Source organism: Pseudoalteromonas sp. MEBiC 03485 (assembly GCF_004195145.1).
In the GTDB taxonomy this organism is placed as follows: domain Bacteria; phylum Pseudomonadota; class Gammaproteobacteria; order Enterobacterales; family Alteromonadaceae; genus Pseudoalteromonas; species Pseudoalteromonas apostichopi.
Map to the genome: position 1 here is coordinate 1,524,266 of NZ_SGBT01000001.1, position 115,343 is coordinate 1,639,608.

Consider the following 115,343-nt stretch of genomic DNA (forward strand, 5'->3'; position numbering starts at 1 on the left):
GATGCCTCACTTGATGGCATCATGTTAACTCGCAAAGACGGCACCATTATTCAAGTTAACCCAGCTTTTACTGAGCTGACAGGTTTTGCTGAACATGAAGTAATAGGTAAGCGGCCAAATATTCTAAGCTCAACAAAACATAGTCGTTCTTTTTATCAAAAAATGTGGCATGCCATTGAATATGAAGGGGTGTGGCAAGGGGAGATCTGTAATTGTAAGAAAGGCGGCGAAGAGTTTGTTGAGTGGCTAACCATCATTCAAATTAAAGACCCTAACTTTGATGAGGTGCTGTATGCAGCTATTTTTAGCGATATTACTGAGCGTAAACGTGCTGAAGAAAAAATTGCCCAGCTTGCCTATTACGATGAATTGACCGGCCTGCCAAATCGGCGCTTATTTCATGACAGGCTCTCCATTGCACTAAGCACCGCCAAGCGTAACCATGATCTTTTAGCTGTAATGTTTATCGACTTAGATCGCTTTAAAGAGGTCAACGACAGCTTAGGACATGACGCAGGTGATAATTTGCTTGAACAAGTTGCTGAACGAATTTTATCAATCTTACCTGAAGGGGATACCTTAGCACGCTTAGGTGGTGATGAATTTGTTTTACTATGCGAAGTAAATCGTGTTGAAACGTTATTAAACTTTGCAGAACAAGTATTACAGCAAGTGAGTATGCCGCTTGCTATTAACGAGCATGTAGTTGCAATTACAGCCTCTATTGGCGCAGCAGTTTATCCAGATGATGGCGTAGATAGCGCCACATTACTTAAGCATGCTGATATTGCTATGTACCGCGCCAAAGAAGTCGGTCGTAATTCATTTCAATTATTTAAACCAGCTATGAATGCGCGCTCTTTAGAACGTCTGGCAATGATGAGCCGTTTGCAAAATGCCATTGAATGTGACGAATTTGAGCTTTATTTCCAACCGAAGCAAGAGTTAAACTCGGGTAAAATTTTAGGTGTTGAAGCGCTTTTGCGTTGGCATGAGCCGAATCTTGGCGTGATCTCACCGGCTAAATTTATCCCCCTTGCTGAAGAGCTTGGTCTAATTGTAAAACTCGATTTATGGGTAATCGAGCAGGCTTGTAAAGAGTTAGAAAAGTGGCAGCAACAAGGGATTGAAGCAGGGCGCTTAGCAATTAATATATCGGCGAATCACTTACGTCAGGGGCAATTAGCATCGAATGTTGAGCGTTTACTTGAGCGTTATGATGTTGACCCACACAAGCTTGAAGTTGAGCTGACGGAAAGCTGTTTTATAAGCCACTTTAGTGAGGCCAAGCAAGAGTTGTTGGCGCTGAAAAAACTAGGTGTGCATATTACTTTGGATGACTTTGGTACGGGGTATTCGGCTTTAAGTTATTTAACAAAACTGCCTATTGATACGTTAAAAATAGATGCCAGCTTTATAGCAAAAGTACCTGATGAGTATGGTAATAGTGAAATAGTAACGGCGATTATTAGTCTTGCGAAAAGTTTAAGTATTCATGTTGTCGCCGAAGGGGTTGAGAAGGTAGAGCAGTTAAATTACTTACGTTCACTTAACTGCGATATCATTCAAGGCTATTATTTTTGCCGTCCCGTAGCGAAACAGCAATGGTATGACTTTTACCTTAATACAGAAAAAAGCGATTAATTAAGGCTTATCTCATAAGAAGTAAACTTACGAATATTAATTACGCCAGTATCAAAAATTAGGTACTGGCCTTTAATGCCTTTTAAAATCCCCGATACTTCTGGTGCTTTATCAAAATTGAAAGAGCTGATTTTGCTTGGGTATTCACTCACAGGGTAGTCTAGCTCAACCACATCTTCATCGAGCTTTTCAATTGCCGTTGAGCCAAACAGTTCAGCAAGTTCACTCAGCTTAGCATCAATTTGTGGGATCAGCTCACTGGCAGCGGCTTTTAAATCAATTGCTTCAGATTGGCCTTTTAGCATGTTTCGCCAATTGGTTTTATCAGCAATAAACTTGGCTAAGGCAACCTCAACTAAACCAGATTGAAGGCGGGTTTGTACTTTGAAGATAGGTAAAGCTTGCGTCGCACCTTGGTCAATCCAGCGTGTAGGAATTTGAGTATGGCGTGTAATACCTACTTTTAGGCCTGAGGTGTTTGCTAAATACACGTAATGCGGGATCATGCAGTTTTCTTCACCCCACTGCGGCTCACGACAGGTACCTTTATCAAAGTGGCACGTTTCAGGCTTCATGATACACATGTCACAACTAGCCAGTTTGCGCATACACACGAAACAGTGGCCTTGAGAGTAGCTTTTCTTGGTTTTTTTACCGCAGTTACAGCAAAAAATATTGCCAGTAAAAGTGAGTGTTAGCGGTTTACCAATATAGTCATTTAACGAAACTAGCTCATCACCAATAGGTAATTGATATTCGACAGGAGAGGTGAGTGTCGACTTTAATTTTCTGATCGTACCTTGCATCTTTACATGGCCCCTAAAGATGTTAAAAAGAGCAGTGTAACACGCCCTATTTAAATTGTGAGGCAATAAAGCTTAGATACTCATTAATCGGCAGTGCTTTGCTGTAATAATAGCCTTGGCCTTGATCAGCACCCATTTTGATCAGCATTTTCTCTGTAGCTTGGTTTTCAACACCTTCGATGGTGATATTCATATCAAGGTTATGGGCCATATCAATGGCGGTTTTTACAACCACTTGATTAGTTGTGTTATCCACTAAATCCAGAATAAAGCACTTATCTACTTTTATAGTGCTAAATGAATAATTCACCAAGTAGTTCAACGAAGAGTAGCCAGTACCAAAGTCATCGAGTACTACCTTACTCCCGAGTTTATTGAGCTCGCTGATAAAGCTGACCATTTCATCATGGTTTTTAATAAGCGCAAACTCGGTTAATTCAAACTTTAACTGATCCGCGGTAATACCATGTTTTAAGATAGTGTTTTCGACTTTTTCGACGAGTTTAGGGATAGCGAGATTTTTCGCACTTAAATTAACGCTAATGGTATGCTCGCGGTAACCTTGTCGATTAAGCTGTGCAGCAGCAAGGCAAGCCTGATCAATTACCCATAAGCTTAGTTCATTGATTAAACCTGTTCGTTCAGCCAATAAAATCAGTTGCTCAATATCGAGATACTTACCAGCTGTAGGCCAGCGTAATAGCGCCTCAGCACCACAGATAGCGCCGCTGTGTAAATTGATAATTGGCTGTAAGTAAATGGCTAAGGTATTGCTTCGTATTGCTTGCTGTAATTCTGCAGCAAGGCTGACATCCATATCAATATGTGGTGCGTTAAAGTCAATATTTTGTTGTTTTTGTGATAAACCCAAGTAGCCACGCTGCAGCCAAATATCAAAGCCATCATCACTAACCGGCTCGGTAATGCTAAAGCGATAGTAAAGCTGTAGGTCTAAGCCTGCCACTTTATATTGTTTAGGGAGCTGTTTACAAAGGTTGTTAAGCTCTTGATAAAGCTCTACTTGAGATTGAATTTTGGTAGAAATAAAGGCGAGTATACCATTCCCTAAATCAGCTACTTTTGGGCTATTATCTAAAGCCGACTCTAAATTAATAAATTGTCTCTTTTTATTGATTTGATGCTCTAGGGATTGAGCAACTGTGATAATTATTTGGCTACTCTGACTTGGCTTAAGGATGCTCATTAGGGCATTAAATTGCTCTATTTTCACTAAACAAAGATTAGCGAGCCTGTGCTCTGAAGTGATCGCCATATAGGCTTGTTTGAGCATAGCTTGATTGAGTAACTCTGTTTGTTGAGTATGAGTTGCATGATACAGCGCTTTTTCACGTTGATACCGGACTCGATCAGCCAGCGCCATTGCCATGAGCACAATTTCACACAGAATAGCGACTAAAAAAATATGTCTAACTGCAAAGCTATACTGAATAAATCCAGTAAGCTCTAAAGGTTGAATTGCAGCGCCTACTATCAGTGGCACCCAAGACATTACATAAAACTTTGCCCATCTAAAGCCACTCACTAACTTTTTGTATATCATGCAAATACATAAAATATAAAGCGGTACCATGATGGCAAAAAAGATTTTTGAAGAATGATATTCCAGCATGAAAAAACTGATCAGGCTGAGACTGAAGAGCAGGGCTAAAAAGCTAATACTGAGTTTATAAAGGCGGCAATTGTCTTTATGGTAGCGTAAGAACATAGTGCAAAATGCTACAGTGAAAAAGGCTATTGCATAGTTACTGAAGACCACTTGCTCATTAAAAAACATTTGCCATGACAAAGGCCATAGATAAAAACCAAAACCAAGCACTGAGCCCATAAGTAGCAATGCTGAGATTATATAACCTATGTAAATAAGGTAGACACGGTCACGAATCCCTAAAAATAATACCAAGTTATAGAGGGCTGCCATTATCAGCACGCCAATAAAGATCCCCCAAATACCCGACTGTGAACGAAGTAAATCTTGGAACTCTTTTTCACCATAAATATTGATAGGTGTCTTACTAATACCAACAGTATCTATCTTAATAATGAGGGTTGTTTGCTCGTTGCCCTGCATTGTTAAAATGCTGTGCGGTGTGCTGTATTGGAACAAACTGAGCCCAGCTACTTTATCTCCTAGCTCGGTTGTATCTATAAGCAGCCCCTTATCATCAACATGATAGACAGTGAGGTAATCAACCATTGGGTTGTCAAAGTGAATAGACAGCTCTACTGGCTTTGTTTGACGGTTTTCTAAATCAAGCTTTAGCCAATAATCTTGCTCGGCTAAATCCCACTCAATATCTTTAAAAGGGCGTTGCTTTAGCTTTTCTGGTTCTGCTAAAAACTGCTCCAGAGTTAGTGATTTACTGTAGTCGATTCGATACGCCGTTTTACTGTAAATAGGCGCCGTTTTGTCAATGGTATAGCGGGTAGGGCTGGCTAAATGAGCCGCTAGGGTGGCAATGATAAAAAACAAAATTGTTAAAATAAGAAATGAAACAAAGTTATATTTCAGTGCTTTATTATTCAAAATTAGTTCTTTATCTAGGTAAATATTCTTATTAGTGTAGCATTAAAAAAGCGCAGATAAACTGCGCTTTATTAGAATTAGACTGGTTTGACCTTAATTCTGTTCGCGAGCAATTGCACGGTAAGCGATATCTGTACGATATTCCATGCCTTCCCAGCTGATTTCATCAACTAGTTTATAAGCACGTTGTTGCGCTTCAGTAACTGTGTTGCCAAGCGCTGTAGCACAAAGCACACGACCGCCAGCCGTAACAACATTTTCGCCGTCTTGCTTAGTGCCTGCGTGGAATACTTTTTCACCTTCAGGATAAGTAACTTGTAAGCCGTTGATAGTGTCACCTTTCGGGTAGCTATCTGGGTAGCCTTTTGCTGCTAGTACAATACCTACAGCTGCGCGCGGATCGAACTCGATATCGGTTTTATCAAGTTCTTCACGGTTAGCCGCTTCGATAAGCTCAACAAGGTCAGACTTAAGACGAAGCATCATAGGTTGTGTTTCTGGATCGCCAAAACGACAGTTGTATTCAATCACTTTTGGAGTGCCATCAGCGGTGATCATTAAACCAGCGTATAAGAAGCCAGTGTAAGGGTGGCCTTCTTTTGCCATGCCTTCAACTGTCGGGTTGATCACTTCATTCATAATGCGCTGGTGAATTTCATCTGTAACCACTGGTGCAGGTGAGTATGCACCCATGCCGCCAGTGTTTGGACCTTGGTCACCATTGTAAGCACGTTTGTGGTCTTGGCTAGTTGCAAATGGCAACACGTTTTTGCCATCAACCATCACGATGAAAGATGCTTCTTCGCCTTCTAAGAACTCTTCGATAACCACACGGCTACCAGCTTCACCAAAGCTGTTGCCTGCAAGCATATCGCGAATAGCTTCTTCAGCTTCAAGTTCAGTCATCGCAACGATAACGCCTTTACCCGCTGCTAAGCCATCAGCTTTAACAACAATTGGCGCACCTTTTTCTTTTAGGTATGCAAGCGCAGGTTCGATTTGTTCAAATGTTTGATAATCCGCTGTTGGAATGTCGTGACGTGCTAAGAAGTCTTTAGTGAACGACTTAGAGCCTTCTAATTGTGCAGCACCTGCTGTTGGGCCGAAGATAGCCAAACCGTTTTCACGGAATGTATCAACCACACCTAAAACAAGAGGTACTTCAGGGCCAACAATGGTTAACTCAACGTTGTTTTCTTTAGCAAAAGTAACTAAACCTGCTAAGTCTTCAACATTAATAGCAACGTTTTCAAGTTTTGGCTCAAGTGCAGTACCTGCGTTACCAGGAGCGACGAAAACGGTGTTTACTTTAGTATTTTGTGCAGCCTTAAACGCAAGAGCGTGTTCGCGGCCGCCACTGCCGATGACAAGTACATTCATGGCGTATAATCCTATTTATAGCGGTTTTTTAAACTTCAGCGTCATACGGTCACTTTCACCAATCGCTTTATATTTAGCAGCGTCTTTTTCGTCAAGTGCTAAACGTGGTGGTAGTGTCCATACCCCTTTAGGGTGATCAGCTGTATCAAGAGGGTTTGCATTAATGTCACTGCTTGCCACTAGTTCAAAGCCAGCTTGCTTTGCAATTTCAATTACATAGCTTTGCTTCATATAACCTGATGATTTCTGATCTTCATCGCTGCGAGACTCAGGTAGGCGGTGTTCAACCACACCTAAAGTGCCGCCTGGTTTAAGTGCTTTATAAAATGCTTTAAATGCACTTAACGCGCCTTCTTTATCTTTACCCATGTACCAGTTGTGGACATTTCTGAATGTTAAGACAAGATCAGCGCTATCCGCTGGTGCAATATCAAGATGTGTCACTGGCGCAAATTCAGTCAGTTTAACTTCACTGAAGCGCGCGTCATCGCTCATCTTTTTCTTGAAACCAGCTAATGAACGTTGGTAATAACCCACTTCAGAATCTGCTGGGAAATGTGCCGCGTAGTAAACACCATGACCTTTTACGGCTGGTGCAAGGATTTCGCTATACCATCCACCGCCTGGAGCAATTTCAACAACTGTCATGTTTGGCTTAAAGCCAAAGAACTCAAGTGTTTCAACTGGATGGCGATATTTATCACGTGCGCTATTTTTAGCATCACGTTCGCTTGATTGCACAGCATTTGTAAGCGCTGATTCATGGGCGTGGCTTAGTGCCTGTGCTGATGTTAGCGCAAGGCTGGCAACGAGTAACGATTTTACGGCAAATTTCATCATCTGTTCCTTCATTATATGGGTAATTATTATTATTAATCAGAATACGTGAATTTGTGGCAAACAAAAAGGGTTAAGCTATTTGCTTAACCCTTTATGTGATTAGTGGCGGAAATGGCGCATACCTGTAAATACCATTGCCATACCAGCTTCGTCAGCTGCAGCGATAACTTCTTCATCGCGCATTGAACCACCTGGTTGGATAACAGCAGTGATGCCAGCCTCTGCAGCTGCATCAATACCGTCACGGAATGGGAAGAATGCATCAGATGCCATAACAGAACCTTTTACTTCAAGGTTTTCGTCAGCTGCTTTGATACCTGCAATTTTCGCTGAGTAAACACGGCTCATTTGGCCTGCGCCTACACCGATAGTCATACCGTCACGAGCATATACAATCGCGTTAGACTTAACGAATTTAGCTACTTTCCAGCAGAATAATAGATCTTTTAATTCTTGCTCAGTTGGTTGACGCTTAGATACAACTTTAAGGTCGCCTTGCGTTACCATGCCTAGATCACGGTCTTGAACTAAAATACCGCCATTAACGCGCTTGATATCGTGACCCGTTGCATTACCAGACCATTCACCACATTCTAATAAGCGTACGTTTTGCTTAGCAGATACGATTTGTGCAGCTGCTTCAGATACTTTAGGTGCAATGATAACTTCAACGAATTGACGAGAAACAATCGCTTCAGCAGTGTCTGCATCAAGTTCTTTGTTGAACGCGATGATGCCACCAAATGCTGATGTAGGGTCAGTTTTGAATGCGCGATCATAGGCTTCAAGAATGTTGTCACCAATTGACACACCACAAGGGTTCGCATGTTTTACGATAACACACGCTGGTACGTCGAATTCTTTTACACACTCTAATGCTGCGTCAGTATCAGCAATATTGTTATAAGAAAGTGCTTTACCTTGCAGTTGAACCGCAGTTGCAACAGATGCTTCAGTTAAGTCGTTTTCAACATAAAAAGCAGCGTCTTGGTGTGAGTTCTCACCGTAGCGCATATCTTGCTTCTTAGTGAACTGCATGTTGATAGTACGTGGGAACTTAGTCTCTTCAGCAGCTTCCTCTGTATAGTCAGGAACCATTTTGCCGAAGTAGTTTGCAATCATGCCATCGTACTGAGCTGTGTGCTCATAAGCGGCAATAGCTAGATCAAAACGCGTTTTATAAGTTGTTGAACCATTGTTGTTTTGCATTTCGCTGATTACACGGTCGTAATCTTTTGCATTTACAACAATAGTCACGTCTTTATGGTTTTTCGCCGCAGCGCGAACCATAGTTGGACCACCGATATCAATGTTTTCAATTGCATCTTCTAGGCTGCAGTCTTCTTTCGCAACAGTGTTTGCGAAGGGGTATAAGTTAACTACAACGATATCGATAGCAGAGATGTTATTCTCGTTCATTACGTCTTCATCTTGACCGCGACGCGCTAGGATGCCGCCGTGAATTTTTGGATGAAGTGTTTTTACGCGACCATCCATGATCTCAGGGTGACCAGTATGGTCAGATACTTCAGTGACTTTGATGCCGTTATCAGCAAGTAATTTGCAAGTACCGCCAGTTGATAAAATATCCACGCCTTGTGCTTCAAGAGCGCGAGCAAATTCAACGATACCGGTTTTATCTGACACACTTAATAGTGCGCGACGAATTGGACGATGTGTATCCATTGTAGTTTTGATTACCTCAATGTTTGAGCTAGCTTAGAAAGGCGGTATTTTAACTGAATCTGCTTTAAAAAACGACGTTTAAAGCGTGAGGATTTTGCATAGTTTTTAACAGCTATAAAAAAAGCACCCTAAGGTGCTTTTTTCAAATAACTTATTACCAGTTACTATGAAGCTGTAAGCAATTATAACGATAGCTCGTTAGAATGATTACGGTTTCAATAACCAGTATTAGTTCATGCCGTATTTTTTAAGCTTCTTACGTAAAGTACCACGGTTGATACCTAGTAAGATTGCAGCACGAGTTTGGTTACCACGCGTGTACGTCATTACTTCTTCAAGTAATGGTGCTTCTAGCTCAGAAAGAACAAGGTCGTATACGTCTTGTACGTCTTGACCATTAAGTTGCTTTAAGTAGTGATGAACAGCTTTTTTCACTGCATCACGCAACGGCTGTGGTTTCTCGTGTGACTGTACATGAGGGTTTGTGATAAATGGAGAAGTCACGTTTTGTTCGAACATCGTTATATGTCTCTTTCTTTCTTAGTTAGCTGCTAGTGTTTTAAAGTATTCTTCTAATGCGTCGACTTGTGCCTGTGGGTTATCTAACGCATTAAATACTCGCCTAAACTGACCGTCACTGTCATGGGTTTGCAAATACCAAGATACATGCTTTCGAGCGATACGCGCTCCCATTGGCTCCCCGTAAAACTGATGAAGATTGTCTAAATGCTCCATCAAAATGCTACGCACTTCTGAAATTTCAGGTGCTGGCAAATGTTCTCCAGTTCGCAAATAGTGGTCTATCTCCCTAAAAATCCAAGGGCGACCTTGGGCGGCTCGACCAATCATAATGGCATCTGCACCCGTATAATCCAAAACCTGCTTTGCTTTTTCTGGTGAAGTAATATCACCATTGGCAACGACAGGGATAGACACTGAACGTTTAATATCCCTAATTGTGGCGTACTCTGCTTCACCTTTATACATACATGCACGTGTTCGTCCATGTACTGCAAGTGAGGCAATGCCATAACGTTCAGCTATTCTCGCAATCTCGACACCATTACGGTTATCCTGATCCCATCCGGTACGGATTTTTAAAGTGACAGGGACATCGACAGCATTAACAACGGCATCGAGTATCTCTTGTACTAATTCAGGAAACTGTAATAAGGCAGAGCCTGCGAGTTTCTTATTCACTTTTTTAGCCGGGCACCCCATATTGATATCTATGATCTGTGCACCATTGCTGACATTGAATTGTGCTGCCTGCGCCATAAGCTCAGGATCGGCACCGGCGATTTGCACCGAGCGAATTCCCGACTCACCGCTGTGATCCATACGGTTCATCGATTTTTCGGTTTTCCATACTTTCGGGTTTGACGAGAGCATTTCAGAAACAGCAAGGCCAGCACCTAAGCGACGGCAAAGTTGTCTAAATGGTCTGTCTGTAATGCCTGCCATTGGCGCGACAATTACGTTGTTCTCAAGTTGGTATGAACCGATACGCACTGTTATTCAATTGGCCTCTTTTCAAGGGGCGCTAAGTTTACGGCTTTTTTAGCAAAAATCAAAGGCTATAAATTGAACAAAAGTGACTTTTTTTTGCCCTTTTCGTATTGACTTTTGATAACAGTTTGACGGGTAGGTTGATTTGTTTGTTATTTGAACAGAAAAATTTTTACTCACTAAAAAGTGAGAAACTACTAACTGTAAAAATAAGGTAAAGCCTGTTAAATACTGGCTTTACCTATTATGTTTGAGTAAATGCTCTAGGGCTGTTTAGGCTTTCTTTATGCCGCTTACTCGGGTCCATTCCCCCTCAGCAGCCACTTCATCAAGGACTAAAAATGGGGCATAAACGTCGGCAACAGACTGAGCTTGCTCTTCTAAAATACCTGACATAGCAATTTTACCATTCGGTTTTAAAAGGCCTAAGATCACTTCATGTAGTTCGCGAAGTGGTTGAGCTAGAATGTTTGCAACCACAATATCGGCTGTGAACTCTGGCTGATCTTCAGGTAAATACACTTCAAGTTTATCTGCAACACCATTACGTTTTGCATTATCGCGGCTTGCCTCAAGGGCTTGTGGATCAATATCGATACCAATCATGCGCTCAGCACCTAATTTGATTGCCGCTATTCCTAAAATACCCGAGCCACAACCAAAATCGACAACGGTTTTACCTGTTAAATCTTGGCTTTCTAGCCATTTTAAACAAAGCGCCGTGGTTGCATGGGTACCCGTACCAAAAGCAAGACCAGGATCGAGTAATACATTAACAGCATTAGGATCTGGAATATCACGCCAGCTTGGACAGATCCATAAGCGTTCACCAAATTGAATTGGGTGGAAGTTATCCATCCACTCTCGTTCCCAATCCTTATCTTCAAGCTGTTCAATCTTATAAACAAGTTTATCGGCGAGTGTTGCTTCAGCTTTTAGAGTCTCTACAACGCTGTCCATATCGTGGTTTGCGTCATAAAGGCCAATGACAGTGGTATCAGCCCATAGTTGAACTGTGCCAAGCTTTGGCTCATAAATAGGGGTATCTTTGGCGTCAACATAGGTCACTGAGGCACTGCCAGTGTCCATTAATAAGTCGCTGATTAATTCTGCGTTGTCAGCGTTTGCATTGATACGAATTTGGATCCAAGCCATGAATATCTCTCGAATAGAAAAAAGGCCGCAACAGCGGCCTTTTAGTTAAAAATGCGATACTAAATTACTTAGCATCTAAGAAGCTTTTCAGTAAGTCAGAGCGAGAAGGGTGACGTAATTTACGTAACGCTTTCGCTTCGATTTGACGAATACGCTCACGTGTTACGTCAAACTGCTTACCAACTTCCTCTAATGTATGATCAGTGTTCATGTCGATACCAAAGCGCATACGCAGTACTTTAGCTTCACGTGCTGTTAAGCCTGCTAATACGTCGTTTGTAGCGCCACGTAATGATTCCATTGTTGCAGAATCAATAGGTGAATCTATAGTGGTATCTTCAATGAAGTCACCTAAGTGCGAATCTTCATCATCACCGATTGGCGTTTCCATTGAAATTGGCTCTTTAGCGATTTTAAGTACCTTACGGATCTTGTCTTCAGGCATTAACATACGCTCAGCTAATTCTTCTGGGCTCGGCTCACGCCCCATCTCTTGTAGCATTTGACGAGAGATACGGTTTAACTTGTTGATCGTCTCAATCATGTGCACAGGAATACGGATGGTACGTGCTTGGTCAGCAATCGAACGCGTAATTGCTTGACGGATCCACCATGTTGCATAAGTTGAGAACTTATAACCACGGCGGTATTCGAACTTATCAACCGCTTTCATTAGACCAATATTACCTTCTTGGATAAGGTCTAAGAATTGTAAACCACGGTTGGTATATTTTTTCGCGATTGAAATTACAAGACGTAAGTTCGCTTCAACCATTTCTTTCTTCGCACGGCGAGCTTTCGCCTCACCAATACTCATACGACGGTTGATGTCTTTAATTCGTTCGATGCTAAGACCCGTGCTTTCTTCAATTGCACTTAGTTTGCTGATGCAACGAATGATTTCTGGTTTAACTTCTTCAAGAGCTACAGAGTATTTCTCATTTGCAGCAATCTCAAGGTCAATCCAGCTAGCATCCGTTTCGTTGTTTGCAAAGTGCTTGATGAAGTTCTTTTTCGGTAACTTAGCAATTTGTACAGCTTGCTTCATGATAATACGCTCTTGTACACGAACGCGGTCCATCATTTCACGCATGTTATTAACCATGCGGTCAAACTGTTTTGGCACTAATTTAAATGTTTTAAATAGTTCGCCGATTTCTGTAATAGCTTCCTGTGAATCAGGATGTGAGCGACCTTTTTCTTCGAACGTATCGCGTGCTTTGTTATAAAGCTCACGTAAATTTTCGAAGTGAATACGCGCTTCTTCAGGATCAGGGCCTGTATCGCCATCACTATCGTCATCGTCATCACTGTCTTCATCATCATCCTCTTCGTCGTCTTCGTCGTCGAGTTGCTCTTCGTTTAACTCAGAACCGATGTGTGTTGCAGAGATTTGTGATTCATCTTCATTGTTAGGGTCAAAGAAACCAGAAATAATGTCGCTTAAGCGCATTTCTTCTGCTTCAAACTTGTCCCATTGCTCTAGTAGATAGGTAATTGCTTCTGGGTATTCAGCAACTGAAATCTGTACTTGGTTAATACCTTCCTCAATACGCTTAGCGATTACGATTTCGCCCTCACGCGTAAGAAGTTCAACAGTACCCATTTCACGCATATACATACGTACAGGGTCAGTTGTTCGACCGATCTCTTTTTCTACAGTCGCAAGTGCAGCTGCCGCGGCTTCTGCTGCGTCTTCGTCTGTCGTTGTTTCTTGCATCATTAATTCATCGGCATCAGGCGCGTTTTCACTTACCTTGATACCCATATCATTAATCATGCTAATGATATCTTCTACCTGATCTGAGTCGATAATGTCTTGTGGAAGGTGATCATTAACTTCTGCAAAAGTTAAATAACCTTGCTCTTTACCTTTTTGAATCAGAAGCTTTAATTGTGACTGAGGAGTTGGATCCATAGAGATTTATTCTTCCACTCTGAAAGTTGATACAACAGGCGCCAGCTCGCTTACTAATTAAGCGACACGAAAACTAACTAGACGCAGTGAATAGCACAGTATAACAGCATTATTCAATTCTGACTAGCTGTTGCTGCCTTTTAACGCTTGCGTCAGTAAGTGGCATTCTAGCCTTTCTTCACTGCTTAAGCCTTGGGTCTTGTCTTTTATTAATAGGGTCTCTAGTCGATAATTTAAACACTGGTCTTCAATAAATTTAAAAGTATTTTTAAAAACAGTCTCTAAACGATCGTCATTTATTTGGTGCTGCCAAGTTGCTAATTTAACCAGCGCGTCATATTCGGCGGTATCGCGAAATGACTCTAAAATTTGTGCTGTCGTTATGCCTTCACGCTCTAGCGCTAAGTGCTGTATCCGCAAAAACAGCTCAATACCAGCTATTTTCATTTCTGCCAATTCCGGCATATAAGCTATGCTGGTCGCCAAGTTTGGGTGTTGCAATAAAATACCAATCGCTTGGCGCATCGGCGTTATTTTAAATTTACGTTCAATAGCGTGCTGTTGCTTTGGTGATTTAACGCGATTATTTAATTGCTCTCTTGTTCGACCTATTAAGCGGCCAAGATGTTCCAATATATTTTCTTGGTAAAAATCACTGGGAATTTTTTCAATCAACGGCAGGGCATCACTAAGTAGCTTTGCTTTACCTGCATCTTGTGTAAGGTCAATCTCTTGGCTGAGCTTATTAAACAGCACCTTGGTAAAATCATCGGCTTCCTTTAACCTTGCTTCAAAAGCGTCTTTACCTTCTTTTTGTACCAGTGAATCAGGGTCTTCACCGTCTGGTAAAAACACAAACTTTAATGATTTGCCATCTGCAAGATAAGGAAGCGCATTCTCCAGAGCACGCCAAGCAGCATCGCGGCCCGCACGGTCACCATCGTAGCAGCAAACCACTTTATCTGTAGTTCTAAATAAAGTGTGCATATGCTCTGCGGTAGTTGCAGTGCCAAGGGCTGCAACGGCATACTCGATGCCTTGCTCAGCTAAAGCAACAACATCCATATAACCTTCAACAATTAAAATATGTTCAAGTTTTTTATGTGCTTGCTTTGCTTCGTATAAACCATAAAGTTCAAAGCCTTTATGGAAAATACGCGTTTCTGGTGAGTTGAGGTATTTTGGACCTTGATCCGCTTGCATAACACGGCCACCAAACGCAATCACCCGACCGCGTTTATCGCGAATAGGGAACATGAGTCGGTCACGGAAGAAGTCAAATTGGCGACCAGGCGACTTTTCAGAGGCAAGCTTTAACTCAACAAGTTGTTCTTTTTGTTCTTTGTTGCGGCCAAGTTGTTGGCAGAGTGCTTCCCATTCACTAGGCGCATAACCAATCATAAACTTCTTCGCTGTTTCACCGCTTAAACCACGACCTTTAATATAGTCGATAACCATTTTTGAGTTGGCATGATGCTTTAATTGATGTTGATAAAAGCGAGCAGCATGCAACATTAAATCGTAATCAGAGCGCTTTTGTTCTGCGGTGCGTTGCGGGCCTGAGCTTGTGCCTTGTTCGCGAGGTACGTCTAAATTGAGCATACTCGCTAATTCTTCAATAGCATCAACAAACTCTAATTTGTCGTATTCCATAACAAACGAAATTGCATTGCCATTCGCACCACAACCAAAGCAGTGGTAAAACTGTTTATCTTGAGAAACGGTAAAAGAAGGTGACTTTTCGTTATGGAAAGGGCAACAGGCTTGGTAGTCTTTACCCGCTTTTTTGAGGCCAACTCTCGAATCAATTAACTCAACAATATCTGTGCGAGCGAGTAAATCATCAATAAACTGTCGAGGGATCTTTCCGGCCATAGCTGTTGTTTTTCCTGCACTATCTATGCGTTCTAAAATAAGATTTGAACACAATTACTGTGTTTATGAAAGACTAAAAGCAAGAAACCGAGCACTAGGCTCGGTTTGCTTGAATCATACATCTGTATGTGGGGGTTAGGCAGTTAATCGTTGCTTGATTAAGCCAGAAATCTTGCCTAAATCGGCACGACCTTCAGCTTTGCTTTTGATAACTCCCATTACCTTACCCATGTCTTGCATACCCGCTGCGTTTGTATCAGCTATAGCCGAGTCAATAAGAGCAATGATTTCTTCTTCACTCAGTTGTTGAGGTAAGAATTCTTCAAGTGCTTTAATCTCACTGGCTTCAATTTCAGCTAAATCTTCACGACCCGCATCAATGTACTGGGTGTAAGAATCGCGACGTTGTTTAACAAGCTTTACTAAAACAGCGGTAATACCGTCGTCGTCAAGCGTAATTTGCTCGTCAATTTCACGTTGCTTGATTGCAGCAAGTACCATGCGGATAGGCTTAAGACGTTCTTTGTCTTTTGCCTTCATCGCATCTTTTTGCGCATCTTTTAGCGTTAATAAAAGGCTCATTTATACAAGACCAAATACTGATTAGTATAATTTAACGCGACGTGCGTTATCGCGAGAAAGCTTCTTCATGTGACGCTTTACTGCAGCAGCTTTTTTACGCTTACGCTCAGCTGTTGGTTTTTCATAGTGCTCGCGACGACGAACTTCTGAAAGGATACCTGCTTTTTCACATGAACGCTTGAAGCGACGAAGTGCTACGTCAAACGGTTCGTTCTCTCTTACTTTAATTACTGGCATTAAAAATTCACCTACCTAAATAATGAGCGTTGCTCAAGTTGATCGAATAACGATCAAGTGGTTCAAAAATGGTGCGGTATTGTAATCCGAAGCAACACCACATGTAAAGAATAATATTAACAGAAACTAGGTTTGCAAAATAGTGTTAATTTGTCTCGCGTTGATACAAACGACAAATCACTTGCCCAGCAGTTTTTTCTTTTAAAAGCATCCAGTTATCTGGAATGTCTAAGTCGCTTAGTTCGCTTTCGACCTCAACATAAATTAGTGCTTGGGCAGTTAACCAGTTATTTTTTTCGAGTAAAAAACAACTTTTTTCAGCCAAATTTTGTCGAAATGGTGGGTCAACAAAAATTAGATCAAATTGCTCGTTTTGCGTGTTTTGGTCCAATAATGAAAGGCTATTACCTTGTTTTATTGCGGCATTATCCAATTTAAGAGTGCTAATGTTTTCTTGTAATTGGTTAGCGGCACCTTTATCTAGCTCGAAAAAGACAGCACGTTCTGCAAATCGAGATAAAGCTTCAAAACCTAAACCGCCAGAACCGGCAAAGCAATCGAGTACAGCTGCGCCACGTGTATCTTGCATTAGCCAGTTGAATACGGTTTCTTTTATACGATCTGTGGTTGGGCGCAAGCCTTGCACATCTTTTACTGGTAATTTTCTACCGCGAAATTGCCCACTAATGATACGAATAAAGCCATTTGATGATTTATTATTCGCTGCTTTTGTTTGGCGGTTAGCTGTTGATTTTTTTCTCATTTAATTCACTAATTATTGGTAACTGACCCCTAGCTCAGATAATATTGTATGCAATAGCTAGCGTGTCATTTTTCTACAGCGCTAAAAGTGATAGTATTGCGATCTTAGCGATAGATGGTACCTGTTTATGTTTGGCTAAAAAGCTGAACTGTCACCAAACTATTATTCATATAAGTTTATCAGATTTTTATAAGTGGTTATTAGCAAGTATGGCAAAAAAAAGTAAATTCCTGTCTTGGTTTGGTTTTGGCAAATCAGATAAGCAACAAGCAGAACAAGCAGCAAAAGAGGCTGATAACCAGAAGCAAATAGAAGAACAGCAGCGTATTGAAGCCGAAAAGGCGGAAGCGGAGCGTTTAGAGCAAGAGCGCATTGCAGCAGAAAAAGCCGAAGCGGATCGCTTAGCTCAAGAGCAACAAGCAGCAGAGCAGCAACGTCAAGAACAACAAGCCCGTCTTGCAGAGCAAGAAGCGGCTATGAAATTAGAGCAAGAACGTGTTGCCGCAGAACAAGCGCAACGCGAAGCTGAGCTTATTGCAGCCAAAAAGGCGGAAGCAGAACGTTTAGAGCAAGAGCGTATTGCAGCTGAAAGACGTGATGCTGAGCGCTTAGAGCAAGAACGTATCGCGGCAGAGAAAGCCGAAGCTGAGCGTTTAGAACAAGAACGTATCGCGGCAGAGAAAGCAGAAGCTGAGCGTTTAGAGCAAGAACGTATCGCGGCAGAAAAAGCCGATGCTGAGCGTTTAGAGCAAGAACGCATTGCTGCAGAGAAAGCAGAAGCTGAACGTTTAGAACAAGAACGTATCGAGGCAGAAAAAGCCGATGCTGAACGTTTAGAACAAGAACGTATCGCGGCAGAGAAAGCACAAGCTGAACGTTTAGAACAAGAACGTATCGCGGCAGAAAATGCAGAAGCTGAGCGTTTAGAGCAAGAACGCATCGCGGCAGAGAAAGCACAAGCTGAACGTTTAGAACAAGAACGTATCGCGGCAGAAAATGCAGAAGCTGAGCGTTTAGAGCAAGAACGCATCGCGGCAGAGAAAGCACAAGCTGAGCGTTTAGAGCAAGAACGCATCGCGGCAGAGAAAGCACAAGCTGAACGTTTAGAACAAGAACGCATTGCTGCAGAAAAAGCAGAAGCTGAACGTGTAGAACAAGAACGCATTGCTGCAGAAAAAGCACAAGCTGAGCGTTTAGAGCAAGAGCGCATTGCTGCAGAAAAAGCAGAAGCTGAACGTGTAGAACAAGAACGCATCGCGGCAGAGAAAGCACAAGCTGAACGTTTAGAGCAAGAACGTATTGCGGCAGAAAAGGCGGAAGCGGAACGTGTAGAACAAGAGCGCATTGCTGCAGAAAAAGCACAAGCTGAACGTTTAGAGCAAGAAAAAGCAGCTCAAGCCGCTGAAAAACCGAAGAAAGAAGGCTTCTTCGCGCGCCTTAAAAAGGGCTTATTAAAAACTCGCGTTAATATCGGCTCAGGATTTGCCTCTATCTTTAGTGGTAAGAAAATAGACGATGAGTTATTCGAAGAGCTAGAGACACAGTTACTGACAGCGGACTTAGGTGTTGATACAACTATGAAGTTGATTGATAACCTAACAGATGCAGCGGATCGTAAGCAGTTAAAAGATGGTGATGCTTTATACGAGCTAATGAAGCAAGAAATGGCAAGCATGCTCAAAACTGCGGAGCAACCGCTGGTTGTAAGTGGTGATAAAAAACCATTTGTTATCTTAATGGTGGGTGTAAATGGTGTTGGTAAAACCACTACAATTGGTAAATTAGCTAAGCAATTCCAAAGTGAAGGTAAGTCGGTGATGCTTGCTGCAGGTGACACTTTCCGTGCTGCAGCGGTTGAGCAGCTTCAAGTTTGGGGAGAGCGTAATAGCATACCTGTTATTGCTCAACATACAGGTGCAGACAGTGCTTCAGTAGTTTTTGATGCTTTTCAGGCAGCAAAAGCGCGTAATGTTGATGTGTTAATCGCTGATACAGCAGGTCGCTTGCAAAATAAAGACAACTTAATGCAGGAGCTTGAGAAAATAGCTCGTGTAATGAAGAAAATTGACCCAGATGCACCGCATGAAGTGATGCTAACTATCGATGCTGGTACGGGTCAAAATGCAATTAGCCAAGTTAAACTATTTAATGAATGTGTTGGTTTAACAGGTATCACTTTATCTAAATTAGATGGTACCGCAAAAGGCGGTGTGATTTTCGCCGTTGCAGATAAATTTAACATCCCAATTCGTTACATTGGTGTTGGTGAAGGTATTGATGATTTACGTACCTTTAATAGTAGTGACTTTATTGATGCGCTATTTAGCCAAGACGAGGATGACGCATAATTAATTAGAGGGAGCTTGCTCCCTTTTTTCGCTGCAAGATGATTGATAACTAAAATGATAAATTTTCAGCAAGTCAGTAAAACATATCCAGGTGGCCATCGTGCCCTTGAAAAAGTCAGCTTTCATATTAAACCTGGCGAATTGGCCTTTTTAACAGGGCATAGTGGTGCAGGTAAAAGTACATTATTAAAGCTCATTAGCTTGATGGAGCGTCCATCAGCGGGGCAGGTGCTTATTAATGGTGTTGATTTAAATGCAGTTAAATCCCGTCAGATCCCTTATGTTCGTCGCGATATAGGTATCATCTTCCAGAATCATCGTTTGCTAGAACGTTACTCAGTGTTTGATAATGTTGCTTTGCCTTTAATCATAGAAGGTACACACCATAAGCAAATAGCTAAGCGTGTTCATGGTGCGCTTGATAAAGTTGGGTTACTTGATAAAGCAAAGTGTAATCCTGCAACGTTATCGGGTGGTGAGCAGCAGCGGGTTGGTATTGCCCGAGCTATCGTAAATTCACCACCTATTTTACTAGCCGATGAGCCAACAGGTAACTTAGATCCTGAGCTTTCAATGGACATATTACGTTTATTTGAAGACTTTAATAATCATGGTACAACTGTGCTCATTGCAACTCACGATATCGGCTTAATTGCGCGTATGCGTTATCGCAGTCTAACGCTGAAAGATGGTCGCATGATTGAGGACCCTTTAGCTGAGGGGACGCTATGAGTTTATTATTTAAAAGTCGTAATAGCCAAAACGAACGTCAGAAAAAGTCATTTTTAGCTGCGCCTTATTTCTTCTTTATTAACCTTATTCGTCAAGGAGTGCACAGCCTAGGTGAAATGTGGCGAACGCCTCTTGCTTCATTGATGACCATTGCGGTATTAGGTTTAAGCTTAACGCTCCCTGCGACACTTTATTTAGTAGTTAAAAATGTCTCTCAAGTAAGCAGTGGCTTTGAAGATGCTGCAGAGATTTCGTTGTTCGTAAAAGAAACCATGACTGAACAACAAACGCAGACTTTAGTTAAGCGTTTAGCACTCTACCCTGAAGTAGATAAAGTGGAGTTTATATCAAAAGGCGATGCCCTCACTGAATTCAAACAAGTATCAGGATTTGGTCAAGCACTTGAGTATTTAGATGCTAACCCGTTACCTGATGTTGTTATTGTCACACCCACAGCACGATACCGTCAGCCTAATACGGCAAAGCAATTATTACAAAAGCTGGAAGCCGAAAGAGAAGTTGACTTTGGTAAGCTCGATATTGCTTGGCTTGAACGCTTAAACGCACTTTTAAGTTTATTAAAAGAAAGCGTGATTACCATCGCTCTACTATTATTAACCTCCGTTACCCTGATCATTGGTAATACGATCCGTTTATCGATCATGGATAAGAAAGATGAAATTCAAGTGATGAAGTTAGTAGGGGCGACAAATACCTTTATTCATGCGCCATTTTTATGGACGGGTATTTGGTACGGCATTATTGGTGGTTTGTTCTCTTTTATTTGCGTTGCTTTAATGATGTGGTGGCTTGGCGCTGCGGTGAGTGATGTTGCTGGCGTATATGAAACCAACTTTGACTTAATTGGCTTAACACTGAAAGAGTTTGGCATTTTGGTTGCCCTTGCAACAGGGTTAGGATTTGTTGGTTCTTACCTATCAGTTAACCGCTACATAAAAGAAATTGAACCCGATAAAGTGTAACAATTCGTTGTTACACTTCGTTTTTAGCGATAAATAGTATTCGCGTAAATTTTTAAAAATATCACTCCAAGCTAGAATTCATCGCTTATTCAGCGTGTTAGCGTAGACTAAAAATAGATACAAAAACCACTTGATTTGAACTTTAAAAAAGTTTTTAATTGAAGTTAGCACTCTCGCTTAAAGAGTGCTAAGATGGTTTCAAATGTTTATCACTGAGGTGAAAAATGAGTAAAGATTTATACGCAATGGCACTTACTGCAGGTCAACAGAGCGCAAGTATGGACGGCTACCTTCAAGCGGTTAGCACTATTCCTATGCTTGATGCAGAGAAAGAAAAGCAGTTGGCGACTCGTCTTCAGGAAGAAGGTGATCTTGAAGCTGCGAAGCAACTCATTATGTCGCACCTGCGCTTTGTTGCTCATATTGCGAAAAGCTATTCAGGTTATGGCTTACCGCAAGCTGATTTAATTCAGGAAGGTAACATAGGTCTGATGAAAGCGGTAAAACGTTTCGACCCAAGTGTAGGTGTCCGCTTAGTCTCATTCGCAGTACATTGGATCAAAGCCGAAATTCATGAGTACGTACTGAAAAACTGGCGTATCGTGAAAGTTGCTACAACAAAAGCGCAACGTAAATTATTCTTCAACCTACGTAAAAATAAAAAGCGTTTAGGTTGGTTTAACCAAGCTGAAGTTAGCACAGTTGCTAATGAGCTAGGTGTAAGTGAAAAAGAAGTACGTGAGATGGAATCACGTATGAGTGGCCAAGATATGGGCTTTGACTTAACGGGCGATGACAATGACGATGCACCGACAAGCACATACTCGCCAGTACAATATTTAACTGATGGCAGTGCAGATCTTGCTGATGATATCGAAGAGCAGCAATGGCAAGAACAGTCTCATGCACGCTTATTCAGTGCGTTAAAAACGCTTGATGAGCGTTCACAAGACATCGTAAGTGCGCGTTGGTTAGCTGACGATAAAGCAACACTGCAAGAACTTGCTGAGAAATACAATGTTTCAGCAGAGCGTGTTCGCCAGCTAGAAAAAACAGCGATGAAAAAACTGCAATCAGCTATGAGCTAATAGCAATCGCTATAGCAAACCATCTTTAGTAGACTACAAAGCCTCGCAAATGCGGGGCTTTTTGTTTTAAAGGACGCGGTATGTCACAGATTGATTATCAACACGTATTAGATGAAATCACAAAAGAAGTTCAGCCATTACTGAGCCAAGGTAAGGTTGCTGATTATATTCCTGCGCTAGCAGAGGTTGAACCAAACCAATTCGCAATTGCAATTCATACCGTGGATGGGCAAACCTATTGCGCTGGTGACTGCAGTACGCGTTTCACGATTCAATCTGTCTCAAAAGTAATGACCTTAACCTTAGCGCTTCAGCGTTATGGCGATGAATTATGGCAGCGAGTCGGAAAAGAACCTTCAGGCACTGCTTTTAACTCACTCACACAGCTTGAGTTTGAGCAGGGCATACCACGCAACCCATTTATTAACGCCGGTGCTATTGTCACCTGTGACGCTTTATACAGTCGTTTATCTGCACCGATGCACTCTATGCTTGAATCATTTCGCCAGTTATCAGGTAATGCTCAGGTTGTTATTGATAAGAAAGTGGCTAATTCTGAATATGAGTTTCGTCACCGCAATGCCGCGATGGCGCATCTAATGAAGTCATTTGGCAACTTTAATAATGAAGTTGATGATGTTTTATGGGCTTACTTTAACTTCTGTGCCATAGAGCTGAACTGCGTAGAATTAGCAAAAGCTTACAGCTACTTAGCGAACCAAGGTAAAGATGCCAATGGGCAAGAAGTACTTAGTGCTAGACAAAACAAGCAGTTAAACTCGTTGCTGTTTACTAGTGGTTTATACGATGCTGCGGGGGATTTTGGCTACCGTGTGGGTATGCCGGGTAAATCTGGGGTTTCGGGCACTATTTTAGCTGTGTTACCGAATCAATTTACAGTGGCTGTTTGGGCGCCAAGACTTAACTCATATGGGAATTCAGTTGCTGGGATAGCGGCTCTTGAGCGTTTATCCCAGAAACTGGATATTTCTATTTTTTAGTTGCGGTTACTGATCCCAGTAAACTTGCTCTAAACAATCTTCACGTTCTGGTAAGCCACGAGATAAACGTGGTGAGTGCTGAACCAGTACTTCATAACTCGCACGGTTAGCGTATTTACTGATTTGTGCAAGTGATGAGTAAGTTATTGCAGGTTGTTGATGCTTCGCTGAGTTTGCCACATTTAGTTTGTGGTAAACATTGGCTGATAAGTCATGTAGGACCGCAGCAAGAGCGCAATCGCCTGCGCCATTAGTGTTTTTAATACTATCAGGGCCGCCCATAAACGGTGCTGTGTGGCTGTATGCACGGATAGGGTTTTGGCAGTCCTCTTTACGCATTGCGCGCGAAAATTCATAACGGTTAAAGTCAGCAATTGCACCTGGTAATAATGGGTATTCTGTTTCACGCTTGAATGAATCGTCTACGTAACCTGCCATAAATAAGCCTTTTTCGCCGGCAGTACAAATAACTAAATCAGTCCAGTCTAGCGCTTTGTCGGCAGCCAGAAGCGGATCCTCAAAACCTGTAATAGCAAGACCTTCTTCTTCGTTCATAGCAAGAATATCAACATGTTCTTTAACAAAATCAGCCCACCAAGCTGGATCTTGTTCAATTAAGAACTTAGTACCCAGGGTTAAAACCACAGGAACACCTGCATCATTGGCATATTTTACTGCCTGCATAGTGGCTTCTGTCATGGTTTCATCACCTTGAGTACGCATCAGATATGCGCTGATCACTAATGCTGATGAATTTTCAATAAGAGCTTGATCGATTGATTCAGGGCGAAGGTGATTCATAAGCCCTGCACTAATTGCGAAGGTGCGTTCACCTGTCTCGTCAATTAAGGTAAAACAGCGACCAATTGGGCCATCTACAGGCTGAAGGTAGTCAAGGTCAACGCGGCTAGAGGTGTTACATAAAAAACGGTATGCATAGCTGCCGATTTTGATATTTTCACTCATTACTCCTAACAACACAGAGCGGTCGTCAGCAAGTGTTGAATAGTTGTGCATGGTATTACCCACCGTACCACCGGCAAACTCATAATCGATCATGTTATCGAGTTTCAGTCTGTCGTATAACGCATTGGTAATATCGTTTTCGATCACTTGCGACATGCCACGGCGCAATTGAAATTCATCTAGGAAAGCTTGATCAACTTTCGCTTCAATATCCACCACAATTTGGTCGATACCCGTAATATAACTACGTTGTAGTCGGTCGGTTGAGTTAAGTTGATTCGTCAGTGGATCTTTGGCTTCCACCGGAAAATAATGTTTATGCCTGCGGCGTCCAGGAAATTTCATTTGCTACCCGTGTTGTAAGCTAAATAAAAAAAGCGCGAGATTATAGCGCAATATGGGTCCATTGAGCCATGAAAAAGCCACTAAATTTTGCGTTAATTTTTAATTGTAGCAGCATTTATTGCCGACATTTTTCACTAACTAGGTATAATTACTCACAGTTTTACAAGATTTGTGTGATATATGAGCGAACAATTTAGCGACGAGTATTGGATGGAGAAAGCATTGAGCTACGCCAATGAAGCGGCTGCGATTAATGAAATTCCAGTTGGTGCAGTACTCGTAAAAGACAATCAACAGATCTCTTATGGCTATAACCGCTCAATTATTGATAACGATCCATCAGCTCATGCAGAAATGATGGCAATCCGTGAAGCAGGAAAAGTACTTAACAACTATCGCCTAATAGATTGCACTCTGTATGTAACTTTAGAACCTTGTTCGATGTGCGCAGGCCTTTTGGTTCATAGCCGTATTAAGCGACTTGTATTTGGCGCTAAGGATGCAAAAACAGGATCGGCAGGCTCAATTATGAATCTTCTACAAGAACCTAGGCTTAATCATCAAGTTGAAGTAACCAGTGATGTTATGAGTGAGCAGTGTGGGGCGGTGATATCTAAGTTTTTTAAGCGTCGTAGAGAAGAGAAAAAGGCGGCAAAGCTGGCTGCTCGCAACGCCTAGTTAGACAACCGGCGTTGCAGGAACTTGTGCTTCCATTAACTGCATCGCAAATAGGCGGCGACGCCAGATAACTTTTTTGTGTGTATTGCGTAGCATGATACGACGACGTGTAGCCGTTGAGTAAATAACATTTCGCTTGAACTTATGTGTCTTGCGTCTTCTTTTTAACATGTGTGCTCCTTAAGTGAGAGTAAAGCATTATATTGATCTCTACAGGAAGATAATGATCATTTGATGACAAGTAAACAGATTTCGGTGCTTGAAGTTAGTTGTTTTCTGACTTCTGCTGCTCTGAGTTAGTTTGTTGAGTGTTGTCGCTTGGTTTTATTTCGCTTGCCTCTGTTGCAGGTTTTGCTTCTTCAGCTGTTTGTTGCTCGCTCTCGGGATTAGCAATAGCATCATTTTCGTCAAGCCAAACTAACGCATCGTAATAACGACGAATATTATCAACATATTGCACAGCGACATCGCCCCGCGCATAACCATATTTGGTTTTACGATAGTAACGCTTTTTAATTAAAAGAGGTAAGCGCTTTTTAACATCAGCCCATTTGTCAGGGCTTGCACCTTCTTGCTCAGTGATGATACGAGCGTCGTTTACGTGTCCCCAGCCAACATTGTAAGAGGCTAAGGCAAACCAAGTTCTGTCAGGCTGTGGGATGCGTTCAGGGATCCAAGAGATCACTTTGGCAAGGTACTCTGCACCGCCTTTAATATTTTGCTCTGGTTCTAATCGATTAGTTACGCCGACCTGTTTTGCAGTTGCTTGAGTGAGCATCATAATACCACGAACACCCGTTGGTGACTTAGCTCTTGGGTTCCACATTGATTCTTGATAACTCAAGGCTGCCAGTAATCGCCAATCTATGTTGCCAGCGTATTGCTCAAACCAAGGTTGGTATTTAGGTAAGGTCTCTTTTATTGCTTCGATATAAGCTAGGGTGTTCACATAATTAAACTGGCGAACATGGCCGAAGTATTTTTCTTCTAGAACATAAAGCTGGTTGCTTTGTTTTACGTCACCAAAAAATGGCACCATCAAGGCATATAAAGAATCGTCACCATCTTTTCTTAGTAGCCAAGCGATAGGGTCATTTCGCGTAACCGAGAAACCTATGCTTAAATTTGGGTGGTAGCGGCGAAACAACGACAAGGTGTGTGAATCAGCTAGGGTATAATCAATTTCACCGTCGATTACAGCTTGCAGAAGCTCTTCTTCATCCATGTCTTCAGTTTCGTTCCAGCTAAGCTCTGGATTCAGCTGTTTTAATTGTTGTAGCGCCAACGAATGGCTGCTTTTTGCTAGAACAGTTAGGTTACCGGTTAAATCTGAAAACTCACGAGGACGAGTACGGCCTTGTTTATAGACCAGCTTTTGGCTAATTGTGCGATAGGTCGGGCCGAAGCGATAATGTTCAGCTCGAATCGTATTATATGTAAGACCTGAAGCTATTATATCTAAATCGCCACTTTCTAAGCGTGCGAACATATCGGATAGATTAAAAAAGGGCACCATTTCAAGCTCAACACCAACATAGTCAGCAAACTCTTGAGCGAGTTCATATTCAAAGCCTTGCACACCTTGCGGTGCTTGATAGTAATTACTCGCACCAGCTAAAGTGCCGACTCTAATTTTGTTCTGTGCCTTGATATGAGCGAGTTGCGAGGGTTGCTGTTGCATATCGCACGCACATAACATGAGCACTAAACTAAAAATAGCGAGTAACTTTTGCATAGATTATAAATGCCCCTTAAACCATTACGTTACCGTTATAACAAAACTTCAAAGCCACGTCACTTGGCGAATAGTTTTATATATCTATTTAAAAATTAATAATCGTAACAGGGTGAAGATAGATAAGTCATACAGAACAAGAACCTGCAGAAAAATAATGAGTACTAAGATAGTTAATTGTTGTGACCATAATAGCGGTTATCGAGATTATTTAAATAAAAGCGTAATTTTGAGTTAAATCTAGACGTTATTTGCACTATAATATGCGCCTAAAATATCGTTCAATCCCTAACCCCGGATGAAAATACCTATGTTGATCCTTCGTGGTGCACCAGCACTTTCCGATTTTAGAGTTCAGAAAATTTTAGCGCGTTGCCAACAGGCACAACTTCCAGTCACTGACGTTTATGCTGAGTTCATGCATTTTGCAGATCTCACTGCTGAACTTTCAGCTGATGAGCAAACAAAGCTGGAAAAACTGCTTACTTATGGTCCAACGATTGCTGAGCACACGCCAGCAGGCACGTTAATTCTTGTAACGCCGCGTCCAGGTACTATCTCGCCTTGGGCATCAAAAGCAACTGACATCGCACATAACTGTGGCTTAAGCCAAGTTCACCGTGTTGAGCGTGGTATTGCATACTACGTTGAAGGTAATCTATCAGCTGATCAAACAGCTGAAGTTGCAGCGTTGTTACATGATCGTATGACTGAAGCAACTCACGCAGATATGGCTGATGCAGCTAAATTATTCCGCCACGATGACCCGCGTCCAATGTCATCAGTTGACATTTTAGGTGGTGGCCGTGAAGCACTTGCTAAAGCAAACGTTGAGCAAGGTTTTGCGCTTGCAGATGACGAAATCGATTACTTAGTAGAAAACTTCCAAAAGTTAGGGCGTAACCCGAACGACATCGAATTATTCATGTTTGCACAAGCAAACTCTGAGCATTGTCGTCACAAAATCTTTAACGCTGATTGGACAATTGATGGCATCGAGCAGCCAAAATCTTTGTTCAAAATGATCAAAAATACTTACGAGCAGAACCCTGAAAACGTGTTATCGGCATATAAAGATAACGCAGCGGTAATGAAAGGTTCGGTAGCGGGTCGTTTCTTCCCTAATCTTGAGGGTGAGTACGCGTACCATCAAGAAAACATCGAAATCTTGATGAAAGTTGAAACTCATAACCACCCAACTGCGATTGCGCCATTCTCAGGTGCATCGACTGGGTCTGGTGGTGAAATTCGTGATGAAGGTGCTACAGGCCGTGGTTCTAAGCCTAAAGCTGGTTTAGTTGGTTTCACGGTATCTAACCTACGTATTCCTGGCTACGAGCAACCTTGGGAAACTGACTTCGGTAAGCCTGGTCGTATCGTTAATGCACTTGATATTATGACAGAAGGTCCATTAGGTGGTGCGGCATTCAATAACGAGTTTGGTCGCCCTAACTTACTTGGTTACTTCCGTACATACGAAGAGAAAGTATCAAGCCATAACGGTGAAGAAGTACGTGGTTACCACAAGCCAATCATGCTTGCAGGTGGTTTAGGTAACATTCGTTCTGAACATGTTCAAAAAGGTGAAATCCCTGTAGGTGCTAAGCTAATTGCACTAGGTGGTCCGGCAATGAACATCGGTCTTGGTGGTGGTGCTGCGTCTAGTATGACATCTGGTCAATCAAACGAAGATTTAGACTTTGCATCGGTACAGCGTGAAAACCCAGAAATGGAACGTCGTTGTCAGGAAGTTATCGACAAATGTTGGCAGCTAGGTGATGCAAACCCAATCGCTTTCATCCACGATGTGGGTGCAGGTGGTCTTTCAAACGCATTCCCTGAGCTTGTAGACGACGGTGGTCGTGGTGGTAAATTCCAACTTCGTGACATTCCAAACGATGAGCCGGGTATGGCACCACACGAAATTTGGTGTAACGAATCTCAAGAGCGTTACGTATTAGCAGTTGCGGCAGAAGACTTCGCGCGCTTTGAAGCAATCTGTAAACGTGAGCGTGCAGAATACGCTGTTATTGGTGAAGCAACAGAAGAGCGTCACTTAACGGTTGAAGATAGCCACTTCGGTAACAGTCCAGTAGATCTTCCGCTTGATGTATTACTTGGTAAAGCACCAAAAATGCACCGCGAAGTTGAATCGAAAAAAGCACAATCGCAACCATTAGACATTGCTCACATTGATGCTGCTGATGCTGCACAGCGTTTATTACGCTTACCAACGATTGCTGAGAAAACATTCTTAATCACTATTGGTGACCGTACGGTAACGGGTTTAGTTGCTCGTGACCAAATGGTAGGTCCTTGGCAGGTGCCAGTAGCAAACTGTGCGGTAACCGCTGCTGCGTTTGATACTTACCACGGTGAAGCAATGTCATTAGGTGAACGTACACCAGCTGCACTTTTAAACTACGGTGCCTCTGCTCGCTTAGCTGTGGCTGAGTCTCTAACTAACATCGCTTGCGCTAACATCGGTGGCCTTGAAAATATCAAGCTATCTGCAAACTGGATGGCTGCAGCTGGTCACCCTGGCGAAGATGCGGGTCTTTATGAAGCAGTTAAAGCTGTAGGTGAAGAGCTTTGTCCTGCACTTGGTTTAACAATCCCTGTGGGTAAAGACTCAATGTCTATGAAAACTCAATGGGATGAAGACGGTGAACAAAAATCTGTTACTGCACCATTATCGCTGATCATCACTGCATTTGGTCGTGTTGAAGATGTTCGTAAAACAGTAACCCCACAACTACGCACTGATAAAGGTGACTCATCATTATTATTAGTTGATTTAGGTGCTGGTCAAAACCGTATGGGTGCATCAAGCCTTGCACAGGTTTATAAGCAACTAGGTGATGTGACACCTGATGTTGATAACCCAGCATTATTAAAAGGTTTCTATGACGCAATGCAAGCACTTGTAGCGGATAATAAGTTACTTGCTTACCATGACCGTTCAGACGGTGGCTTATTCACTACGGTTGCTGAAATGGCATTTGCTGGCCACACGGGTGTAACTGTTGACCTTGCAGGCTTAACAGGTTCAGACATCGAAGCGCTTTATAATGAAGAGTTAGGTGCAGTGATTCAAGTAGCTAATGACGATTTAGACGCAGTTAAAGCGGTTCTTGCCGACCACGGTCTAGCTGCTATCAGTCATGAAATTGGTACATTAAACGCTGATGACCGCGTGGTATTCACTCGTGGTGATGATGTAGTACTTAACCACACGCGTACTGAGCTTCGTACTATTTGGGCTGAAACAACTTACCAAATGCAAGCACGTCGTGACAACCCAGAATGTGCTAAGCAAGAGTTTGATGCTAAGTTTGATGCAAAAGACCCAGGTCTTAACGTAAAACTAAACTTTGACCTAAACGAAGATGTTGCAGCGCCTTACATTGCTACAGGTGCGAAGCCGAAAATGGCGATACTTCGTGAGCAAGGTGTTAACTCTCACTTAGAAATGGCTGCTGCATTTAATCGTGCAGGCTTTGCTGCGGTTGACGTTCACATGAGCGATATCCTTGAAGGTCGTTTAACACTTGAGCAATTTAAAGGCTTAGTGGCATGTGGTGGCTTCTCTTACGGTGACGTACTAGGTGCAGGTGAAGGCTGGGCTAAGTCAATCTTATTTAATGAGATGGCTCGTGAGCAGTTCCAAAGCTTCTTCCACCGCGAAGATACATTCAGCTTAGGTGTGTGTAATGGCTGTCAAATGCTTTCAACATTGAAAGAATTGATCCCTGGTACTGAGCACTGGCCACGTTTCGTGACGAATAAGTCAGAGCGCTTTGAAGCTCGCTTTAGCCTTGTAGAAGTGCAAGAAAACCCATCAGTATTCTTTAATGGTATGGCAGGTTCACGTATGCCTATCGCTGTTTCTCACGGTGAAGGCCATGCTGAGTTCGCAAACGCTGATGCAGTTAAAGCAGCGCTTGAGTCAGGTACTGTGGCAGTGAAGTTTGTTGATAACTACGGTAACCCAACTACGCAATACCCAGCTAACCCGAACGGTTCACCAGAGGGTATCACAGGTATTACTTCTACAGATGGTCGTGCAACGGTTATGATGCCGCACCCAGAGCGTGTATTCCGTACGGTTGCTAACTCATGGCACCCAGATGAATGGCGTGAAGATAGCCCGTGGATGCGTATGTTCCGCAACGCACGCAAAAACGTTGGCTAGAAGTTAGCTATGTGCCTAGCTATACAAGCTAGGTTCATACAAACCGTTTAAACTAAAAAGGCTGCACTATCATGTGTGGCCTTTTTGTTTATAATGATCTGAGAAGCGAGAAGCGAGAAGCGAGAAGCGAGAAGCGAGAAGCGAGAAGCGAGAAGCGAGAAGCGAGAAGCGAGAAGCGAGAAGCGAGAAGCGAGAAGCAAGGAGAGTTTTTTGAGTTTTAAACGGATAAGCGTAGGGTTGCTAGGTATCGTGCTAAGCATGGTGCTTTTGGCGTATCTGTTCAGATTGCCACTGACATCGTGGTACTTAACACCTATGCTCAGTAAAAATGGCGTTGCGCTTCATTGTATTGATTGGTCATTAACCAGCAAGCTTGATTTAAATATCGAGAAATTATGTTTAACCTACCAAGGACAGCAAATTGAGTTGGCTGGTATTATTGCTAATAAGCAGCAGGTAACTGTTTCTCGCGCTAATCTCACTCTTAGCAATCAGGTAAGTAAACAATCTGACTCTTCACAAACAGAATTCAAAAAGCTCGCTTTAGTATTACCAGAGCAAAGACCGCTAATTAGCATTCAGCAGCTTGATGTAGTCTCACCGTTTACCGACAATCCTGTTAGGTTGGCGATACGGGAAAAACGCTTAAATCATTTTACGATTTCACGTGATATCAGTGCAGACGTTGAAATATCAAATTATGAAGTGAAAGCCAATCTCACCCTTGATGAGAAAGTGCTTGAACGATTCATGAAACTGCCCAAAAACAGCCATTTTACTACTCAGTCACAGGTTAATTTTGATGGTATTACGGTTGCTATTAAAAGCATGGTAAATGTAAATTATCAGCACGCTTTAGAGCAATGTGACTTAAGTTTTGCTACTGAAGGGAGCCTGAGTGCAAAGTACCAACTAAATCAACAGCATCTAAACGCGGATTTATCAGCTTTACGGAATCAATTTAGTGCACACCAAGATTGTTTTATCTCTATAGCAAACCAACAGTACCAATCATTTATTAGAGCGCAGCTGCCGCTTGCTTGGCAGTTGCAAATTGCAGAACCGTTAAGTGTTGATGGTGAGTTGCTATCAGTCCCTATAGTTAAGCTGCAAGCAAATGAGGGGCAAAGCGAGATAAAAGTAAGTAATACGTCACTTTCTTTACAGAACCCGCTCACATCACTTAAAAGCCAAGTTGGCATTCATTTTAATAGTGAAGATATAAGTGAATTTAAGCTTGATGCTCATTTAAATGATGGAACTGTTAAATCAGGTTTTCAGCTGTCATTGAATTCATTACCAGCATTTTTAGATTTACAGGCTGACGGGATTCAGGCTAAAGGAAAGCTAAACATTGATGAGTTATTTGCGAGTCCAATAGTTGCTCAACTGAATGCAAATGTAAGTGTTAAAAACGCGCTTATATCGGATGCAACGATAGCTGACTTTACTAGCACTATTGACGCTGAGCATAATGCCCAGCAGCACTTAATTGTTAAAGCTAACAGCAAGGTTAAATCATTAAATTATAATGATATTAACGCAGCAAAAATCAGTAATGAGCTAACTCTCAGAACAGACCTAAGTGCGGGGGAGTTATTTGCTGATATTGATGCCAAAACCTCTGCCGCCAAATTAACAACTCCGGAGCTTACCTTAAATAAGTTGTCCGTCGTTACAAATGCACTACAAAGTCGCGCCTTACAGGCAACGCATCATGTGTTTGCAGATGGCTTTGAAGTGCTAATTAGCCACCATATGTCTGAGGTTGCGCACCCATTTGAACTCGTGATACCAGAGCAGACAATTGCTAAGCTTAACCCTATAATTTATCAGTTTGAGCCCCTAGCTACCGTCACTGATGGGGTTGTTTCGGGCATTATTAAAGGTGATGTAAATCTTCAACAAGCACAGGGTAGTTTGCACATAGATAAATTCAGTGCGCTTTACAACGATTACCTCGCGAACGATTTTGCTGTGGATCTAAACGGGAAGTTTAATTCAGGGCAGCTTAATATTGCAACGACTAAATTTACACTTAATGAACTGCGTGCAGGTGCAGTGGTGAAAAATATACAGGGTCAGTTGCAGGTAACGGCTAACCAGCCTTGCGCAGCTAATCTAACCGGTCAGGTTATGGGGGGGGAATTTGTGGTGAACAGCTACTGTCCACTGAGTGATAACCAAACCGCGACTGTTAAGTTTGAAAATATTGATGCCAGCAAACTGGTCACCCTTGATGCTGAGTCTGGAATTAGTTTAAGTGGCCGCTTAGCGGGCACCTTACCTGTTGTAATAAGCAAACAGGGGGTAGAAGTAAAGCAAGGGCAGCTGGTTAATCAAGGTGACGGTAAATTACTGATCACTAATAATGCAGGTTTTGAAGCTGTAAAGGCACAGCAGCAGGAACTGAGCACAACGCTGAGTTTACTTGAAAATTTAGATATTAAAAAACTACGTAGTAGTGTTAATCTCAAACCAGATGGTTGGTTACATTTAGGTGTCAATTTAGAGGGTTATAATGAAGCGCAGCAGCAAGCGGTGAACTTTAATTATAATCATGAAGAGAATGTATTTACTTTACTTAGGGCACTGCGTTTAAGTGATGAAATTACTCAAAGAGTTGAGAAAGAGTATGCAAAAAAAGGAAGCAATGATGGCTAAGTGGTTAGTAATGCTGACGGCTGTAGGCATGCTGAGTGCCTGTACTCACCGTGTAGAGGTGGCAGCAAAAGAGCCGATTACAATCAACTTAAATGTAAAAGTTGATCATGAGATCCGCGTAAAAGTGGATAAAGAACTTGATACCTTATTCAGTGATGATAGTGAATTATTCTAAGGAGCAAACATGCGTAAATTACAACTTAAAAAACTAAATGTGATCACCATGATCAGTGCTGTTTGTTTATCTTTCTCTGTATGGGCTATCAGCCTTGATGATGCAAAGAGCCAAGGGCTAGTGGGTGAAAACAGCTCAGGCTATTTGGGTTTAGTGGTTAATAACAGTGAAGCAAAAGCGGTGGTTGAAGAAATAAATGCAAAGCGCAAAGAGCAATATTTAAAACTGGCGAAAAAGAACAACCTCTCTTTAGCGCAAGTTGAAGCACTTGCAGCCGCTAAAACTATCGAGAAAACTAAGCCGGGTCACTACATTGAAGTGAACGGTCAGTGGGTAAAAAAATAACTCACTTTATTAAACGAATCAGTACAAAACAGAAAAAGCCAGCACTGCTGGCTTTTTTACATTTACACGATTGGTAAACATTAGCGTTTATCGATGCAGTTTTGTAACAATTGCTGCCAAAAGTCGATGCCTTTGCGCCTTGCAAGTTTAATATTGTGCTCCGGAATAGACTCTGGTTCATTGTAGTTATCTAACGCTTCGCTCATACTGGCTTCACGAATCAAATGCAGTGTCGGGTAAGGTGCACGGTTGGTATAATTTGCAGCATCGCTGTCATCACTGTCAGCAAAGACATAGTCAGGATGAAAGTTGGCTATTTGATATTTACCTTCATAACCTTGCGCTGCTAAAAGCGCATTGGCTAAATCGACTAAATCTAAGAACTCCTCAAAGTCCTTAAAGCCTTGTTCAAACATCAAAAGGGTTGTTTCGCGCTGTGCTTGCTGATCTAACTCGCTACACTGCTCAAGCATGTCCATTACTGCATCATCAAGTGTAATAGACTGACTGATTTGATAATGAATGCAATTGCTTTCAACTTCTTTACGGGCAAAGGGGCAGAAATTGTATTTTACGATTACGCTTGATACCCATTCGCGCATTTGTTTTTCTGGGCGATTCATCGCTTGTTTTGCAGTCACATTCTTTCTCTATTCTATTTCTCTAAATTACTTTTCTAAGTAAAGCTCAATTAAATTGACCGTTTTACTGATAGCACCTTGATTATTAGCAACGCATTTTGCAGCTTGTTGACCAAGCTTAATCGTCTCCTGTGGATTAGCACTCAAAGAGATAAGTGTGTCAGCTAGTTGGTTTTCATCGATGACAATTTTAGCTCCTTGAGCACTAATCAGCTCAGGATAAATATGGTCAAAGTTATAGGTATGAGGACCTGCTAATACCCCAACAGAAAACGCTGCTGACTCTAATGGATTATGGCCGCCTCGCTCTATTAAACTTCCGCCAACATAACTGATGTTTGCCACACCATATAAGCATTGTAACTCGCCTAAAGTATCAGCTAGCACAACTTGTTGGTTGTCATAGTTATCTTCACTACGACGACTAAAGTTCATCGTTGAGCTTTTTAATATCTCTGCGACTTTATCAAATTGCTCTGGGTGACGCGGAGCAATAATCAAAAGAGCGTTGGGTAAGGCTTTTAACAGCTTTTCATGAGCACTTAAAATAAGCTCATGTTCAACAGGGTGAGTGGAGCCTGCAACCCAGATAAATCGCTCGTTGTTATATTTGTTTTTAAGTGCTGCGACTTTATTTAATTGCTCATTTGTTGGCGTAATATCAAATTTAATTGAGCCAAATACGCGTGCCTTTTCAGGCTTTAAACCAAGCTCAATAAAACGTTTGGCATCATCTTGATTATGACTGGCAAGGTCACTAATAGACTGCATGATCACTTTAGTTAAAGGTATTACCTTTTGGTAGCCTTGCTGTGATTTGGCTGAAAGTCTGGCATTTAACACAAGAACTTTTGTGCCGTAGCTGTTGCTTTGAGCCATAAGGTTAGGCCAAAGTTCAGTTTCTAAAATACACAGTACCTTTGGCTTGATACGTTTTAAAAATCGACGCGTAGCAAAGAAAAAATCAATCGGTAAATAACAGCTGCTAACAGAGTCTTTAAAGTTATTTTTTATTTGTTCGCGGCCTGTAGGGGTGTTACAGGTTACTAAAATAGTAAGCACTGGATTTTCTGATTGAACGGCCTTGATAAGCGGGGTTGCCGCTAGCACTTCACCTACAGAGGCACAATGAAAAACAACATCGTGATGCGATAAATTCGAAAAGCCAAAGCGCTCAGCAAAGTGCTCACGGTAACCCTTATTCTTTTTACCACGTAAAACATACAGGTAGAAAATAACCAGTGGGCTTAGTAGGTATAAAAGTAAAGAGTATAAAATACGCGCCATTGCCTAGCCTATATGGATAAAACGTTATGATAGCGTGGAACCTACGCGATCTAAATATAAAATGTTAAAAACGGTTATCAATGAGAGTTTTAAGTGTTTACTATTGGCTTATTTGGTAGTATTTCGGTTACTTAACAAATCAACGAAGCAATTATGAAATTTAAAATGATAAAAGCCTCGGTAATAGGTGCCTTACTAAGTTGCTCAATGCCTTTATTAGCAACGCCAACTGCTTATTTACCTATTGGTATGGATGCACAGCTTGATCATCAATTAGATACTTTGTTTGCACTAACAATTGGCACTCCTATGGCTAAGCCATATCGTTTAGCAGAAGTCGAAAAAGCACTTCTTTTACTAGCAAAGGACGAGCCGGGGTTAGCTGCTGTTATTCGTTCAAAAATAAAGCCGTATCAAAGTGATGATGCAATCACTCGTGTCGGTGTAAAATTACAAGTAGATACAGATAATACCAAGAAAATAGCTAATCAACGCGGACTTAGTTCTGATGAATGGGGGCAAGGCTTCTTCGAAGGTATTTGGCGTGCCAATGATTACACTTTAGTACAAGTTGGTGTTGATTATCGAGCCAAAGCAAATAAGTTTGTAAATTACAATTCCTTTATCAGCTTCGCAGGGAGAGATTTACAGTTAAACCTTGGCTATAAAGAGCACTGGTTTTCACCTTTTAAGCACTCTGCACAAATTATTTCTACCAATGCTAAAACTGCACCTTCGATTTCTTTGGGAATGGTAAAACCAGCTCATAACTGGTGGAATTTTGACTTTGAGCTTTATTATTCTGAACTTGAACATGTCGATAATGGCATTCTTTATCAAAATGAGCTTCATAGTGGCACACCAAAGCTTGCTGGAACGCATTTTAGTATTGAGCCGCTTGATGGTTGGAAGATTGGCCTTAATAGAATGATGCAGTTTGGCGGTGGGCCCCGTAAAGTAGATGCTGGTGATGTGGTTGACGCATTTTTTGATCCCGCAGGTAATGACAACTCAGGCCTCACTGGTAGTAAAGATAATGAGTTAGGTGACCAATACGTAACAATTACCAGCACTGTAAATTTTAATTGGGGAATGCCCGTTGAACTTTACTTTGAATATGGTGGTGAAGATACAAAAAATCATAAGAACTACCAATTTGGTAATACTGTTAGTAATTTTGGCTTCTTCTTACCAAAGCTGAGTAATAAAATGTCGCTTAGGTACGAATATACCAATATGCATAGTCTGTGGTACGTCAATGAGATATACCCAGTATATGGTAATACGGTTAGTGGTTTTGTAACGGGACATTATGCGGCTGATCAGCGATATACTGACTTGCATGCCAATGGCGTTGCGAGAGTTTACGCAGATGCACCTCCTACACAGGTGCACAGCATGGAGTTAACTTATAGTGAAAGCTACCGCTCATTCTGGCGCAGTAAGCTAACATTGATAGAAAATGAAAGTAACTATCTAAATGAGTGGGGTCAAACGACTGGCGATTATGAACGTGCCGTTGAGCTTCAACTAAGTAACACACGCCAATTAAATGAGCATACATTAGAGACAACTCTTACTTATGGTGAAGATGTATTTGGAGATAACTATACTTGGTTATCTGTTGCATATTTTTGGTAAGCAAAGCCGTTAATACTTTTTAAGGAATATCTATGTCAAATCTTGATTCAGTAGCGGCAAGCTACCTCGAAAGTTTAAATCGTCATCAAATGTTGTTTGAGACGATGGAAACCTACCACCCTGAAGTGATGCAATTACTTGAAGCATGCCACAGTGCTTTGCAAGCGGGTGGTAAGGTGATTTGGTTTGGTAATGGTGGTAGCGCGGCAGATGCTCAGCACTTAGCTGCTGAGTTTGTTGTGCGTTATAAATTGGAACGAGGTCCATTAGCTTCTATTGCATTGACAACGGACACCTCAATTTTAACCGCTCACAGTAATGACTATCATTTTGATACTGTATTTGAGCGTCAAGTGCAGGCGTTATGTAAGCCAGAAGATTTAGTGATTGGTTTAACTACCTCTGGTACTAGCCCTAACATCAACCTCGCCCTGGCAGCTGCAAATGAAATCGGCGCTTTTACAGTCGCATTAACAGGCCGAGATGGTGGTAAGGTAAAAGACATCGCTAAGTTACCAATTATCATTAAAAATGATGAAACAGCGCGTATTCAAGAAGCGCATATGTTCATCGGTCATTGGTTATGCGAAGCCATCGATATGGTTGTAGCGGAGCAAAAGTAATGGATTTAGCGTTACTAAAAAACCTTTCAAAGGCACGTATTTTAGTCGTTGGTGATGTCATGCTAGATAGATACTGGCATGGCGACTCAGGGCGTATTTCGCCTGAAGCTCCAGTACCTGTTGTAAAAGTCAGTAAGTTTGAAGACAAAGCAGGTGGCGCAGCCAACGTAGCAAAAAATATTGCACGTTTAGATGGTAAAGTGGGCTTGTTAGGCTTAGTTGGTGAAGACGAAAGCGGGCAAATTCTTGAAACAATTTTAAGTTCAGAAAAAATTGATTCGCAATTAGTCAGTGTTTGCGATTTACCAACTATTTCCAAAATGCGTGTTATTAGCCGTCATCAACAAGTTGTACGTCTTGATCTTGAAGAGACCTTCACTGAGCAACACAGCCAATTGTTACTAAACCGTTTAGAGCTGGTGTTAGATGACTACGATTTTGTGTTGTTTTCTGATTACAACAAAGGATCTCTTAGCTTAATTCAACAAATGGTTCAGGTTGCAAAGAAAGCAGGTAAAACGGTACTTATCGACCCTAAATCATCCGACTTAAGCTTATATTGCGGTGCTGATTACATTACCCCTAACTTAAATGAGTTTAAGCTTGCTGGTGGTAAAACTGATTCTGAGCAAAGCTTAACTGATAGTGCTCGTAAGCTAATTAGTGAAGCGGGTATTGCCGCTATGCTATTAACTCGTTCAGAGCATGGTATGTCGTTAATCAGTCAGACAGATAAATTCGACTTTGCGGCCCAGCAGCTTGAAGTCAGTGATGTAACCGGCGCTGGTGATACCGTAATCGCGACGCTTGCAGTGATGCTTGGTGCGGGTATGGCAGCAAAAGATGCGGTTGAAATTGCCAATCTTGCTGCAGGTATTGCGGTAAGTAAGCTTGGCGCAGCAACAGTATCGCCAGAAGAGTTGAGTCGTAAGCTTGGTCAATATTTACAGCAAACCGGTGAGCATTATCAAACACCATTTGAAGATGTGCTTCAGCACATTGAGTTTGCAAAACAAAATGGTGAAAAAATAGTTTTCACTAATGGTTGCTTTGATATTCTTCACGCTGGTCATGTGCGTTACCTTGCTCAGGCTAAAGCACGTGGTGATAGGCTTGTTGTTGGCTTAAATAATGACGAATCAATCTCTCGCTTAAAAGGCCCAGAAAGACCAATTAATCCACTGGATGAACGTGCCATGGTATTAAGTGCGCTAGCATCAGTTGATTGGGTTATTCCGTTTGGCAGCATTGAAGAAAATGACACACCAGCAAAGCTAATCGAGCAAATTAGCCCTGATGTGCTAGTCAAAGGCGGCGATTACACCGTAGATCAAATTGCAGGTGCTGATCATGTTCTACGCCATGGCGGAAAAGTCGAAGTACTTGAGTTTCTTAATGGGTGCTCAACATCTAACGTTATTAGCAAAATTAAGTCTTAAGCAAAGCTTGGTAGTCACACAGCAGTGATTGCCAATCACTTTGATGCCAATGCATCACTTCGTTACGGCCTTGCTCTTTTGCAAATGAACGGGCAAGGCGTTTAATGTTTTCTTTTTGCCAACTGGCGTGCGGCTGTTTTATTTCGCCCCGGTCAAAGTCGATGATAAACACCTTTCCTGTATCATCGAATAAGATGTTATTGATGTTTAAGTCTGCGTGATAGACGCCGTGATTATGAAACTCGCTGAGAGTCGCAGCAATCGCTTTGAGTTCAGGTTGGCTGAGAGAGCGACTGATTAAAATATCTAACACACTTTTTGCCCCTGTCACCGCCTCGGTGATGATATCGCCGCGATAGATAAAGCCACTGGTGGTAATTTTTGCCGCAATAGGGGGTGGCACATTTAGACCAAGCTCACGCAAACGCATCATCAGCGCGAATTCTTTATAGACACGGGTTTGCTCTAAACCAAAATATAAATACTGGTCGCTCAGCAACTTACCTACTAAACCACCACGCCAATAGTGGCGCAGAACACCTGTAAGCTGTTGATGCTTAAAAAACCACGCTGTTGCGCGGCCTTTTTTAGCTCCGACTATTTTCTCTTGTTGTTGCCAATAACTGGCATCAAACCACTGTTGCGTGAGCTCATCTTTATAGGCTGGGTGACACAAAAGTGTGGTGTTTTGTAGATGCTGAGTTTCGAACATAACAACTTCAAGATTAAATAAAATTAGCCCTATCTTACCGTATTTTTAGCTTTTCGCATAAGTGCTTGCATTAGCATCAAGTTAATTTAAGATCGCATATTATTTGCTGTAGCTAAGGGCGCACGTGACTCAATCAACCTCCTATTCAGATATTTGTATTTTAAGGCTTTCGGCTATTGGTGATGTATGTCATGCCGTATCAGCAGTGCAAGCAATTCAAAAGGCACACCCGAAGGCAAAAATTACCTGGGTGATAGGTAAAGTTGAGGCTATGTTATTGGCCGATTTACCTGGTGTTGAGTTTGTTGTATTCGATAAAAAGCAGGGTAAACAGGCTTATCAGCAACTAAAAGAGACTTTCAAAGGTCGTAAATTTGATGTGCTATTACATATGCAAGTAGCACTAAGAGCGAATTTAGCAGCCCGTTGTATTCCAGCAAAAGTCAAAGTGGGGTTTGATTGGGCTCGTTCAAAAGAGTTACATAGCTTGTTTATTAATAAACGTATTGCCCCGCAATCAGAGGCTCATGTATTAGAAGGCTTTAAAGGCTTTGCTCAAGCTATTGGTACGCCTGATTACAAACCTCAATGGCAAATGCCAATTACCGAGCAGCACCAACAAGCAGCCGATGCGCTATTAGGTGAAGAGCGTTTAACCGGGCGTATTTTTGTTATCTCACCTGCGGCAAGTAAAAAAGAGCGTAACTGGTTACCCGAACGTTATGCTGCACTTGCTGAACATGCTTATCAACAAGGCTTTTCGGTGGTTATCACCGGCGGTCCAACGCCTTTAGAGAACGAACTAGCAGATCAAATTATCGCACATAGTTCTGCTCCTGTGCTTAACTTAGTAGGGAAAACCCAACTAAAAGAACTGCTATGTGTTTTGAAACGTGCGGCGTTAGTGTTAGCTCCTGATACTGGGCCTGCGCATATGGCTGTAACGGTAGGAACACCTGTTATAGGTTTGTATGCCCATTCAAACCCAAAACGCACAGGACCTTATTTGTATCAAGATTATGTTGTTGAGGTTTATCACCAAAATTTACTTGAACAAACTGGCAAAACGGCGCAAGAGCTACCTTGGGGAGTACGCGTTAAAGGGGCTGATTTAATGGCGCAAATAAGTGTCGAAAAGGTAATTTCGATGTTTGACTACGTGATACACAAAGAGCAACTGTAATGAGCAACGTTTTATTTTTAGACCGAGATGGTGTGGTTAATATTGATCATGGTTATGTATACAAACCACAAGAATTTGAATTTGTACCCGGTGTATTTGAGGCGTGCAAAGCCTTTGCGGATGCGGGTTATAAAATTGTGATAGTTACTAACCAGTCGGGTATTGGTCGCGGTTATTATTCAGAACAAGATTTTTCTAAGCTCACTGAGTGGATGAAAGGTGAATTTTTACGTCATGGTGTTGCTATTCTTGATGTGTATTTTTGCCCGCATCACCCAACCAAAGCGGAACCTGCCTATTTGCAAGAATGTAACTGTCGAAAGCCTGCTCCGGGTATGCTTTTACAAGCTATCAAAGAACATCAAATCGACCCATCACAAAGTATAATGGTGGGTGATAAGCTTGGCGACCTTATTGCCGCTGAGAGAGCCAATATCGCTACGCGTGTTTTAGTTCGTTCAGGGCAAAGTTATGCAGAATCAACAGAGCAACATGCCGATATTGTCTGTGAGTCTTTAGCTGATTTACCTACTTTGATTTTACAATCTTAGCAGGTAAGACCAGTTTTATTTCGCACGCCTCAAGGTGTGCGACGAACTGCAAACAGTGCAATTGTTCGCCTAAGCTTTTACAATAGGCGCAAAATTTAAAGTCATGCTAATCATTCCTGGTTAGGTACAAGAATATGTGGAGATTACAGATGAGAGCATCTGCGTTTTTTAATCAGTTGCAGCAGCAAATTGATGAAGTGAAAGCTGAAGGCTTATACAAAAGCGAGCGTGTTATCACGTCACAGCAACAGGCTCAAATTGAGGTTGCTTCTGGTGATAAGGTCATTAACTTTTGTGCTAATAATTACCTTGGCTTAGCAAATAGCCCAGAGTTAATTAAAGCAGCTCAACAAGGCCTTGACGACCACGGTTTTGGTGTTGCTTCTGTACGCTTTATTTGTGGTACTCAAGATATTCATAAAACCTTAGAGCAAAAGATCTCTGAGTTCTTAGAAACAGAAGATACTATTCTTTACTCATCATGTTTTGATGCAAACGCAGGTTTATTCGAAACAATCTTAGGCCCAGATGATGCAATTATCTCTGACGCTCTAAACCATGCTTCGATTATTGATGGTGTGCGCCTTTGTAAAGCAAAACGTTTCCGCTACGCAAATAACGACATGAGCGACCTTGAAAAGCAACTTATTGCTGCTGATGAAGCGGGTGCTAAAACAAAACTAATCGCAACTGACGGCGTTTTCTCAATGGACGGTGTTATTTGTAATCTTGAAGCGGTTTGTGACCTTGCAGATAAATATGATGCATTAGTAATGGTTGATGACTCACACGCTGTTGGTTTTGTTGGTGAAAATGGTAAAGGTACGCCTGAGTACTGTGGTGTACTAGATCGCGTTGATATCATTACAGGTACGCTCGGTAAAGCACTTGGTGGCGCATCGGGCGGTTACACATCAGGTAAAAAAGAGATTGTAGAGTGGTTACGTCAACGTTCTCGTCCTTATCTTTTCTCAAACTCACTTGCACCATCAATTGTTACAGCATCAATTAAAGTACTTGAAATGCTTAGCAATGGTGGCGAGTTACGCGCTAAACTTTGGGATAACGCAAAGTATTTCCGCGAACAAATGGAAGCTGCAGGATTTACTTGTGCAGGTAAAGACCATGCCATTATCCCTGTTATGTTAGGCGATGCTAAAGTTGCCTCAGCCATGGCTGACAAATTACTTGCTGAAGGTATTTACGTAACAGGTTTCTCATTCCCTGTAGTACCTAAAGGCCAAGCACGTATCCGTACGCAAATTTCTGCGGCGCATACAAAAGAGCAATTAGATACCGCTATTGCTGCCTTTACCCGTATTGGTAAAGAAATGGGTGTTATCTAATTTTATTTCTTAAACCGAAGCTATTGCTTCGGTTTTGTTTAATTGAGTGTGAATCATGAAAGCATTATCTAAATTAAAAGCAGAACCAGGGATCTGGATGACTGATGCGCCAAAGCCTGAAGTTGGCCATAACGATCTGCTTATTAAAATCCGCAAAACAGCAATTTGTGGAACTGATGTCCATATTTATAAATGGGATGAGTGGGCACAAAATACAATTCCTACGCCAATGGTTGTTGGCCACGAATATGTAGGTGAAGTGGTTGATATGGGCCAGGAGGTACGTGGTTTCCAAGTAGGTGACCGTGTTTCTGGTGAAGGACATATCACATGTGGTCACTGTCGTAACTGTCGTGCCGGACGCGTACATTTATGTCGTAACACAACTGGTGTGGGTGTTAACCGCGAAGGCGCATTTGCTGAATACCTTGTGATCCCAGCTTTCAACGCATTTAAAATTCCAGATAACATTTCTGATGAGTTAGCATCTATCTTTGACCCATTCGGTAACGCTGTACACACTGCGCTGTCGTTTGATTTAGTGGGTGAAGACGTATTAATCACAGGTGCAGGCCCAATTGGCATCATGGCTGCAGCTGTTGCTAAACATGTTGGTGCGCGTCATGTGGTTATCACTGATGTAAATGAATACCGCTTAGATTTAGCGCGTAAAATGGGTGCTACCCGTGCTGTAAACGTGGCTACTGATAACCTTGAAGATGTTATGAAAGAGCTCGGAATGACAGAAGGTTTTGATATTGGCCTTGAAATGTCGGGTGTGCCAGTTGCATTTAACAGCATGTTAAACAACATGAATCACGGTGGTAAAATCGCCATGCTAGGTATTCCACCTTCAGATATGGCGGTTGATTGGAACCAAGTTATTTTCAAAGGTCTAATCATTAAAGGTATTTACGGCCGTGAAATGTTTGAAACTTGGTACAAGATGGCGAGCTTAATCCAATCAGGTCTTGATCTGAAGCCAATTATCACTCACCAGTTCTCTGTGGATGACTTCCAAGCTGGCTTTGATACAATGATTTCAGGCCAATCAGGTAAAGTGATCCTTAACTGGGATTGATACCAAGTTGTTTGATAAGGCGGCTTTGGCCGCCTTTTTAGTTTAGAGAGTACTATGTCGTATAAACATATTTCAGTGAGCGAAACTTTTGCCCTGTTAGATAAAGAAGATGTTGTGATTGCTGATATTCGCGATCCCAACTCATTTCAAACTGGGCATATTCCAGGCGCTGAGCATTTATCAAATGCCAACATCAGTGATTTTATGATGCATAAAGAGTTTGATCAGCCAATTATCATCGTTTGTTATCATGGTGTGAGCTCTCAAGGTGCTGCGAGCTACTTAGTAGAGCAGGGGTTTGAAGACGTTTACAGTATGGATGGTGGTTTTACTGCTTGGCAGACACAACTTCCGGAGCATATTGAACGATGATTGAGTTGGGCAGCATAAATAATCCTCGCGCCGCACAAGGCTTTATAGATTACATCAAAAGTAAGGGGTTACATGGCGAGTTGCGCTCACAAGATGGACAAACCGTGATTATTTGTGTTGCCCCAGAGCACTTTCATCAAGCTCAACCACTTTGGCAGGAGTTTGCTGCTAATCCACATGACGAAAAATACCAGCAAGCTTCATGGCAGGTAGGAAGCACTCAATCGCCACTATTATATCAAGGTCAGTCACTTAACTTAAAAGCTCGCTTTAAAGCATTAAGTTGGCTAAATCGTACTGTTACATTAGTGTCGATTGTTATATTTGTAGCCTTCTTATTAGGTGGTTTTGAAACTATTTATAGTATGTTGCAGTTTAATCCTGCACAGCCTCTAACTTGGTTTACACCTGCCATTGTGCATTTTAGCGCTATCCATCTTATTTTTAATTTGATCTGGTGGATGACACTGGGTAACGATATAGAAAAACGTAGCGGTAAGTTAACTTTAGTTGGTTTATTTTTAGTTACTGCATTCATTAGTAACTGGGCACAGTTTTTAGTTGTAGGGCCGAACTTTGGTGGTTTAAGTGGCGTTGTTTATGGCTTACTGGGTTTTTGTTGGATTTACAGCGTAATGAGGCCATCAGAGCCGTCATTAGTAAGTAATAGCATCGTCGGTTTTATGCTGGTTTGGCTTATTTTAGGCTTTGTTGAATTGTTGCCCGTGAGTATGGCTAATTGGGCACATTTGGCGGGGTTATTAGCTGGAATGGCTTACGCCGTGTCTGACAAGCTGCTATCGCGTAAATAATACCAACCCGCAATAATACTTAATCATTTTGAGGGATTAAACCTGTCGCTAACTGCGTTAAAAATTTCTCATTTAGAACAACTAAATAACGAAATTTTTGCCTTGTTATCAACGAGGTTTTATTGCCTCAAAATAGACTACTTAATTAAGCGGATTGGTATAAAAATGGCGGCTAATGCCGCCATTTTACAATTAATGATATAAATACTTAGTAAATAACACTTCTCGGACAATCTCTTGTCCTGTTTCTTGTTTTAGTAGTGATTTTAGCTTCTCGGTACAGCGCTTTCTGATTTCTTCGCGGCCGGTAAGCGATTTAATATTTTCTTCTGGCTCTTTAGAGAGTATTTCAACAATCGCATCACGCAATAGCGGAGTGTGGTGTTCTACCACAGCAATATCTGACATATCATTAAGCATCAGATCCACCGTAATACGTACATATCCAAGCTTTTTATTACCTTGGCCTATGTAGTTGGTGATGATGTCAGGCTCAAAACCAAAGTAGCCAACATTTGATTCAGCCCGCACAGAGCAACTTGTTATTGCACTAACAAGCAGCATGCTTATCAAGTAAATTGATAACAATGACTTTTTCATAGTTAAGAATATTCCACCCTTTCAATGACTTTTAGTCTATACCCAAATTCACCTAAGATACAGGCTGTTCTGTGTTTTTTAACCTTGCTTGAGATTAAATCATGACTTTTTCGAAACGTGCAGCGATGATATCATTTGCATGTTTTTTTTAAATAATGAGTCGTTGTGATCACATTCCCAGTTTCACTAGCTGCAAATTGGCAGCCTGCTTCAGCATTTCCAGATTTGACGCAACAACAGCAAGGTTGGCTGCTTGAAGCTGGGTCATTAACGGCTAAGCTTAAAAGTCATTGTCAGGCTTTTTCAGTTGAAGTTTTAAACGAAGCACCTTTTGACTTAACCTGCGAGCAACAAGCGTTATTAAATACTTCTTTAAGTCAGGCATTAAACCGTGAAGTTTTACTTCTGTGTGATGGTAAACCAATGGTTTATGCTCAAAGCTGGTTGCCAGCGGATGATACATTAAAAAAGCAACAGTTGCTAAGTATGGGAACAAGACCGCTTGGCGATGTTATTTTTCAAGACCCAAGCTTATCGCGAACTGAAATCGAAGTTGCTGAGTTTTCACAGCAGCACGCTATTCAAGCTTTAACAGCTGAAATCGGCTACTCTTCACAACCATTGTGGGGAAGACGCAGTGTATTTAGCTTATCTAATGCTCATTTTCTCGTGGCTGAAGTATTCTTACCTGGAGCGTATATTTACCTATGAAGCTAGCTGCACTTAAGGTCGCACATATACCTTACTATAAACAGTTAATGCGTACCGATAAGCCAATTGGCACTTTACTATTGTTGTGGCCAACTTATTGGGCGCTGTGGCTTGCTGAGCTTGGCACACCGAGCTTATTAAATTTTGTGGTATTTAGTTTGGGTGTCTTTGTGATGCGCAGTGCCGGCTGTGTAATTAATGACTTTGCCGATCGTAAAATAGATGGCTCAGTTAAGCGCACAGCCCAGCGACCGCTGGCAGCAGGTTTGGTATCAAGTGGTGAAGCTTTGAGCTTGTTTGTATTGCTTATCGTGGTAGCGTTTGGTTTAGTGTTAACACTCGGATTGCCAACCATTTTACTGTCGTTTGGTGCTTTAGCTCTGGCGTTTTGTTATCCATTTATGAAGCGTTACACCCAATTACCGCAAGTTGTGCTTGGTGCTGCATTCAGCTGGGCTATTCCAATGGCCTATATGGCATCAATTGGCTCTGTACCATTAGAAGCTTGGTTATTATTTACAGCTAATCTTGTATGGACTGTGGCTTATGACACCATGTATGCCATGGTTGATAGAGATGATGATTTAAAAATTGGTGTTAAATCAACGGCAATATTGTTTGCCAGCTATGACAGACATATCATCTTTTTACTCAATGTTTTGTTTATTATGATTCTTGCTTACATTGGTAAGAGTAACAACCTTGCTTTGCCTTATTGGCTAGGGTTAATTGCAGCGATTGGTTTTTTACTCTATCAACAAACGCTTATTCATAATCGAGAGAGAGACCCTTGCTTTAAAGCATTTTTGAATAACCACTATGTCGGGTTGGTGGTTTTTATTGGTTTAGCAGCATCCTTGCCACTGCCATTTTAATTACCTTGGTGGGTCGATAATACCGCTGATTGAGGCATTTTTCCTGAACCAACCAGCAATGGAATAGCGAACATCGTGTGCCGGTAATACTTCATGCATAAAGCGCTCACTTTCAAACATAACCAGCAAACCAGCTTGAGGCTTTATGACAATTTCAATGTCTTTACTTTTTGGCTTGTAAATTACCAATTCACCACCTGATTCTGGCGTGTTCAAGTAACAAACCGTTGTGAAAATTCGATTCGAACGGCCTTTGAAAGCATCAAAATGCTTTTTATAAAAGTCACCTTGCTGATACTTTGCATAGTGGCATTCATAGTCGAATAACCCTAAATAAAAGCTACGGTTTAACTGTGTTTTTATCGCTTCCATGGTCGCCAGATAGGTAATTTGTGCTTGGCTTGAACTATCGAACCAAAAAGTTTTATCTTTTCGCACGGTTTTATCTATTTGTTGGTCGGTTAAACGGCCAATACCAGCAGTATGAAAATGTGGGTTAATTCGATAGCAATCAGCAATTAAATCAGCGATTAGGTTTTCATCAATGGCGTTTTCAACAACAGCATAGCCAGCCTGTTCGATGGCATCTAAATAAGAGTCGGAAATTAGTGGTGCGGTCATTCATATGCACAATCAAAAAAAGGTGAGTAAGTGTATATGAAAAAATGTGCGATGCACGCTTTTTATGCAATAAAAAAAAGGGGGGGGGCTAGCCTGATTCATTACAGGCTAACAGCATATAAAATAGCTTTTAGCTTTGGCTTGCTAACGCCGTTTTTTCAATGAGGTCAAGTAAATGACTAACATGAGAATTTTCATTGATTTGTTGGTTAGTTTGGATCACCAGCTGCTCGTGTGCGATACCTTTATTGGTTTTCAATAACAGTAAATCTGGGTCTGAAGAGACAATACTTGTGTGTTCAATACTGGCTATTGCGATGTGGTTTGACTTTTTAAGGCCATCCATTACTTGCTCAATGCTACCTACTTTTATACTTGATGTTTTATCAAAAGATTCAATTGCATCATTCAGCATAGATTGAACCTGTTTTGATTGAGAAAAGCAGCTGTACATTGGGTAGTCAGCAAAGTCGCGTTTACTGATATCGCTTTTATTGGCAAGTGGGTGGTTCTTAGCCACAAAAATAATGAGTTGATCGGGTAAATGAATATCGCTGCCAATGCTGTTCATTGCTTGCGAGCATACGCTGATATCAATTTCACCTAACTGCAGTTTACGCACAAGCTCGCTTTGTTCTTGTAACTGCATCTCGATTTTTACATGTGGATACTGCGCTAAAAATTGGCCGCAAGAAACAGGAACAACCGTGCTAGCTTTATTGGTATAACCGATAACTAATTTTTCGTTAGTGCAACCGTTTAAAGATTCGAATAAACGTTTTTTGGTCTCTTCAAGGTTGTCGAGGGTTTGTTTAGCGTACTCAAGGAAAAGTTCACCTTCTTTGGTTAGCTTAACTGAGCGTGTAGAGCGGGTAACTAGCTCATAGCCAATTTCATCTTCAAGCGTCTGAATACTGCGAGTTAACGCTGAAGTGCTGATTTGGGTTTTTTCTGCAGCTTGGCGAAAATGCCTCAGCACGCCTAGTGCCACAAATTGTTCAAGTTGTTCAAATCTCACTTTAATAGTCCCTTGTTATAAGTAAGCCTTTTTACATATAGGCGGTATTATTATACTTCACGGAAGGCATAGTAAATTATTGTACCTTTTTTGGGAAGTGTTTTACAGAAAAGTTACATCTAATCAGGGTAACGATCTTTAATCTCTAAGAAAAGTGGTAAATTTTCAAGTAATAAGTCGACAAGAATTGGATCAAAATGTTTCCCGCGTTGATCTTTTATAAGCGTTAAAGCCTCATCCAATGGCCATGCTTTCTTATAACAACGGTCGCTGCAAAGCGCGTCAAATACATCTGCTAGGGCGGTGATACGGCCAACTATATTGATATCGTCTGCTATTAAACCTTGCGGATATCCTGAACCATCCCACTTTTCATGATGCTGGTAGGAAATTAAAGCACCACATGTCAATATCTCGTTACTTGAATTTTTTAATATTTCGTAGCCGATTTCTGCATGGGTTTTCATTACTTCCCATTCATCATCAGTGAGTTTACCAGGCTTGTTTAAAATGTTATCGGGAATGCTGATCTTACCTATGTCATGTAAAGGTGAGGCAAGTTTAATGATTTCGCATTGAAATGGGTTTAGTTCTGAAAGCTGAGCAAGCAGTTCACTATATAAAGCAACACGTTTAACGTGGGAACCAGTTTCTTTAGAGCGTTTTTCTACAGCCTCACCGAGAATGTACGACAATTCTTTTTGTGATTCTTTTACCATTTCTCTGAGTTTTAAATTATCGTAAGCAAGCGCGATATTATTGGCATAAAACTCTAACAGTTGATGCTCTGTTGCTTGCAACTTACTACCTTTATGTACATAAAGCATGGTTTCTAGGCCAGCTTTGGTAGGAAAGTAACCAATGTAATCATTGCTTGTTTTTAGTGATGACTTACGCTCATGTGCATCTATAAATAAGTTTTTTACCTCATCTGGAATGGTATTTTGCTGTGGTGTAGGACCTACGCCTGAGGCAGCAAGAAGCTGGAAATCTTTTGCTGGAGACGATTGTAAGTTAACAGCCGCAGCACAATAGATTTGCGCATCATTAATTCCCATCACGTTAGTGACATGGCTTAAAATTGTTGAGGCGAACTCATGAACACTGTCACATTTTAAAAAATTTGCTGAAGCATTAATTATTTGTTCAAGACCATGCTTATGGCGGTCAATAATTTGAATATCACGATGTGCCCTTAAGGCTGAGTAGAGCAGGGTTTTAATTTTAATCGCGGTGAGCTCTGTTTTATTTTTGTAATCGTTGATGTCGTAATCGCGGATAATGGCTTCTTCAGGGGCTTCACCGGGCTGGCCTGTGCGCAGTATTAAACGAATATCGTGGTTTTCTATTTCATCGCGAATGAATTGAATAAGCTCAAGACCAGCATGGTTGGTTTCCATTACCACATCAACTAGGGCAACAGAAAAGGGAATATCTTTATTTAAAAATTCTTTTGCTTCGGCCGCAGAATAGGCGTCATAAAAGCGCAGACCTTTATTTTCAAAACTGAACCCAGCTAATACTAGTTTCGTAACTTGGTGAATATCTTCTTCATCATCAACAACAAGAATATGCCAGTATTCAGGTTCTTCAGTTTCTATATTATTTTCTTCTAACTGTTCTTCAGAAAATAAGAAATCATCCACAAAAACACCACTTATTGTTGTATCTCATACAATAAGTATAGAGGCAGAAATTTACTCTGCCTTATCTGAAACTGGTTTTTTTTCGATATTCTTCAATTCGATTTCGATAGCGTGGCAGGAGATGTGGATCTCATACAAAGAGGTTAGAAGAGACAAGGCTAAGCAAGCGAGGCTGCTCCCAAATAAAATGATTCCAGTGGTATTAAACTCTATAAATAATGCAAACATCGATAAAGTACACATGAGAAAAGAGGCAACGCCATAGACCTGCATCACCCGAATGAGTTTGATACGTTTTCTTAAGTTGGTAATTTGTGCAACAACCAGTGGGCGGATACTTTCCCCTTCACGTGCATTGAGTTCTCGAATAAGCTGAGCAAGCACCAAAAAGCGGTTGGTATAAGCAAGTAACAGTAAAGAAATTGCAGGGAATAACAATCCCGGTGTTGTTAAAGTCATATGGTTACCTTGAAATAAGCGTTGCAGCGAAGTCAATTGCTAGCGTAGTTTAGGATTTAAAGATAAAAAAGTAAAAGAGAAGTGATTTGCAAAACAAGAATTTAAATCAACCAAACAAGCCGGACCCATTTTCTTGGGTGAAAGTATTTCAAGCTGAAAATGGCTTAGAAGCAAATATTATTAAAGGGCTTTTACAAAGTAAGGGGATAGAATCTCAATTACAAGGTGAGCTTTTACAGGGAGCACTTGGGGAGATCCCATTTGAACAAACGGGGGTTGATATACTTGTTTACGCATTAAAAGAGCGCCAGGCGCAAGAAATATTGCTAAACTACCGACAATTAAAACAATCGGCTCCTGACTGGGTATGCCCTAAGTGTCTTGAGCTTAACGGAGCAACATTTGAAATATGTTGGTCTTGTGGGACTGTAAAGAATGACGAAAGCGAATAATTTTCAACGTATTAGAGAATTAAACTATTTGCAAAAAGCAGTGTTAGGTGGAGCTTTACTTGAGCGTATGCTGCCTAATTACAGCTTATTTAGTGAAGCAACAGGGTTTGGTGATGCAGCGGTTTTTCGAAGCGCACTTAGTGTCTGCTGGGAAAAAATATTACTGCCAAAAAGTAAAATCAGCCTTGAAAAGCAAATTGAAAAAATAGAACCGAATGTGCCAGAGCTCACTGACTTTGATATGTTTGGGGCTTATCCGGCAATTGATACTGCTACAGCTCTGCTTGGTATGCTGCACGGTTTAATAGCTAAAGATGAACAAGAGTTTTTGAATATTAGTAAAATTTCACAGGCTTCAGTGGCTCGCTTTATTGAGTACCAACTAACAGTAGATGGTGAAGTGGCAGACAACAAAGCTGTCCGTGAACACCCTTTAATGCAATATGAAATTGATGTGCTTGCAGAGCTTATTGATTTTGTAGAGCAAATGGGCCGAATTACTTCAGAGAACGTAAAAGAGCTTAAACAACTAGCGGTTTCTGATGGCCAAACCAACATTGGTATTGCAATTTAATATTCAGTAATGCGTATTTTCACTGTAAAATGCGCATTTGTTTTTTCTTGGCGGAGTAATTGATGCGAATTTTAGGTATTGAATCATCATGTGATGAAACGGGTATTGCCATTTATGATGATGAACAAGGCTTATTAGCACATCAACTGTATAGCCAAGTAAAAGTGCATGCCGATTACGGCGGCGTGGTCCCTGAACTAGCTTCACGCGATCACGTACGTAAAACCTTACCTTTAATTGATGCGGCATTTGCGCAAGCTGGCTGTGGTCCAGAAGACTTAGATGGTATTGCTTACACCGCAGGGCCCGGACTTGTTGGTGCACTCTTGGTGGGAACCTCAATTGGTCGCTCACTGGCCTATGGCTGGAATATTCCAGCAGTCGCTGTGCATCATATGGAAGGCCACCTACTTGCGCCAATGCTAGAAGAAGACAAACCAGAGTTTCCGTTTATCGCGCTCTTAGTGTCTGGTGGTCATACCATGATGGTTAAAGTATCTGGTATTGGTGAGTATGAAGTATTAGGTGAGTCAGTTGATGACGCTGCAGGTGAAGCATTCGATAAAACAGCGAAGTTGTTAGGCCTTGATTATCCAGGTGGTCCACGTTTAGCAAAGCTTGCTGAGCAAGGCACACCAGAGCGTTTTGTGTTCCCGCGTCCGATGACCGATAAACCTGGCTTAGATTTTAGTTTTAGTGGTTTAAAAACAGCAGCGTCGCTCGCTATTCGTGATAGCGATGACGATGAGCAAACTAAAGCAGATATTGCCCATGCATTTCAAACAGCTGTTATTGATACCCTAATTATTAAATGTAAACGAGCTTTAAAACAAACAGGTATCAAACGTTTAGTTATTGCTGGTGGCGTGAGTGCTAACGTGCAATTACGTGCTCAACTAGAACGAGTTATGCAAGGTATGAAAGGGCGAGTGTATTACCCGCGCACAGAGTTTTGTACAGATAACGGTGCAATGATTGCTTATGCAGGTATGCAGCGTTTGAAAGCAGGTCAATTCGCGAGCCTCGATATGAAAACTAAGCCACGCTGGCCTATTGATTCACTCGAAGCGCTTTAATTTATAGCACTACTCTTGTTCAGGGGCTTTTTTCTTAGCCCCTATTTTAGGTTCTTCCCCAGCCATCAAGCGAGTAATATTTGCTCTGTGGCGGAAAATTATCAGTACGGTTAGAAAGGTAACAGGCAAAGTATACAAGGGCTTTATCCACCAGGTATAAAGAGGCGCTAATGAAACTGTTACCAGTGCCGCAAGTGATGAATAACGCGTGATAGCAACAATTAAGATCCAGGTTGCAATTAACATCCCACCTAGCGATAAACCAATAGGTAATAAAGTACCAAAGGCAGTTGCAACCGCTTTACCGCCTTTAAAACTAAAAAACAGTGGGTACATATGCCCTAGACAGGCTGCTACACCAATTAGACCTAACATTAGAGGATCTATTTTTAAAAAGTAGGCACCCCAAACTGGGATCGTCCCTTTTAAAATATCAAAGACAAGAACTAAAACAGCGGGGACTTTTCCGCCTAGGCGATAAACATTTGTTGCACCAGGGTTATTCGATCCATGACTGCGTGGGTCTGGTAGTTTAAACAGCCGTGATACAAGGATAGCGGAAGAGACCGATCCCAGTATGTAAGCTAAAACTAACATTAAAACTTCTAACACGCGCTTCCTTATTTTTTAATCTGCACTTTTGGGCTATCATTGGCGGCAAAACCATCTGCCGCTCTCATCGAGTAGAATGTACGCACCATATTGCAATGCATCTATCCGTTATTGTAGGGGTAATTTTTATATATTAAAACAGTATGACAGCTTATATAGCGCATTATTGAAATCAATAAGCGTTTAGGATGAGTATTGTTTTAAAATATTTATGTCACTTGGAGTATCAATGGACAAGGTATATATATCACAACTACATGTAGACACCATCATTGGCGTGTATGATTTTGAAAAAGAAAGTAAACAAAGCCTGTATTTTGATATCGAAATGTTATGTGATATTTCAGCCGCTGCGGCGTCGGATGATATAAATTTAGCACTTGATTATGCCAAAGTGAGCGAGCGAGTTATTGAGCATACTACAGCAAAGCCTGTTGAGTTACTTGAGACCTTAGTTGAGCAATTGGCTGCATTGATCCTTAGTGAGTTTGCGACCAGTCAAGTGACTATTCGTGTGAGTAAGCCGGCTGCGGTACCACAAGCTAAAACGGTGGGAGTCGAAATCACCCGTCGTAAGGCTAACTGATTATGGCGCAAATTTTTATAAGTCTTGGCTCTAATGTTAATAAAGAGCACTACCTGAGACAGGCGCTTATTGCCCTAAAGCCTTACTTTCCTGACTATAAACACTCGTCAGTTTATGAGAGTGAGGCAGTTGGCTTTGCAGGGAACAATTTTTATAACTCTGTGATTGCTGCTCAAACCGATATGCCATTAACCGAACTGTGTAAACTTCTGAAGAAGATTGAACTTGATAACGGTCGCACCCGCGAGGATAAAAAATTTAGCCCGCGCACTTTAGATCTAGATTTATTGTTTTATGATGACATTATCTGCGATTCGCCTGCGCAGTTACCTCGTGACGAAATTACCAAAAATGCGTTTGTACTACAGCCATTAGCTGAAGTAGCCCCTAACTTTTTTCATCCCGTAGCTAAGCTAACTTTAGCTGAACTATGGAAAAATTATAACAATCCGCAACAAAAACTATGGAAGGTGGAGTTTTCTAACCCATGAGTATTATTGAGATAATTGTTCTAGCCTTAATTCAAGGATTGACTGAGTTTTTACCTATTTCGAGCTCAGCACATTTAATTTTACCCTCACAAGTTTTAGGCTGGCACGACCAAGGCTTAGCATTTGATGTGGCGGTTCACGTTGGTACTTTAGGTGCCGTGGTACTGTATTTTCGTAAAGAAGTAGTGGATATTCTTGGCGCTTGGTTTAAATCGTTTGGATCACAAGGCGCGACTGATGACAGCCGTTTAGGTTGGTGGATTATTGTTGCGACTATTCCTGCATTATTAATCGGTTACCTATTTAAAGACTTTGTAGAAAGCTACTCACGTAATGCCTGGGTTATTGCAACCTCGACTATCGTATTTGGTTTACTGCTTTGGTATGCCGATGCTAAAGCAAAACAAGTTAAGAATATTTACCAAGTAAACTTTTTTAGTGCGTTATTACTGGGTTTTTCGCAAGTGCTAGCGATGGTATTTCCGGGGACATCGCGTTCTGGTATTACCATTACAGTGGGTTTAATGCTGGGTCTTAACAAGCAAAGTGCTGCGCGTTTCTCGTTTTTAATGTCGATTCCGGTTATTGCAGCTGCAGGTTCATATTATGTGTATCAATTGGCAACAGCGGGTGAAGCGATTGATTGGCATGCTATTTTATTAGGCGCTGCATTATCATTTGTATCAGCGTATGCATGTATTTTCTTTTTCTTAAAAGTAATTGAGCGCATGGGCATGATGCCATTTGTTATCTACCGCTTACTATTAGGCGTTGGTTTGTTTGCATTCTTAATGCTGTAAAATAGGCGCTCACTTCAATTAAAAAACACCTCAAATTGAGGTGTTTTTTATATTGGCTATTTGGCAAAAGTCTATTGCCGTGTAGTAATGGTAAGTAAAGCTTATATTTGGCATTATAACGCTTTATTTTAACTCTCATTCATTTTGCTCAGGACAGTAGATGCATATTCATATTCTTGGAATTTGTGGCACCTTTATGGGTGGTATTGCCGCAATCGCTAAATCGTTAGGTCATACCGTGACAGGCTCTGATCAAAATGTGTACCCGCCGATGAGTACACAATTAGAAGAGCTAGGTATCACCCTAACCCAAGGTTATGACATTAGCCAACTAGATCCCGCGCCCGATATGGTAGTAATTGGTAATGCTATGAGCCGTGGCAACCCTTGTGTTGAATACGTGCTTGATAAAGGCTTGCCTTACACGTCAGGTCCTGAATGGTTAAAACATAATTTATTGCAAAACTCCTGGGTCTTAGCCGTAGCGGGTACCCATGGCAAAACAACCACAGCCAGTATGCTGGCATGGTTATTAGAATATGCGGGAATGAAGCCGGGATTTTTGATTGGTGGTATCGTTCAAAACTTTGGTGTGTCTGCTCGTGTTGGCGAAACGCCATTTTTTGTTATTGAAGCCGACGAATACGACACTGCTTTTTTCGATAAACGTAGTAAGTTTGTGCACTACTTACCGCGCACATTAATTCTAAATAATCTCGAATTTGATCATGCTGATATTTTTGAAGATTTAAACGCGATTAAAAAACAATTTCACCACTTGATGCGTACACTACCTAGTAGTGGCAAAGTTATTTGGCCTAGCCAAGACGAAGCTCTACAAGATGTGATTGAACGAGGCCTTTGGAGCGAGAGTGAAACACTCTTTGGCGATTGGGATTACCGTTTACTTAAAGCAGATGGTAGTGAATTTGAAGTGTTATTAAATTCACAAGTTCAAGGCGTTGTCAGCTGGCAAGCCATGGGTGAGCACAATGTGAAAAATGCCATTATGGCGATAGCAGCTGCAAGGCATGTAGGCATTGCCGTATCTGTCAGCATTGCAGGCCTAGCTGAGTTCATTTCTCCTAAGCGCCGCATGGAGCTCAAAGCTGACATCAACTCGATTAAAGTGTACGACGATTTTGCCCATCACCCAACGGCAATTGAAACAACCTTAGCAGGGCTTCGTGCAAAAGTGGGCACAGAGAAGATCATTGCTATTTTAGAGCCTCGCTCAAACACCATGAAAATGGGCGTGCATCAACAAACCTTGATTGATTCACTGAAAGCGGCCGATGAAGTGTATTTATTTGAGCCAGAAAATTTAAGCTGGTCGCTAAAAGAATACGCAGATAAAGCTGGGATGCATTGTAGCTCAAGCACTGAGGATATAATTGCTCAAGTCATCGCTAGTATCGCGCCTTCACAACATGTGTTAATTATGAGTAATGGTGGTTTTGAAGGTATTCATCAGCGTTTAATCACAGCACTTGAACAAAACTAATCAGTATCAGGAGCTTAACTGTATGCAATTTAAAGATAAAATAACATTAGCTTTTAGTGGTGCTTCAGGTGCTCCCTATGGCTTAAGGTTGTTAGAAGTATTACTTGAACAGCAGTTTCAGGTATATGTACTGATCTCAAGTGCAGCACGAGTAGTGCTTGATACAGAGTCAAATATCAAACTTTCGGGTAACGAAGAGAAAGCGACAGAACAACTCAGCACGCTTTTTAAAGCAGCCCCTGAGCAACTTAAAGTATTTGGCAAAGATAATTGGTTTAGTCCTGTTGCGTCTGGCTCAGCAGCGCCGAAAAAAATGGTGGTTTGCCCTTGTAGCGCAGGGTCTGTCTCTGCAATTGCAGTGGGAGCATCAGATAACTTACTTGAACGTGCGGCAGATGTAGTTATTAAAGAGCGTGGTCAGCTAATTTTAGTCCCGCGCGAAACACCATTTAGCGAAATTCATCTTGAAAATATGTTGAAGCTAGCGCGACTAGGCGTAACGATTATGCCGGCGGCACCTGGTTTTTATCACCAACCTGAGCAGATTTCAGATTTGGTCGATTTTATGGTGGCGCGAATTTTAGATCATTTAAACATTAAACATACTTTGACGAAGCGTTGGGGTTATGGAGAGGGCAAACAGTGAGCGAAAAAACGATCGCATTAAATATTGAAGGCCTAAAAAAGGTTTATAAAAATGGTGTTGAAGCTGTAAAAGGTATTGATTTACAAGTTCAGCAAGGTGATTTCTTTGCCTTACTTGGCCCAAACGGTGCCGGTAAATCAACCACCATTGGTGTTATCTCATCTTTAGTGAACAAAAGTGCCGGTCGTGTACAGGTGTTTGGTCACGACATTGATACAGATTTGGAAGCCGCTAAGTCTGAACTTGGCTTAGTGCCGCAAGAGTTTAACTTTAGTCAATTTGAAACACTTAACCAAATTTTGGTTAACCAAGCAGGTTATTACGGTGTACCAAGAAAGCTGGCCCATGAGCGAGCTGAAAAGTACTTAAAGCAGCTAGGTTTATTTGAGAAAAAAGATAAGCAAGCGCGCACCCTTTCAGGTGGTATGAAACGCCGTTTAATGATTGCTCGTGCACTGATGCATGAACCTAAATTACTTATTTTAGATGAACCAACAGCTGGTGTTGATATTGAGCTACGCCGCTCTATGTGGGATTTTCTTCGCGAGATTAATAAGCAAGGTGTCACCATCATCTTGACTACCCACTATCTAGAAGAAGCTGAGCTGTTATGTAGAAACATCGCGATTATCGACAGCGGCGTGATTGTTGAAAACACCACCATTAAAGCCTTACTTGCCAAGCTTGATAAAGAAACCTTTGTACTTGACTTAAAGCAGCCTGTGCAGCCAATTAGCATTGCAGGTTACAAATATACACTGACTGATGACCACACTTTAGAAGTTGAAGTGGCGAAGTCTCAGGGCTTAAACCATGTATTTAGTGCACTGAGTGAGCAAGGTAACACAGTGCTTAGTATGCGAAATAAAGCAAACCGTTTAGAAGAGTTGTTTGTAGGATTATTAGAACAAGGGCGAGGCGAATAATGTTTAAATATGGAGTAGCGCTAAAAAGTATTTGGATCAAAGAGTGTATTCGCTTTTTACGTATTTGGGTGCAAACCCTAGTTCCGCCTGCAATCACGATGAGCCTGTATTTTGTGATTTTTGGTAATCTGATCGGTTCTCGTATTGGTGATATGGGTGGCTTTACTTATATGGAGTTTATTGTACCGGGTCTGATAATGATGTCGGTGATCACCAATTCGTACTCAAATGTTGCCTCGAGTTTTTATTCGACTAAATTCCAAAAAAGCATTGAAGAGCTCTTAGTTGCGCCAGTGCCGAATTACATTATCGTACTAGGCTACATGGGTGGTGGTATGACGCGTGGCATGCTGGTTGGTTTAATTGTTAGCTGTGTCTCTTTGCTATTTGTTGATATTCAAATTCATAATATTTTTGTGATTATGGCTACGGTTATTTTAACGTCGGCTGTGTTTGCGTTAGGCGGACTTATTAACGCAATTTATGCTAACAGCTTCGATGATATTAGTATTATCCCGACCTTCATTTTAACGCCGCTGACCTATCTAGGTGGGGTGTTTTACTCTATCAGCCTGTTGCCAGAATTTTGGCAAGGTGTATCGCAAGTAAACCCAATTATTTACATGGTAAATGCATTTAGATATGGCTTCTTAGGTGTGTCGGATGTCGACTTATCGGTAGCATTTGGTGTACTTGCTTTATTTATTGTGGGTTTATTTACTTTAGCATTAACCCTTATTAAACGTGGTGTGGGGCTTAGACACTAATGACGGATGCAAATTCGAGAAGTATTGTATCGAATCAACCTGGCTTACATGAAAAGCTAGACGAAATAGTTTTAAAGCACTTAAGTGCTGAATTTAAAAAGCCGATCGCAGAGCATACGCAAGCGGCTTTTGATCAGGTCAATGAAAAGGTGCAAGCGTTTAGCGGACCTATCATTCTTGACTCGTGTTGTGGTGTTGGTGAAAGTACCGCTAACTTAGCAAAACATCACCCTGATGCGTTAGTGATTGGAATTGATAAATCATCACATCGTTTAGATAAACATGATATCGAATATAAGCAAACTGATGCAGGGCAGTATATTTTAGTGCAAGCTGACTTAAACGACTTTTGGCGTTTAGCGGTCGCTGCAAACTGGCAACCAAGCCATCATTACCTGCTGTATCCAAATCCATGGCCGAAAGCAAAACACTTGCAAAGAAGATGGCACGGCGCTGCTATCTTCCCGTTTATCATTAAACTAGGTGGTCGTTTAGAGCTTAGGAGTAACTGGGATATTTACGTAAAGGAGTTTGCTCGCTCACTTGAACTTGCAGGGCATAAGTGCGATGTCCAGCAGTATGAAAGCGATACTGCAATTACTCCGTTTGAACGTAAATATTGGGCTAGTGGTCAACAAAGTCATCGTTTAGTGATTAATCTTTAATGAATGTAAGGAGTCGGCGGTGCAAAGTGGCTCCCTTGCATTAAAGTAACACCTGCTCGAGCAAGTGCCTGTGCTATTTGCTCGTTATCAACTTGCTCAGCAATCACATCTAACTTTAGTTGCTGAGCATATTTTACCAAGTTCTCAATAAACAGATAGTTATCTGTATTAGTATGAATTTGGCTCACTAACCCTTTATCAAGTTTTAAACCATCAATTTCGAGCTTTCTGATGTGTGGCAAGCTTGAAAAGCCCGTGCCGAATTCATTGATAATAACCTGAGCCCCTTTATTTTTCAGAATATTAATAAAGGTTTTTACTTCACTAAAGTAAGCAATGGCATCACGCTCATAAAACTGAAAAATAATATTGTGGGGCTGCGGGTAGCGCCTTAGCTGAAGTTCTAAAAACTCGCTTAAACTTGGATCAAGAATATCTTGTGCGGTAATATTGATACTCCAACACACATTGGTTTTTCTAAACTGCTCAATGCATCGGGTAAACATAGTACGCCTTAAAAGACCATCCATACGTGAGCGTTTCAGCACCATCATAAAGTAATCAGGTGTATGGATACGACCTGTGGCACTGGCCATTCTGGCTAGGCACTGGTAATGATTAATATGTTTCCTTTGGCTGTCATAGACTGCTTGAAAATAAGGCACGATGCGATTGTTATCGAAGGCTTCTTTCACTTCTTTGGCAAGCGTAACGTTATTTCTAAATTGCTCTTCAACTTGTTTAAAGATATTTTCATAACGCACAATACGTTGATTATTTAGTTTTGCTTGCTGTAATGCAACGTGGGCGTTCTCTATAAGCATTGATTTATTACCTGTGGCAATTCCCGCATACAAGCTCACGTAGATATAAGGCTCTTTTAACGCTGGAATTGCATAGTTAAAGGCATTAATTACATCATCTATATTGCGTTCATCACTATGAGTTTGCAATAACGCAATTTTATTGGTTGCTAAGCGATAGACAACCCCTTCGCTAGGTATCCTTAATTGAAAATAGCCAAGCAAGTTAGCCATCACTTTGTCGCTAACTTCACTGCCATAAAAGCTGCTAATATCTTCTAGTTCGTTAATAACAATTACTGCCAGCTCCATGCGATGCTTGGTGGTTCTTTTTATGTAGTATTCAAGTGCTACATGATTTGCAAAACCTGTACGCGCATCAGTTGAGAGCGAGCGTTTTAACTGTAAAAAATAGAGCCCTGCAATTAGTGCTGCAATAAAGAAAAAAAAGCAGCCGGTAATCATCGCTCGTGAAACACTGTGTTGCAGTTGCTGATTTAAGTCACTAATGGTTATGTCGGCACCAGTGATGTAAGTGTGACCATTATCATCGACAAAAGTCACAAAGATGCTTTTAAAATAGCCCCATTGATCTTTTGATACCTCAAAAACTGGCTCTGTCGAAAAAAAGGCTTCTTTGTTAAGTTCAGTCGCTTCAGGATAGGCATCTAAAAATTGTGTAACACGACCATTATTTTGATCTTTTTGTGTGTAACTAGATGCACTAAAGTACACTTTGTCATCACGAAGTACCATGGCGTAAACATAGGCAAGTTGCATTTGTTTTGCATATTCAGAAAGGGCACGACTTTTTTCTTTATACATTGATGCGGAGATAGGTAAACCTGCATTGACTATATTGTGGTAGTCATCACCGAGGATATGTCTGACACTGACCGCGGCATTGAACAATTTACTATCGATATTCGCCATGATCTCGCTACGCGAAGTTTCATAGGTGTAATAGATATAGCCAAATAAGCTAATAAAAAATGCGGCGAAGCCATATAGTAGCCAACTGGTTTTTTGCAATCCTTTGGGCATAGACGTTCCCTTAGCAGTTATCACTTGATTATACTAAAAAAACATTTGTCTGATAGTAGAAAATAACCGTAAATTTCATTAACGGTTCACTTTTTTGTCATCGAAATTAGGGCTTTTTTGCTTTATACGAGACATTTTCGTGATATTCCAGTAAAGTTAGCCAATTTCGTAGAAACAGTGCCGCAAAAGTGCTCTCTTAGGTGTTCCATCATCGGGTGCATTTTTAGCTGCTAATTATGGGTATTAGGATGGATCAAAAGCGTTGTGCCGTCGCCTCTAAAGAAAGCTTGATTCGTATTTTTACGGTGCCAGAAGCACCAGACTCGACATTAAGTAAAATCGAATCTGAAATTTCTAGTAATTTAGCTGGGTTCTTGAATGAGAACATAGCTGCAATTGAAAAGCCTTTGCACGAAATTGAAAAAGACTTTCAAACGGCCACTATTCCAGAAGAGCCAACTTTTGTTTCTGATTATGCTCAAGACATTATGGAGCAGTTAGTTGCTCATTCTGTTCATACGGCTGCACCAAGCTTCATTGGTCATATGACCTCAGCGTTACCGCATTTTGTATTACCGCTTTCTAAGTTAATGGTAGGTCTTAACCAAAATTTAGTAAAAATTGAAACCTCAAAGGCATTCACCCCACTTGAAAGACAAGTCTTAGGGATGATGCATCACCTTGCTTATGGCGAAGCTGAGAGTTTTTATAGCAAGTGGATGCACAGTGCAAAAACCTCTTTAGGCGCATTTTGCTCAGGCGGAACCGTAGCTAACATTACTGCGTTATGGATTGCTCGCAACCGCTTATTGAAAGCCGATGGCGATTATAAAGGTATTGCAGCACAGGGATTAATCGCTGGGATGCTGCACTATGGTTACAAAGGCTTAGCGGTACTGGTTTCTGAGCGAGGTCACTATTCATTAGGCAAGACTGTTGATTTGCTAGGTATTGGTCGCGATAACATTGTCGCAATTGCGACAGGCGAAAATAATAAAGTTGATGTCGATGCTATGCGCAAAAAAGCCCATGAACTAGAAGCGTCTGGTATAAAGGTAATGGCACTCGTTGGTGTTGCTGGGACGACAGAAACTGGCAGCATAGACCCACTAAATGAAATGGCTGATTTAAGCGAAGAGCTTGGCTGTCATTTTCATGTGGACGCCGCATGGGGTGGGTCAACCTTACTTTCTTCAAACTATCGCCATCTTTTAAGCGGTATTGAACGTGCTGACTCAATTACTATTGATGCGCATAAACAAATGTATGTGCCAATGGGCGCGGGTCTTGTGTTATTCAAAGACCCCGCTGCGACAGATGCTATTGAGCATCATGCTGAATATATTCTTCGTAAAGGCTCTAAAGATTTAGGTAGTCATACATTAGAGGGAAGCCGCCCAGGTATGGCAATGTTAGTGCATGCTTGCTTACGTGTTATTGGCCGTAAAGGCTACGAGATGTTGATTGACCGTAGTATTGTTAAAGCGCGCACTTTTGCCGAAATGATCAAACAAGATGAAGATTTTGAGTTAATCTCTGAACCTGAGCTGTGCCTATTAACATATCGTTACGTTCCAAAAGAAATTCAAGCTAAGCTCAAAGGTGCTAACGAAGAAACTAAATTAGATATTTACGCTTCGTTGAATCGCTTCACTGCAAGTATGCAAAAGCGCCAGCGTGAAGCAGGACGCTCTTTTGTATCTCGTACTCGTTTAACACCAGCAAAATATGACCATCAACCCACCGTGGTTTTTCGTGTCGTATTAGCCAATCCATTAACCTCAAAAGCTATTCTAAAAGATATTTTAGCGGAGCAAAAAGAGCTAGCGAAAACTGACCCAGTATTTAAAAAGTACTTAAGTAAATATATGAGTTAGTGATAAAAAAGGAGCATGATGCTCCTTTTTTAATTAGTCGTTAAAGCAGCTAGCTTTAATCATGTTACTGATAATCGCTTGCGAAGGTTTGATTTTTTCCATCGCTAAAAACTCATCTGGTTGGTGAGCTTGGTTAATTGAGCCTGGCCCCATGACAATTGTTTCGCAGCCAAGTTGTTGAATAAAAGGGGCTTCTGTACAATAGTTTACAGCGACAGCTGGCTGACCGGAGACTTTTTCGGCCAGTTTCACAAGTGCAGTATCTGTACTTCCGCTAAACGCAGGGATTGGTTCATGCATATCGATAACACTCACTGCGTTGGGGTATTGAGTATTAATTTCCTCTGCGGCACTAAGCAAAATCGCTTGTAGTTCTTGTACACTTAAACCGGGTAACGGTCGCATATCAATATGCATTTCACAGCAGCCGCAAATGCGGTTGGCATTATCACCGCCATGAATATGGCCAAGGTTCAAAGTAGGGTACGGAATTTCAAAGTGTTCTACTGAATATTTATTCTTTAATTCTTCTTTTATGATTAACAATTTTGTAATCATTTTATGCATGACTTCGATGGCGTTCAAACCTCGTTCAGGATCTGAGCTATGGCCCGAGCGACCAATTACGCGAATAGCTGTACTCATATGACCTTTATGTGTAAATACCGGAGTCATATCTGTTGGCTCACCAATAATACAGCGTGCAGGTTTTAAGTTCGGGTGACGGCAGATTTGCTGTGCACCCGCCATTGTAGTTTCTTCATCGGCTGTGGCTAGAATTAATAGTGGCTCAGTTTGCTTGCTTGCATCAAGTTCGCTAATAGCTTGCAGTACGAAAGCAAAAAAGCCTTTCATATCAATACTACCTAAACCATAAAGTTTATTGTTATCTTCGCTGAGTTTGAACGGATCATAATTCCAACGACTATCATCAAATGGTACAGTGTCAGTATGGCCGGCAAGCATTAAACCGCCGTCTCCTTCACCACGTCTAGCTAATAAGTTGTAACGCCCTTTACCGTTTTCAAGCTCTGTGATTTCACATGTAAACCCAAGGCTTTCGCACCACTGTGCGAGCAAGGTAATAACCCCTTTATTGCTCATGCACAAAGAATCTTCAATCGCGCTAATTGAAGGAGCAGCAATTAGCTGCTGATACATAGATAAAAAAGAGGGTAGCGACATAAAAAAATCCAAAAATAATTATTCAATCTAATTGCATAACAATATAAAAGTATTTATGATGAATATCAATTCACTTTTTAAGCATAAATATTAGTAAAGCTTTACGATGAACACGAAACGACGATAACCTGATTTCATTACTTTAGACAGTGTTTTTATTCGCATTTGAGCGAGTATTTTTAGGCGTATCGATAAATAGATTGAATAGGTAAAAGTAAGCAATGAATGTAGTGATTATTGGCGCAAGTGGTTATAGCGGCGCAGAGCTAGCAAGTTTAGTTGCTAAGCACCCAAAACTGACCCTGAAAGCATGTTATGTATCTGAAGGAAGCTTAGATAAAGGCAAATTATTAAGCGATTTATATCCAGAGCACCTTGGATTGTTAGAGTATCCACTACAGCCTCTGACTGCCCAAGCGTATAAGGATATCGAAAGTAATGCGGACTATGTATGTCTATGTACAGATCACAAGGTAAGCGTTGACCTTGCACCACAATTTTTAGCCATGGGTAAAAAAGTATTCGACCTGTCTGGTGGTTTCCGTTTAGCTGGGAATGAGGATTACCTAACTTATTACGGTTTCGCACATGAACACCCTGAGCTTTTAGAGCAAGCGGCTTATGGCTTAGCTGAATGGAATAGCGATGCTATAAGTAAAGCAAAGCTTGTTGCTGTAGCAGGTTGTTACCCAACAGCAGCACTCAATTCTTTAAAACCACTTAAAGAAGCTGGTTTATTAGCTGAGCAAGCCATTATTGTTAATGCTGTGTCTGGAGTTACTGGCGCAGGTAGAAAAGCCAGTGTTAATACGCATTTTTGTGAAGTATCACTTGCCCCTTATGGTTTATTTAATCACAGACACACACCTGAGATTGAGCAGCACCTTGGTCACCCTGTGTTATTCACCCCTCATTTAGGTAATTTCCCCCGTGGAATTTTAGAAACTATTTATGTGCAATTAAAGCCAGGTGTGACAGCAGAGCAAGTGGATGCAGCATATCAAGTGTTAGCTAATGAGCCTTTAATCCGTTTACTTGGAAATAAAGTTCCAAGTATTAAAGGCGTAGCTAAACAACCATTTGTTGATATTGCATGGCAACAAAAAGGTGAACAACTCATTGTTATGTCAGCAATTGATAACCTATTAAAAGGCGCGGCTGGGCAAGCATTACAGTGTATTAATTTAGCTATGGGTGAACCTCACCACACTGGTTTAGTAGGAGCGCTGTAATGAAAACTTGGATCATTAAAGTCGGTGGTGCTGTGCTAAATAGCGCTGATGCTGCAAAAGCTCTTTTTGATGTTTTAGCCACTGAGCAACAAGATAACTTTGTCATTGTGCATGGTGGTGGAGCTTTGGTTGATGCTTGGCTTAAAGACGCAGGCTTTGTAACAGCAAAACATCAAGGCTTACGTATTAGCCCAAATGAGCAAATGCCTTATATTGTTGGCGCCCTGGCAGGTTGTGCCAATAAACAATTGATGAGTCAAGCAATCAGCGCTGGCCACAAACCTGTGGGTTTAAGCCTTTATGAAGCGGGTGTACTGGTATCTGAAAAACTTAAAGTATTGGCGCAAGTTGGCCAGTGTTCAGGTAGTTGTGACAGCGTATTGCCAAGCTTACTTGGGCAAGGTCGTTTACCACTGGTGAGCTCTATTGGCTTTGGCGAAGATGGTCAATGGTACAACGTCAATGCGGATGAAGCCGCGGCGGCTATTGCTAAAGAACTCGATGCAGAACTTATTTTTATGACTGACGTAGAAGCTGTGCTTGATGCAAATAAGCAGCCACTACATCACCTTAATACGCAGCAAATCGAAACACTAATCCTTGAAGGAGTTATTCAGGGCGGGATGGAGGTCAAAGTAAAGACCAGCCTTCTTGCTGCCCAACATTTACGACGTGGTGTGTATATCTCCAGCTGGCTAAAGCCAGAAAATTTAGTCGCCTTATTAAAAGGCGAGCATGTAGGAACAAAAATTACACCATAGGTATTTCATGTTAAAAAATTTCTTAAACGGTCTTGAATTAGACCAAAAGGGCGCTCTTAAATTACTTAATTTAGCGCAAAAAATTAAAGCAAATCCAGCAGACTTTAGCCAAGCATTAGCAGGCAAATCTGTCGTTACACTTTTTGAAAAACCAAGTTTACGTACACGTTTATCATTTGATATAGGTATTAATAAACTGGGTGGTCACGCGGTTTATCTAGATTCACAAAACGGTGCTATGGGTGGTCGTGAATCGGTTAAAGACTTTGCTCTCAATATGTCAGCTTGGGCTGATGGCATTGTTGCTCGCGTGTATGCACACAAAACATTGACTACGCTTGCTGAGTATTCATCTGTGCCTGTAGTGAATAGCTTATGTGATTTATATCACCCATGCCAAGCACTTGCAGACTTTTTGACGCTACAAGAAGTACACGGCGACGTAAGTAAGCTTAAGCTTGCTTACTTAGGTGAAGGTAACAACGTAACACACTCTCTAATGTTATTAGCTGCCACGTTAGGCACTGATTTTGTAGCTGTTTGTCCTAAAGGTAGCTCACCGGATTCACAAATTCTTAAGCAAGCAGAGCAAATTGCAGCGATGAATGGTGCTTCGGTAATGGTCAGTGACAGAATTGAGGCGGCAGTCGGAGCAAATGCAGTCTATGCTGATACCTGGGTTTCAATGGGTGATAAAACACCGCTTGAGCAGGTGAAAGCTAAATATATGCCTTATCAGCTCAATCAAGCCCTATTAGAGAAAACGGGTGCGCAAACTGTACTGCATTGTCAGCCAGCGCATCGTGAGTTTGAAATTACCTCTGAGGTAATGGATGGCCCAGCATCAAAAATTATTCAACAAGCAGAGAATCGTATGCACGCGCAAAATGCTCTACTTGTCACATTATTAAATCCAAATTTTGTTTAAGGAACACCAATGAGTTCAATTAAAAAAGTCGTATTAGCCTATTCTGGTGGTCTTGATACATCGGCAATTGTGCCATGGTTAAAAGAAAACTACGGCTGTGAAGTAATCGCGTTTGTTGCTGATGTAGGCCAAGGTGCTGAAGAGCTTGAAGGCGTTGAAGAAAAAGCAATTGCTTCGGGTGCCTCAGAGTGCCACATCGTTGACTTAAAAGACGAAATGGTAAGTGACTATATTTACCCAACATTAAAAACGGGTTCTATTTACGAAGGCACTTATTTACTAGGTACGTCTATGGCACGTCCGATTATTGCTAAAGCACAGGTTGAAATTGCCCGTAAAGTAGGTGCTGATGCGCTTTCGCATGGTTGTACAGGTAAAGGTAATGATCAGGTACGTTTTGAATCATGTTTCGCAGCCCTTGCACCAGATCTAAAAGTCATTGCACCATGGCGTGAGTGGGACTTATCAAGTCGTGAATCATTACTTGATTACTTAGCAGAGCGTAATATTCCGTGCTCTGCATCTGCGACAAAAATCTATAGTCGTGATGCTAACGCATGGCACATTTCTCACGAAGGTGGAGAGCTTGAAGATCCATGGTGTCAACCAAGTGAGCAAGTATGGACTTGGACAAACTCACCTGAGCAAGCGCCTAATGAAGCAGAGTATGTGACATTAAATGTTGTTGAAGGTGAAGTGGTTGCTGTAAATGGCGAGTCACTTAAACCATATGACTGCTTAGTTAAATTAAACGACATTGCTGCGCCACATGGTGTAGGTCGTGTTGATATTGTAGAAAACCGTTTAGTCGGTATGAAGTCTCGTGGCTGTTATGAAACACCAGGGGGCACAGTGATCATGGCTGCTCTTCAAGCGATTGACGAGCTAGTATTAGACAAATCAAGCCGTAAGTGGAAAGAAGTACTTGGTGGTGAGTTCTCTCACTTAGTCTACGACGGTCGTTGGTTTACACCATTAAAAGACTCGATTCTAGCTGGTGCTGAATCACTGTCTAAGTTAGCAACCGGTGAAGTGGTGCTTAAGCTTTATAAAGGCCAAGTAACTGCGGTACAGAAAAAATCACCGAATAGCTTATACAGTGAAGATTTCGCAACCTTCGGTGAAGATGATGTATATGATCAATCACATGCAGAAGGCTTCATTCGTTTATTCTCGCTATCAAGCAGAATCTCAGCACTAACGAAAAAGTAATTTAATTATTGCCCTGCACGGCAGGGCAATAGCCGAATTTGGAGACAGTTCAATGGCACTATGGGGCGGACGTTTTTCTACGGGTCCAGATGAAGCGTTTAAACAATTCAACGATTCACTTCCTTTTGATTATCAACTTGCAGAGCAAGACATTATTGGTTCAGTTGCTTGGGCAGGAGCGTTAAAACAAGTTAACGTACTTAATCAGCAAGAATACGATGACCTAGTTGCAGCACTTAATAAGCTGCTAGATGAGGTTAAAGCAAACCCACAAGCAGTAGCTGTCGCAGGGCATGAAGACATTCATTCTTATGTTGAGTCAGCGCTAATTGATAAAGTGGGCGACCTAGCTAAAAAGTTACATACAGGTCGTAGTCGTAATGACCAAGTCGCGACCGATTTCCGCTTATGGTGTCGTGATACAGCTGAGCATATTCTTGAAGCAATCGCAGAGCTGAAAGGTGAGTTTATTGACTTGGCTGAGCGTGAACTAGGCACTATCTTACCAGGTTACACACACCTACAGCGTGCACAACCTGTATTATTTAGCCACTGGTGCATGGCCTATGTTGAAATGCTTGAACGTGATGAAAGCCGTTTAACCGATGCTAAAAATCGTATGAATTATTGCCCTCTTGGTAGTGGTGCTTTAGCTGGAACGGCGTACCCAATTGATAGGCAAATTCTTGCCGAAGGGTTAGGTTTTACCGGTGCAACACGTAATAGCCTTGATGCAGTATCTGATCGTGACTTTGTGGTTGAGCTACTAAGCTGCGCATCAATTTCAATGATTCACTTATCGCGTATGGCAGAAGACTTAATTTTCTATAACTCTGGTGAAGCAGGCTTTATTGAGCTTTCTGATGGGGTAACATCAGGCTCTTCACTTATGCCGCAGAAGAAAAACCCAGATGCTCTTGAGTTAATCCGTGGTAAAACAGGCCGTGTTTTTGGTGCATTCAGTGCCATGATGATGACACTTAAAGCGCTACCACTTGCTTATAACAAAGATATGCAAGAGGACAAAGAAGGCTTATTTGATGCAATGCCGACCTGGTTGGCATGTATTCATATGGCACAGGCGTGTATCAAAGGCATCAAAGTTAATGCTGATAAAACATTAGCAGCAGCAAAAGGTGGTCACTCAAATGCGACTGAACTTGCTGACTATTTAGTGGCTAAAGGTATTCCATTTAGAGAAGGTCATCATATTGTTGGTACGCTCGTGCAAATGGCTATTGCACAAGGGAATAACTTAGAAGATTTAAGTTTAGAGCAATTTAAGTCTGTGCATAGCATTTTCGAGTCAGATGTATATGCTGTATTAGAAATAGACGCCTGCATTAAAGCAAGACAAGCACAGGGTGGCACCTCTATCGAGCAAGTAACGAGTGCCATTAAATACGCAAAAAAAAACAGCAAATAGCGGTACGTGACGCAACCTTAAATGATGTTGAGTCTATTGCTAAGCTAATTCAGCATTGGGCAACGGTAGGTGAAAATCTACCACGGGCTAAGAGCGATATGATTCACTCAATTAATGAGTTTGCTGTCACTGAAGTTGAAAACCAAGTTGCTGGCTGTGCCTCGCTATATATTTACGATACAGGTCTTGCTGAAATTCGTTCGCTTGGTGTGAGCCCTGAATCACGTATTGCTGGGCAGGGGCGTCGACTTGTTGAACATTTGCTTAAAAAAGCTAAAAGCTTGGCGCTTAGTCGCGTAATTGTTCTGACGCGGGTGCCAGAGTTCTTTGCAAGCCAAGGCTTTATCTTTTGTAGTAAAGATAGTTTGCCAGAAAAAGTGATCAAAGATTGCGAGCTTTGTCTTCGCAAAGATAATTGCGATGAAGTAGCGATGGAATATATTTTAAAGCCAAGTAATAGCGCGGTGATCCCGTGTAAACACCTGGCTTAATTTCCCTGGATAAGAAAAACGCACGGTTACCCCTGTGCGTTTTTTTATGCCTGAAATTTTGATTTGTTAACTTTTATGATCAAAAAAGATCACTTTTGAAAAGTTGGATCGTTAATTGCTTTTATTATCGACGCGGCGACAATGTCGCGTTAAAGTATAAAAAAGCGTCAAAAAAATGAGAACGCTTAACTCAGCTTGCAAGCTATTGTAAGCTGTACTGAAAAAACAATTAACTTAAAGGAATTAACTCATGCAAATTTCAAACAATAGCCAATTGCAAATGCAAGCATACAGCCAAATGCAACAAACAAAGCCTGCTTTGGAACAAACTACTAGTAATAAAACCCTGCAATCTGATACAGTAACTTTATCAAGTGAAGCGCTGGCTTTATCAGGCGGTGCAGAGATTCAACGTGGCGGTGGTGCAATGCTTCCACCTAGCAAGAAAGAGTACTAGGAACTGAATGTCTTTTATAGAGCAACTAGGTTTTTTTTCCCTATCCGCAATGAGTGCATGGGGATTTTTAATGGCGTTCTTTTTTAATATTTTTGTTTATTGTATAGATGAAAATAAAAGAAAAACCACGTTGCTCTTAAGTTCATTTATTATGATGCTCTCTTATCTAGGAGGGGATTATTTTTTTAATTGGTTAACTTACACAGCTACAACATTCCTAGATTGGGCTCTTTATGATCTAGCGACACTTACATTTTTAGCTGTTTCTTTTTATTTTGTAAAACGAACTACACCTTCATTTATATATCTTATTGTAGGCTTGATAATTAACACAGTATTGTTCCTTGCTGTTTATTTAGATGTGGAAGTCTATAAAAACACAACCCATTGGATTTTATGGGACATATATTCGATCGGAGTCAATATCGTTGATTTTACAATGATCATTGCTTTAATTGTTGATCGTGATTTTCTATTATTGAACAAACTCAAAAGCCTTGTAGTGTCTTCTGCAAATAACCATAAATTAGCTTAATAATTCAAAGCTATGTACATAAGTGATGTTGTTGGAAGTTTGATAGGAGCCTTCATCGAATGGGGGTTCTTAATGGTTTTTCTTTTTAATTTAGTGACACATATTAATAAACCTGATAAACGCTTGGTAATCTTGGCATTTATAATGATGGTTTCATACTTCCTAAGTGGCATTTTTAACTTATCTATCTATATCTATCTAAACTGGTTTTATTTTGATCTACTAACCATAACAACTGTTTTGGCGTGGATTTACGTTGCAAAAATAGGCTCTTTTAGTGCAATTTACTACATTGTATTGGGATTGTTCTCAAACGCTCTTTTGATGCTTAGCATATTTGTAGATATTGTGGTTATCGAAAATAGAACTCCTTGGGCACTATGGAGTATCTATTCGTTTGGAGTAAATACTATTGATATGATGATGCTAATAGCATTGATTACTAATCGCGACTTTTTACTACTTCATAAACTATGCCGGTTTGTGAAAGGTAAAAAATTTAAGCCGTGGTTTATAGATGAATCTGAAAAGCCCACCAACGCTTAATGAAACTCGTTTTATTTTTAAGAGTATCTGAATTTTAAGACTTACTTCATGCTTAAACTAATCCAAGACAATTTTGGAGTGTACCTCGCAGCATTTATCATGTGGGGTTTCTTGATGTCCTTTCTTTATAACATGGTAAAGAAATCATCTGCGCCAAATGGTGACAAAACAGTGATGTGGATCTCACTTGCACTGTTTATTTCTTACATGATGAGTGACCCATTACTCAATATAGCGCTTGGCTATAATATTTTAGATTCAAGTTTTGCCTATGTGATTTGGGCGCTATCTGATTTAACAATACTATTAGTTGTGTGGGTAATTGCTCGTGAGCGAAATCTTGCTCAGGCACCAGCAAAGCTTTATGTATACATTGGGCTTTTAGTTAACTCATCACTGTTTTTAGGCATGTATTTTGATATTAACTATGCCTATACAGGAAGCTGGTGGTTTTGGAATGTCTATAGTATCACAGTGAACCTGATGGATATTATGATGCTCATTGCACTTTTCAGTAATAAAGATTTTCTGGGTTTTGTGAAGCTTTATCGGAAAGTTCGAGGCCAAGCTGAAGCAGCTTGACCTCAATTCGTTAGAAACGGTATTCCCAGCTGGTTCTAAGCGCTGTGTTAGTTTCTGACTTATCACCCACTTCATCTTTAGAGATAATGCCAGTTACCTGCCAAAGGCCATCAAATACAGATTGTTGATAACCAAGCTCTAACTGTAGCTGACTCATATCTGTAGCCATCTCTGGATGTGCAGCTTCGCTTTCAATCCAACGTAACTTTGCATGGCCACCATAGCCATTTAAAGTGTGGTAATAGGCACCAAGGATAGCAGATTTACTTTGCAGGGGGATTGAGCTACCAAGTAAACGTGAGCGCTGTGTGTAGCTGCCAGAGCCGTATACGCAATCGCTAATTTGCTCACAAGTTTGCTCTGTATTTGAGTATTCAAAATAACTCTTTAGTAAATCCTCTGTTGAACCAAAGTAGCTTTCAACACCCAGCGTATAGAATGGCTCGCTCGGTGCTAAACCGCTTTTATTTCGACCCATAACTTCAGCATAAAAGGCAACAGGCTGCGTCATTAGAGTTGTAGAATACTTTACATCTAAACTGGTTAATCGGTGTTTTGATTCGATGCTCTCAAGGGTAACAGGGTCAATTTTTAGGTTAGTTAAATAGTCAGAGCCTGCACTATTAATAGCAACTTCAAGCCCTGTTAATGGTGTACTTGCAAACCTTAACGCCCAAAAGTCACCGTCTTCGGAATTATTAAGAAATGGCTTTTGTTTGGCGTAAATACCCGTTAACTGCCAGTTACCGATAAACGATAACCAACTTGGGCCTACATATTGCGTATTCGCTCTCGTAAAGCGCAGGCCTTTCATTGGCGCGGCATTATTTGATAGCAGTAGGGCGTTATCGTTACTTGGCCCCCACCAATGACTTACTTGTTCAGCACTGATTGACCAATTACCTAGTAAAACTGCTAAATAGCTATCTTGATAGGTCACATGTTGTTTATCAAGTGCATCATCGGCGTAATTAACACTGACCTTAGCACTTACGCGCTTCCCTGTGATAGAACCATAGCTATTTATGCCACTTTCTTGCTGGTGGCGTTTACCAAACCCTTGCTGGGTTAGTGGTTCGCTGTTGTAATTCAGGCGAATGCCTGAGCTCGACTTTTGTTTTGCATTATCAAGGGCATGCTTAACATGCTGATAAGCAAATAAGCTCTGCTCATCAAGTTGACTGGTATCTGCAATGTTTAGATCACGTGCAATACCTTGCCACATTAAGGGGTAACTATTAATAGGTTGTTTTATGACACCTTGGTTAAATAGCATTTCGATTGAAGCGCGAAGTAAAGGGTCGTCGCTTTCTATCCATGGTTCTGCAAGACTTGGCGCAGAGCACATTAGTAATGCAGTTAAGCTAATGAACTTTTTTAATTTCATCCGTGAATTTTTTCCTGTAGTGCTTTGGCTACGATAGGGTCAACAAACTCGCTTACATCACCATTGTGGCGTGCTACTTCTTTGACTAGAGTAGATGAAATAAATGAATTTTTTTCTGCAGGTGTCAAAAATACACTTTCTAGATCTGGATTTAGTCGACGATTCATATTTGCTAACTGAAATTCATAATCAAAGTCAGACACTGCACGAATACCTCGAATAAGTACTTCGGCTTTATGCTCGCGAGCTAAATCAGCTAATAAGCCAGAAAAGCCAATCACACTTACATTATCAAGGTGCGCTAAGATTTTATTGGCAAGCTCAACACGCTCATCGAGTGTAAAGCACGGCTGCTTACTAGGGTTATGTGCAATAGCAACAATAACTTTTTCGAACATTTTTGCAGCTCGATGAATTAAGTCGGTATGGCCATTTGTAAGGGGGTCGAAGGTACCCGGATAGATTGCAGTAACGTTCATAACTATCAGCGATTTATAAATTTGCCTGCTATATTAACAGTGTTTTCTCGACTATGCAGCTTAGAAAATACGCGTATCGGATTAGGAACCTTCACCTATATAAGGTAGTAAACCGATTGAGGTTATTATTTTTCAAGGTAGTATTTAATTGCCACGCATTTGTTTATACTGCTTGGCTGGGGAACGTAATAATCATAAAAAAACAGAGTAAATAGGCTATGAGCACAAAGGACAAAATCATACACACCAGCATTGAGTTATTTAATCGCCACGGTGAGCGTGCCATAACAACCAACCATATCGCCTCGCATATGGGGATAAGCCCAGGAAACTTGTATTATCACTTTAAAAATAAAGAAGATATTATTCGTCACATATTTGCTTTGTACAGCGACCATCTACACACTCATTTCAAGCCACTGACTCCTGATGACGATGCGCTTGAAAACCTAGCGGGTTATCTTGATTCGTTGTTTGAACAAATGTGGCGCTTTCAGTTTTTCTACGACAACTTAGGCGATATTTTATCTCGTGATGAAGAGCTGAAAAAAGGCTACATTGCGTTTCAAACTGAGCTTTTAGAGCAAGTTAAAGATGTACTTTTTGCATTACGTGAAGGCGGTGTTATTTGCATTGCAGACGAAGATGTTACAGAGCTTGCGCATATGCTTAAAATGACTGTGAGCTTTTGGACGCCTTACATCAAAGCTCGCCGCTTAAGTGGTGAACTTGCCAGAGCTGATATTTATAACGGTATTTTAAAAGTATTACTGCTATTAAAAGCTCATTGCACAGAGCAACATCTAGAGCAAGTTAACCAATTAAGAGCTAAGTATTTAGCCCTTGCTGAAACAGAGCAAAGCGAACAATAATCCCGCAAAGCAGTTTATTTCCTAGACGCTATAATTTTTGTTATAATCGCGCGCCCTTGAGGTTGCTTAACCTTGGGGCGTGTGAAATCCACAGTCTAAGAGTGAACTATGCTTAAATTTATCGTCAAACTACACCCTGAAATCGCGATCAAGAGTAAATCTGTTCGTAAACGTTTTACCAAGTTATTAGAAAATAATATTAAGATCGTTTTGCGTCGCGTTGACGAAAAAGTTCAGGTAAGAAACAACTGGGATAATATCTCTGTTGTCAGTTTGCTAGACTCTGAGCAAGTTCGCTTAGATATTATCGATGGCTTAAAACGCATTCCAGGTATCGTACAGTTTATTGAAGTAACAGAAACAGACTTTGACTCAATCGACGATATTTACCAAAAAGCACTTGAACTAATCGGTCATACCATTGCAGGCAAAACATTCTGTGTGCGTTGTAAACGTTCAGGTAAGCATGATTTCACCTCAAGCGATGTAGAGCGCTACGTAGGTGGTGGCTTAAACCAGCATGTTGAAGGTGCACGCGTTAAATTATCTCACCCAGAGGTGACAGTTCGTTTAGAAGTGCGTGATGATAAAGCTTATATCGTTACTCAAACTCACTACGGTATGGCAGGCTTCCCGCTACCAACACAAGAAGATGTACTATCGCTAATGTCGGGTGGCTTTGACTCAGGTGTTGCAAGCTATCAAATGATCCGTAAAGGTGCACGTACTCACTTCTTGTTCTTTAACCTAGGTGGTGCGGCTCACGAAATCGGTGTTAAGCAAGCGAGTTACTACATCTGGAAGCAGTTTAGCTCTACTCATAAAGTGAAGTTCGTTACGGTTGATTTTGAACCTGTAGTCGCTGAAATTTTAGAAAACGTTGAAAACAGCCAAATGGGTGTTGTTCTTAAACGTATGATGATGCGTGCAGGTAGCCAAGTTGCAGAAAAGCTAGGTGTACAAGCACTGGTAACTGGTGAAAGCATTGGTCAGGTATCGAGCCAAACGCTTGCTAATTTAAGTGTTATTGACCGTGTAACTGAAACCTTAATTATTCGTCCGTTAATCCAACACGATAAACAAGATATTATTAATATTGCACGTCAAATTGGTACGGCTGAAATGGCAGAAAGCATGCCTGAGTATTGTGGTGTTATTTCTAAGAAGCCAACAGTTAAAGCAAAAATCAAAACGATTCTTGCTGAAGAAGCTAAGTTTGACTTCGACGTGCTAAATACGGTTGTTGAGAATGCCCGTGTGATGGATATTCGCGATATCGACACCGAAGCAAAAGAAGAAGTGAAAGAAGCTGAGTCTGTATCTGACTTACCAGAGGGGGCAGTTGTTGTTGATATTCGCTCACCTGAAGAAGAAGATGCAAATCCATTAGAGCTTGAAGGTATTGAAGTTGTTCATTTACCTTTCTTCCGCTTAGCGACTAAATTTGGTGACTTACCAAAAGATAAAGAATATTACTTATATTGTGCTAAAGGTGTGATGAGCCAGCTACAAGCGCTGATCCTTCACGAAGAAGGCTACAGCAACGTAAAAGTGTATCGCCCGTAAGGGATAGTGATAAAAGCGCGACATGTTCGCGCTTTTTTAATGCCGAAAATAACTGCGAGAAACGAAAGCTAGTAACTTTACTCTTTCCCTTAGCTAACTTTTTATTTTTATCATGCTAAGCATTGCTTGATTATAAGGTGTTTTTACGCCTAATTTAGCGCCTTGTTCACACACATAACCACAAATTGCATCAATTTCAGACTCTCGATTATGGCTGATGTCTTGCTGCATAGAAGAAAAGTTTTCAGCGGTTGCCGTCATCACTGAATAGGCTTGGTCCAGTGCCTCGCTAAGCTTTACGTCAACACCTTGTTTATTGGCAACAAGGCATGCTTCATTGAGCAAGTTAATGATACGAGTACTAAATTGCGGTGCACGTAATTGGCCATTTTTAATGTTATGAATCGCTGTTAACGGGTTTATGGCAATATTCACTAACAGCTTTTGCCAACGCAATGAGTGGATATCATCACTAACAGAAAAGTGTGGCAAGTAGCTAAACTGCTGCTTTAGCTCATTGAGCTTTCCACTCGCAGCGTTATTGCAAGCACCCAGCACGCTTTCGCCATTACCAGTATGGCTCACACTATAAGGCGTTGTTTTAAAGCCAGCTAAACGCGTTGTTAAAAACGCTAATCCTTGAGAGTCTAACAACTGGGCATTAACTTCATCAACATTACCCATACCATTATGAGAAATAACGATTTGGCATTTTTTACTAAGGTAAGGTTTTATTTGTCCAAAGGCAGCTTGCACCTGAAATGCTTTAACTGTGATTAATACTAAGTCAAAGGGGGCGGATTGACTAAGCTCTTTGTGGTGAATAAGGCGAGCTTTAATTGGATGTGATTTACCATTACTGGCTTGATAAAAGCGCGTGGTCAGGGTTGGCTTACGGGTCAGCAATGTAATGTCATGTTGTGCAGATAAAAAATGGCTAAACAACAAGCCAATCGCACCGTCGCCAACAATTAATATGTTAGCCATTACGTTGCTTACTACCTACATGAAAACCAAGTTTTATAATAAAATAGCTTACAGCACCGATAAAATCAGCGACAAAATCCCCAACCGAAGCTTGACGGTAAGGCAGCATATCTTGCATAAACTCTATGGCCGCACCATATCCGGCTAATAGTAAAATTTGCACCAAAAGAGGCAATTTAAAGGCTTTGTCCATCACCATAGCCAGTACAAAGAAAATACCAAAATGCGCCACTTTATCTACGTGTGGAAAGAGGTTGCTCACCCCTTTAATTTCTTTGGCAAATAAAATTGTAAAGCCAATAATGCTGGCTAAAAAGATAACTTGGTAAACACGCCTTGTCACAATAAACCCTAAAAATGCCGAAATTGAATGGTCAGTATATCAAACAATTTTTGCATCGCACCTGAACAAATCGGATAAAAATAGAAAGAATCGACAAATAAGCGTTATAATTGCCAACCATAAATGAATTTAAAAAAGACTATGTTAGGAGAACCCCATGCCTTCATTTGATATTGTTTCTGAAGTAGAAATGAACGAAGCGCAGAATGCAGTAGATAATGCAAAGCGTGAACTAGAGACGCGTTTTGATTTTCGTGGTGTTGATGCATCAATCGAACTAAGTGATAAAGTAATCAAGTTAAAAGCAGAAGCACCACAACAAGTTATGCAACTTTTTGACATTCTTGCTGCGAAAATTTCAAAGCGTGGCTTAGATGTATCTAGCTTAGAATTAAGAGATGAGTCGCGTAGTGGTAAATACGTAATGCGTGACGTTGCGCTTAAGCAAGGTATTGAAAAAGACGTAGCGAAGAAAATCGTTAAATTAATCAAGGACTCAAAAATCAAAGTACAAGCCGCTATTCAAGGTGAAGAATTACGTGTAACAGGTAAAAAACGTGATGATTTACAAGAAGCAATGCAAGTTGTTCGTACTGCTGATTTAGGTCAACCATTCCAGTTCAAAAACTTCCGCGATTAATACTCTGTGTTTATAGCTTTGAGCTGTAGGTTTTAAGCTATAAACCTGCAAGTTTCTGAACTTTACAAGGAGCGTATTTTGAGACGAATATTAGGTTACAGAGAAAAAGATATCTTCTAGCTATTTTCAGCTAGAGGATATTTATGTCAGTAAAGAACAAAACAATTGACCGTAATAAACACGGTAAAATAAACAGAAAATACACAGGCCCACACAGTACTTATTTTTACCAACAAACACCAAGTTGGTGGGTGAAAATGACGATGACCAAGCCAAGAAGACGCTTAAATAAAGCTCTTTGCAAGCTTGTGCTGAATGGTGCTGACCCAGAAGGAATTGTTTTTCCGTTAGGAAATTCAAAACCTCACGAGTACTTCTGGTAATCATTGTTTTATAAAAGCCAATCACCATGCTGATTGGCTTTTTTGATCTGACTCCACTTACAGTTTGAAGCTTTAGGCTTAAAGCTTTGCTTTAGAAGTATAGCCGTCCATTGACTTTCTTCCCCAAAATCATCACAATAACGGCCTATTTTCGAGGTGCTTGCTGTATCTTCAGATACGTTATATTTCAAAGGGTGAAATAGTCGCAAGATAATCGGGAAGTCGGTGCGTTTTCAGGGAGAAAACAATGCCAACACTGCCCCCGCAACGGTAATGTATATGCCATGCATGTACAGAGTCCGGAGACCGGCCTTGAATTAACTTACTATTCGCGTGTGCGGTGGGCACAGGCTAGGGGATATCATGCTAAATAAATCTGCGTTATGCGTAGCGGTTGCTGCTGCGTTATCTTTTTCTGTATCTGCTGACGAGCAATCAATAGAGCACATCACAGTTACTGCCAATAAATTCGAACAATCAATTAATGATGTATTAGCCAGTGTCACTGTTATTGACCGTGCTGATATTGAAGCAAGCTATGTGCGTGACTTACCAAGCTTACTGGCGACTCAAGCAGGCTTTCAAATTAATGCTAATGGTGGTTTTGGGCAAAGCTCAGGTGTTTCTTTACGTGGTGCAAGCTCTCGTCATACGCTTATTTTAATTGATGGTGTACGTACAGGCTCTGCAACACTTGGTTATAAAAGTATTAGCAATATTCCTTTAAACAGTATTGAGCATGTTGAAGTAATTAAAGGCTCACGTGCTGCTGTATATGGCTCTGATGCGCTAGCAGGTGTGATTAATATCATTACGCGTAAAGCACAAAACACGACCTTAGACGTGACTTTTGGCTCAGACTCTTATCAAGAGTACCAAGTAGCGACGGGTGGTCAGTTTGCGGGTGTTGATGTTGCTGTTAATGCTGGTTATGAAAAAACAGATGGTTTTGATGTTCTTCAAGGTCTAGCGCCAGATGAAGACGGCTACGAAAACAAAAACCTTGGCTTTAATCTAGGTTATCAAAATGAGCAATTAGGTGAATTTTTAGCTCAAGCACAGTACTCAGAAGGCGAAGCCAAATACGACAGTGCTTATAGCCCAGCAAACAGTACCGTAGAAAAAGGCGAGTTCGAAAATTACCAAGCTTCATTAAGTTGGAAAAAAGCCTTCGAAAAACACAGCCATGCCATCGATATTGCCATATCAAGTGATAGTTCAGATGACTCACGTATTGATTACACTGGTGCAACGGTGGTTGATAAGTTTGAAACTGAGCGTGAGCAAATCGATTACAATGGCCAATACTTTTTCAATCAAGCACTGACTCTTAGTGGCGGTTTGAATTGGTATAAAGATGAAGTGAACACTAACTCAGGTACATACTTAAAAGACAGCCGTGAAGTATTCGCTGTGTTTGTTGGCGCATATTATGATGACGAACAAGTACTCGCTAACCTGACAGTTCGCCAAGATGATGATCAGCAGTTTGGTGATGAAACAACATACACTGCAGCTGTAGGCTATCACTTAAATGACATCGCCACATTCCGTGTTAGTCAAAGTACTGGTTTTAAATCTCCAACATTTAATGATCTATATTACCCAGGCTCAGGTAATCCAGAGTTAAACCCTGAAACATCAGATAACCAAGAGCTTGGTTTATCACTCAATGTGAATGATATTAGTCTTGATATTGCGATTTTCCGCAGCGAAATCGACAATAAAATCGCTTGGGCACCAAATGCATCAGGGCAATGGATCCCAACCAATATAAACGAAGCTCGCCACGAAGGTGTTGAATTTAGTTTTAAAAACCAAGTGTTTGGCTTTGATCATAGCTTTAACTTTACCTACCTTTCAGCGGAAGATACACAAACAGGTCAGTCACTAACCTATGTGTCAAATCACAGTGTGAATTGGTCATTGCACAAAGCATGGGGTGATTTTGATGCCGGTATCGATATGCAATACCGTGGAGATCGTGATGGTAAGTTAACGCACTTACCTTCATATACATTATGGAATTTAGTAGGTCACTACCAAGCGACTGACAACTTAACTGTGTCACTACGAATAGAAAACCTATTCGATAAAGATTACAACGCCGTTGATGCTTATGGCACTGACTTAGATGGTGACTTCATCAACGATGAATATTACTACTACAACACGGCTGAGCGCCGCTTGTTTGTAGGTGCCCGTTATCAGTTCTAATAGTTATTAAGGCCAGCTGAGCTGTTTGCTTAAAGCGAGTAATTGACATTAATTTGCCCATTCATGTCATTTGTATAAGTAAAAAACAAGCTCAGCTTCATTATTAGTTCTGCGTCTAAAAGCTCGCTACCTACTTAGCGGGCTTTTTTCATTTTAGTTTATCAGCGAAATATTGCTCGAACTTAGCAAGCTTTGGGGCAATAAGTATGCTGCAATAACCTTGATTCGGGTTTTCATTGTAATAGTCTTGGTGGTACTGCTCTGCAGGATAAAAGTTTGATAGAGGGCTGAGTTCAGTCACAATGGGTTCACGAATTTGCTTTTGTAAAGCATCAATCATGGCTTGTGACTCAGTTTTTTGTTGTTCATCATGATAATAAATCACACTGCGATACTGCGTGCCGACATCATTACCTTGACGGTTTAACTGTGTGGCATCATGTAAAGTGAAGAACATTTCAAGTAGGGTGTTATAGCTCACAACACTGCTGTCGAAATCAAGCTGAACAACCTCGGCATGACCTGTTAAGCCAGTACAAATTTGCTGATAACTAGGGTTTTCAATCTCGCCGCCAGCATAGCCAGAGCTGACATTAAGTACTCCTTTCACACGTCTAAATGCTGCATCAATACACCAAAAGCAGCCGCCGCCAAAAGTAGCTATTTGTATGTTGTTATCCATATTTAACTTCCTTACCTTTTTGCTGACTATAGCTGAAAAAACAAAACGCCGTAAAGACGGCGTTTTGTAACATCTTAAACTCGTTTAAATTTCTTCTAACGGCTTATCTTTTGCCTGTTGTTCTAACTTGCTTTGTAAGTACTCAGGCGACTGGGTATTTCTGGCTAGCGCACTGTATGCTGCAGGTACTACGAATAAGGTAAGTAAGGTTGCAACAATAACACCAGTAAATACCACCACACCAATTACCATACGGCTTTCTGCACCTGGGCCACTTGCAAGTACTAGCGGTACCGAGCTCATTACAGTGGTCAGTGAGGTCATGATAATGGGGCGTAAACGCTGCGTAGCTGCTTGAGTAATCGCTTCGTCAAACTCAACGCCTTTATCGCGTAGTTGGTTAGCAAACTCAACAATCAAAATACCGTTTTTCGCACTCAAACCAATTAGCATTACGATACCAATTTGGCTGTAAATATTCAGAGTGAGATCTGTGTACCATAAGCCAAATAATGCGCCGACTAAACCAAGCGGAACGGTAAGCATGATCACAAACGGGTGAATGAAGCTTTCAAACTGGGCTGCAAGTACTAAGAAAGTTACAGTTAGTGCAAGAATGAATACATAGGTCATTGCTGATGCGCCTTCATAGAATAGTTGCGATTCACCTTTGTAGTCAATTGCACCGTCTATGTCATTTTCTTCAGCCGCAACTTGATTTAAGAAGTTCAGCGCTTCTTCTAAGGTATAGCCATCTGCTAAATTCGCACTTAACGTAATTGCGCGCATACGGTTATAGCGGTTCAAACGAGACGCAGTGGCTTCTTCTTTTAAACTAATTAAGCTATCTAGCGGAACCAATTCGCCACTGCGTGATTTTAAGTAGATATTTGAAATATCAGTCGGGTTAGCAAAATCTTCTTTGGTCCCTTTTAAAATTACATCGTATTCTTCACCGCGGTCGATAAAGGTCGTTACGCGACGTTGGCCTAACATGGTTTCTAGCGTGCGACCTACATCAGATACAGAAACACCTAAATCTGCAGCTTTGTTTTTATCAATGTTGATTAAAAACTGCGGGAAGGTTTCTTTGTAATCATGGTCGATTCTCACCAAACCAGGGTTTTTCTCTGCACGCTGGATAATACGGTCTCGCCAATCAGCTAGTTGATCGTAATCGTTACCTTGCAATACAAACTCAATTGGGCGTGATGAACCACCGCCACCGATACCACGGCGCATAATCGCAAAAGCCCGTACGTCGGTCACTTCCGTCATCTTACCGCTAATTTCATCCATTACTTCCCAAGTTGAGCGCTTGCGTTTATCCCAATCAGCCATTCCTATGATAGCCACGCCACCTTGACCACCCCAACCCGGGACTCGAATAAGCACGCGACTTAATTCACCAGATTCAGAGTAAGGCATCAAACGCTCTTCAATTTTTGCCATGTTAGCCGCATTATTCTCATAACTAGCGCCTTCTGGGCCGCTCATCATAATAAAGAATGTTCCACGGTCTTCTTTTGGCGTCAGCTCTGATGGCACTTTTTGAAATAGCATAAAGCTGGCAACACCAGCCAAAATCATCATTAGTAGTAAGCTCCACTTACGACTCATATTTGAAGTAAGTGAATTACGATAGGCGTTTTCAATTTTGTTAAATGTTCTATCCATCCACTGGCTAAACTTACTTTCTTTTTCTGATGGCTTCAGTACTTTTGAGCAAAGTGCCGGAGAAAGGGTTAAGGCTGTAATACTAGAGAAGAACACTGCGGCGCTTACTGCCATAGCAAATTCGGTGAATAGTGCGCCGATACGGCCATCCATAAACACCAGCGGTACGAAGACTGCAATTAGTACGAGCGTAGTGGCGATAATCGCAAAGCCAACTTCACGGGCACCACGAAACGCAGCAAGAAGAGGCGGTTCACCTAACTCTATTCGGCGGTGAATATTTTCAAGCATTACAATTGCGTCATCTACGACTAAACCTATCGCAAGAACGAGAGCTAATAGAGTCAGTAAGTTGATTGAGTAACCCATAGCAAGCAAGAACATAAAGCTACCAACTAGCGCTACTGGTACCGTGACTGCAGGTACCAGTGTTGCACGAATATTACCTAAGAATAGGTAGATAACCAATACAACCAGTGCCATTGAAATCCCAAGCGTTCTATATACTTCATCAATTGATTCTTTGATAAAAATAGATGAGTCATAGCTGTCTTGAATGGTTGTGCCTTCTGGCAGGTTACGCTTGATTTTTTCAAGTTCTGCGCGGGCATTATCAACGACGGTAAGAGTATTGGCTTTGGCCTGCTTTACAATGCCTAAGCCAATCATATTTCTGCCATTACCGCGAAACAGACTTTCGTCGTCAGCGGCTTCTAAGTGAACATCAGCCACTTCACCTAAACGTACTAAATAGCCATCTTCACCACGTTTAATAACCAAGTTTCTAAAGTCTCGCTGATCTTTATAACTACGGGCGGTACGTACTGTAAAATCACGGTCGATAGACTCGATTTCTCCAGCGGGTAATTCAACGTTTTCAGTTCGTAACGTGTTTTCGATATCGCTACTGGTTATACCGCGTGCAGCCATCGCTTTACGGTTTAACCAGATTTTCATTGCGTATTTACGTTCACCACCAACACGCACGTTTGAGACACCGTCAACAACGGCTAATCGGTCAACAATAAAGCGTTGTGCATAATCAGATAACTGTAATGAATCCATGGTAGTACTGTTTAGTACGAACCATGCAATTGGGCTTTCATCGCTGTTTGATTTAGATACCTCTGGCGGGCGAACTTGCTCAGGTAAGCTATCTAGGGCACGGGCTACACGTTCGCGTACATCGTTTGATGCAGCATCGATATCACGGCTGATATTAAACTCAATGGTGATATTTGAGCGACCATTACGGCTCGATGAATTAATACTTTTGATGCCTTCGATACCCGAAATGCGGTTTTCGAGTACTTGGGTGATTTTGGTTTCAATAATCTCTGCGCTGGCACCAGTGTAATCAGTGCTAACGCTGACAATCGGTGTTTCAATATCCGGGTATTCTCGCAGTGGGAGCATAGAAAATGCCACCAAACCAAAGGTAAGTAATAACAGGTTGATTACGATCGCAAAGACCGGGCGTTTAACGCTAGTATCAGTAATTTTCATGGTTTAGCCCTTGATACTTACTTTGCTGCCAGTACGGATCTTAATAATGCCTTCAGTCACAACTTGCTGACCACTTTCAAGGCCTTTATCAATGGCTACCCAGCCATTGTGACGACCTGCCACATGTACTTCTACTTTGTTAGCAACGCCATCTTCAATTTGGAACACATAGTGTTTGTCTTGCTGAGGGATTACGGCTTTCTCTGGCACCATTAGCGCTTGGTTTGAACTTAACTCTAACGCCGTGTTCAGCAACATGCCTGGTCGCAATAAACCACTTTTATTAATAAAGCTTGCAGTTACTTCAACGCTACGTGTTATAGAATCAATACGAGAACTAATGTGGGTCACTTTACCGTTAAAGGTTTTTTCTGGGTAGGCATCATTTTGCGTCATCACTTTCATACCAAGCTGCAACTGAGCTAGGTATTTTTCTGGCACTTTAAAGTCGACCTTAATAATGCTGATATCATCAAGTGTGGTAATGTTTGTTGTATTGCTAACATAAGTACCAATTGAAATTTCGCGCTTGCCTAGCAAGCCAGAAAATGGCGCTTTGATGGTCATTTCTGCCAGCTTTGTTTTAGCACTTTCAAGTTGTGCTTCGGTTGCGTCAACCCGCGATAATTGCTCTTCAAGTAATGATTTAGCAGTCGCTTGTGAGCGAGATAACTCAGTGAGGCGCTCAAGTTGGCGGCGTTCTTCGCGTAAATTAATACTTAGCTCTTTTACTGCTAATTCTTCTTCTTGAGATTGCAATTGAACTAGTTTTTGACCTTTACTCACTAAGTCGCCATCATTGAAAAAGATATCGGTAACATAATCGTTTTGCGCGCTGCGAATATAAATCGCTTGGTTAGCACGAGCGCTACCAATTGCTTCAATGAGTACTGCATTTTCCTCGGCTGTAACAGTGTGCGCTGTTACTTGTGTTGCACGGTTGCCAAAGTTGCTTTGCTCCCCTTGGCTTGAAGGTAAATACAAATAAATACATAACCCAAGTAAAAGGGTAATAATAAAAGGAAAAAGTGCTTTACCAGATTGTGTAGAATACATCATCGTGTTACCAGAAAATTAGTTGAGTGTAGTGTACAAAATTAGTACGTGCCCCGTATGTCAGGTATCTCATAAATTTGTGCATTTGGCGTAAAAGTTAAAAGTTCGGCTAATTTGTTCCTTTATTGTGACTAAAAGAGAGGTTTTAGTATGGGTAAAGAACCAAAGTGTAATTATTGTTTAACGCTTAGAAAGATAGTTTTGGTCACAATTGTGATGTTTATTTTTTACTTTTCAGTATATGGATAAGAAACTTCCTGCACTCAAAGTGCGTGCTCAAGCATCTCGCCATGGCAGCGAGTTTTTAATTGTTGGCGGTATTGGGTTAATCATTATTATGTTGGTTAACTTATTGAGGCCCGGTGAAATTAGCATTGTTGAGATTTTTTTAGCAACAACCTGTATTGCCGCAATTTTTATTGGCTTTTTAAAAACTCAAGAACCATACTTTAGCCTAACATTTACTCAGAATTTACTTATTTATCATCACAAAATTGGGAATTGGCAGCTAAATCGTGCTAATTTTCATCATAGTGGTATACCAAAAGTGGAACAAGGCTTAGAATACCTTGAGTTAAACGCAGTTGGTATTAAACTCAATAACATAGATGAATTTTTAACTCAGATTTCCCCGAGAATTGCTGGACGATTACTGATAGAGCAACGTCATTTATTTATGCAAGTCATTCAAAAATATTGCAAAAATGGTGATTGCCCATCAGAATGGTTAATAGAAGAGACGGACTACACTGCCCCTAGTGGTCAGCTTTACAAAGGATTGATTGCCATGTTTGCTAATCGTACGCAGCATTTAAGGCAATTAACAGGATACGATTTATTGTTGCCAGCCAATGTTCTTGATGTTGATATTTGGCAATTTAGTGCTGATTTAAATCGTTGGAAACTGAATCCTAATGAGTTTATTGAGGCGCGTTTACAGAAAAAGTAAGCAGTTAGGTGCAGTAAGTAGCAGGATAAGACTATGAGTCAAGAACGTTCTTTTATTAAAAGCGGTCGAAACACAATAATACACAAAGATAAAAAACTCGACTTAGTGGTTGTGAATGGTGAGAATCACCCACGCATTAAAGTTACTCAAAATGGTTTAGAGCCGTTTAAAGACGACCTGCCAAAAAACCGTCGTGAAGCCAAAGAGCGCTACTTAGAGATGGTGTATGTAGCAAGCCCTGATGTATTTGCAGAAGAAAAACGTTTGTTGTTTATCCAAGCCCTCGATGGCAGAGAATACAAAGTCGATTACAGTAAAGTAGGTACAAAGCTTTTCGTTCGTATCCATCAAGAAAGTTATTTATAAACCCGAGTCTGGCACTTTAATTGCTTGTTATTAGCTTATTTGGCAGTCGGCCATGACCGACTTTGCATTTTAAGGTGGTAAACATGAGATTAGTGCCTCTTACCCTAGTTGCATTAACGACATTAACAGCCTGTGGCGGCGGTGGTGGTTCGAGTGATTCGAATCCAGTCGCAGCAACAGTTAATGCAGGCTCAGATCAGCAAATTATTGAAAAAAGTGAATTTACTGTCTTTGCCAAAGGCTCTCCAGCAGATGGCACTTTTACCTGGGAGCGAGTCAGTGGCCCAGCAGTAGAAGGCTTTCCAGCTGAAGGCGCAGAACAAACCATTACCGCTCCTGATATTAAACTCGACTCTGAACTTGTTTTAAAAGTAAATTATCAAACTGATGGGCAACTTGTTTCCGATCAAGTTAGTATTTTTATTACCTCTAATAATCAACTGCCAGTTGCAGTGATCACTCAAACCGCGCCAGAAGAGTTACCATCACAATACAATGATGTGATTACATTAAGTGGCGAAGAGTCTGCTGATATCGATGAAAATGGTTCGGTTGATAGCTACTTATGGACTCAACTTGATGGCCCTGAATTAACGGCTGATAGTTACGACAAGCAAACCATTAGTTTCACTCACCCACTACTTGAATCAAATACAGCGATGACTTGGCGCTTGACTGTAACCGACGATGAAGGTGGTTCAGCGAGCACTGAAGCGTCGTTTACATTAAATAAAACGGTTGAAGTAATTATTGCTGATGCGGGCGTTGATCAACAAGTTATCGAGTTTGATACCGTGACGCTTGATGCTAGCAATAGTGAAATCGTGACGGCAACAAAATCATGTTTTTGGCAGCAATTAACAGGCGAAACAGTGACTTTGGCAAACCAGAATCAATGTATCACAACTTTCGTCGCTCCTGATGTTGATACCGATTCAGAGCTGAGCTTTGAAGTTACCGTGACAGACAGTAAATCACGTAGCGACACGGATATTGTGATTATAGATATAAGCCCAAAACCTCTGGGTTTAATTAATGATACCGGCATGAGTGATTGCTACAACAACTCACAAAAAATTAATTGTGACAGCGAAGACTTTCCAAGCCAAGACGCTGATATAGGTCGTGACAGCGTCGCAAATCAACTCGATAAAGTTGGTCAGGGTGACTTGGCGTTTGATTTTACGAAAATGAATGAATTTGCCGATGAACTACCTGATGATGCTACTCGCTTTAGCTGCGTACGCGATAACGTGACAGGGCTTATATGGGAAGTGAAAGAAGCAAGTTCAACATTGCCACCGTCAACCACCGAGCGTGCTGGATCAAATCATTATACTTGGTATCTAAATGGTTCAACTGGAGTGCAAACTGGCAGTGTACAAGGGGCTGCGGGCTCTACATGCCCAAGTACTAGTAACTGTGGCTTGCAAACTTATATTGATGATGTAAATAGCCGCGACTTTTGCGGTGGTACAAACTGGCGTGTGCCCACTTACACTGAATTATTAGGGCTATTAGATTATGCCAAACAAGGTGAGTCTACGTTACTTAATACAGACTTTTTCCCTAATCAGCCTAGTGATACTCAGCTAAGTACTAGTAGCAGTTCGTTTATGCCATATTGGACCTCACAAACAGCGGCAGATGGTACAAGTCTATCGCAGGCCTATATTATTGATATGAGTAGTGCTAATGATTTAGCGTACCCCAAAAATAACACCGCCTTTGTGCGCTTAGTCAGAACGCCGGGAGAGTAATATGCGAAAGTTACCTTTAATTACCGCACTTACCGTTATTGCTTTGCAATCGGGTTATGTCGCAGCGCAAGTATGTTATAACGCCGTCACAGAGACCACCCCTGATAGCCGTTTTGTGATTAACGAAGATGGTACAGTCAGCGACAGCGCAACGGGCCTTATGTGGCAACGTTGTACATTTGGTCAAAGCTATAATAGTGAAACGGATACCTGTGAAGGGACCAGCCAGCAACTTACCTGGGGTGAGGCACTGCGCGGGGCTGAAAATGCAACCTTTGCTGATTACAGCGATTGGCATGTGCCAAATGTTAAGGAGTTAGCAAGCATTTTAGAGCACAGTTGTGTGCAGCCTAGTATTAACGAAACGGCGTTTTTATCAACTAAGCTGCAAAACTATTGGAGTAGCACTTCAGGGATCAGTCGCACTGATCTTGCTTGGGTGTATCAATTTGATAAAGGCATAAATAGCCTTCATGCAAAAACATCTGATGTTTATTTGCGTTTGGTGCGCTACGAAAAGTAATTTTTAATAACCTCTAACCGCGCTTGCTCAAGCGCGGTTTTTATTTCTGCCCCTTTAATACCTTGCGCAATAAACTGCTGCGGATTAACTGCACGCGCTTGCGCTGCTGCTTTTATTATTGACTCATAGCAGGCAACTGACTGTTGATGACTAACCTCTAAAACCTTTAATACCTGTTCAAAGCGTTCTGGGCGACGCCATAAATCAAGTTGATTAAAGCTGCTAAAAATAGCCTCGCTAGTCGGTTTTTCTGCGCTTAACGTTGTTTGATGTATTTGACTAAATAGCGCTAAATCACGTACTTCATTAGGTAAGCGTATGCTAGTTGCAATGATCTTTATCTCGTCACTTGAAAGCGATAAGGTGACTTGACTGAATAACACTGCAATGTCATTAATTTGCAGTTTATTAGCATAGGCAAAGCGTGCTTGTAGCGTGTTGTAAAGCTCATCGCACCACTTTTCTTCAAGCTCCGCGCTTACGACATGCAGACCGCCAATACTAGCAAGCACATTTAGAAACTCGCTAAATGCACCGTCACTGAGAGACTTTTCGCACTCTAACCACACTCGTTCAGCGGTGAGAGTGTTAAGTTCACCCGCCTTCACCATATCAATTAAAAGAGCTTTGGTTTCTGGAGCAATAGTGAAACCTAGGTAATGATAACGAGCGGCAAAACGGGCTACCCGTAATATTCTCAATGGATCTTCACTAAAGGCATCAGAAACATGACGAAGTAAGCGATTTTCTAAGTCTTGTTGGCCAGAAAAAGGGTCAATTAAGCTGCCATCTTCAGCTTGTGCAATGGCATTTACAGTGAGATCTCGGCGAATTAAGTCTTGCTCTAGTGTCACATCCGGCGCGAAATCACAAATAAAGCCGTTATAGCCTTGGCCTTGTTTTCGCTCGGTGCGAGCTAGCGCGTATTCTTCTTTACTTTGAGGATGTAAAAATACCGGGAAGTCTTTACCAACTTGTTGATAGCCTTGACTAATAAGTTGCTCAGGCGTTGCGCCAACCACCACATAGTCACGCTCTTTAATGTCACGACCAAGTAGGGCATCTCTGACTGCGCCACCGACTAAATAAACCTGCATAAAACACCTCTAATTTTGCCTTTTGGCTATTTTACGTTATTTAACCAATAAAATGTAAACAAGGTTTTAAGTAGCGAGGTTTTTTGCCATTATAGACCGTGATTTTAAACGCAAGGAATAACACGGTGTATTTAAGCTATTTTGGCTTGTCAGAAAAACCCTTTTCAATTGCCCCAAATCCTGAGTATTTATTTCTTAGTGAGCGTCATAAAGAGGCATTAGCACACCTTACCTACGGATTAGGTGAAGCGGGTGGCTTCGTTTTATTAACAGGTGAAGTCGGTACAGGTAAAACAACACTAACGAGAAGCCTGCAAGAGCAGCTACCTGAAAATACTCAAGTAGCACAAATTCATAACCCTGCTTTGTCACAGCTTGAACTGCTTGCCAGTATTTGTGATGAATTGAATATCGACTATGACAGCACTAATGCGACCTTAAAGACCCTCACTGATGTAATCAAAAAACACCTTGAGGCAAATAATCAAGCAGGCGGCCATACCATCTTAATTATTGATGAAGCACAACTACTCGCGCCAGATGTGTTAGAACAGTTGCGGCTGTTAACCAATATCGAAACAGATCATAAGAAGCTGCTGCAAATTGTGTTAGTAGGGCAACCGGAGCTTCAAGAGCTACTAAAACGCACTGAATTAAGACAACTTGCTCAGCGAATCACTGCGCGTTATCACTTATTGCCACTAACTGAAGGGCAAGTGTTTGCCTATGTTAAGCATCGTTTGTTTAAAGCGGGGACAGAACAAGCTTTATTCTCGGGTGATGCATTAAAAGCGATTTATCAAGTTACTCAAGGCGTTCCAAGGTTAATCAATTTACTGTGTGAGCGTTGTCTAGTCGGCGCGTTTTCTCAACAAAAACTGAGTATTGACAGTGAGCTTGTGATGCGCTCTGCCGCCGAAGCACTACCGCCAACCAGCACTCCTGTTGCTGCAGTAGAAAATAAAGAGCCGAGTTATGTTTGGCTTTATCCAGTTTCATTTTTAGCCGTATTAGGGATGGGTATTGGTTTATCCTACCTAATATAACGAGTTTACATTTATGTCATTATTATTAGATGCAATTAAACAGTCTGGTCAGCACGAACAAACCGCGGTTGATCACGATCAAGCTGCACTAGCGCTCAAACAACAGCAAGAACTTAAACGTTATCGTCGATTAGCTTTTTTATTTGGCCTATTACTAGCGGCAATATTAACGCTTATGGCTGGATTTTCGATTGGTAAATGGTTACAGAAAACTAAACCATTTGCCGAGCAGCCAAAGGTCGTTAATAACAACAATGAAGTGGCCGAAAGCACCTCGACTGAGATTAAGACAAGCCCTGAAAACGAACAGCCTGCTAAACAAGAGCAAGTAGCACAAATTCAACCTCAGCAAGCTACAAATAATGTAGGACAAGCAGCTGCGATTCAGCAAGGTCAAGTAATGCAACAAGCAGCGGTACAGCAACAAATGATGCAGCAAGTTCCGGTGCAAGGTCAGCAATATCAATGGGTGCAAGTGCCAGTTAATTCAGCTCCTGTGTACGCCAATCAAGGCTATCAAGTACAACCTCAGTACCAGCAACCGGTATACCAAAATCAGCCTGCGTATCAATCACAGCCACAGTTCTCGCAACCAATGCAGCAAATTAATCCTCAACAAATGAGTAGTAACGGTGTCGATTTAAGTAAATATAAGGTGCTTGGTAAACCACTCGGTAGTCAGCCAGTTCAACCTGTTTCTACATCATCAGCCAATGATGAGTTAAGAGATGTGTCTGATACATTGAAAGACGCTTTTGCTAAGGCTGTTGAAGATGTTGACAGCAAACGTAGTGTCGATATTACTCGAAGTACTAAAAACACGTCCTATGCAGAGCCTATTGAACTCTTGCCAGATGCATTACAAAGCCTTATTCCAACAATTAAATACCAAGCACACATCTATGCTTCAGAAACGTCTAAGCGTTGGATAAAGCTTAATGGCCGAGAGTTATATGAAGGAGATAACATCGGCGTGTTATCTGTGGTTGAAATCACCCCAGAGCAAACTTTATTAAGCTACGATGGTTATGAGTTTACATTAAAAGCATTACAAGACTGGCCTGAATAGCCAGTCTTACTAAGGGCTAAGGTAAAATAGAGTTCTTAAAGAAGCGGATCAGATCGATATTAAAGTCAGTCGGTCTGACAGCTGCTTCTAAGCTATCGTGACAGCGGCTGTTTGCTAAATCGATATCTTGTACTTCGGTATAGTGTGCATGTTTGGCATTATAAAAAACCTTTACAGAGGGCTTTAATGGGCTGGTAGGGTTACTACGTGTTACCACTCCTAATTTTTGGCTTTCAAGTTTTACCAAGGTGCCAACAGGGTGAATACCGATACACTGTATAAATTTGGTTACTAGGTCTCCATCAAAGCTATCTGGGCAGCCATCTTTAAGTATCTTAAACGCCTTTATTGGCTCCATACCTGCTTTATAGACCCGCTCAGCGGTTAATGCATCATAGACATCAACAATCGATGCCATTCGCACATACAAGCTTATCTCATCAGCGCTTTTACCAAATGGGTAGCCACTGCCATCTAGGCGCTCATGGTGGAACCCTGCTATATCAACAGCAATCCCGCTCAAGCCTGCTTGCTCTAAAATCTCTTTACTAAAGCGAGCATGATCTTGAATGGTTTTATATTCGTCATCTGTTAACTTGCCTGGCTTATTGAGAATTTCATCCGGAATATTAATTTTGCCGATATCGTGCAGTAATGCACCTGTGGCAATTTCTTGGATTATCGATCTTTCTATCCCTAAATGTTTGGCAAAAATACTCATTAAAATTGATACGTTGATTGAATGCTCAAGTAGATAAGCATCTTTCTCACGCATACGAGTGATACAGGCGAGGGCGTCTTGATTACGAAAAACCGAATCAATAAAACCGTTTGCTAGGTCTTTAAAAGGAGCTATATCAATTTTATTACCATCACGTATATCGTCAAAGGCTTTGTTTTGTAATGACTTTGCTTCGTTATATAAGCTATTTGCCTTACTCATTTCTGCCGACACACTATGAGTGGTGTGCCAGGGATCAAAAGCAGTGGTGTCGTCAGCAGGTTGTGGGTTATTTTGCTGCTCAACCACTTTATTCTCACTGTCTAAAGTCAGTGTTTTGTTTGGGTCGATAGCTATTTCTAATATGCCAGCCTTGATCAGCTTGTCTATGCTTCCCTGTGTTTTTACCCAACCTTGGTTTTTAATACGGATCTTGCCAGTCTGTTTCGTTACACTTTGGACAAACATGCCCGGCTTAAGTTGATTGATAGGGAGTGTTTTCAAGGCCTTTACTTCTAATCGAGTTCAATACTATAAAACTAGCAGAAAATCTGTATCTCGGTAAACAAGAATAATGAAAAGGTATCTTTAAAAATCAAAAAGCCCTCGCAATTGCGAGGGCTTTTATTTAGCTCAGGAGGGGTTAATTTCCTTTAATCAATACGATTACTCGTCGTCTTCAACCAATGTCATTAGTGATGTGTTACCACCAGATGCGGTTGTATCAACACTAATTGTTTTCTCAGTTAATAAACGCTTGATTAGCGTGTCGTAGTACTCTGAGCTGATCACTGGCAGAATCGCACCTTTACGCTGTGCTAGCTGCTGGCTGAAGTAGCCTAAACGTGATGAGCGTGCAGCTACAACAGCACCAGCAAGGTGAGGATGTGCTAAAATTGCTTGTAACTGATTAGGTTTAGCAACTTGGAATACACCCTCAGCAATACCTGTTGAAATAAACTTATCTCTAAATGCAACTGCTTCATCAAAGAATAACTCAGAAGCAACCGTGATTACTGTGTTACCAGCAGCTAATGCTGTGATAATTGAAATTGCCCAGAAGTTAAACGATGTGCTCTTGTCGGCATAACAAACTACACAACCACGAGGCTCTAAGTGCAGCGTATTAGACTCACCCGTTGGCCCAGGCAACACAGTGTGTTTACGCATGTGTTTTTCAAGACGGTTAAGCTGTGCACGTGCATCAGCTAAGGTTAACGCTAAGTCATCAGCAAGTTCATCAATGATTTCAACAGTCGCTACTTTTGCAAGTAATTGACGAACAGCAGAAACTCGGTCGTTAAGTGGTGTTGCACGCCAGATTTTTTCATCACGTAATGAGTTATCCATCAGCTTAGCAACTTGCTCAGCAGCACCTGAGTAGTGGTGAGTATCTAACTCATCAGGTGTTAGATTTGTCATTTGTACGTTATCTGGTGATGCTTTTTCTTTCACAAGACGTTGTAAGTAGTTAGGGCCACCGGCTTTAGGGCCTGTACCAGATAAACCACGGCCACCGAAAGGTTGTACGCCAACAATCGCACCGATCATATTACGGTTGATGTAAACGTTACCTGCACGTGACATTTTCGCTAAGTACTCGCAGCGCTCTTCGATACGTGAGTGCACACCCATGGTTAAGCCAAAGCCAGTGCCATTGATTTGATCAATCACATTATCAAGCTCTGTGCCTTTGAAGCGGATGATATGTACACACGGGCCAAAAACTTCGCGTTTAAGCACCGATAAATCTTTGATCTCGTATAAACGAGGTGCAAAGAAATAAGCACCGTTTTCGCTGTTATCAGGAATTGCACATTCATAGTGAAGTGTTGCATTACCTTTTAAGTACTCAACGTGGTCAGTTAAGTTTTTAAGTGCTTTTTCGTCGATAACAGGACCGATATCCGTTGAAAGTAATGAAGGGTCGCCAACGTGAAGCTCTTTTAAAGCGCCTTTAAGCATCTCAATGATGCCATCAGCAACATCTTCTTGTAAGAATAATACACGTAGTGCAGAACAGCGTTGACCAGCACTTTGGAAACCTGAACTGATCACATCATCAACAACTTGTTCTGGTAGAGCTGTTGAGTCAACGATCATACAGTTTTGACCACCGGTTTCAGCGATAAGCGGTACTTGAATATCGTTACGCGCAGCAAGTGTTTGCGAAATGAGAGTCCCTGTTTCTGTAGAACCTGTGAACATAACAGCTTGAATTCGCTCATCAGGAACGATAGTTTTACCTACTTCGCTACCACGAGCAATAACAGGTTGTACAACATGCTCTGGTAAACCTACAGATAGCATAAGTTCAATGGTACGAAGAGCAATTAGGCTGGTTTGCTCAGCAGGTTTAGCAATAACTGTGTTACCAGTTACGATTGCTGCGGCAACTTGACCTAAGAAGATAGCAAGCGGGAAGTTCCATGGGCTGATACATAAGATCACACCACGCGCTTCAAAGCGTTCATCTTCTGATAGTTCCTCAGCGCGTGCTGCGTAGTAGCGGCAGAAATCCACTGCTTCACGAACTTCATCGATACCATCTTGGGTAATTTTACCTGCTTCTTTAATACAAATAGCGACAAGTTCATCGTGGTGACGCTCTAGGATATCAGCAACGCGGCGTAGTAAGTTTGCGCGCTCTTTAACAGGTGTCTGTGACCATGATTCAAATGCTTTCTCTGCATTTTCTAAAAGTGCAGTCATCTCTTCTGATGATTGTAATTTCACATGACCAATGATTTCTTTATGGTTTGCAGGGTTCTTCACAGGGATAGAACCTTCAGGCACATCGCTTAATTCAATACGATGCTCTTCAAACCACGTATCAAGGTTTTCTTTAAATGGTGTGATTACATTGATGTCAGTCAAGTCCATGCCTTTTGAGTTAGCACGTTCTTCACCATATAAATCAATTGGCATTTTAATTTGCGTATTGTATTTATTACGTAAACCTTGCAGCGTTTCGACAGGATCAGGTAATAGTGATTCAACAGGCTTAGTGGTATCAACTATCGCATTTACGAATGATGAATTAGCACCGTTTTCTAATAAACGACGTACTAAGTACGCAAGTAAGTCTTCGTGCTGACCAACTGGTGCGTAAACACGACATTGAATTTTTTCTTTCTCAACGATTTGATCAAATAATGACTCGCCCATACCGTGCAAGCGTTGGAACTCAAAACCTTCGTTGTCGCCTTTCGCGACTTCTAAAATTGTTGCTGCAGTATATGCGTTGTGTGTAGCAAATTGCGGATACAGAACATCACGAGCTTCAAGTAGTTTGATAGCACACGCTTTGTAAGAAACGTCAGTGGTCGCTTTACGTGTGAATACAGGGTAGTGATCTAAACCATCTTGCTGAGTCGTTTTGATTTCGGTATCCCAGTATGCGCCTTTTACAAGGCGAACCATTAATTTACGACCAACGCGACGAGCAAGTTCTGCAACCCACTCAACCACAAAAATAGCGCGTTTTTGATATGCTTGAACTGCTAAACCAAAGCCGTTCCAGTTACCTAAATCGTCATCGCTAAATACTGCTTCAATCACATCTAGTGAGATATCTAAACGGTCAGCTTCTTCAGCATCAACAGTAAAGCCGATATCGTAGCTTTTCGCTGCAAGCGCAAGCTCTTTTAACTTAGGTACGATTTCAGCGATAACACGCTCGCGATGAGTGAATTCATAGCGCGGGTGAATTGCAGATATCTTAACTGAGATACCCGGGCTTTTGATTGGACCACGGCCATTTGCCGCTTTACCAATTGCGTGGATAGCAGTCATATAGCTTTGGAAGTAACGCTCAGCATCTTTCATGGTGCGCGCGCCTTCACCTAGCATATCGTATGAATATACGTAGCCTTTTTGCTCTTTATCCGCTGCACGTTCAATTGCTTCGTCAATAGTACGACCCATAACGAATTGCTTACCCATGATCTTCATCGCGAAGTTCACAGATTTACGAATAACAGGCTCACCTAGACGACCTATTGTTTTCTTAAGCACACCGAACTGTTGCTCTTTCGATTTGTCGCTGTAATTAACCATTTTACCGGTTACTAACAGACCCCAAGATGAGGCGTTTACAAATAAAGAATCGCTGCTACCTAAATGAGAGCTCCAGTCACCTTTAGCAAGTTTGTCACGAATTAGTGACTCTTGCGTCGCTTTATCTGGAACGCGTAATAGTGCTTCTGCAAGACACATTAAAACAACGCCTTCTTCACTTGAAAGTGAAAACTCATTTAATAGTGCATCTACACCGCTTTGACCATCCTGATCGCGACGGATATTTAAAACCATTTGACGAGCACGTTCCCACGCTCGGCTACGCGCTTTCACGCCTACTTCAGCCAAAGGCAAAATGTGATCAATAACCGCATTTTCGTCAATACGGTAGAAATCACGGATCTTTTGTCTAATTGGACATTCAGTTGTCAAATCGCCATTAAATAGCATATGTAACCCTCTGGTGTGTGGAGTCTAAAAAATGAACTAATTGCATTTCTTACCATTGATATAATTCGTGCATTCTAATTAAAATCCAGCAGAATATGCTGGTTAAATTTTTCGATTTACGATAATTTACAGGGCATACCGTTAACTTAGCCGCATAAAATTCTGTTATGACCAGTCCGAATAGATTACGCATGTTAGATCGCATCGATTTAGCAATTTTAGACGCTCTGCAAAAAAATGGCAGAATATCGAACGTAAACCTCGCAAAACAGGTAAACCTGAGCCCAAGCCCGTGTCTAGACCGTGTAAAACGTTTAGAGCAAGAAGGCTACATCGAAGGCTACTACGCAAAGCTTAGCGAAGGTAAACTTAACCAGAGCTTGTTAGCGCACGTGCAAGTATCCTTGGTGACATCTAATACATCAGTTTTTAAAGTGTTTCGCGAGTATATTTTAAATATTCCTCAAGTCGTTGAATGTGACATGGTTGCTGGTGGCTATGACTATTTATTAAAAGTGCGAGTCTCTGATATGGATGAATACCGCCAAGTGCTGGGAGATTTAGTTGATATTCCGGGGGTTGGTACACATCATACTTATATGGTTATCGAAAAAATTAAACAAGATACCGGACTTAGATTCGATATATAGATACAAAAAAAGCACCAATAGGTGCTTTTTTGCAGTTTTACCAGTTATGCCCAGCCGTCATAGCGTTTACGGCGAGATAACACTACAGTGAGGATAATGCCTAACAGTAAACCAATAAATGCAATGGCACCGCCATAAGTTAATAGCTGGCGTTTCTCTTTAGCACTTGCGGTTTGTTTTGCATTACGCTCAGACTCGATGGTGTTCTTAAGGGTTTCGATTTGCTTGCTAAGTGCTAGGTTTTGATCTGTCAGTGCTCTATTTTGTTCTTGTAATTGCGGCAGCTCAATCTCTGCTTGACGAAGTTGCTCTTGCATTAACGTCATATCATTATTTAGGGCTTGAAATTGTTGTTGGATACCTGCATTTTCGGTTACGAATTTTGCTTCTACCCAGCCTTCACGATCTTTATCATCACGAATTTTAAAGTAACCATTATCTTCATCCGATAACAACATAACTTGTGTACCTGCATCGACTGAGCCCAGTATACGGTAGTTTTTGCTTGGACCAGAGTGCATAAAGGTGTACAGGTTATCGACTATATAGGCGGTGTTTTGGCTGTCGCTGCTTGGCGCTTCTTCTGCGTAACTAATAAAAGAGGTGGCCGCAAGGAGCAACCCAAAAATACACTGTTTTAACATCAATCTACCTTGTTAATGTGATCTTGCCTAGAAGTGGCTAAATTTATAATTTCTTTAAGTATAGAGATAGTAGGGATTTCAACTATCAATAGCAAGGCTGATATTGTAATCCGTGATTAGACTTGGTCGCAAAAATCAGGAAAAAATTTGCATTAAGTAGCTGCTTTGTTTATTTTGAGCACTTATTTATTTTAAATGTACTCCGCAAAACGAATGGATACTGAGATAGAACTGAAGTTTTTGGTGTCAGATGCCGTTGTTCCACTGATCCCCGCATTAATTACCCAATTTGCAAAAACCGTTACTAATAAACCGTCGCGAAGCTTACAAAATGCTTATTACGATACGCCAAGCCGAGAATTACGTGCTTTAGATATTGGCCTACGTACTCGTTGTTGCGATAGTGATTGTGAGCAAACCATCAAACTTGCCGGCGAAGTGGTTGGTGGTCTTCATCAGCGCCCTGAATACAACTTGCCACTCACAGGTAATCGCCCTGATTTACTTGCTTTTGATGCCGCTATTTGGCCGCATGGAATGCAAGTGTCTGCCATTGCTGAGAATCTATACCCAATTTTTAGTACAAATTTCATTCGCCGTACATGGTTACTCGAAACCGAAAATGGTGCAAAAATTGAAGTGGTGTTAGATAAAGGTGAAGTTGCTGCATCGGGTCAGGTTGAGCCAATTTCTGAACTTGAAATCGAACTTATCGAAGGTAGCCGCAATGAACTGTTTGCATTAGCGGATAAATTAGTTAGTGAGAGTCATGTTCGCTTAGGTCTTTATTCTAAAGCTGCACGTGGTTATGGGCTTGCCGATGACAAGCCATTAAAAGCAAGTAAATCAATCGGCTTTGTGCCGTTAAAACGTGATGCTACGCAAGAGCAAGCATTAATTGAAAGTATCAACTACGCGATTCGTTTTGTACAAAAACATGAAGCGTGTTACTTCATTAAACCGAGTTTAAAAACGCTTAAGCGTGTGACCGACGGTATTCGTTTAATTCGTCATACATTTTGGCTTTTTGACGACATTGTTAGCAAAGACGACACTGAATCATTGCGCACTGAGTTAAAGTGGTTATTAAGTGAATTAGCTTGGGTTGAAAATGCAATTCAGCTAAAAACGTACACCTCAAAGCGCCATGCATACTACAAAAAAATCAACAGTGCGCCAGAGCTCACACAGGTTATTAATGACTTAAAAGAACTACAGCCAAGCATTGACGATATTGAAACACTATTCCATAGCACCCGGTACAACCGCTTGCTATTACAGCTAACGACGTGGTTAATTGAAAAGCAATGGCGCAAATCATGGGGGCAAGCTGAGTTTCAGGCTGCGGAAAAACCGGTTGCCGATATTGCTAAGCGTTTATTTGCTAAAGATTGGCACGACATGCACGAGCTCATTCCTGATCAGCAAGTGTTTACAGATAAAGATTATTTGGCACTGCGCACGCGTCTTGAAAACTCATTACTTAGCGGCAACTGCTTAGGGGCTTTGTTCGATAGAGAGGATCGAAATGAGTTTCGTATGCCGTGGGTCGATATCTCGCATGGTATTTATGAATTAAGTACCCTTGAGTACTTAAAGCAATTATGTGCAGGACAAGACGACTTAGAGCTGACAAAAATTCAATCATGGCTTGATCAAAAGTCTGAATTTTTAGTGAGTGCAATGGAGCAAAGTCGCCACGCTTCATTTAATACAGACCCTTACTGGCTGTAAATCAATGCGCTTTGGCCTATGGATTGGGTTAGCATGGTTGAGTTTATCGGCATTTGCTAATCCTATCGAATGGAAAACTTACAAACAGCAAGACGATATTAAAGTTAGCTATAAAAAACACGACACTGGCATTGTAGAAATTAATGCCTCTGTGCTGGTTAAAAATGCCAAAGCAAGTGACTTTATGGCGTTGTTAAGTGATACCGACAATGCACCAAATTGGCTTGAAAATGTAAAAAGCGTGACTTTAATGGAGCGCTTAAGCCCCTCGGAAACGCTTGTTTACACCCATTTTAATTCGCCTTGGCCGGTGTCAGACCGAGATTTAGTGAGTTACTCTTGTTATCATGCTTTGGATGAACACAAAACAGAGTTACAAATCAAAAGCCAACCGTATGCAAAAGCCGAAGTTGCAGGCATTGTGCGTATTAAAGACCTTACCGCTTATTGGCGTTTAGAAGAGCAACAAAGCAATTTGTTGGTACGCCATCAAGCCTATGCAGATCCAAGTGGCTCAATTCCCCGCTGGTTAAGTAATAAAGTGTCGTTAAAAAGCGTCTATAAAACTCTAGAAGCACTCCGAGAACAATTAGCTAATAATCAATTTTCTCGTATCAAATCACCCAGCCGTATCGGTTCATGCCCTCATTTTGAGTAGTAATACAAAAATATTACATATAATTACAAAAGATTGATTGAAATTGTTCCTTTTTTAAATACACTCTGTTTCGTTTTTATTACAGGGATATTGTATTTATGGAACTTAAGCCGTTTGCTACAAGTAGGTGGTATGCCTTTGTTGAGGAAAATACTCGGTTGGCAATGTTATGGCTAGCTGGTGTCACTTTATTTATGGCATTTAGAGTGTTTTTCTTATTCTATTTTTATGACCATCTTAGTAGTCCTTTAACACTCGATACATTTGCAACGACATTAAAAGCAGGCTTTGCCTTTGATTCTGCTGCTGCTGGTGTTTGCTTAACAATTCCATTTATTTTTAACTGTTTCTTACAACCAATTCGAAAATCGCATTGGGTTGCTAGTGTTCGTCATTACAGTGCTCAGATATATCTTAGTTTAAGCGTGTTACTATGTGTTGTTAGTGTGACCTACATAGCTGAGTATGGTAGTCAGTTTAATTACTTCATGTTTGAAGGGCTGCATGACGATCAGGCCGCAATTCTCAAGACAGTCGCTATGCAATATAAACCATGGGGTAGTGTCATTACATTATGTGTTTTATTGTATTTTTCATTTAACATTTGCAATTGGATTAATCGGCATCAGCTTCATGTACTGAGTAATTTGTTTACGGATTGTAAAGTCAAGCGCACAGTGCTTGTTATAATCATGGTTGTTTTAACAATTTGTGCTGTAAGAGGGTCTTTTGAATCTCGCCCTGCAATGCGCAAATGGTCTGCAGTGACACCAGATCCTTTCGCCAATAACTTAGTCATAAATCCGTTGAGAAGCTTTATATACGCAATCAGAGATTATAATGAACTTCAGAGTCATGGCGCTAACTCCAAGAATCCTTATTTAGCTAATGATCAATCTATTAGCGAACCGCTAATTAATTTAAAGCATACTACAACTGGCGTACTTACTACGCAGCCATCGAGAATATTTCTTATAATAATGGAAAGTTATGATTCGTGGCCATTACAAGAAAAGTATTTTGGGCTAGGTCTTACAACACAGTTACAAAAACTGGCTGAAAAAGGTTTGTATTTCCCAGATGCATTGCCTGCAGCGAGTAGCACAATGAACTCGCTTTCAAGCATCTTATCCGGCATTCCTTATGCAGGCGTTAATATGAGCAAGATTGGCCCACAAAAACCAGCTAGTCCAATGTCGTTATTCGAGCAATTGGAACAGCAAGGCTATCGCAGCCAGTTTTTTTATGGGGGGTTATTGTCTTGGCAGAATATTGGGACATACGCAAAATCACAAGGTGTTGATAGATTATATTCAGCAGCAGACATGGGAGGTAAAGGTTCAGCAGGTGTGTGGGGTATAGATGATCAACAACTATTCGAACTGGTTGCTAATAAAGCGAAAGAAAATACCTTTAATGTTGTAATGACAACCAGTTATCACGGACCTTTTAATTTAAATTTAAAACAGTATGGCTACCCCTTGGAGTCTATTGATGATTACCCTTCAGCATTACGAGAGTTAAACTCAGAACTTTTGTCGCCCTATACACTTGGCCACCTTTGGTATGCGGACCATATGCTTGGAGAGTTTGTTGATAAGATGGAGTCGCAATACCCTGATGCACTTTTTGTTATTACTGGCGATCATTACAGCCGTCGTTACATTCATGACCAGCCTAATTTATATGAACTCACTCATGTACCCATTGTTTTTTATGGTCAAGCTATACAGCAACTAAAGGCAGAACCGCAGCTGGCCAGCCATATGGATATTGCTCCTACAATTTTGAATTTGGTGGCAAAGCCAAATAGTGCATTCTATAGCGTTGGTAAATCACTATTATCACCAACAACAGACCGGACAATTTTTGGCTTTCAGACAGCTCGCAAAGGACAACAATTATGGCGAGGTGACTTTTCGGGGATTTATGAATATCATTTGATCAACGAAAAGCAGCGATATGATGTGCGTTACAACAAACAAAGCACACCTTTTGCAAAAATAGATGACGCAACATTCAACGCATATAACCAATATATGGGCATAGCGTGGCACTTGTTGCTAAAAGGCGAGCAGTAGGAAAAGCATGAAAGAACCAAAAATTCCCTTGGTTAATAAGCCAAATGGTATTGGTATTGGACGCATTTTTAAAGCAACTAAATGTTCAGTTAAAGGATTTAAAGCGGCATTTAAAGAAGAGTCCGCATTTCGCTCTGAAATCTACCTAGGGGTGTGTTTATTACCTTTATCAGTCGTGCTTGCACAGTCGTTGAATCATTGGTTAGTGCTGTTTATTCCTTACTTATTACTATTAATCGTCGAGTTACTTAACTCGTCAATAGAAGCACTGACTGACCGAGTAGGGATTGAGTATCATGTATTATCAGGGCGTGCTAAAGATATGGCTTCAGCGGCAGTGACATTGGCGTTGCTAATTCTAGCCTTAGTCTGGGGTGTGGCAGTTTACGAAAAAATTATAAGTTATCTTTAAATCAGATAAGCCAGAAATAAAAAAAAGCGCCGAAGCGCTTTTTTATTTTATCTAACCTATTACAGACCAGCTGCTGCGCGAAGTGCGTCTGCTTTGTCTGTGCGCTCCCAAGGGAACTCTTCACGACCGAAGTGACCGTAAGCCGCAGTCGGTTGATAGATAGGACGCTCAAGATCAAGCATATGGATTAAGCCGTAAGGGCGAAGATCAAAGTGCTCACGTACTAATTCGATTAGACGCGCTTCTTCTAATTTACCTGTACCAAATGTCTCGATACTGATTGATGTTGGCTCTGCAACACCGATAGCGTAAGAAACTTGTAGCTCACATTTATCAGCAAGGCCAGCAGCAACCACGTTTTTAGCAACGTAACGTGCAGCGTATGCAGCGCTGCGGTCAACTTTTGATGGATCTTTACCAGAGAATGCACCACCACCGTGACGAGCCATACCACCGTATGTATCAACGATGATTTTACGACCTGTAAGACCACAGTCACCCATTGGGCCACCGATTACGAAACGGCCAGTTGGGTTGATGAAGAACTTAGTTGCGCTTGAGATAAGCTCAGCAGGAAGAACCGGTTTAATGATAGTTTCCATTACCGCTTCAACTAAGTCGTTTTGTGAGATTGAATCACAGTGTTGAGTTGAAAGAACAACTGCATCAATGCCAACAGGCTTGCCATTTTCGTATGCAAACGTTACTTGAGATTTTGCATCTGGGCGTAACCAGTTAAGCTCACCGCTTTTACGAACTTCAGCTTGACGCTGAACTAGACGGTGTGAATAAGTGATTGGTGCAGGCATTAAAACGTCAGTTTCGTTACATGCATAACCGAACATTAGACCTTGGTCACCAGCACCTTGCTCTTCAGGACGAGCACGGTCAACACCTTGGTTGATGTCTGGAGATTGCTTACCGATAGTGTTTAGGATTGCACAAGAGTCAGCATCGAAACCCATGTCAGAGTGCGTGTAACCGATTTCACGTACTGTTTTACGTGTGATTTCTTCGATATCAACCCAAGCGCTAGTTGTGATTTCACCACCAACCATCACCATACCAGTTTTAACGTAAGTCTCACATGCAACACGGGCATGAGAATCTTGCTCTAAGATAGCATCTAGAACCGCGTCAGAGATTTGGTCCGCGATTTTATCCGGATGACCTTCAGAAACAGATTCAGAAGTAAATAAATGTTTTGCCATTGTATTTCTGCTCACAAATATTGCGCTTCACAAACGTCGGTAATAGCGCTAAAAAATTAAGGGGCGTATTTTATCTAAAACAAATATGTTTGCATAGTAATTTTACGCCTAGACGTCCATTTAAAATTACTAATAACGTATTGTTCTTAATAAACGCCCATAATTGCTGCATTTAATGCGGATTTTTAATTGCACTGTACCCTTACAATAAGTAAGAATGGGGCTTCATAAACAACCAGCGCAAATACATAAAGGTAGGAGAATTCATGCCATCACGCAAAGAACTTGCAAATGCTATTCGCGTCTTATCAATGGACGCAGTACAACAGGCCAAATCTGGCCACCCTGGCGCCCCTATGGGCATGGCAGATATCGCGGAAGTACTATGGCGCGATTATCTAAAGCACAACCCTACGAATCCAGAGTGGGCAGACCGCGATCGATTTATTCTTTCGAATGGTCATGGTTCAATGCTGATCTATTCTCTACTGCACTTAAGTGGCTATGACTTACCACTAGAAGAAATTAAAAACTTCCGTCAAATGCACTCAAAAACACCAGGTCACCCAGAGTATGGTTACGCTCCTGGTATTGAGACTACTACGGGCCCATTAGGTCAAGGGATCACAAATGCAGTGGGCATGGCAATCGCCGAAAAAGCGCTAGCTGCACAGTTTAACCGTGAAGGCCACGATATTGTTGATCACTTCACGTACGCATTCATGGGCGATGGCTGCTTAATGGAAGGTATTTCTCACGAAGCCTGTTCATTGGCCGGTACATTAGGCCTAGGTAAACTAGTTGCGTTTTGGGATGACAATGGCATCTCAATTGATGGTGAAGTAGAAGGTTGGTTCAGCGATGACACACCAGCACGCTTCAAAGCATACGGCTGGCACGTAGTAAGCGATGTAGATGGTCATAACCCAGATGCAATTCGCGCCGCAATCGAAGAAGCTCGCAGCATTACTGATAAGCCATCACTCATTTGTTGTAAAACAGTGATTGGTTACGGTTCACCTAACAAATCAGGTAGCCATGACTGTCACGGTGCACCTCTAGGCGAAGACGAAATTAAAGCATCTCGTGAGTTCCTAGGTTGGACTGGCGATGCATTTGAGATCCCTGCTGATATCTACAGCGAGTGGGATGGCAAAGAAAAAGGTAAGCAACTAGAAGCAAGCTGGGACGAAAAATTTGCCGCTTACGCAAGCGCGTACCCTGAACTTGCTGCTGAGTTTAAACGCCGTACAAATGGTGAGTTACCAGCTGATTGGGCTGAAAAGTCACAAGCTTACATCGAAGAGTTACAAGCAAACCCAGCAAACCCAGCAACTCGTAAAGCATCACAAAATGCATTAAACGCGTTTGGTCCATTATTACCAGAATTCATGGGTGGCTCTGCTGACCTTGCTGGTTCAAACTTAACACTTTGGGATGGTTCAAAAGGCTTAGAAGCAAACGATGCAAGCGGTAACTATATTTTCTACGGTGTACGTGAATTTGGTATGTCAGCGATTATGAATGGTATTGCACTGCACAAAGGCTTTATCCCTTACGGCGCTACTTTCTTAATGTTCATGGAATACGCTCGTAACGCAGTACGTATGGCGGCATTAATGAAGCAGCCGAGCATCTTCGTATACACGCATGATTCAATTGGTTTAGGTGAAGATGGTCCAACGCACCAACCAGTAGAGCAAATTGCTAGCATGCGTTTAACGCCAAACTTAGTGAACTGGCGCCCATGTGACCAAGTTGAGTCTGCAATTGCGTGGCAACAAGCTATTGAACGTAAAGATGGCCCAACGTCACTGATTTTCACTCGCCAAGGCCTTGAGCAACAAACGCGAACTGCACAGCAGTTAGCTGATGTGAAAAAAGGTGGTTACGTACTTAGCTGTGACGGTGAGCCAGAACTTATCCTTATTGCAACAGGTTCTGAAGTACAGCTTGCACAAGATGCCGCTGCAGAACTTCGTTCACAAGGTAAAAAAGTACGCGTGGTATCTATGCCTTCAACTGATTTATTTGATGAGCAAGACGCTGCTTATAAAGAAAGCGTACTACCAGCAAGCGTAACACGCCGCGTAGCAATTGAAGCGGGCATCGCAGACTACTGGTACAAATACGTAGGCCTAAATGGCGCAGTAGTTGGTATGACGACCTTCGGTGAGTCAGCACCGGCAGGCGAACTATTCAAGCACTTTGGTTTCACTGTTGAAAACATCGTAAACAAAGCAAACGCTTTGTTCTAAGCTTTAGCCGCTAAAATTTAAAAGCCCGCCCTGTATAACCACAGCGCGGGCTTTTTTATGCCCCGTAGGTTGGGTAGAGCGGAGTGAAACCCAACGGTTTTAGCTCTCAGCTTTCAGCCGTCAGCTTTAAAAATTCCTCACCGTAGGCGTGAAATTTATTTGGCGGGAAAAGTCATGTTTCTAAGTTAAATACCAGAAGTCAGATTTGAGTTTGCTACTTTCGCCTTTTAAATGAAGGCTATGCGCCAAAAATTGGATTCACATCCATACTTTTGTGGAGAATACGGATAATCTCAATATTTTGACTGCCGATTTGACGATAAAAGATTACGTGGCTTCCTTGTGGAAATTTTCTGTAGCTATCGCGAATTTCGTCACAGTCTTTATCAATTTCAGGGTTTTCGGCTAATAGCCAGAATATGTCATCAAACTGTTTTAGATAAATATTTCGCTGTTTACGACCCCTGCGTCGAGATGTAAACAAGGCTGCATCTTTTAAATCAGATTTTGCCTTGTTAGTTAACTAAAATGGCCTCATTTTATTTCATTTTTATCTAATTCATTGATAAACGAATCAAGGTCATAATCCGCAACTCCACTATTTTCACCTTCAATAAGTAATTGGCGTAAAGTGTTCATTTTCGTTTTTTGGCTTTCAAGTAAACGTAAAGCGGCGCGTATGACTTCACTTGCTGAGCCATAGCGGCCGCTTTGGAGTTGATTAGCAATAAAACTGTCAAAATGGTCACCCAAAGTAATGCTAGTGTTTTAGCCATAATATAGCCCTTAATACCAATAGATACCTAAATATGGTATCGGTTTGAGCTTGGATGCAAGGCGCGTTACAAAGCGTTAAAGCCATATTCTTTGAGGTTCCATTATAACGATCCATTCAGATACTCGCGCTAAAGCCTGTCCTACAACAATTGTACGATCTTACAGCTAATCCGGCTTGATTATTTATCACCCAGCCCTACTTGAATACTAAACCGACAACTGGCAATGTCTATACGTTAATAACAAAACATCTCAGGAGTAAGTATGACTCAGTTTGACAGTGTAAGTGTTGTAAAAAAAGCGAATGTCTATTTTGATGGAAAAGTTTCGAGCCGTGTTGTGCTATTTGCCGATGGTAGCACTAAAACATTGGGCTTTATGCAGCCAGGAGAATTTGAGTTTGGCACAAATCAAAAAGAGCACATGGAGCTGCTAGCGGGAGAGTGGCAAGTATTACTGCCTGGCGAAACACAGTGGCAAACCATGAAGGCGGGAGATTCATTTAATGTAGACGCGAACGTTACCTTCCGCGTCAAGGTAACTGATTTCGCAGATTATTGTTGCTCGTACACTTAATGAGCAGATGTTAACCTCTCTGAACAGCCCGTGTGGTGCGGGCTTTTGCATACTTTATCCGCAACGCATGATCTAAATCATCAGTGGTTACAATCAATTACTAATTATCTGCAATTTTCGCTTGTGTTAATTCAATTCGCCCCCAATACTAACTGTGAGGTAACAATAAAAAAGGATACCCTATGAAGATTAATATTTCTGGTCATCATGTTGACGTTACTGACTCTGTAAGAGAGCACATCAACGAGAAGTTCTCGAAAATTGCAAGCCATTTTCCATCACTAATATCTCTTGATATTATTCTTTCAAAAGAACATCACAAACATCAAGCTGAGATCAGCACAACCTATGAAGGTGCAAGTTTATCAGTAAAAGCTGAGGATGATGTGATGTACCCAGCAATTGCAAGTGCCGCAAAAAAACTAGATGCATCTCTGAAGCATCGTAAAGGGCAAATGAAAGCCAAACTACACGAAAAGCCGGTCAGTACTACACCGGAAATTGCCCACGAAATCATTCAGGAAATGAATCTGAGCTAATTATAATTCGCCAGTCCAAGTGACTAGCCTTAAAACTTAACCTAAAAAAGCCAACCGTTGCGAAACGCTTGGCTTTTTTAGTTTTATTATTCAGCCTCCAGCCGTCACTCAGGTTGAAATTCAAAAAGTTAGCGAGTTACTAGGGGAAAGAGTAAAGTTTGCGAGTTACTTGACACATATTGTAAGTTATCTAGAGTTGCTAACTTGCTCTGCTTCCAATCTCACCTAAAACGCTGTAAGTTGCTTGTAACTAAGAATAAAATACACAAAGCGTATGCAATCAGCAGTATCAAATTGGCAATCTAAATTAAATGCTCTAGGGCCGGGTATTTTAATGGCTACAGCCGCCATTGGTGGCTCACATCTAGTAGCCTCAACACAAGCAGGGTCGTTATTCGGCTGGCAGCTATTTTGGCTAATCATTGTAGTAAACGTATTGAAGTACCCATTCTTTCGATTTGGCATGGAGTACACACTCGCGACTAAGCAAAGTTTAGTTGAGGGCTATAAGCAAAAAGGGCCTGGGTATTTCTATAGTTTTATTGCGCTTAATATTGTTGCCGCTGTGGTGAACACTGCAGGGGTTTTATTATTAACGGCTAGCCTGCTGCACTACGCATTACCTATTACTATTTCTGTAACCTTATTATGCTGGCTGATTTTGGCTGTATGTTTGCTTATTTTGTTATTGGGGCACTTTAAAGCGCTCGATAATGTTTCTAAGCTAATTATGGGGCTGCTAACGGTTACAACAGTAGCTGCGTTGATAGTAGCGATTAATAATGGCGTTATGAATAATGGAACAGCGGCGTCTGTTGACTATGTGGGCCCGTCGCCTTATGAACTTGCCATGCTTGGCTTTATGGTTGCTTTGATGGGCTGGATGCCTGCACCTATCGAAATATCAGCAATTAGCTCACTGTGGCTAAAAGAAAAGCAGCACCAACAAGCGGTGACAAAACAACAAGGCTTGTTTGATTTTAATTTGGGTTACTGGCTTACCGCAGCACTGGCGCTCGTGTTTTTCTCACTAGGTGTATTAGTGCAATATGGTCAAGCACAAGCTTTGCAATTAGGTGGCGTGGCCTTTGCTAAGCAGCTAATTGATATGTATGCCCTCACTATGGGCGAGTGGGCAAGGCCGCTGGTTTCGGGTATCGCTTTTTTATGTATGTTTGGTACCACGCTAACAGTGCTTGACGGCTACGCCAGAACATTAAATGAGTCGCATAAACTGCTATCGATTAAACAATCTAAACATAGTTTAAATATGTGGTTATTACTGCAAGCATTTGCTGGCATGGCAGTGATTTTATTTTTTAAATCAGCCCTTGGGCCAATGCTTACTTTTGCAATGACCCTCGCTTTTGTAACGACTCCCGTATTTGCATGGCTGAACTTTAGTTTAGTGCGCTCAGAACCTAGCATTCATCACTCACCCTTATTACGTACCCTAAGCTGGCTGGGTTTGCTTTATTTAGTTGGCTTTGCACTGGTGTTTTTGGTTTGGAAGGTAATGTAAAGGGAGCTATCAGCTATCAGCTATCAGCTATCAGCCGTCAGCCGTCAGCTGACGGCTGACGGCTCTAACTCAACTCCCTAATGGCATTACTAATCCCATCTAGCGTGAGTGGGTACATGCGGTTGTCCATTAGCTGCTTTATAAAATCAATCGATTGATAATAGCGCCAGTGTTCAACAGGTTGTGGGTTGAGCCAAGCGACTTTATCAAAGTGATTGGTTATGCGATTTAGCCAGGCACTGCCAGGCTCTTCATTCCAATGTTCTACGCTGCCACCGGGGTAGGCTATTTCGTAGGGCCCCATAGTGGCATCGCCAACAAAGATCACCTTGTAGTCGCTGGTGAACTTGTTAATCAAGGTCATGGTATCAATCACATTTGAGTGGCGACGTTCGTTGTCTTGCCAAACATGTTCATATAAACAGTTGTGAAAATAGTAAAACTCAAGGTGTTTAAACTCGCTGTGTGCAGCGCTAAATAACTCTTCACAGGTATGAATGTAATCATCCATTGAACCGCCGATATCAAACAGCATCAATACTTTTACTGCATTGTGGCGCTCTGGAGCCATTTTTACATCTAGCATGCCGCCTTGCTTTGCCGTTGCGCGGATAGTTTCGGTTAGATCGAGTGTATCGCTGGCACCAGTGCGGGCAAATTTACGCAGTTTTTTAAGAGCAAGTTTAATGGTGCGAGAACCTATTTCACGGTCGCTATCAAGGTTTCGGTAGCTGCGTTTATCCCATACTTTCACTGCACGGCGATGTCGATTACCGTCTTGACCTATTCGCACACCTTCAGGGTTATAACCATAGGCGCCAAATGGCGAAGTGCCACCAGTACCCACCCACTTATTACCCCCAGCATGGCGCTTTTGTTGCTCTTCAAGGCGTTGCTTGAGGGTTTCCATGAGTTTATCAAGGCCGCCCATGGCTTGTAATTGCGCTTTTTCTTCTTCGCTTAAATGCTTTTCAAACTCTTTACGCAGCCAATCATCAGGCAAGGCATGTTGTTGTTTTAAGCTTTCGAGAAGATCAAGGTCAGCGACTCCACTAAAGTAATCAGCAAAGGCTTTATCAAAACGGTCAAAATGGGTTTCATCTTTAACCATGATGGTACGCGCTAAGTAATAAAACGCGTCAACGTCTGCAAAAATAACCCCTTGCTTGAGCGCATTGATCAAATCAAGTAGCTCTCGCAAACTAACTGGTAAGCGGTATTCGCGAAGCTTAAAGAAAAACGCAATTAACATCTTAACGGCGGCTCATAAAAGCAAGTTTTTCGATTAAGCTAATGTCTTGCTCGTTCTTTAATAACGCCCCAAACATCGGCATTAAGCCACCTTTTTGGCTTTTATCATGCAGTGTTTTAGCGTCTATATCTTCAGCCATCAGTAGCTTTAACCAATCAAGCAATTCGCTGGTTGATGGCTTTTTCTTAATGCCGTTTACTTCACGTAGATTAAAGAACACCTCAAGTGCTTGGCGAACTAAATCTTGTTTAACGTGAGGGTGGTGTACATCGATAATCTGTGCCATTTCTTCGCTACTTGGAAAATCAATGTAATGGAAAAAACAACGACGTAAAAAGGCATCTGGCAGCTCTTTTTCGTTATTCGAGGTAATGATCACAATCGGACGTTGCTTAGCAATCACTCGCTCGCCGGTTTCATAAACATGAAACTCCATTTTATCGAGTTCTAATAGCAAGTCGTTTGGAAATTCGATATCGGCTTTGTCGATTTCATCAATCAATAGCACTGGGCGTTTATTATGTTGCTCTCCATAGGTAAAGGCTTGCCATAATTTGCCTTTTACAATGTAGTTGCTGATATCGTGCACACGCTCATCACCTAACTGACTGTCGCGCAGGCGTGATACCGCATCATATTCATAAAGGCCTTGCTGCGCTTTAGTGGTTGATTTGATGTGCCATTGAATCAGTGTGGTGTCTAAGCTTTTCGCAAGCTCTTCCGCCAGCATGGTCTTGCCTGTGCCTGGCTCACCTTTTATAAGCAGGGGTTTTTCGAGCAAGATTGCTGCGTTAACCGCTTGTTTTAATGAGTTACTGGCAATGTAGTTATCGGTTGAATTAAAAAGCACGATGTCACCTTATCTGGTCTGAGCAGTGATTAATAACGTCATGATGCCACAGTTAGACGACGTCTGAAAGGTATGCAAAACGCGGTACAGTTTTCCCCTCTACAATGACTGTTTCTGTAAACATACTGAGCGGGCGTGCCCACATACCAAATTCTCCGTATAGCGCTTGGTAAATTACCAGTGGCTCATTGTTTTCGCTATGAGTAGCAACATATTCAACTTTATATTTTGGGCCTTTGTAATGTTGGTAAATACCAGGTTTGATTGTCATGTGTTTATCTCGCATCTTGGAGTCATTTGGGTATAATTGCAGTTTGCACATTATACGCTGAAACAAACTGCCTAAACTATGAATTATATTTCGTTAGATGAATACAAAAAAGCCTGGGTTT

The 115,343-nt window shown here is 41.4% G+C and carries 106 protein-coding genes, 2 pseudogenes and 1 riboswitch (2 of these 109 running past the window's edge); of the genes and pseudogenes, 64 read left to right on the plus strand and 44 right to left on the minus strand.

The window, feature by feature from the left end:
* On the plus strand, positions 1-1,644 hold the 3' portion of the coding sequence (locus EVU92_RS07040) for an EAL domain-containing protein (protein WP_130050607.1). 861 nt of this gene lie to the left of the window's left edge; the window shows 1,644 of its 2,505 coding nt (coding positions 862-2,505); the start codon falls outside the window, past its left edge; its stop codon occupies positions 1,642-1,644.
* On the opposite strand, the gene EVU92_RS07045 is transcribed toward EVU92_RS07040, so the two are convergent.
* From EVU92_RS07045 to rsmD, 13 genes are all read right to left on the minus strand, one after another.
* Positions 1,641-2,450 (minus strand): DUF2797 domain-containing protein, encoded by an 810-nt coding sequence (locus EVU92_RS07045; RefSeq protein ID WP_130050608.1) that lies wholly within the window; start codon positions 2,448-2,450, stop codon positions 1,641-1,643. The genes EVU92_RS07040 and EVU92_RS07045 overlap by 4 nt on opposite strands.
* A gap of 46 nt (positions 2,451-2,496) precedes the next feature.
* The gene (locus EVU92_RS07050) at positions 2,497-4,995 is read right to left on the minus strand and encodes an EAL domain-containing protein (protein ID WP_130050609.1); all 2,499 of its coding nucleotides are present in this window, start codon (positions 4,993-4,995) and stop codon (positions 2,497-2,499) included.
* A gap of 93 nt (positions 4,996-5,088) precedes the next feature.
* Positions 5,089-6,375: a phosphoribosylamine--glycine ligase gene (purD, locus tag EVU92_RS07055; protein ID WP_130050610.1), complete on the minus strand. Its 1,287-nt coding sequence runs from the start codon at positions 6,373-6,375 to the stop codon at positions 5,089-5,091.
* Between the two features lie 15 nt (positions 6,376-6,390).
* The gene (locus EVU92_RS07060) at positions 6,391-7,212 is read right to left on the minus strand and encodes a class I SAM-dependent methyltransferase (RefSeq protein WP_130052247.1); all 822 of its coding nucleotides are present in this window, start codon (positions 7,210-7,212) and stop codon (positions 6,391-6,393) included.
* 102 nt (positions 7,213-7,314) lie between these two features.
* Positions 7,315-8,901 carry a bifunctional phosphoribosylaminoimidazolecarboxamide formyltransferase/IMP cyclohydrolase gene (purH, locus tag EVU92_RS07065; protein ID WP_130050611.1) on the minus strand — a complete coding sequence of 529 codons (1,587 nt, stop codon included), beginning with the start codon at positions 8,899-8,901 and terminating at the stop codon, positions 7,315-7,317.
* 228 nt (positions 8,902-9,129) lie between these two features.
* Positions 9,130-9,420: a DNA-binding transcriptional regulator Fis gene (fis, locus tag EVU92_RS07070; RefSeq protein WP_002957804.1), complete on the minus strand. Its 291-nt coding sequence runs from the start codon at positions 9,418-9,420 to the stop codon at positions 9,130-9,132.
* Positions 9,421-9,441: 21 nt separating this feature from the next.
* Complete coding sequence (gene dusB / locus EVU92_RS07075) at positions 9,442-10,413, minus strand: tRNA dihydrouridine synthase DusB (RefSeq protein ID WP_054560983.1); 972 nt, start codon at positions 10,411-10,413, stop codon at positions 9,442-9,444.
* A 270-nt stretch (positions 10,414-10,683) separates the two neighbouring features.
* Positions 10,684-11,565: a 50S ribosomal protein L11 methyltransferase gene (gene prmA, locus EVU92_RS07080; protein WP_130050612.1), complete on the minus strand. Its 882-nt coding sequence runs from the start codon at positions 11,563-11,565 to the stop codon at positions 10,684-10,686.
* Between the two features lie 64 nt (positions 11,566-11,629).
* On the minus strand, positions 11,630-13,483 hold the full coding sequence (gene rpoD, locus EVU92_RS07085; protein ID WP_130050613.1) for an RNA polymerase sigma factor RpoD: 1,854 nt from the start codon (positions 13,481-13,483) through the stop codon (positions 11,630-11,632).
* Between the two features lie 123 nt (positions 13,484-13,606).
* The gene (gene dnaG, locus EVU92_RS07090) at positions 13,607-15,358 is read right to left on the minus strand and encodes a DNA primase (RefSeq protein WP_130050614.1); all 1,752 of its coding nucleotides are present in this window, start codon (positions 15,356-15,358) and stop codon (positions 13,607-13,609) included.
* A gap of 135 nt (positions 15,359-15,493) precedes the next feature.
* Positions 15,494-15,940 carry a GatB/YqeY domain-containing protein gene (locus tag EVU92_RS07095; RefSeq protein ID WP_054551044.1) on the minus strand — a complete coding sequence of 149 codons (447 nt, stop codon included), beginning with the start codon at positions 15,938-15,940 and terminating at the stop codon, positions 15,494-15,496.
* Between the two features lie 21 nt (positions 15,941-15,961).
* Positions 15,962-16,177 carry a 30S ribosomal protein S21 gene (gene rpsU, locus EVU92_RS07100; RefSeq protein ID WP_002957797.1) on the minus strand — a complete coding sequence of 72 codons (216 nt, stop codon included), beginning with the start codon at positions 16,175-16,177 and terminating at the stop codon, positions 15,962-15,964.
* 145 nt (positions 16,178-16,322) lie between these two features.
* Complete coding sequence (rsmD, locus tag EVU92_RS07105) at positions 16,323-16,940, minus strand: 16S rRNA (guanine(966)-N(2))-methyltransferase RsmD (RefSeq protein WP_130050615.1); 618 nt, start codon at positions 16,938-16,940, stop codon at positions 16,323-16,325.
* Positions 16,941-17,149: 209 nt separating this feature from the next.
* Between rsmD and ftsY the strand changes: the two genes are divergently transcribed.
* The 5 genes from ftsY (at position 17,150) to glsB (ending at position 23,092) form a co-directional block, all read left to right on the plus strand.
* A complete protein-coding gene (gene ftsY / locus EVU92_RS07110) occupies positions 17,150-19,288 on the plus strand; it encodes a signal recognition particle-docking protein FtsY (RefSeq protein ID WP_130052248.1) in 2,139 nt (712 codons plus the stop codon).
* Between the two features lie 54 nt (positions 19,289-19,342).
* The gene (gene ftsE, locus EVU92_RS07115; protein WP_130050616.1) at positions 19,343-20,020 is read left to right on the plus strand and encodes a cell division ATP-binding protein FtsE; all 678 of its coding nucleotides are present in this window, start codon (positions 19,343-19,345) and stop codon (positions 20,018-20,020) included.
* Positions 20,017-21,003, plus strand: a complete 987-nt coding sequence (ftsX, locus tag EVU92_RS07120) for a permease-like cell division protein FtsX (protein ID WP_130050617.1) — start codon at positions 20,017-20,019, stop codon at positions 21,001-21,003. Before ftsE ends, ftsX begins: the two co-directional genes overlap by 4 nt.
* Before the next feature lie 224 nt (positions 21,004-21,227).
* Positions 21,228-22,091, plus strand: coding sequence for an RNA polymerase sigma factor RpoH (gene rpoH / locus EVU92_RS07125; RefSeq protein WP_054551048.1), 864 nt, complete (start codon positions 21,228-21,230; stop codon positions 22,089-22,091).
* Positions 22,092-22,171: 80 nt separating this feature from the next.
* Positions 22,172-23,092, plus strand: coding sequence for a glutaminase B (glsB, locus tag EVU92_RS07130; RefSeq protein WP_130050618.1), 921 nt, complete (start codon positions 22,172-22,174; stop codon positions 23,090-23,092).
* A gap of 6 nt (positions 23,093-23,098) precedes the next feature.
* On the opposite strand, the gene EVU92_RS07135 is transcribed toward glsB, so the two are convergent.
* Entirely contained in the window at positions 23,099-24,403 is a 1,305-nt protein-coding gene (locus EVU92_RS07135) for an inosine/guanosine kinase (RefSeq protein WP_130050619.1), read from the minus strand.
* A 180-nt stretch (positions 24,404-24,583) separates the two neighbouring features.
* On the opposite strand from EVU92_RS07135, the gene tadA reads away from it, so the two are divergent.
* On the plus strand, positions 24,584-25,081 hold the full coding sequence (gene tadA, locus EVU92_RS07140) for a tRNA adenosine(34) deaminase TadA (RefSeq protein ID WP_130050620.1): 498 nt from the start codon (positions 24,584-24,586) through the stop codon (positions 25,079-25,081).
* Here the strand turns inward: tadA and EVU92_RS21555 are convergent, their stop codons facing one another.
* Together EVU92_RS21555 and mltF are read right to left on the minus strand one after the other, a co-directional pair.
* Positions 25,082-25,252 carry a hypothetical protein gene (locus EVU92_RS21555; protein WP_167658517.1) on the minus strand — a complete coding sequence of 57 codons (171 nt, stop codon included), beginning with the start codon at positions 25,250-25,252 and terminating at the stop codon, positions 25,082-25,084.
* Between the two features lie 94 nt (positions 25,253-25,346).
* Entirely contained in the window at positions 25,347-26,816 is a 1,470-nt protein-coding gene (mltF, locus tag EVU92_RS07145) for a membrane-bound lytic murein transglycosylase MltF (protein ID WP_130050621.1), read from the minus strand.
* Between the two features lie 310 nt (positions 26,817-27,126).
* Between mltF and purL the strand changes: the two genes are divergently transcribed.
* The 4 genes from purL to EVU92_RS07165 all read left to right on the plus strand — a co-directional run bounded on the left by purL (position 27,127) and on the right by EVU92_RS07165 (position 34,195).
* Entirely contained in the window at positions 27,127-31,011 is a 3,885-nt protein-coding gene (purL, locus tag EVU92_RS07150) for a phosphoribosylformylglycinamidine synthase (RefSeq protein ID WP_130050622.1), read from the plus strand.
* A 210-nt stretch (positions 31,012-31,221) separates the two neighbouring features.
* The gene (locus EVU92_RS07155; RefSeq protein ID WP_130050623.1) at positions 31,222-33,675 is read left to right on the plus strand and encodes a YdbH domain-containing protein; all 2,454 of its coding nucleotides are present in this window, start codon (positions 31,222-31,224) and stop codon (positions 33,673-33,675) included.
* The gene (locus tag EVU92_RS07160; protein WP_054551055.1) at positions 33,668-33,850 is read left to right on the plus strand and encodes a YnbE family lipoprotein; all 183 of its coding nucleotides are present in this window, start codon (positions 33,668-33,670) and stop codon (positions 33,848-33,850) included. Before EVU92_RS07155 ends, EVU92_RS07160 begins: the two co-directional genes overlap by 8 nt.
* Before the next feature lie 9 nt (positions 33,851-33,859).
* Positions 33,860-34,195: a YdbL family protein gene (locus EVU92_RS07165; RefSeq protein ID WP_130050624.1), complete on the plus strand. Its 336-nt coding sequence runs from the start codon at positions 33,860-33,862 to the stop codon at positions 34,193-34,195.
* Between the two features lie 80 nt (positions 34,196-34,275).
* Here the strand turns inward: EVU92_RS07165 and EVU92_RS07170 are convergent, their stop codons facing one another.
* Both EVU92_RS07170 and waaA read right to left on the minus strand, forming a co-directional pair.
* Entirely contained in the window at positions 34,276-34,818 is a 543-nt protein-coding gene (locus tag EVU92_RS07170; RefSeq protein ID WP_130052249.1) for a DUF1415 domain-containing protein, read from the minus strand.
* Between the two features lie 45 nt (positions 34,819-34,863).
* Positions 34,864-36,123: a lipid IV(A) 3-deoxy-D-manno-octulosonic acid transferase gene (gene waaA, locus EVU92_RS07175; RefSeq protein ID WP_130050625.1), complete on the minus strand. Its 1,260-nt coding sequence runs from the start codon at positions 36,121-36,123 to the stop codon at positions 34,864-34,866.
* Between the two features lie 153 nt (positions 36,124-36,276).
* Here waaA and EVU92_RS07180 point away from each other — a divergent pair, with 153 nt between their 5' ends.
* Genes EVU92_RS07180 through hldE form a run of 3 tightly spaced genes read left to right on the plus strand, consistent with a single transcriptional unit; the run spans position 36,277 to position 39,826 of the window.
* On the plus strand, positions 36,277-37,764 hold the full coding sequence (locus EVU92_RS07180) for a capsule assembly Wzi family protein (protein ID WP_130050626.1): 1,488 nt from the start codon (positions 36,277-36,279) through the stop codon (positions 37,762-37,764).
* 32 nt (positions 37,765-37,796) lie between these two features.
* The gene (locus EVU92_RS07185; RefSeq protein WP_054560969.1) at positions 37,797-38,387 is read left to right on the plus strand and encodes an SIS domain-containing protein; all 591 of its coding nucleotides are present in this window, start codon (positions 37,797-37,799) and stop codon (positions 38,385-38,387) included.
* On the plus strand, positions 38,387-39,826 hold the full coding sequence (hldE, locus tag EVU92_RS07190; RefSeq protein ID WP_130050627.1) for a bifunctional D-glycero-beta-D-manno-heptose-7-phosphate kinase/D-glycero-beta-D-manno-heptose 1-phosphate adenylyltransferase HldE: 1,440 nt from the start codon (positions 38,387-38,389) through the stop codon (positions 39,824-39,826). The genes EVU92_RS07185 and hldE overlap by 1 nt, the downstream gene beginning before the upstream one ends.
* On the opposite strand, the gene EVU92_RS07195 is transcribed toward hldE, so the two are convergent.
* Positions 39,816-40,538 (minus strand): 3-deoxy-D-manno-octulosonic acid kinase, encoded by a 723-nt coding sequence (locus EVU92_RS07195; RefSeq protein ID WP_130050628.1) that lies wholly within the window; start codon positions 40,536-40,538, stop codon positions 39,816-39,818. The genes hldE and EVU92_RS07195 overlap by 11 nt on opposite strands.
* A 124-nt stretch (positions 40,539-40,662) precedes the next feature.
* On the opposite strand from EVU92_RS07195, the gene EVU92_RS07200 reads away from it, so the two are divergent.
* The 6 genes from EVU92_RS07200 (at position 40,663) to glpG (ending at position 45,883) form a co-directional block, all read left to right on the plus strand.
* Positions 40,663-41,721 (plus strand): glycosyltransferase family 9 protein, encoded by a 1,059-nt coding sequence (locus EVU92_RS07200; RefSeq protein ID WP_130050629.1) that lies wholly within the window; start codon positions 40,663-40,665, stop codon positions 41,719-41,721.
* A complete protein-coding gene (gene gmhB / locus EVU92_RS07205) occupies positions 41,721-42,272 on the plus strand; it encodes a D-glycero-beta-D-manno-heptose 1,7-bisphosphate 7-phosphatase (RefSeq protein ID WP_130050630.1) in 552 nt (183 codons plus the stop codon). Before EVU92_RS07200 ends, gmhB begins: the two co-directional genes overlap by 1 nt.
* Before the next feature lie 149 nt (positions 42,273-42,421).
* Complete coding sequence (locus tag EVU92_RS07210; RefSeq protein WP_054560964.1) at positions 42,422-43,618, plus strand: glycine C-acetyltransferase; 1,197 nt, start codon at positions 42,422-42,424, stop codon at positions 43,616-43,618.
* 55 nt (positions 43,619-43,673) lie between these two features.
* Complete coding sequence (gene tdh / locus EVU92_RS07215) at positions 43,674-44,699, plus strand: L-threonine 3-dehydrogenase (RefSeq protein WP_130050631.1); 1,026 nt, start codon at positions 43,674-43,676, stop codon at positions 44,697-44,699.
* Positions 44,700-44,753: 54 nt separating this feature from the next.
* Positions 44,754-45,071, plus strand: a complete 318-nt coding sequence (gene glpE, locus EVU92_RS07220) for a thiosulfate sulfurtransferase GlpE (RefSeq protein ID WP_130050632.1) — start codon at positions 44,754-44,756, stop codon at positions 45,069-45,071.
* Complete coding sequence (glpG, locus tag EVU92_RS07225) at positions 45,068-45,883, plus strand: rhomboid family intramembrane serine protease GlpG (RefSeq protein ID WP_130050633.1); 816 nt, start codon at positions 45,068-45,070, stop codon at positions 45,881-45,883. Before glpE ends, glpG begins: the two co-directional genes overlap by 4 nt.
* Before the next feature lie 192 nt (positions 45,884-46,075).
* On the opposite strand, the gene EVU92_RS07235 is transcribed toward glpG, so the two are convergent.
* A complete protein-coding gene (locus EVU92_RS07235) occupies positions 46,076-46,483 on the minus strand; it encodes a flagellar basal body-associated protein FliL (protein WP_130050634.1) in 408 nt (135 codons plus the stop codon).
* Between the two features lie 165 nt (positions 46,484-46,648).
* On the opposite strand from EVU92_RS07235, the gene EVU92_RS07240 reads away from it, so the two are divergent.
* Positions 46,649-47,194 carry a chorismate lyase gene (locus EVU92_RS07240; RefSeq protein WP_130050635.1) on the plus strand — a complete coding sequence of 182 codons (546 nt, stop codon included), beginning with the start codon at positions 46,649-46,651 and terminating at the stop codon, positions 47,192-47,194.
* Positions 47,191-48,069 (plus strand): 4-hydroxybenzoate octaprenyltransferase, encoded by an 879-nt coding sequence (gene ubiA / locus EVU92_RS07245; protein ID WP_130050636.1) that lies wholly within the window; start codon positions 47,191-47,193, stop codon positions 48,067-48,069. The genes EVU92_RS07240 and ubiA overlap by 4 nt, the downstream gene beginning before the upstream one ends.
* On the opposite strand, the gene EVU92_RS07250 is transcribed toward ubiA, so the two are convergent.
* From EVU92_RS07250 to EVU92_RS07265, 4 genes are all read right to left on the minus strand, one after another.
* Complete coding sequence (locus EVU92_RS07250) at positions 48,070-48,690, minus strand: 2OG-Fe(II) oxygenase (RefSeq protein ID WP_130050637.1); 621 nt, start codon at positions 48,688-48,690, stop codon at positions 48,070-48,072.
* A 130-nt stretch (positions 48,691-48,820) separates the two neighbouring features.
* On the minus strand, positions 48,821-49,708 hold the full coding sequence (locus tag EVU92_RS07255; protein ID WP_130050638.1) for a LysR family transcriptional regulator: 888 nt from the start codon (positions 49,706-49,708) through the stop codon (positions 48,821-48,823).
* 119 nt (positions 49,709-49,827) lie between these two features.
* A complete protein-coding gene (locus tag EVU92_RS07260; protein WP_130050639.1) occupies positions 49,828-51,354 on the minus strand; it encodes a response regulator in 1,527 nt (508 codons plus the stop codon).
* Between the two features lie 51 nt (positions 51,355-51,405).
* On the minus strand, positions 51,406-51,813 hold the full coding sequence (locus EVU92_RS07265; protein WP_130050640.1) for a DUF2721 domain-containing protein: 408 nt from the start codon (positions 51,811-51,813) through the stop codon (positions 51,406-51,408).
* A gap of 86 nt (positions 51,814-51,899) precedes the next feature.
* Here EVU92_RS07265 and EVU92_RS07270 point away from each other — a divergent pair, with 86 nt between their 5' ends.
* The 3 genes from EVU92_RS07270 (at position 51,900) to tsaD (ending at position 53,915) form a co-directional block, all read left to right on the plus strand.
* A complete protein-coding gene (locus tag EVU92_RS07270) occupies positions 51,900-52,265 on the plus strand; it encodes a DUF2007 domain-containing protein (RefSeq protein WP_130050641.1) in 366 nt (121 codons plus the stop codon).
* On the plus strand, positions 52,249-52,839 hold the full coding sequence (locus tag EVU92_RS07275) for a YjaG family protein (protein ID WP_130050642.1): 591 nt from the start codon (positions 52,249-52,251) through the stop codon (positions 52,837-52,839). Before EVU92_RS07270 ends, EVU92_RS07275 begins: the two co-directional genes overlap by 17 nt.
* 62 nt (positions 52,840-52,901) lie before the next feature.
* A complete protein-coding gene (tsaD, locus tag EVU92_RS07280) occupies positions 52,902-53,915 on the plus strand; it encodes a tRNA (adenosine(37)-N6)-threonylcarbamoyltransferase complex transferase subunit TsaD (protein WP_054560954.1) in 1,014 nt (337 codons plus the stop codon).
* A gap of 9 nt (positions 53,916-53,924) precedes the next feature.
* Here the strand turns inward: tsaD and plsY are convergent, their stop codons facing one another.
* Complete coding sequence (plsY, locus tag EVU92_RS07285; RefSeq protein WP_130050643.1) at positions 53,925-54,527, minus strand: glycerol-3-phosphate 1-O-acyltransferase PlsY; 603 nt, start codon at positions 54,525-54,527, stop codon at positions 53,925-53,927.
* Between the two features lie 229 nt (positions 54,528-54,756).
* Between plsY and folB the strand changes: the two genes are divergently transcribed.
* From folB to EVU92_RS07325, 8 genes are all read left to right on the plus strand, one after another.
* A complete protein-coding gene (gene folB / locus EVU92_RS07290) occupies positions 54,757-55,113 on the plus strand; it encodes a dihydroneopterin aldolase (RefSeq protein ID WP_130050644.1) in 357 nt (118 codons plus the stop codon).
* A 2-nt stretch (positions 55,114-55,115) separates the two neighbouring features.
* Entirely contained in the window at positions 55,116-55,604 is a 489-nt protein-coding gene (folK, locus tag EVU92_RS07295; RefSeq protein ID WP_130050645.1) for a 2-amino-4-hydroxy-6-hydroxymethyldihydropteridine diphosphokinase, read from the plus strand.
* The gene (locus EVU92_RS07300) at positions 55,601-56,404 is read left to right on the plus strand and encodes an undecaprenyl-diphosphate phosphatase (protein ID WP_130050646.1); all 804 of its coding nucleotides are present in this window, start codon (positions 55,601-55,603) and stop codon (positions 56,402-56,404) included. The genes folK and EVU92_RS07300 overlap by 4 nt, the downstream gene beginning before the upstream one ends.
* Positions 56,405-56,564: 160 nt before the next feature.
* Positions 56,565-57,908, plus strand: a complete 1,344-nt coding sequence (gene mpl, locus EVU92_RS07305) for a UDP-N-acetylmuramate:L-alanyl-gamma-D-glutamyl-meso-diaminopimelate ligase (protein ID WP_130050647.1) — start codon at positions 56,565-56,567, stop codon at positions 57,906-57,908.
* A gap of 22 nt (positions 57,909-57,930) precedes the next feature.
* Entirely contained in the window at positions 57,931-58,554 is a 624-nt protein-coding gene (locus EVU92_RS07310; protein WP_130050648.1) for a flavin prenyltransferase UbiX, read from the plus strand.
* Complete coding sequence (locus EVU92_RS07315; protein ID WP_130050649.1) at positions 58,551-59,480, plus strand: ABC transporter ATP-binding protein; 930 nt, start codon at positions 58,551-58,553, stop codon at positions 59,478-59,480. Before EVU92_RS07310 ends, EVU92_RS07315 begins: the two co-directional genes overlap by 4 nt.
* Complete coding sequence (locus EVU92_RS07320) at positions 59,480-60,247, plus strand: ABC transporter permease (RefSeq protein WP_130050650.1); 768 nt, start codon at positions 59,480-59,482, stop codon at positions 60,245-60,247. The genes EVU92_RS07315 and EVU92_RS07320 overlap by 1 nt, the downstream gene beginning before the upstream one ends.
* Complete coding sequence (locus EVU92_RS07325; RefSeq protein WP_130050651.1) at positions 60,247-60,912, plus strand: SAM-dependent methyltransferase; 666 nt, start codon at positions 60,247-60,249, stop codon at positions 60,910-60,912. Before EVU92_RS07320 ends, EVU92_RS07325 begins: the two co-directional genes overlap by 1 nt.
* Here the strand turns inward: EVU92_RS07325 and EVU92_RS07330 are convergent.
* Positions 60,909-62,759 carry a GGDEF domain-containing protein gene (locus EVU92_RS07330; protein WP_130050652.1) on the minus strand — a complete coding sequence of 617 codons (1,851 nt, stop codon included), beginning with the start codon at positions 62,757-62,759 and terminating at the stop codon, positions 60,909-60,911. The two genes, EVU92_RS07325 and EVU92_RS07330, sit on opposite strands and share 4 nt — an antisense overlap.
* Before the next feature lie 248 nt (positions 62,760-63,007).
* On the opposite strand from EVU92_RS07330, the gene panP reads away from it, so the two are divergent.
* On the plus strand, positions 63,008-64,636 hold the full coding sequence (panP, locus tag EVU92_RS07335) for a pyridoxal-dependent aspartate 1-decarboxylase PanP (protein ID WP_130050653.1): 1,629 nt from the start codon (positions 63,008-63,010) through the stop codon (positions 64,634-64,636).
* Positions 64,637-64,669: 33 nt separating this feature from the next.
* On the opposite strand, the gene argE is transcribed toward panP, so the two are convergent.
* Positions 64,670-65,821 (minus strand): acetylornithine deacetylase, encoded by a 1,152-nt coding sequence (gene argE / locus EVU92_RS07340; RefSeq protein WP_130050654.1) that lies wholly within the window; start codon positions 65,819-65,821, stop codon positions 64,670-64,672.
* A gap of 221 nt (positions 65,822-66,042) precedes the next feature.
* Between argE and argC the strand changes: the two genes are divergently transcribed.
* From argC to EVU92_RS07385, 9 genes and pseudogenes are all read left to right on the plus strand, one after another.
* Positions 66,043-67,053: an N-acetyl-gamma-glutamyl-phosphate reductase gene (gene argC / locus EVU92_RS07345; protein WP_130050655.1), complete on the plus strand. Its 1,011-nt coding sequence runs from the start codon at positions 66,043-66,045 to the stop codon at positions 67,051-67,053.
* The gene (gene argB, locus EVU92_RS07350; protein WP_130050656.1) at positions 67,053-67,814 is read left to right on the plus strand and encodes an acetylglutamate kinase; all 762 of its coding nucleotides are present in this window, start codon (positions 67,053-67,055) and stop codon (positions 67,812-67,814) included. The genes argC and argB overlap by 1 nt, the downstream gene beginning before the upstream one ends.
* A 7-nt stretch (positions 67,815-67,821) precedes the next feature.
* A complete protein-coding gene (locus EVU92_RS07355; RefSeq protein ID WP_130050657.1) occupies positions 67,822-68,742 on the plus strand; it encodes an ornithine carbamoyltransferase in 921 nt (306 codons plus the stop codon).
* Positions 68,743-68,751: 9 nt separating this feature from the next.
* A complete protein-coding gene (locus EVU92_RS07360; protein WP_130050658.1) occupies positions 68,752-69,954 on the plus strand; it encodes an argininosuccinate synthase in 1,203 nt (400 codons plus the stop codon).
* Positions 69,955-70,006: 52 nt separating this feature from the next.
* Positions 70,007-71,871: pseudogene (argH, locus tag EVU92_RS07365) on the plus strand (argininosuccinate lyase).
* Positions 71,872-72,121: 250 nt separating this feature from the next.
* Positions 72,122-72,328 (plus strand): hypothetical protein, encoded by a 207-nt coding sequence (locus tag EVU92_RS07370; protein ID WP_130050659.1) that lies wholly within the window; start codon positions 72,122-72,124, stop codon positions 72,326-72,328.
* Positions 72,329-72,335: 7 nt separating this feature from the next.
* Complete coding sequence (locus tag EVU92_RS07375; RefSeq protein WP_130050660.1) at positions 72,336-72,863, plus strand: hypothetical protein; 528 nt, start codon at positions 72,336-72,338, stop codon at positions 72,861-72,863.
* Positions 72,864-73,007: 144 nt separating this feature from the next.
* On the plus strand, positions 73,008-73,409 hold the full coding sequence (locus EVU92_RS07380) for a hypothetical protein (RefSeq protein WP_130050661.1): 402 nt from the start codon (positions 73,008-73,010) through the stop codon (positions 73,407-73,409).
* A gap of 48 nt (positions 73,410-73,457) precedes the next feature.
* Positions 73,458-73,991, plus strand: a complete 534-nt coding sequence (locus EVU92_RS07385; RefSeq protein ID WP_130050662.1) for a hypothetical protein — start codon at positions 73,458-73,460, stop codon at positions 73,989-73,991.
* 10 nt (positions 73,992-74,001) lie between these two features.
* Here the strand turns inward: EVU92_RS07385 and EVU92_RS07390 are convergent, their stop codons facing one another.
* Positions 74,002-75,378 carry a capsule assembly Wzi family protein gene (locus EVU92_RS07390; protein ID WP_130050663.1) on the minus strand — a complete coding sequence of 459 codons (1,377 nt, stop codon included), beginning with the start codon at positions 75,376-75,378 and terminating at the stop codon, positions 74,002-74,004.
* Complete coding sequence (gene coaD, locus EVU92_RS07395; RefSeq protein ID WP_130050664.1) at positions 75,375-75,857, minus strand: pantetheine-phosphate adenylyltransferase; 483 nt, start codon at positions 75,855-75,857, stop codon at positions 75,375-75,377. Before coaD ends, EVU92_RS07390 begins: the two co-directional genes overlap by 4 nt.
* A 218-nt stretch (positions 75,858-76,075) precedes the next feature.
* Here coaD and EVU92_RS07400 point away from each other — a divergent pair, with 218 nt between their 5' ends.
* Positions 76,076-76,729, plus strand: a complete 654-nt coding sequence (locus EVU92_RS07400) for a TetR/AcrR family transcriptional regulator (protein WP_130050665.1) — start codon at positions 76,076-76,078, stop codon at positions 76,727-76,729.
* A gap of 108 nt (positions 76,730-76,837) precedes the next feature.
* Positions 76,838-78,295, plus strand: a complete 1,458-nt coding sequence (thiI, locus tag EVU92_RS07405) for a tRNA uracil 4-sulfurtransferase ThiI (protein ID WP_130050666.1) — start codon at positions 76,838-76,840, stop codon at positions 78,293-78,295.
* A gap of 93 nt (positions 78,296-78,388) precedes the next feature.
* Here thiI and EVU92_RS07410 read toward each other — a convergent pair whose 3' ends face one another.
* Positions 78,389-79,282, minus strand: coding sequence for a 2-dehydropantoate 2-reductase (locus EVU92_RS07410; RefSeq protein WP_130050667.1), 894 nt, complete (start codon positions 79,280-79,282; stop codon positions 78,389-78,391).
* A complete protein-coding gene (locus tag EVU92_RS07415; RefSeq protein ID WP_130050668.1) occupies positions 79,275-79,625 on the minus strand; it encodes a VanZ family protein in 351 nt (116 codons plus the stop codon). Before EVU92_RS07415 ends, EVU92_RS07410 begins: the two co-directional genes overlap by 8 nt.
* A gap of 157 nt (positions 79,626-79,782) precedes the next feature.
* Between EVU92_RS07415 and EVU92_RS07420 the strand changes: the two genes are divergently transcribed.
* The 3 genes from EVU92_RS07420 to EVU92_RS07430 all read left to right on the plus strand — a co-directional run bounded on the left by EVU92_RS07420 (position 79,783) and on the right by EVU92_RS07430 (position 82,865).
* Positions 79,783-80,265 carry a YajQ family cyclic di-GMP-binding protein gene (locus EVU92_RS07420; RefSeq protein ID WP_063703177.1) on the plus strand — a complete coding sequence of 161 codons (483 nt, stop codon included), beginning with the start codon at positions 79,783-79,785 and terminating at the stop codon, positions 80,263-80,265.
* Positions 80,266-80,408: 143 nt separating this feature from the next.
* Positions 80,409-80,648, plus strand: a complete 240-nt coding sequence (locus EVU92_RS07425) for a hypothetical protein (protein ID WP_130050669.1) — start codon at positions 80,409-80,411, stop codon at positions 80,646-80,648.
* Between the two features lie 175 nt (positions 80,649-80,823).
* A riboswitch (cobalamin riboswitch) is annotated at positions 80,824-80,978 on the plus strand.
* A 33-nt stretch (positions 80,979-81,011) separates the two neighbouring features.
* The gene (locus EVU92_RS07430) at positions 81,012-82,865 is read left to right on the plus strand and encodes a TonB-dependent receptor (protein WP_130050670.1); all 1,854 of its coding nucleotides are present in this window, start codon (positions 81,012-81,014) and stop codon (positions 82,863-82,865) included.
* A gap of 148 nt (positions 82,866-83,013) precedes the next feature.
* Here EVU92_RS07430 and msrA read toward each other — a convergent pair whose 3' ends face one another.
* The 3 genes from msrA to EVU92_RS07445 all read right to left on the minus strand — a co-directional run bounded on the left by msrA (position 83,014) and on the right by EVU92_RS07445 (position 87,786).
* The gene (gene msrA, locus EVU92_RS07435; RefSeq protein ID WP_130050671.1) at positions 83,014-83,547 is read right to left on the minus strand and encodes a peptide-methionine (S)-S-oxide reductase MsrA; all 534 of its coding nucleotides are present in this window, start codon (positions 83,545-83,547) and stop codon (positions 83,014-83,016) included.
* 84 nt (positions 83,548-83,631) lie between these two features.
* Positions 83,632-86,730, minus strand: coding sequence for an efflux RND transporter permease subunit (locus tag EVU92_RS07440; protein ID WP_130050672.1), 3,099 nt, complete (start codon positions 86,728-86,730; stop codon positions 83,632-83,634).
* Between the two features lie 3 nt (positions 86,731-86,733).
* Entirely contained in the window at positions 86,734-87,786 is a 1,053-nt protein-coding gene (locus EVU92_RS07445; protein WP_130052251.1) for an efflux RND transporter periplasmic adaptor subunit, read from the minus strand.
* A 241-nt stretch (positions 87,787-88,027) separates the two neighbouring features.
* On the opposite strand from EVU92_RS07445, the gene EVU92_RS07450 reads away from it, so the two are divergent.
* The 4 genes from EVU92_RS07450 to EVU92_RS07465 all read left to right on the plus strand — a co-directional run bounded on the left by EVU92_RS07450 (position 88,028) and on the right by EVU92_RS07465 (position 91,384).
* Positions 88,028-88,735 carry a DUF2982 domain-containing protein gene (locus EVU92_RS07450; protein WP_130050673.1) on the plus strand — a complete coding sequence of 236 codons (708 nt, stop codon included), beginning with the start codon at positions 88,028-88,030 and terminating at the stop codon, positions 88,733-88,735.
* A 33-nt stretch (positions 88,736-88,768) separates the two neighbouring features.
* Positions 88,769-89,101, plus strand: coding sequence for a hypothetical protein (locus EVU92_RS07455; protein WP_130050674.1), 333 nt, complete (start codon positions 88,769-88,771; stop codon positions 89,099-89,101).
* An 83-nt stretch (positions 89,102-89,184) separates the two neighbouring features.
* Positions 89,185-90,861: a DUF1566 domain-containing protein gene (locus EVU92_RS07460; RefSeq protein ID WP_130050675.1), complete on the plus strand. Its 1,677-nt coding sequence runs from the start codon at positions 89,185-89,187 to the stop codon at positions 90,859-90,861.
* Between the two features lies 1 nt (position 90,862).
* Positions 90,863-91,384 (plus strand): DUF1566 domain-containing protein, encoded by a 522-nt coding sequence (locus EVU92_RS07465; RefSeq protein WP_130050676.1) that lies wholly within the window; start codon positions 90,863-90,865, stop codon positions 91,382-91,384.
* On the opposite strand, the gene EVU92_RS07470 is transcribed toward EVU92_RS07465, so the two are convergent.
* The gene (locus EVU92_RS07470) at positions 91,372-92,481 is read right to left on the minus strand and encodes a tRNA nucleotidyltransferase (protein WP_130050677.1); all 1,110 of its coding nucleotides are present in this window, start codon (positions 92,479-92,481) and stop codon (positions 91,372-91,374) included. The genes EVU92_RS07465 and EVU92_RS07470 overlap by 13 nt on opposite strands.
* A gap of 125 nt (positions 92,482-92,606) precedes the next feature.
* Between EVU92_RS07470 and EVU92_RS07475 the strand changes: the two genes are divergently transcribed.
* Together EVU92_RS07475 and EVU92_RS07480 are read left to right on the plus strand one after the other, a co-directional pair.
* A complete protein-coding gene (locus tag EVU92_RS07475) occupies positions 92,607-93,527 on the plus strand; it encodes an AAA family ATPase (protein WP_130050678.1) in 921 nt (306 codons plus the stop codon).
* Positions 93,528-93,540: 13 nt separating this feature from the next.
* A complete protein-coding gene (locus tag EVU92_RS07480; RefSeq protein WP_130050679.1) occupies positions 93,541-94,596 on the plus strand; it encodes a general secretion pathway protein GspB in 1,056 nt (351 codons plus the stop codon).
* Positions 94,597-94,612: 16 nt separating this feature from the next.
* On the opposite strand, the gene EVU92_RS07485 is transcribed toward EVU92_RS07480, so the two are convergent.
* The gene (locus EVU92_RS07485) at positions 94,613-95,821 is read right to left on the minus strand and encodes an HD-GYP domain-containing protein (RefSeq protein ID WP_130050680.1); all 1,209 of its coding nucleotides are present in this window, start codon (positions 95,819-95,821) and stop codon (positions 94,613-94,615) included.
* A gap of 162 nt (positions 95,822-95,983) precedes the next feature.
* A complete protein-coding gene (putA, locus tag EVU92_RS07490; protein ID WP_130050681.1) occupies positions 95,984-99,787 on the minus strand; it encodes a bifunctional proline dehydrogenase/L-glutamate gamma-semialdehyde dehydrogenase PutA in 3,804 nt (1,267 codons plus the stop codon).
* Positions 99,788-99,954: 167 nt separating this feature from the next.
* Here putA and EVU92_RS07495 point away from each other — a divergent pair, with 167 nt between their 5' ends.
* Complete coding sequence (locus tag EVU92_RS07495; protein WP_130050682.1) at positions 99,955-100,437, plus strand: winged helix-turn-helix transcriptional regulator; 483 nt, start codon at positions 99,955-99,957, stop codon at positions 100,435-100,437.
* A 44-nt stretch (positions 100,438-100,481) separates the two neighbouring features.
* Here EVU92_RS07495 and EVU92_RS07500 read toward each other — a convergent pair whose 3' ends face one another.
* Positions 100,482-101,081, minus strand: a complete 600-nt coding sequence (locus tag EVU92_RS07500) for a TIGR04211 family SH3 domain-containing protein (protein ID WP_130050683.1) — start codon at positions 101,079-101,081, stop codon at positions 100,482-100,484.
* A 213-nt stretch (positions 101,082-101,294) separates the two neighbouring features.
* Between EVU92_RS07500 and EVU92_RS07505 the strand changes: the two genes are divergently transcribed.
* The 4 genes from EVU92_RS07505 to EVU92_RS07520 all read left to right on the plus strand — a co-directional run bounded on the left by EVU92_RS07505 (position 101,295) and on the right by EVU92_RS07520 (position 105,966).
* Positions 101,295-102,815: a CYTH and CHAD domain-containing protein gene (locus tag EVU92_RS07505; protein ID WP_130050684.1), complete on the plus strand. Its 1,521-nt coding sequence runs from the start codon at positions 101,295-101,297 to the stop codon at positions 102,813-102,815.
* A gap of 4 nt (positions 102,816-102,819) precedes the next feature.
* On the plus strand, positions 102,820-103,473 hold the full coding sequence (locus EVU92_RS07510) for an START domain-containing protein (RefSeq protein ID WP_130050685.1): 654 nt from the start codon (positions 102,820-102,822) through the stop codon (positions 103,471-103,473).
* A gap of 98 nt (positions 103,474-103,571) precedes the next feature.
* On the plus strand, positions 103,572-105,554 hold the full coding sequence (locus tag EVU92_RS07515) for an alkaline phosphatase family protein (protein WP_130050686.1): 1,983 nt from the start codon (positions 103,572-103,574) through the stop codon (positions 105,552-105,554).
* A gap of 7 nt (positions 105,555-105,561) precedes the next feature.
* Positions 105,562-105,966 (plus strand): diacylglycerol kinase, encoded by a 405-nt coding sequence (locus tag EVU92_RS07520; RefSeq protein WP_130050687.1) that lies wholly within the window; start codon positions 105,562-105,564, stop codon positions 105,964-105,966.
* 59 nt (positions 105,967-106,025) lie between these two features.
* On the opposite strand, the gene metK is transcribed toward EVU92_RS07520, so the two are convergent.
* Complete coding sequence (gene metK, locus EVU92_RS07525) at positions 106,026-107,177, minus strand: methionine adenosyltransferase (RefSeq protein ID WP_130050688.1); 1,152 nt, start codon at positions 107,175-107,177, stop codon at positions 106,026-106,028.
* A 266-nt stretch (positions 107,178-107,443) separates the two neighbouring features.
* Between metK and tkt the strand changes: the two genes are divergently transcribed.
* On the plus strand, positions 107,444-109,435 hold the full coding sequence (gene tkt / locus EVU92_RS07530; RefSeq protein ID WP_130050689.1) for a transketolase: 1,992 nt from the start codon (positions 107,444-107,446) through the stop codon (positions 109,433-109,435).
* 238 nt (positions 109,436-109,673) lie between these two features.
* Here tkt and EVU92_RS07535 read toward each other — a convergent pair.
* Positions 109,674-109,946: pseudogene (locus EVU92_RS07535) on the minus strand (type II toxin-antitoxin system RelE/ParE family toxin); the annotation flags it as partial.
* Between the two features lie 23 nt (positions 109,947-109,969).
* Entirely contained in the window at positions 109,970-110,194 is a 225-nt protein-coding gene (locus EVU92_RS07540) for a type II toxin-antitoxin system ParD family antitoxin (RefSeq protein WP_205987941.1), read from the minus strand.
* 282 nt (positions 110,195-110,476) lie between these two features.
* Between EVU92_RS07540 and EVU92_RS07545 the strand changes: the two genes are divergently transcribed.
* The 3 genes from EVU92_RS07545 to EVU92_RS07555 all read left to right on the plus strand — a co-directional run bounded on the left by EVU92_RS07545 (position 110,477) and on the right by EVU92_RS07555 (position 112,849).
* Entirely contained in the window at positions 110,477-110,788 is a 312-nt protein-coding gene (locus tag EVU92_RS07545; RefSeq protein WP_130050691.1) for a pyrimidine/purine nucleoside phosphorylase, read from the plus strand.
* Positions 110,789-110,970: 182 nt separating this feature from the next.
* Positions 110,971-111,327, plus strand: coding sequence for a ribosome-associated translation inhibitor RaiA (gene raiA / locus EVU92_RS07550; protein WP_130050692.1), 357 nt, complete (start codon positions 110,971-110,973; stop codon positions 111,325-111,327).
* A gap of 274 nt (positions 111,328-111,601) precedes the next feature.
* The gene (locus tag EVU92_RS07555) at positions 111,602-112,849 is read left to right on the plus strand and encodes a divalent metal cation transporter (protein WP_130050693.1); all 1,248 of its coding nucleotides are present in this window, start codon (positions 111,602-111,604) and stop codon (positions 112,847-112,849) included.
* A gap of 64 nt (positions 112,850-112,913) precedes the next feature.
* Here the strand turns inward: EVU92_RS07555 and EVU92_RS07560 are convergent, their stop codons facing one another.
* Genes EVU92_RS07560 through EVU92_RS07570 form a run of 3 tightly spaced genes read right to left on the minus strand, consistent with a single transcriptional unit; the run spans position 112,914 to position 115,222 of the window.
* A complete protein-coding gene (locus EVU92_RS07560) occupies positions 112,914-114,101 on the minus strand; it encodes a VWA domain-containing protein (protein ID WP_054551134.1) in 1,188 nt (395 codons plus the stop codon).
* 1 nt (position 114,102) lies between these two features.
* Complete coding sequence (locus tag EVU92_RS07565) at positions 114,103-114,951, minus strand: MoxR family ATPase (RefSeq protein ID WP_063703233.1); 849 nt, start codon at positions 114,949-114,951, stop codon at positions 114,103-114,105.
* Positions 114,952-115,003: 52 nt separating this feature from the next.
* Positions 115,004-115,222 carry a DUF1653 domain-containing protein gene (locus tag EVU92_RS07570; protein WP_130052252.1) on the minus strand — a complete coding sequence of 73 codons (219 nt, stop codon included), beginning with the start codon at positions 115,220-115,222 and terminating at the stop codon, positions 115,004-115,006.
* A 78-nt stretch (positions 115,223-115,300) separates the two neighbouring features.
* Between EVU92_RS07570 and EVU92_RS07575 the strand changes: the two genes are divergently transcribed.
* Positions 115,301-115,343, plus strand: the start of a protein-coding gene (locus EVU92_RS07575; RefSeq protein ID WP_130050694.1) for a DUF2947 domain-containing protein. It continues 440 nt past the right edge of the window; 43 of the gene's 483 nt are visible here — the first part of the coding sequence; its start codon is at positions 115,301-115,303; its stop codon lies off the right edge, out of view.

Coding starts and splice junctions, on each gene's coding strand:
- EVU92_RS07045 (WP_130050608.1), bottom strand. CDS start 2,450: ATGCAAGGTACGATCAGAAAATTAAAGTCGACACTCACCTCTCCTGTC.
- purD (WP_130050610.1), bottom strand. CDS start 6,375: ATGAATGTACTTGTCATCGGCAGTGGCGGCCGCGAACACGCTCTTGCG.
- EVU92_RS07060 (WP_130052247.1), bottom strand. CDS start 7,212: ATGAAATTTGCCGTAAAATCGTTACTCGTTGCCAGCCTTGCGCTAACA.
- purH (WP_130050611.1), bottom strand. CDS start 8,901: ATGGATACACATCGTCCAATTCGTCGCGCACTATTAAGTGTGTCAGAT.
- fis (WP_002957804.1), bottom strand. CDS start 9,420: ATGTTCGAACAAAACGTGACTTCTCCATTTATCACAAACCCTCATGTA.
- prmA (WP_130050612.1), bottom strand. CDS start 11,565: ATGGCTTGGATCCAAATTCGTATCAATGCAAACGCTGACAACGCAGAA.
- rpoD (WP_130050613.1), bottom strand. CDS start 13,483: ATGGATCCAACTCCTCAGTCACAATTAAAGCTTCTGATTCAAAAAGGT.
- dnaG (WP_130050614.1), bottom strand. CDS start 15,358: ATGGCCGGAAAGATCCCTCGACAGTTTATTGATGATTTACTCGCTCGC.
- EVU92_RS07095 (WP_054551044.1), bottom strand. CDS start 15,940: ATGAGCCTTTTATTAACGCTAAAAGATGCGCAAAAAGATGCGATGAAG.
- rpsU (WP_002957797.1), bottom strand. CDS start 16,177: ATGCCAGTAATTAAAGTAAGAGAGAACGAACCGTTTGACGTAGCACTT.
- rsmD (WP_130050615.1), bottom strand. CDS start 16,940: ATGAGAAAAAAATCAACAGCTAACCGCCAAACAAAAGCAGCGAATAAT.
- ftsY (WP_130052248.1), top strand. CDS start 17,150: ATGGCAAAAAAAAGTAAATTCCTGTCTTGGTTTGGTTTTGGCAAATCA.
- ftsE (WP_130050616.1), top strand. CDS start 19,343: ATGATAAATTTTCAGCAAGTCAGTAAAACATATCCAGGTGGCCATCGT.
- ftsX (WP_130050617.1), top strand. CDS start 20,017: ATGAGTTTATTATTTAAAAGTCGTAATAGCCAAAACGAACGTCAGAAA.
- rpoH (WP_054551048.1), top strand. CDS start 21,228: ATGAGTAAAGATTTATACGCAATGGCACTTACTGCAGGTCAACAGAGC.
- glsB (WP_130050618.1), top strand. CDS start 22,172: ATGTCACAGATTGATTATCAACACGTATTAGATGAAATCACAAAAGAA.
- EVU92_RS07135 (WP_130050619.1), bottom strand. CDS start 24,403: ATGAAATTTCCTGGACGCCGCAGGCATAAACATTATTTTCCGGTGGAA.
- tadA (WP_130050620.1), top strand. CDS start 24,584: ATGAGCGAACAATTTAGCGACGAGTATTGGATGGAGAAAGCATTGAGC.
- EVU92_RS21555 (WP_167658517.1), bottom strand. CDS start 25,252: ATGTTAAAAAGAAGACGCAAGACACATAAGTTCAAGCGAAATGTTATT.
- mltF (WP_130050621.1), bottom strand. CDS start 26,816: ATGCAAAAGTTACTCGCTATTTTTAGTTTAGTGCTCATGTTATGTGCG.
- purL (WP_130050622.1), top strand. CDS start 27,127: ATGTTGATCCTTCGTGGTGCACCAGCACTTTCCGATTTTAGAGTTCAG.
- EVU92_RS07160 (WP_054551055.1), top strand. CDS start 33,668: ATGGCTAAGTGGTTAGTAATGCTGACGGCTGTAGGCATGCTGAGTGCC.
- EVU92_RS07165 (WP_130050624.1), top strand. CDS start 33,860: ATGCGTAAATTACAACTTAAAAAACTAAATGTGATCACCATGATCAGT.
- EVU92_RS07170 (WP_130052249.1), bottom strand. CDS start 34,818: ATGAATCGCCCAGAAAAACAAATGCGCGAATGGGTATCAAGCGTAATC.
- waaA (WP_130050625.1), bottom strand. CDS start 36,123: ATGGCGCGTATTTTATACTCTTTACTTTTATACCTACTAAGCCCACTG.
- EVU92_RS07180 (WP_130050626.1), top strand. CDS start 36,277: ATGAAATTTAAAATGATAAAAGCCTCGGTAATAGGTGCCTTACTAAGT.
- EVU92_RS07185 (WP_054560969.1), top strand. CDS start 37,797: ATGTCAAATCTTGATTCAGTAGCGGCAAGCTACCTCGAAAGTTTAAAT.
- hldE (WP_130050627.1), top strand. CDS start 38,387: ATGGATTTAGCGTTACTAAAAAACCTTTCAAAGGCACGTATTTTAGTC.
- EVU92_RS07195 (WP_130050628.1), bottom strand. CDS start 40,538: ATGTTCGAAACTCAGCATCTACAAAACACCACACTTTTGTGTCACCCA.
- gmhB (WP_130050630.1), top strand. CDS start 41,721: ATGAGCAACGTTTTATTTTTAGACCGAGATGGTGTGGTTAATATTGAT.
- EVU92_RS07210 (WP_054560964.1), top strand. CDS start 42,422: ATGAGAGCATCTGCGTTTTTTAATCAGTTGCAGCAGCAAATTGATGAA.
- tdh (WP_130050631.1), top strand. CDS start 43,674: ATGAAAGCATTATCTAAATTAAAAGCAGAACCAGGGATCTGGATGACT.
- glpE (WP_130050632.1), top strand. CDS start 44,754: ATGTCGTATAAACATATTTCAGTGAGCGAAACTTTTGCCCTGTTAGAT.
- glpG (WP_130050633.1), top strand. CDS start 45,068: ATGATTGAGTTGGGCAGCATAAATAATCCTCGCGCCGCACAAGGCTTT.
- EVU92_RS07235 (WP_130050634.1), bottom strand. CDS start 46,483: ATGAAAAAGTCATTGTTATCAATTTACTTGATAAGCATGCTGCTTGTT.
- ubiA (WP_130050636.1), top strand. CDS start 47,191: ATGAAGCTAGCTGCACTTAAGGTCGCACATATACCTTACTATAAACAG.
- EVU92_RS07250 (WP_130050637.1), bottom strand. CDS start 48,690: ATGACCGCACCACTAATTTCCGACTCTTATTTAGATGCCATCGAACAG.
- EVU92_RS07265 (WP_130050640.1), bottom strand. CDS start 51,813: ATGACTTTAACAACACCGGGATTGTTATTCCCTGCAATTTCTTTACTG.
- EVU92_RS07275 (WP_130050642.1), top strand. CDS start 52,249: ATGACGAAAGCGAATAATTTTCAACGTATTAGAGAATTAAACTATTTG.
- tsaD (WP_054560954.1), top strand. CDS start 52,902: ATGCGAATTTTAGGTATTGAATCATCATGTGATGAAACGGGTATTGCC.
- folB (WP_130050644.1), top strand. CDS start 54,757: ATGGACAAGGTATATATATCACAACTACATGTAGACACCATCATTGGC.
- folK (WP_130050645.1), top strand. CDS start 55,116: ATGGCGCAAATTTTTATAAGTCTTGGCTCTAATGTTAATAAAGAGCAC.
- EVU92_RS07300 (WP_130050646.1), top strand. CDS start 55,601: ATGAGTATTATTGAGATAATTGTTCTAGCCTTAATTCAAGGATTGACT.
- mpl (WP_130050647.1), top strand. CDS start 56,565: ATGCATATTCATATTCTTGGAATTTGTGGCACCTTTATGGGTGGTATT.
- EVU92_RS07310 (WP_130050648.1), top strand. CDS start 57,931: ATGCAATTTAAAGATAAAATAACATTAGCTTTTAGTGGTGCTTCAGGT.
- EVU92_RS07320 (WP_130050650.1), top strand. CDS start 59,480: ATGTTTAAATATGGAGTAGCGCTAAAAAGTATTTGGATCAAAGAGTGT.
- EVU92_RS07325 (WP_130050651.1), top strand. CDS start 60,247: ATGACGGATGCAAATTCGAGAAGTATTGTATCGAATCAACCTGGCTTA.
- EVU92_RS07330 (WP_130050652.1), bottom strand. CDS start 62,759: ATGCCCAAAGGATTGCAAAAAACCAGTTGGCTACTATATGGCTTCGCC.
- panP (WP_130050653.1), top strand. CDS start 63,008: ATGGATCAAAAGCGTTGTGCCGTCGCCTCTAAAGAAAGCTTGATTCGT.
- argE (WP_130050654.1), bottom strand. CDS start 65,821: ATGTCGCTACCCTCTTTTTTATCTATGTATCAGCAGCTAATTGCTGCT.
- argC (WP_130050655.1), top strand. CDS start 66,043: ATGAATGTAGTGATTATTGGCGCAAGTGGTTATAGCGGCGCAGAGCTA.
- argB (WP_130050656.1), top strand. CDS start 67,053: ATGAAAACTTGGATCATTAAAGTCGGTGGTGCTGTGCTAAATAGCGCT.
- EVU92_RS07355 (WP_130050657.1), top strand. CDS start 67,822: ATGTTAAAAAATTTCTTAAACGGTCTTGAATTAGACCAAAAGGGCGCT.
- EVU92_RS07360 (WP_130050658.1), top strand. CDS start 68,752: ATGAGTTCAATTAAAAAAGTCGTATTAGCCTATTCTGGTGGTCTTGAT.
- EVU92_RS07370 (WP_130050659.1), top strand. CDS start 72,122: ATGCAAATTTCAAACAATAGCCAATTGCAAATGCAAGCATACAGCCAA.
- EVU92_RS07375 (WP_130050660.1), top strand. CDS start 72,336: ATGTCTTTTATAGAGCAACTAGGTTTTTTTTCCCTATCCGCAATGAGT.
- EVU92_RS07380 (WP_130050661.1), top strand. CDS start 73,008: ATGATGGTTTCATACTTCCTAAGTGGCATTTTTAACTTATCTATCTAT.
- EVU92_RS07385 (WP_130050662.1), top strand. CDS start 73,458: ATGCTTAAACTAATCCAAGACAATTTTGGAGTGTACCTCGCAGCATTT.
- EVU92_RS07390 (WP_130050663.1), bottom strand. CDS start 75,378: ATGAAATTAAAAAAGTTCATTAGCTTAACTGCATTACTAATGTGCTCT.
- coaD (WP_130050664.1), bottom strand. CDS start 75,857: ATGAACGTTACTGCAATCTATCCGGGTACCTTCGACCCCCTTACAAAT.
- EVU92_RS07400 (WP_130050665.1), top strand. CDS start 76,076: ATGAGCACAAAGGACAAAATCATACACACCAGCATTGAGTTATTTAAT.
- thiI (WP_130050666.1), top strand. CDS start 76,838: ATGCTTAAATTTATCGTCAAACTACACCCTGAAATCGCGATCAAGAGT.
- EVU92_RS07410 (WP_130050667.1), bottom strand. CDS start 79,282: ATGGCTAACATATTAATTGTTGGCGACGGTGCGATTGGCTTGTTGTTT.
- EVU92_RS07420 (WP_063703177.1), top strand. CDS start 79,783: ATGCCTTCATTTGATATTGTTTCTGAAGTAGAAATGAACGAAGCGCAG.
- EVU92_RS07425 (WP_130050669.1), top strand. CDS start 80,409: ATGTCAGTAAAGAACAAAACAATTGACCGTAATAAACACGGTAAAATA.
- EVU92_RS07430 (WP_130050670.1), top strand. CDS start 81,012: ATGCTAAATAAATCTGCGTTATGCGTAGCGGTTGCTGCTGCGTTATCT.
- msrA (WP_130050671.1), bottom strand. CDS start 83,547: ATGGATAACAACATACAAATAGCTACTTTTGGCGGCGGCTGCTTTTGG.
- EVU92_RS07440 (WP_130050672.1), bottom strand. CDS start 86,730: ATGAAAATTACTGATACTAGCGTTAAACGCCCGGTCTTTGCGATCGTA.
- EVU92_RS07445 (WP_130052251.1), bottom strand. CDS start 87,786: ATGTATTCTACACAATCTGGTAAAGCACTTTTTCCTTTTATTATTACC.
- EVU92_RS07450 (WP_130050673.1), top strand. CDS start 88,028: ATGGATAAGAAACTTCCTGCACTCAAAGTGCGTGCTCAAGCATCTCGC.
- EVU92_RS07455 (WP_130050674.1), top strand. CDS start 88,769: ATGAGTCAAGAACGTTCTTTTATTAAAAGCGGTCGAAACACAATAATA.
- EVU92_RS07460 (WP_130050675.1), top strand. CDS start 89,185: ATGAGATTAGTGCCTCTTACCCTAGTTGCATTAACGACATTAACAGCC.
- EVU92_RS07465 (WP_130050676.1), top strand. CDS start 90,863: ATGCGAAAGTTACCTTTAATTACCGCACTTACCGTTATTGCTTTGCAA.
- EVU92_RS07470 (WP_130050677.1), bottom strand. CDS start 92,481: ATGCAGGTTTATTTAGTCGGTGGCGCAGTCAGAGATGCCCTACTTGGT.
- EVU92_RS07480 (WP_130050679.1), top strand. CDS start 93,541: ATGTCATTATTATTAGATGCAATTAAACAGTCTGGTCAGCACGAACAA.
- putA (WP_130050681.1), bottom strand. CDS start 99,787: ATGCTATTTAATGGCGATTTGACAACTGAATGTCCAATTAGACAAAAG.
- EVU92_RS07495 (WP_130050682.1), top strand. CDS start 99,955: ATGACCAGTCCGAATAGATTACGCATGTTAGATCGCATCGATTTAGCA.
- EVU92_RS07500 (WP_130050683.1), bottom strand. CDS start 101,081: ATGTTAAAACAGTGTATTTTTGGGTTGCTCCTTGCGGCCACCTCTTTT.
- EVU92_RS07505 (WP_130050684.1), top strand. CDS start 101,295: ATGGATACTGAGATAGAACTGAAGTTTTTGGTGTCAGATGCCGTTGTT.
- EVU92_RS07510 (WP_130050685.1), top strand. CDS start 102,820: ATGCGCTTTGGCCTATGGATTGGGTTAGCATGGTTGAGTTTATCGGCA.
- EVU92_RS07515 (WP_130050686.1), top strand. CDS start 103,572: ATGGAACTTAAGCCGTTTGCTACAAGTAGGTGGTATGCCTTTGTTGAG.
- EVU92_RS07520 (WP_130050687.1), top strand. CDS start 105,562: ATGAAAGAACCAAAAATTCCCTTGGTTAATAAGCCAAATGGTATTGGT.
- metK (WP_130050688.1), bottom strand. CDS start 107,177: ATGGCAAAACATTTATTTACTTCTGAATCTGTTTCTGAAGGTCATCCG.
- tkt (WP_130050689.1), top strand. CDS start 107,444: ATGCCATCACGCAAAGAACTTGCAAATGCTATTCGCGTCTTATCAATG.
- EVU92_RS07545 (WP_130050691.1), top strand. CDS start 110,477: ATGACTCAGTTTGACAGTGTAAGTGTTGTAAAAAAAGCGAATGTCTAT.
- raiA (WP_130050692.1), top strand. CDS start 110,971: ATGAAGATTAATATTTCTGGTCATCATGTTGACGTTACTGACTCTGTA.
- EVU92_RS07555 (WP_130050693.1), top strand. CDS start 111,602: ATGCAATCAGCAGTATCAAATTGGCAATCTAAATTAAATGCTCTAGGG.
- EVU92_RS07560 (WP_054551134.1), bottom strand. CDS start 114,101: ATGTTAATTGCGTTTTTCTTTAAGCTTCGCGAATACCGCTTACCAGTT.
- EVU92_RS07570 (WP_130052252.1), bottom strand. CDS start 115,222: ATGACAATCAAACCTGGTATTTACCAACATTACAAAGGCCCAAAATAT.